We start from the raw sequence: 90,757 nt of genomic DNA, 5'->3' as shown, positions 1-90,757 counted from the left end.
GATGATACGGGCCGAATTATTCGCAATGATAAACGTGGATACATCAGTGAAAGTAGTACCAAGATACTGAACAGATTAAATATCCCCCATGACAATTGGCTCAAGCTGACAACCGAATTTGGCAAGTTATTTCATGGCCCTGTAGGCACATTGCAAGAGCTGACCGATTACTGCGAACACTTAGAAAAGCGACGACGGCATTTTGCTAAATGCTGCCAGCACTTTAACAGTAACTGACAACGGCTTATATCACTTCAAATGCCCCATCCAGAACACTTCCCAAGCGCTATGGGATGACTTACCTCGTCTGAAATACTCAATTTTTTAAGGAGTTAGCGTAATTTTTTGCCTTAGATGCTCTCCCTGCGACTTTTGATGACTCCCACTAAAGTTATTTTAGCTCACACAAGTTGTAGGCAAACCGAAAGTGCATTATGTTGTTGATTTAAAATGGGTGGCTAGATTTAATTAGCTTTTGATGACTCCCACTAAAGTTATTTTAGCTCACACAAGTTGTAGGCAAACCGAAAGTGCATTATGTTGTTGATTTAAAATGGGTGGCTAGATTTAATTAGCTAGATTTAATTTATTCTTTAAAAAGATGTAGGTTCTACATCGGAGGCCGTAAGTGGGTAAAGTGGTTTATAACAAGGCCAGTCACGGCGACGCCTTTTCCGCTGCGGCTTCGCCTTCACAACAAAGCCGCGCGTGCTGGCGGCGTTATCTCCATAGAAATTTTAATCCGAAACTGACAAGTTAGAGCAAAGGAGCTATCACGCTTTTGTCCCATAGTGAGTTGTGTGCTTTCGAGTGGAGATTGTACGATTAAGCCTCGCGATATAATCAAAACTGTCGGTGCGTGTATGCGTTAGTACACTTGAGGAGGGTAAAATGCTCATCAAATATCATACTTATATATTGGTTTTGGGCTTGGTTTTTAGTGGTCTAGCATGGGCTGATGAACCCGCTACTATGGGCTGCGCTGCAAAATTAGCGGCCATTGGTGCTGAACTCACCGAGGCTAAGGCTGCTGGTAATCAGCATAAAGTCGCTGGACTTGAAAAGGCCTATGATGAGGTTGCTACCCATTGCGATGATGACAGCTTAACTGCCGAGCGTTTAGCTAAAATTGAGGCCTTAGAAGCTAAATTAGCCGAGCGCCAACATGAGCTTACCGAAGCGATTGCTGATGGTAAGCCTATGGATAAAATTAATAAAAAACGTCAAAAGATTGCAGAGGTCGAATCAGAGCTTGCTAAGGCGAGAGCTGAACTCTCGCAATAAGTTCGGATTCTTTCGGGTTAACCCGCGTATCCAATGCTCAAAATCGTTGATTCGGTGCTGGAGTTATAGCCAGCACTGAGAATGATATGCTCTGTGATATGGTATCTAAGGCCTGCTTCAGCACCCCATTGAGTGGTTTTATCTTCTTCCCACCTAGGTTTACCGCCAGCAATTCGGGGTGAAATATTGTTGGTGTAAGCTGTGGTGCTGGTATAGGCACTGCCTCCCGCATAAAAGCTTAAGTCGGTCGTTAAACTGTAGCTTAAACCTAAGCGCCATAGGCTTTCTTGCCGATGGGATAATGCAGGTTCAGGCACAACAATATCGGTTTCACGACTGCGGGCATAACCAAGGTAATAACCCCATCGCTGGTAATTATCATCAAAATGGTAAGGCGCAATGGTGATTCCATACAGATTATCTGTTGCCGGGACGTAATCGAGCATTAACGCTATATAGGGGGTATGGGTCTTTTCATCTGATTTATCTGGCATAATCAGATGACTTGCAGTGTTATATTCTGCTGCTTGTAGAGGTTGGCATAGGCTCAGTAGTCCCATGCTAAGATAGGTGAATTTGGGGAAATGACGATACATGGGATGGCTTCCTTAATAATAGGTTGAATATTGTTCATTTCCTTTTGTGTGTGGTCAATTCAAAATGCTAAAATCTCTTTTAAAAGAATGATTTGTGAAATAATTGTTTCTTGCGTGAGCGTTTAAAATGGGGCGTTTAACCAAGGGTAACTCGGTTGTTTCCTTTGTATGATTTTGTTGCGCTAGTACCTAAATTGGAGTGAATCGTGGATCAGGAAATTCGCCTTGAAATCTCGGGTTGGTTATCAAGTATTGGGATCGATAGCCAGCCGTCAGACGGGATATCGACCAGCATTATGCTGCTTGCTTGCGTGTTAGTAGCGGCCATTGCCTATTTTATTATGCGCCGAGGAGTTATCCGCGCGGTGAACATGGTCATCCTGCGTTCAAAAGTGACGTGGGACGATGTGTTTATGCGTTATAAAGTGCTCGAAAAGCTGGCGATGTTAGTGCCCGCTATCGTGCTAAACCTGTTAGTGCCAATTACGTTAACCGAGCACCCTTTACTCAGCAGTTTAGTCGACCGTCTCCTGAGTATTTGGCTGGTAGTGTTGATGATCCGTGCCATTTACGCTGGGCTGGATGCGGTTAATGAGATCTCCGACATCAATCTGGTCAGCCGCCGTTTGCCGGTAAAAAGCTTTGTGCAGCTGATTAAACTGTTCCTGTTCTTCGTCGGTCTGATCGTGTCGATTTCCGTACTGGCAGATCAGTCCCCGGTGTACTTCCTCAGCGGTTTAGGTGTGGCAACGGGTTTTGTGATGTTAGTGTTCCGCGACACCATTTTAGGCTTTGTGGCGGGGATTCAGCTCGCCGCCAACCGCATGGTAAGCAAGGGCGACTGGATCCAAATGGACAAGTACGGCGCCGACGGTGCGGTGGAGGAAGTGTCGTTAACCACGGTCAAAGTTCGTAACTGGGACAAGACCATCACTATGATCCCCGCCTATGCCTTAGTGTCGGATGCGTTTCGTAACTGGCGTGGTATGTCGGAATCCGGTGGTCGTCGTATCAAGCGTGCGGTTAATATCGATATCAACAGCATTAAATTTTTAACTGAGGAAGAACGAAATCGCCTCAGTAAAATCAATTGTTTAAAAGAGTACTTCCCCGCAAAGATCAGTGAAATTCAAGAGTCGAATGCTAAAGTGTCGGATCTGGATATGATGGTCAACGGCCGCCATTTGACCAACGTGGGCACCTTCCGCGCCTATTTGCAGGAGTATCTACAGCGCCACGATAAAGTGCATAAAGATATGACTCTGATGGTGCGCCAACTGGCGCCGACGACCGAAGGTTTACCGATAGAGATTTATATCTTTACCAATGACACGCGTTGGGCTTTTTATGAGGCGATACAAGCGGATATCTTCGACCATATCTTTGCCGTATTGCCCGAGTTTGGTTTACAGGCCTTCCAAGCGCCGACGGGCAACGATATCCGCAGTCTAAAATCGGTGAAAGTCGAGGGCTAATCTCGACTGACTAAGATGGCGGCGAGGGTGAGAAACACGCCGCCGCTAGTACGGTCAAACCAATGCAGTTTGTTGCTGGCCTTTAGGCTCGGGGCCAGCACATTCGCCATTGAGGCGTACAGCATCACAAAGCTAAAATCGACCAGCGCCCAGGTGAGGGCAAGAATCGTCAGTTGTGGCATTTGTGGCGCGGTTAAATCGATAAATTGTGGAAATAACGCCGCAAAAAACAGTAAGTCCTTAGGATTGCTGATCCCCACTAAAAATGCCTGTTTATAGAGTTGCTTAGCTGTCCCTTTTCCTTCGGTTTTCGCTACTTCCAGCTTTTGCCCTTGTTGCTTAGTGAGCAGCAACTTAATACCTAAGAACACTAGATAGGCGGCGCCGCACCATTTGAGTAGGCTAAAGCCGTATTCCGAGGCGCTGATTATCGCGCCTAATCCTGCCGCCGAAGCCGCCATCAGCACCAGTGCGGCGCTGACACTGCCAAGCCCCGTAGCTATGCTGCGTTTTTTGCCGAAATGAATGCCGTGGGACATAGACAACATGGCGATAGGCCCAGGGGAAATCCCAATCAACACAATCGCAAAAAGGTAGAGTAACCAAGTTTCGGTCTGCATGCGGTGCTCCGTTATTCCTCAGGCATTAACGTCTGTTGTCTGGCGTATAGTCGGGGATCGTTTTGGGATGACGCCCTTTAATACTGCGGTAAAAACTGAGGATTTCCGCCATATCTTGCTCGATTTCCCTTGGTTGCAGTGGCGGTTGGATCACCACGGCCTTACGAGCAAAGTCTAAGCCCACTGGCACTATTGGCACCTGCGCCTTGGAGGCGATATGGTAGAAGCCGCATTTCCAGCGGGTCACAGGACTGCGAGTACCTTCGGGGGCGAGCGCGAGTTTATAGTCGGGTTGGGTGGCAAATAACTGCACCGCAGCATCGACTAAGTTATTGTTTTTACGCCTGTCCACTGGGCTGCCACCGATAGCGCGGAAGAACCAACCCCAAGGCGGAATAAACAATTGATGCTTACCGAGGAAGTGTATGCGGGTGTTTAAGGCGCCGCGAGCGAGCACGCCGATGATAAAGTCCCAGTTACTGGTGTGTGGCGCAACAATCACAATGTATTTGGCTTGAGAGGGTAATTGCCCTTGGATTTGCCAGCCTGAAATCTTAAGTAGCCAGCGGCATAAATGTGTAAACATAGTTTGGTGCTCAGAGTCGAAAAATGAATAATATCATCAGCTTTTTTTAATTATAAATTGGCTTAGGCAAGATAGTCTGCGCCAATTTGGTTATAGTACAGTCTAACCTGATAGTTGGGGAGCGATACTATGTTGCGACAGGGATTGATGAAAAAACATATTTTACGGTGCTTCGCGGTACTGATGTTGCTGTTTGTTGGGCAGGTGAGTGCGGTGCCGACGGATGACATTGCCCAAATGCTAAAAGGTCAGGAGGATGCGTGGAACCGCGGCGATCTTGACGCTTACATGCAGGGTTATTGGAAGAACGAACAGCTTAGATTTGTCTCTAATGGAAAGTTTCGTTACGGCTGGGATGAAACCCTTGCCGCCTATAAGAAAAACTATCCGAATAAAGAGGCGCTGGGTGAGCTAAAGTTCACCATCAAAGAAATCAAAATGCTGAGTAACTACGCCGCTATGGTAGTTGGGCGTTGGGATTTAAAGCGGCAAAAGGATGCGCCCACGGGGGTATTTACCCTGCTGGTGGAAAAAATTGATGACCGCTGGGTGATCACTATGGACCACAGTTCAGACTGACCGCTAAAAGTCGGCGAGACAGTCTGGCTCCTTAGGTAATTGCGACGGCAGGGTGAAGTGGAAGTCCTGCTGTCCCAGTCGTCGACCCTTACCGTCATATCTTACCTCGGTAAACTGGACTTCCCCTTGGGCATTTTGCAGTAAAATGCTGGTGGAGCGGGTGCCATAGTCGGGGTGACGAATATAAATTGCCGAGAGTCGGCGTTCCCACTCTAGCCCGACGCCAGTGTCGGGTAGCTCGTTATCCTCTGGACGCGAATCATCCTGCATTAACTGAATCAGCGACTCTAGCTCAAGCGGTTCCGATTGTTGGATAAGGGCCTCGAGCGAACGTTGGCCTTTAGCCATTTTCGGCCAGACATCATCGAGTGCGCCGTTGCTTATTGCATGGAATCCTGCCGTAAGTTTTACCGTTTCTTGCTTAAGACTATTAAAGCAATAGAGATTAGTGCCTTGGCCAAACACGAGATTAAATGGCTGATAATCTTCGGCGTGCTCCTCAAGCCAGTTAGGGCAGATAAGCGAACCCGAGCTTAGGGCTTTAATGATCAGTTCGCCGCGGCTGCGCATCGGCTCTTGGGCTTTTTGCGCCACCCTCAGGTTAGTGACGCCCGCAATTTGCCCCTGTTTATTCACCCCAAACCAAGTGCCACCCGCATGCAAATCCTTGCCCGCGAGCATATTCTGCTCCGGCGGCCAAAATTGTGCAGGGGCTGTGGGCCTATGGTGAAACTCATCCCGATTGGCGCAAATGATCAGCGGATACTGGGGGTGAGTTTTAAGGGCGACGAAGAGTATGCACATAACAGGCTAAATTTATCCTAGGAGTAGGATTAACTTAGCCTGTCTGTGATCAAATGAACAGTGCTAGTGATGGTGCTTATTTGCATCGCTATGGCTGTGGCCGCCACTCTGATGAGAGTGTGTATGGCCATGCCCGTGACTATGGGCGGTTTCTGTAGCCGAGGCATGCGCGTGTGCATGTTCATGGCCGTGCTTATGACCATGAGTAGCCGGTTTTAACATCATCAGGCGGCGTAAGAACTTACGTGGCCCTAGGCGCAGTAAGCTCGCAGCAAATAAACCGGATAGAACCAGCAAGGCGGCCAAATTAATTGCCTCAGGCAAGGTGACCAAGGAGAACCACATAGGTAACTTAAGGGCTGCTACCAGTGATACGGCAATAATCGTCAGCAAAACACCACGCTGCGGCCAACTCATAAGTTTAAGTTGGGCGATGTTCAGCACGGGCGCAGCAATTAGAGGCAGTATGATGGCAATTGGGCTCCAGCCGCTGTAGGCGAGGGCTATCGACAGTACTGCTGCACCTAAATTACAGAAACGCATAGGTAAAAAGACCAACAAGAGTACGGCAATCTGCAACATTGGATTGCTTAACGGTACCGAAGGATGGCCGATCAGATTGACGAGCACTAGGCTGAGAAGCACCCAAGGGGCACTGCGGTCAACCAGATGGGCAAAGCCAAAGCGCAGCGCATTGTGGGGCAACTTGCTGTGGGGATCGGTAATCTCGACCCGAGCATGGGCGAGATAAGCACTCATAATAAACACCACGAGTAGCTGGAATAGCGCTAACCAAGGGCCGAGCAGTAACGCGGTGAGCACAAGCGCCTCTGGGCCCGCTAAGCGTTGGAACCAACGGCGAGCCAGGCTGTTATCCTGCGGAGTTAAGCCAAGCTGGAATCGCAGCGCGGCCGCGGCATAGCTGAGTAAAAGTACCGGCGCTATAGTCATTAACCAAGTGGTTAGCTGTTCGGTGCTGTGATCGTGGTGGGCATGGTCATGGCCGCCGGAATCCATCAGTAACAGCAGCATCAACAGTCCAATCCCCAGTAAACTGCCGATACCGGCCTGATATTCATACTGGCCTTGCTTATCGGTATCGTGTTGACCATGGGGTTGATGCAGTACAACGTGCAGGATTGAACCCGTCACAAAGGCTTGTAAATAAACGGTATTATCTAAACTGAGCTGGGATAATAATTGCTCGCCCGCGAAATAACCCACGCCAGTGAGCAGCATCATGGCGACTAAGACGAGACTTGCCCAACGGGTTCCGACTTGAGGCTTGAGTAACCACCAAATGGCGAGGCCAACGGGCAGACGATGCAGTATCACCCCAAGCGCCAATAGGCTGGAATTGCCGTCCTGCTGTGCCAGCACCATAGCGCCGCCATCTGTAATGGTGTGCAGTAAAAGACCGCCAATCCCGAGTGACAGGGTGAGATTATGGGTGATCTCTGAGTAGCGGTGGAATAAGCGTTCGCTGGCGGTCGGTCCCCAGAGGCCTAGCACCACAAAGACGATGGCCAATAGGCCGCCATGCTCGAGCAATTCAGGCAAAATATGGATCAGCACTAGCCCGCCTAGAGAGACGAAGATAAAGCCATCGAGTCCCTTCTGTAAGCCGCTGCCCGATGAAAAGTAGCGATAAAACAGTGGTCCGATTAATAGTGCGATACAGCTAGCGAGAAGATAGAGCATGGATTCCACGAATTTTGCTGAAAAAACGCCATAGTATACCAGTTGAAATTAAAATGAGCAGTGACTTACAGGCAATTTACTCACGCGACTATGACCTATCATTGCAGCCACAGAAATCCCTTTAACGCTCAAGGGCGTAAACTCAGTGCGGCTTGGCATTGGTTGGGGGTAAATTGATAAAGGTATGCTGGCCTAGAGCCATCATTAGGAATTTTATAGATAATTTTTCACATCTGTAACGCGAAAAAGTTATACAATATGGGTTTATGTTGGCTTGGGCGTTGATAAAGTTAAATGGATATATTTTCTGCTGCGGTAATGTTGTTTTTGATTATGGATCCCCTCGGTAACTTACCGATTTTCGCGTCGATTTTAAGGCATATCGACCCGAAAAAACGTCGCAGGGTTTTGATCCGCGAACTGATTTTTGCATTAGTGATCATGTTGGCCTTCCTGTATGCCGGCGAAGCCATCCTCAGTTTCTTAAATTTGCGCTCTGAGTCTGTCAGCATCGCTGGCGGGATTATCCTATTCCTGATCGCCATTCGAATGATTTTCCCTCAACCAGGCGGTGTGGTTGGCCTTGCGGCGGGGGAAGAACCCTTTATTGTCCCTATGGCGATTCCGTTGATGGCGGGACCATCAATTCTGGCTGCGCTGATTTTACTCGCGCACACCGACAGCTCTCGTATGGGTGACTGGACGATAGCACTAGTATCTGCGTGGGGAGCGAGTGCGGTTATCCTAATGTTCTATAAGCTCTTTACCCGCATGTTAGGTGAAAAAGGCTTAACGGCCGTTGAGCGCTTAATGGGGATGGTACTGGTGATGATTTCGGTGCAAATGTTCCTCGATGGGGTTTCAAACTATATGAAAACCGCCAGCTAAACTTTGCCAAATATTGTAAGAACCGCATTAATGTCGTTAATGCGGTTTTTTTTGCCCTAATGTCGGTTGTGATTTGCTGAACAAATGCTGACTAAAGTAAAAAAGAATGACTTTGCAGTCTGTATCAAGTTGTTACATAAATGTGGTCCTGATATGTTTTTACGTCCCGCAAAATTCGGGATAGGTATTCAAAATACGAGCTGCCAAAAACAAACTTGCCATAGAGCAAATAGGCACTAGCCTTAGAAAATAGCTCGGCTACAGCGCACATTGTGACGGAAGGAAGAAGGTAATGCGAAGTTCAAAAAGTATCACAGCGTTAGGTTTGATGTTGGCCTTGCTGAGTGGCGCAAGTATTGCCGCGCCCAATCATACGCCAGCGGATGCAGGGGTCATTAATAAAGAAAGGATCCTCTATTGGTTGATCAAGCGGGGCGAAGTCTCCGCAGATGCCAGTGATAGCGTTAAGCAAGCGGCCGTTGAAGCCTATATTGCCCGTGCCAGCCTAGCTCAGCCCAAAGAGCCGAGAATGGTGATTGAGGCAGAGCAAGAGCGCCTACAAAAAGCCAAAGCGACGGCGATGATGCGCGCCCCCGCACAGCGAGTATTAGCGGATGCCGACGTGACTAAAACGGTGAAGGTATTAACCGTTCTAATTGATTTTCCTGATTTAAAGTATAACAACAATGGTTTAACTGCGAGTGATACCGACATGTATTACTCTAGTTACCCCGCCTCTCACTATAAAAATTTACTCTTCTCCACCACAGGTTTTAATGGTCCTCAAGGGCAGACCTTAGATTCGGCCTATCAATATTACCAAGCTGTTTCGGGCAAGACCTTCTTCTTCACGGGCGATGTGAAAGGTTGGTACACCGCTAGCCAAAATGCCGATTACTATGGCGCGAATGATGCCGATACGGGTAGTGATGCCAATGTGACTGAGCTAGTCAAAGAAGCGGTAACCCAAGCGGTTGCTAATATGTCAGCAGCAGAGCTTGCAACCTATGATGTTGAAGACCCATATGATTTAAATAATAACGGCAATTTAGATGAGCCAGATGGCATTATTGACCATGTGATGATTTTCCACTCGAGTATTGGGGAAGAAACTGGGGGCGGCAAATTAGGGGATAATGCGATTTGGTCGCACCGTTATTACGTTGACCAGAGCACGCAAGGTTATAGCCTGCCGGGGACGACTAAGAAAGTCTTCGGTTATACCGTTCAACCAATCGATGCGGCGACTGGGGTATGTACCCATGAGTTTGGCCACGATCTTGGCTTACCCGATGAATATGACACTACGGATAACACCAATAAGGATGGCTCTCCCGTAGGCGCATGGTCTTTGATGTCCGGTGGCAGCTGGACGGGTGCTATTCCAGGAACTAAACCTAGCGGTTTTAGCCCTTATGCACGTTCATATTTACAGGAAAAATATAAAGGTAAATGGCTGAATGAGCGTGAGATCAGCTTAGACAGCATTCCTAAATCTGGTATGGAGATCACCCTTAATCAGGCGACAAACCAAGATGCGGTAAATCAGATATCCATTCCGCTGCCTGCTGCGCCGATCGCCTTTAAAGCACCCTATCAAGGGAGTTATCAGTATTACTCTGGCCAAGGCGATATGCTGAACCATAGTATGAACTTTACGGCAAATTTACCGGCGACGAGTGAAAAACTTACCCTTGCGATGCAGGCAAGTTGGGAGATTGAGGCCGATTATGACTATATGCAGGTCAAAGTGAATGGTGTGGCGATTGCGGGTAATTACACTAAGTCCGTCAACGCGATTAACAGCGCTCGACATATTATTACGGGTAAATCATCGAGTATTTCGACCGCAGTCGGCAGTGATGCTTGGGTGGGGTTGGAATATGATTTGTCAGCTTACGCTGGCAAAAATGTAACGATTGAATTTACTTATGTGACCGATGAGGCTGCTATTGAGTCGGGTATCACTATCGACAACATCAGCATCAAGCAAGGTGCAACTGAGCTGTATGCCGATAATGCTGAAGCTGCGGGTAAAGCGACTCTGGCAGGTTATAGCCGGATCACCAACACACGTCCAGGTGCGGCTTCACGCTACTTAATCCAATTGCGTAGCCACAATGGCGTTGATGCAGGCTTAAAGAACGAAGGTTTTGATCCCGGTGTTCTCCTGTGGTTAGAGGATTTTAGTTACCATGATAACAACGTGTCAGATCATCCTGGCCATAGTTTGATTGGGGTGATTGATGCTGACCAGAACATGATAGGGAATAGATCAACCGACACCCAAATCCGCGATGCAGCCTTTAGTACTGTAAGGCAAACCGCTTACAGCGGTGATACTAACCTCGAGCCTGTCAGCTTGTTTGACGATAGTTTAGATTACAGTGCGCCGCTACAACCTCAATCGGGCATGGTGTTGCAAAAACTCGGCTTGACTATGCAAGTGGTCTCTCAAGCCAGTGACAATAGCACCGCGGTTATCCGTTTAGCCAATGCGAATGCCGATCCTGCATTAACGCCCTTAACGGCAGCGATCAATCTAAGTCAAAATGGCTTAACAGCCTCTGTTACTGCCGCGGTCGAGGGTGGTGAGGGTGCTTATACTTATGCTTGGGATTTTGGTATTGCGGGAGCAACCAGTACTTCAGCGTCGGCGACTTATACCTACGCGAATGCAGGAACTTATACGCTGACCCTAACGGTAACAGATGCTAAAGGTACCAGTGTTACGGTGACGAAAACGCTTGTGGTGAGCTTGCCTTTAACGGCTGGCTTTAGTGTCAGTGCTAACCAACTTACGGTTAACTTTAGCAACACCTCGGCAGGTGGCGTTGGCAGCCTAAGCTATACATGGAACTTTGGCGATGGCACTTCTAGCACTTCGGCATCGCCAACCCACACTTACACTCGCGCGGGCACTTACACTGTCACGTTGACGGTGAAAGATACTCAAAACGCTACCGCGAGTAGTAGTTCAAGCGTTACCGTGACAGCACCAACTACGCCAGTCGAAACCCCAAGTAGTGGCGGTGGTGGTAGCTTAAGCTGGCTGAGCCTAGTGTTGCTCGGTGGCTTTGCGTGGCGCCGCCAGCGCCAATAAGCTTATGTGTTAACGAAAAAATGCCTCTGATATAGAGGCATTTTTGTTTTAGCTTAGCGGTTAGGGTTGTAGCCTAGCCATCGCTTGTACTGCGGCCGGGAGGAACATTTCGCTGACAAACATTTCCTCCTCGTTATGGTGAAAATATCGGCGTCGACCCCAGAGCTCGTGTTCGACGTTTTGCGCTAAACTCTGAGCGAGCTGAGCGAGGCGACTGTCGGTGGTAAAGCGGGCTATTTCGATGCGACCGGGCACAAAACTGTCTTGGCTAAACAATAATTCGCCCAGAGGACGTGTACCTAGGCCTAAAAAATCGGCTTGGCGGGTCGATAATAAAGATTGCGGGATCAAGGTTCTAGCAAATACCCAAGGCACAGAATCGAGGCAGAGTAACACTTCCCGCACCCAAACGGCATTTTGCTTGGGATATTCCCCTTCGAGCGGCGCACATTGGCCTTCACCGAGGATTTTGACTTCAAACTTATTGCAGCAGGCTTTGAGTTTTTGCGTCAGGCTTCCCGGTGCGAGTAACCATTCTTTAAGGGGAGAAGAAGGAAGATTTTTGGCATTATCGGCACAAAACCATTGAATAGATTCGCCATAGGGAAAGCTTAAGCTGGTCACATTCATTAAATACTCGTTACAATATAAGCAAACGTCGGCAGTCTACCAGATAGATTGGGAAGTTTCTTCCATTGACCATTATTGTTTTTAGGGAGCTGTAAACCGCGATGAAAAAATTATTATCAGCCTGCCTGATCTTATTCAGTGTTGTATTGAGTGCATATGCGGCCGACGAGAAAGAAGCGGCTCCCACGGGAGATTACGCCTACTACGGTTTTGAACCCGAAATTGTGACTAACTATATTTCAAACCGCAAAAAACTGGGGTTTGTGAAGATCAGTGTCGAGCTGATGGTAAAAAGTCCTGATGATCTCGTCATCGTCGAGCGCCACGATCCGCTACTACGCGCCGCGATTATTGAGGTGCTGGGTAATCAGGCCGAAGAAAAGATTAAGTCCCTCACTGGCCGTGAAGAAATCCGCCGTGAATGCTTTGATATGGTGAATAATCTGCTGACCAAAGAAGCGGGTAAACCCTTAGTGGTCAACCTGTTGTTTACCTCCTATCTTTACGATTAATCTCGCCAATATGCTAAGGGCTGATCCTTTGATTAGCCCGCCCTTGTTGATAAGTCATTATGCCTAAACCCGTCAATAAAACTGCCGCTAAACCCGCGACCTCAGCCGCGGGTAAACGGGGCAAGCCAAGCGCGCCTAAGTCAGTGGTCAAACCCCAAGTTGCTAAGCCGAAAACGGTGAGTAAGCCTAAGGCAAAGCGCGGCGAGCAGAAGCGCTTACATCCGCGTAATTTGCATATTAATGGCTATGACTTTCCGGCCCTGATGGTGAGTTTTCCTAAGCTAAAAACCTTCGTTCGGCCCACGCCCTATGGCGCCTTATCTATCGATTTTGCCGACCCCTTAGCGGTAAAAAACCTGAATGCGGCGCTCTTGAAACATCATTATGGGCTGGCATTTTGGGATATTCCCAAGGGCGCGCTTTGCCCGCCAATCCCTGGACGGGTCGACTATCTACATTACTTGGCCGATCTGTTATTTGAGGGCGGCAAGGTTAAACGTGCTGCGGCAATCCGTGCCTTAGATATAGGCACTGGGGCGAATGGTGTTTACGCCATCCTAGGGCATCAAGTGTATGACTGGCAGTTTGTCGCCTCGGATATTAATCCTCAGTCGCTCACCAATGTGCAGCGGATTATCGATAATAACCCGAGTTTGCAGGGGCACTTATCCTTAAGGCGGCAGCAGGATGAAAAGGCGGTCTTTAAGGGAATTATTCAAGCCTCAGATCGCTTCGAATTAACTCTGTGCAATCCTCCCTTTCATGGCTCGTTAAAGGAAGCGAGTGAAGGCTCGCTGCGCAAGGTGCGTAATCTGCAACTCAATTGTGGTGAGCAGCCTAAAGCGACCAGCGCGACCTTAAACTTTGGTGGTCAGGCGGCGGAGTTATGGTGCCAAGGGGGAGAAAAGCAATTTTTAACCACTATGATCCGCGAGAGCCACGCGTTTGCCGAGCAGTGTTTGTGGTTTACCAGCTTAGTGTCGAAGCAGGAGAACCTTAAGCCTTGTTATCAGGCTTTGGAAAAGTTGGGTGTGGATACAGTAAAAACCATTGAGATGCGGCAGGGCAATAAGGTCACTCGGGTGCTCGCATGGAGTTTCCATTCGCAGGCTAAACGTTTGCAGTGGCGTAATCAGGTCGTCAGCGGGACATAAAAAACAGGCGCCGAATGCGCCTGTTGTTTTACTCAGCCTCAATTACTGGGCTTTTTCCTGTGGATGGTCGCGGCGAAATAGCGCCCACTCATCAATTTTTTCACCGCTTGGTAAAGTACAAATGCCTTGTTCACCTTCAGCAGTCTTCTGGATTTCCGAGGTGCCGCCTAGTGAGACGCAGTATTCGGCGGCTGGGTTGGCGATTTGCACTTTAGCGCCTGCTTTGGCTTCGGTTGTTACTTCTGCGGGCGACTGAGTTGCAGGCTCAGTCTTCTCGCCGCAGCCGACTAAGCTGCCGCACATAATCAGGCCGATTAACAATGGTGATGTTAACTTCATGCTGTTTTCCTTGTCGTTGAGTGACTTATTTACGTCCTAAAATCCGCAGGATACGCAGAAATAGGTTGATGATATCCATATACAAAGCGGCGGCACTGTCGACGGCATTATCGACGGTTTTTGGGATTTGATTTGCGCGGCCCCAATCGTAGCCAATATAGCCGCAGAAAATGAGCACAACTATCCAATCCAAAATGCCGTGGTGGGTTTTAAAGATAAATATTTCAATCAGTTCAACGACTATTACTAATAACAATGCGATAGTCAGCACCCCAGCGATTTTCTGGAAGAAGGCAGGGAACATAGTTCCTAAACACATCATGGCGATAGTGACTAAGCCCGTGATTCGAATCGCTTCGGTCACTAGCTCTGGGTCGTACTGGCTAACGACCATATTAATGATCAAGCCGAAGGGCACGACCACAAAGTTGTAACCAATAAAGCTGACGAGGGGGTTACTCGATGTTTGAAATAAGTAAATCCCAAAGAAACACGAAGCGAAGTAACCGATAAAGAAAATCCACGGGTTAACGCTGGCAATTGCTTCGGGGTCGATATGGCTGACCATTATATAGTTCACGGCAAAACCCCAAAGTAGGGTTAAGCCAATCACTAAATTATAAAGACCGGCACCTATAAGAGTGTCATTGGTCGTGCGGCGGTCGAATACGCTGTCTCCAGAATCCATTTGATTTTGATATCCTTAGTTGTTGAAAGTAAGCTAGTTACTGACTGCAAATTTTGCAGTGGGGTTGTTTAGGGAGTTTCATTTCGCGAAATTCCATGGTCATGGCATCGATCATCAAGATTCGTCCTGCGAGTGTCTTGCCCATCCCTGTAATCACTTTAATGGCTTCAACCGCTTGCAAGCAGCCGACCATGCCAACTACTGGGGCGAGAATGCCAGATTCGACGCAGCTGAGTTGCTGCTCGCCAAAGAGTGAACTAAAGCAATGATAACAAGGTGTTTTTGCTTGATAGTCGAAGACAGTAACCATGCCTTCCATACGAATCGCGGCGGCCGAGACCAGCGGGATTTTGTGCTTAAAACAGCTTTGATTTAACTGCTCACGCACACTGACATTATCGGTGCAATCCACCACTATACTGTGGCTGGCGACTAAGGCATCGATTTCATGGTCATCCAATACCGCATTGATGGTATTGATTTTAACGTGAGGGTTGAGTCGGTTAAGGCTCTGCTTGGCCGACTCGACCTTAGGTTGGCCGATAGTGGCGTCTTGATGCAGCACTTGGCGCTGCAAATTAGAGAGTTCGACCGTATCGAAATCCACTAGAGTCAACTCGCCAATGCCCGCAACGGTTAGATATTGCCCCGCCGCGCAGCCTAAACCGCCGGCGCCAATCATCAAGACTTTGGCGAGTTTTAAGCGCTCTTGGCCGTCGATATCCATCGCCTTGATGGAGATTTGGCGGCTGTAGCGGGTGAGTTCGCCGTCGCTGAGGATCTCTAGTTGTTCATTCATCGAGGCGTACCTTAGCAGAGCACTGAATTAAAAGGTTCAACCGTCACTTGCGTGCCCACAGGGGTGTCACCTTGGAATTGCTCCAGCAGTACGAAACAATTCGCCAGACTCATAGAGGTCAACATGCCCGAACCTTGGCTGCCCGTGATGGCGACTTCCAACTCGCCCTGTGCATTGCGGGATAAAATGCCGCGCTGATACTCGACACGGCCGGGCTGTTTACGCACGGGAGTTGTCAGAGTGGCGGAAAGCATCAGTGGTGCCTTGGGGGTTAAGCCCTGCATCTTATTCAGCATTGGCCACACCAACTTGTAGAAGGTCACCATGGAAGAGACGGGATTGCCCGGTAAGCCGCAGAATACCGCTTTGCCTATGCGTCCCATGGCAAAGGGTTTGCCCGGTTTAATGGCGAGTTTCCAGAAGGTGATTTTGCCTTCTTCATCAAGAATTTGCTTAGTAAAATCTGCTTCGCCGACCGAGACGCCGCCCGAGGTTAATACCATATCCGCTTGGCTTGCGGCATGGCGAAATGCGTGGCGAATGGCCTCTGGGTCGTCGGCTATCACACCTAAATCCAGCCATTCCACATTGGCGCGGCTGAGTAAGCCTTGGATGGAATAACGGTTTGAATCGTAAATTTGTCCCGGCGCTAAGTCACTGCCCACGGGGCGCAGTTCATCACCAGTGGAGAAAAACGCCACTTTGAGTTGGCGGTAAACCCGCACCTGACTCACGCCAATGGTGGCTAATACGCCCAGTTCTGCGGCTTTAATTTCGATGCCCGCTTTCAACACTTTAGTGCCTTGCAGCAGCTCTTCACCGCGGCAACGCACATTGGCGCCCTTAGCCTTAGGGTGATTGATTTGGATTTGATTGCCCTGCGCGTTGGTCTCTTCCTGCATTTGCACTGTGTCATAACCCGCTGGCACCGGCGCGCCTGTCATAATGCGCACGCAGGAGTGAGGGGTAATTTCACCCTCAAAACCATGGCCCGCGAAGGAGCTACCAATCAGGGTTAATGTGGTTTGATTGGTCTGACTGTTTAAGTCGGCAAAGCGAAAGGCGTAGCCGTCCATCGAGGAGTTATCGAAGGGCGGCAAATCGATGCAAGAGGCCAAATCCTCGGCCAATACGCGGCCAAGCGCATGGGGAAGGGTAACGACTTCGGTGTCTGACACTGGGCTAACCTGCTCAAGCAGAAGGGGAATGGCTTGATCTGGATGCATTAAGCTAGGTTGCGAACAAGGATCGGCTTTCACGGACATCGGGTCTTCCTTATGGGCAAAGGGTTGGGCAAATATGGGGGCTATTATGCCACGCTGTGCTTGCTTGGCTATGATCTGTATAGGGGTTTATGTGATTTGTCAGACAGTTTCCCCTACGTCCGGCTGATGAAAACTTTCCCAAGACTTTATTTTGTGTAGCCTTGGATAGGCTGCTAAATACGAGTCTATGAACAAATGAAAATCATTTTTATCAATGAATCATTAACTTAGCGAAGTCAACAAAGGTAAATTTTGTTGCTTTTGGCGACGCCCTTCATGACAATGTGTGCCAAGATTTCAGTTCGAGTGCCCAAGAGGATTTACTATGCTATCTGCAACCATGATCGAAAAGTTGAATGAACAAATTAATATGGAGTTCTTCTCCTCTAATTTATATCTGCAAATGAGTGCATGGTGTGAAGATCAAGGCTTTGAAGGCGCAGCGAAATTTATGCGCGAACATGCGGACGAAGAGATGGGCCATATGCGCCGTTTGTTCACCTATGTGAGCGAAACGGGTGGCTTACCTTTGCTGGGGGCAATTGAGGCACCACAGTCGCACTTTGATTCGCTGCTGGCGTTATTCGAGCTGACCTATGAGCATGAGCAGCTGATCACCAGTAAGATCAATGCCTTGGCCCATGCTGCCTTTTCAAACCAAGATTATTCGACCTTCAATTTCCTGCAATGGTATGTGGCCGAACAGCACGAAGAAGAAAAGCTGTTTAAGTCGATTGTCGATAAGATCCGTTTAGTGGGCGAAGATGGTAAGGCTCTGTTCTTTATCGATAAAGATTTAGCTAAGTTGGCATCAAAGGGCGGCGAGAGCATTATGAACGCCCAAAGCCAACCGCAGGCTTAAGTGTAAGTGCGATGAACATCGCGACATTAAAAAAGCAGCTAAGGCTGCTTTTTTAATGTCTTAAACCTAAGTGTTAAGCAGGCAATCCCTTAAGAGTTTACGCATTTTTCGCGTTGTTCTAGCTGTAATACGGTTGGCAGGTTTTGGCTTAGCAGTGGGGTGACGTCTTCGAATGGCAGAGGTTTTGAGATTAAGTAACCTTGGGCATAGTGACAGCCTAAGTCACGTAGCAGATTCCATTGGGCTTCGGTTTCGATTCCTTCGGCCACCAATTCCATTTCAAGGCTTTGCCCCATCATTACAATGGCCTTGACCAGATTGGCGTTCGAGCTGTTATCGAGGGCGTTTTCGACAAAGCTGCGGTCAATCTTGATCACCGAAATCGGGAATTTCTTCAAATAACTCAATGAAGAATAGCCTGTGCCAAAGTCATCGATATAAATCTGCGAGCCTAAATGGCGGATCGATTCTAAGGTGCTTAAACAGTGGCTGGCATCGCCCATCAGCATGCTTTCGGTGATCTCGATATGCACATTCCGTGGATTGATATGGTGACGGTTAAAGCATTCTTGTAGCACTTGATCAAAGCCCATTCCCCTCGCATTAACACATTGACGGCTCGAAACATTAATGGCGATGTTGAGTTTGAGCCCCATATGTTGCCATTGTCTTAGGTCATGCATGGCTTGGTTGAGAACCCATTCACCCATAGGTTCGATAAGCCCCGTCTCTTCAGCAATACGAATAAAGTGATCTGGCGGAATTAAGCCTAAGTCCGGGTCTTGCCAACGGATCAATGCTTCAAGGCTGCACACTTTACCCGTCTTCATATCCACAATCGGTTGATAGTGAAGGGTAAACTCATCCTGAGCCACGGCGCGGCGTAGGCGCTGTTCCAGTTCCATGCGGGCAAACATGGCTTGGTTCATTCCCGAAGTAAAGTATTTAAAGTTATTGCGGCCAGCATCCTTGGCCTGATACATGGCCATTTCAGTATTACGGGTCAGCGAACTCACATCTAGCCCGTCTTCAGGGTAAACCCCAATCCCAAAGCTGGCGGATATTTGAATTTCCCGTTCATTCAAGTTGAAAGGCGTTGATAGGGTTTCGATAATTCGGCTTGCCATATGCTCGATAGCGAACTCATTCGTTACTCGAGGGAGAATGAGCACAAATTCGTCACCGCCAATACGGGCAATAAAATCGTTCTTACCCACTATATTTTCGAGTCGTTTGGCCACATCTTGCAGTAAGAGATCGCCTGTGGCATGGCCTTGTACATCATTGATATATTTGAACTGGTCTAAGTCGATCAACAGAATGGCTAGTTTGCGGGAGTCATGTTGGGCGAGTTGGATTTCATGCTGTAGTCGCTCATTAAACAATTTGCGGTTAGGTAATCCCGTGAGTGTGTCGAAATGTGCTTGATACCAGAGATCCTGCTCATATTGCTTACGCTTACTGATATCCATAAATAAACCAATATGTTGGATTATTTCGCCCTGTTCATTACGTACTACAGTAATGGCAAGATACTCGGGATACACTTGGCCATCTTTACGTTTATTCCAGATTTCACCTTCCCATTTGCCATCTTTTTCTAATGCTTCCCACATCTCGGTATAGAAATGGTTTGGATGGCGTTTCGAGCTTAACAGTGAAGGGCTACGGCCTTTAACTTCCTCTAGGTTATAACCTGTAATTTGACTAAATGCGGGGTTAACTAGCTCAATATGGTTATCGGCATCCGTCACCATAATGCCTTCGGCTGAGTAGTTAAATACGGCAGCAGCGCGACTTAATGCCTGATTGGCTTTTTGGCGCTCGCTTAGCATACGATTCATCGCCCGAGACATGCGAGCCAGTTCATCAGAGCCTGAAACATCAATATGAATATTGAGCTGCGGGTCGGCGGCCATTTGCTGCATATCGTTGGCGATTCGGGTGATTTTATCCATAAAACTGCGAATAATTTTTCGTCCAAGCCACAGGGTAATAGTCGCGGTAAATAGGGCCGATAGCAGATACATACCTAATAGCGTTAACGCCTTATTCTGCTGTACATCACTGTAACGAGCCATGGTTCGAGTGATCTCATTGCTGAGTGCATTGAGTTTATTGATTCTGTCGGTCGTTAAGGTCCACCAATGTTTACTACTCACGGGATGCGGTGGTGTCAATAACTTATCAATTGCAGCACTGAGCTCTTCGTTATTGATATTGGCTAAGGTGGAAATGTCGCTGAGGGACAGTTTCTGCTCCCTTAATTGCACGATTTTGGTCATGCAAAATTGATACTGGTCAACACTCTCTTCTATGGTTTTCACCGCTGGGATTAGTGTAGGTAGATTAACAATTTCACGGTTAAGTTCATCGAGTTTGAGCTGAATAACCGCTAAGGACTTGTTAAACCTTTGCAGTGATGCGTCACTACCGGTCAGCAAGTAATCTTGAAAACTATCAATTAATCCCCCGTAACCTAAGTGCGTATTAATACTTTGAACTAGGGTACTGACGTGGATTTGCTGCTCAATTTGTTGGCTTATTTTGAGTATTCGTAGACTTTCTTGGGAGGACTGGATCTGACGGATCAGGGTATGCCTATCGGATATGGAGGCGTTACTGGCGTGTAAAATTGCCTGTCCATACTCGTACATAATCGTACTTATGGCTCTGTAGTCGTTAATACTTAGGCTTTCTGATAACAACATACGATTAATCGCACTACGTTCTTTTAAGGCGAGCTCTTGTACCATGAGCAAATTGAGTAAATCTGCATAGGCTCTCGATTGACTAATGTCATTCGTGAGTAATTGCAGTTGTTGAATTAACTGCAATAAAGAATCATTAAGTTGTTGATATAAATCTATAAATGAGGATGGTTTTTGATCTAATGCTTCTTGGCGGCTCGATGCCAATCTATGGCTCAGTACAGTTAGATTGGTCAACTTATCCTGTAATTGTCCTGATTGTTGCTCGCTTAATGCAGCATTTAAGGCCGTTAACGCAGGGCTCTTGAGGAGTATATCGAGTGCATCTGAGGTAATTTGTTGCTGTTGTAGTAAACGAGTTTCATCCTGCGGAGTAGCGTTTGGGAGCAGTTGGGTACTAATGCCATACTCATTATGGAGTTGGAAGAGTAATTCGGTCGTTTGCGCCGTAGCCCGAATGGCCAAATGGTTATTCGTAGCAGAACGGTACTCAGTCACTAGTACATACATTCGCGACAGCACAAAAATACTCATCATCAGCAAAGGTAGCAGCGAAAACAGAATAAGCTTCTGCTTCAAGCTGAGATGCTGTAGCGTTGACGGCATGTAAAGGGACTCCTAACTCCGCTTGCCTGATAATATCTTAAAAAATAGAGGAATTTTGCTTGTTGTTAAACAAGACAAAAGCTCAGGCACTGGGTGCGAATATTTAACATAGAAGCTATTGAGTCGCGACCACTAGTTAACGGATATCTAATCTAGCTCACGAAATTAAGTTATTTATTATATACATCTAACATTATATTTTTATTGATCAATTTTACGCCTAGCAAGAAAATTATTTATCTGTCTGTGATATCCGATGGGATTTGATACAAAGGCAATGTTTTTGTGCCGAAGATAAAAAAGGACGCGGGCTAAGCACGCGTCCTTTTATTTGTATCCCGCTTTGGGGATTAATTAGCCAACGTTGGCTAATAACGACTTACGGTAAACTACGATATCTTCAATCGTTAGTACGGGCATATTATGTGCGGCACCAAAGGCGATAATTTCTGGCAGACGCGCCATAGTGCCATCGGGGTTAGTGACCTCACACAACACGCCCGCAGGCTTGAGTCCGGCCAGTTGCATTAAATCGATAGTGCCTTCAGTATGGCCACGGCGAGTTAATACGCCGCCGGGTTGGGCGCGCAGTGGGTACACATGGCCTGGGCGCGCTAAATCACTCGGCTTAGCATTGTCGGCGATAGCGGTTTTAATGGTGGTGACACGATCCGCAGCCGAAACCCCAGTGGTGACACCCACTTTAGCTTCGATACTCACGGTAAACGCAGTGCCATATTGGCTCGAGTTGTTTTCGACCATAGGTGGCAGCTCAAGTGCTTTGACTTTTTCGTCCGGTAAACACAAGCACACGATACCGCTGCATTCGCGGATCAGCATGGCCATTTGCGCATTAGTCAGTGACTCGGCGGCAAAAATTAAGTCGCCTTCGTTTTCTCTATCTTCGTCATCGACGACCAACACACCTTGGCCTTGGCGCAGGGCTTCAAGACCCGCTTCAACGCGTTCGATTGCAGTACCAAAAGGAGCAAGTAAAGACTGATTCATGGTTAATATCCTTCAAAAATACGACATGGGAATATCCAGAATCAGGGCGTGCAGAAATACAGCCATTACCCCAAAGGGGATTGTGCTGTAGCAATCGACCTCTTTAAGCGCAGGCTTAAAAACGTGATTGCAAAATATGAGGCTAACAGCTGGGATACTTAGCCAAAGTGAATGCCAATTATCCGAGTGTTGTCTTACATTCTCTTCCATCCGGACTCAGTACCGTTGCTATGTTTGCAAACAGTCCATTACCGTCGGCTCTGGAATAATAGCGCTGCCTCGTTTGGCATTAACCATGGCGAGACATGCTAAGTCACCAGATCTGCTGACCCCGAAATTGCGTTCGGGCGCTCGCGGGCTTTAGCGCGGGAAAATCTCTTTTACCTCACTATTTACCGCCGGTGGGGAATTTCACCCCGCCCTGAGAATTGTTGTTAGGCCTTGGCCTAAAAACGCGGTTATGTTGCGCCTATTTAGTTGGAATGGCAATAAAATCGCGCCACAAATTGGGCAATGTTTGCGCAAGCGCACAATGCCTTGAGAACCTAAAGCAAGCGCAATCTTTAGGAAACTCGCAACAAGCGCTAGCTTGGGTATATCATATCCGGCACATCAACTTATTGGCTTGCCGTCGTGCCCCACGATGGTGTTTGAACGTCACAAGGACGTATACATGCGCACTCTGCTGCTTACTTTAGGTCTCGCTATGCTATTACCCGGTTGCTCCACTCCAAAAGGGCAAGTTTCTGCGCCCGTTGCGGAAAAAATCCCCCATGTGATGACCTTGCACGGGGTCACACGTACCGACGATTACTACTGGATGCGCGACGATAAACGCCAAGATCCTAAGGTGTTGGCGCATCTGAATGCCGAAAACCGTTATACCCAAGCCTACTTTAAACCGCTTAAGTCATTGCAGGATGGGCTGTTTAACGAACTGACTGGGCGCCTCGTTGCCGATGAGTCGAGCGTGCCGTACCAATGGCACCAGCACAGTTATTACCGCCGCTACCAAGAGGGCGGCGAATATCCGCTGATCGCCCGCAAAGGCAGTGACGGGGTTGAGCAAATGATGCTCGATGTAAATGAGCGCGCCAAGGGCCATGAGTTTTATGGTTTAGGTGGCGTCAGCGTCAGCCCAGATGAAACCATGTTGGCCTTCGGTGAAGATGTGCTAAGTCGCCGCGTGTACAACATCTACTTTAAAGATATCGAATCCGGCGCCATGATCACCGATGTGCTTGAAAACACAGAGGGTCGTATCGTTTGGGGCAATGATAATCGCCATGTATTTTATATCGCTAAAGATCTGCAAACCCTCCTCGGCTACCGCGTCTATCGCCACCAACTCGGCACGCCACAATCGAGCGACGTGTTGGTGTATGAGGAGCAAGATGATGCTTATTACATCTCCCTCGGCAAGAGTTTAGACGAGTCGCAAATTGTGCTGTTCCACGAGAGCACCACAACCAGCGAAGTGTCGGTGCTGGATGCTAACGATCCTCTAAGCCTATTCAAACCTGTGCTCGCGCGGGAAGAGGGCCATGAATATAGCGTCTCTAAGCTGGGCGATAGCTATTACATTCTGACCAACTGGCAGGCGACTAACTTCCGTTTGATGAAAGTGGCGATTAAGGATGCCGCCGATAAATCCAAATGGCAGGAGGTGGTTCCCCATAATCCCAATGCGCGCATCGAAGACGAGTTAGTGCTGAAGGATTATTTGGTGATTCAAACCCGCGAGAATGGCCTAACGCGCATTAAAGTGATGCCATTCAATGGTCAAAAGCCCTTTGAGCTGAGTTTTGATGAACCCGCCTATGTGCTCGGTTTAGATGTGAACGCCCAGCAAGATAGCGATAAGTTACGGATTTTCTACTCGAGCCTGACCACGCCTGAGGCGATTTATGAATACCACTTAAGCAATCCCGATAGACGCGATCTGCTTAAGCAGGAACAAGTGCTCGGCGGCTTCGATGCCAGCCAATACCGCGCCGAACGTTTATTTGTCACCGCCCGCGATGGCGCCAAAGTGCCAGTGTCTTTGGTGTATCGCAAGGATAAGTTCAAGAAAGACGGCACCAATCCACTGTATCAATATGGTTATGGTTCATATGGTTACACTGTAGAGCCTGATTTTTCGTCGTCGGTTATTAGTCTGCTCGACCGTGGCTTTGTATATGCCATTGCCCATGTGCGCGGCAGCGAAATGTTAGGTCGCCCTTGGTACGATGCGGGCAAGTTACTGAATAAAAAGAATACCTTTAATGACTTTATCGATGTCACCACCGCCTTAACCGAGCAAGGTTATGGCGATAAAAATAAAGTGGTGGCTTCGGGCGGCAGTGCTGGTGGGCTATTAATGGGCGCGATTGCCAATATGGCGCCTGAAAAGTACTTTGCCATTGCAGCGCATGTGCCCTTTGTGGATGTGGTGACGACTATGCTCGATGAGTCGATTCCGCTCACCACCAACGAGTACGATGAATGGGGTAATCCAAACGAGAAGACCTATTTCGATTATATGCTCAGCTACTCGCCCTACGACAATGTTGCCGACCATGAGTACCCACACCTATTGGTGACCACAGGTTTGCATGATTCACAGGTGCAGTATTTCGAGCCCGCTAAATGGGTAGCAAAACTGCGTGAAGTACAAAATAAATGGTACAAACTGGACGATAAGGTGTTGTTATTCGACGTTAATATGGATGCAGGACACGGTGGTAAGAGTGGTCGTTACCGCCAGTATCAAGACACAGCGCAGGAATATGCTTTCTTCCTAAGCCTGCTCGGCATGACTAAGTAGGCGCCAACGGGTGACCGATTTAGTGATTGAAGCCGCTAATTCAATTCCCTCGGCTAGCCTCAAACAAGGGGCTAGCCAAACTCAAGCTGTTAACAAAGCTCAGCTTTCTAGCAAGCCAGAAGCGCTAGGCGCTGAGCAAGCTGTGACTTCGGAGCAAGGCTCAACATCAGAGATAGAACAAGTCTCGACGTGGTATCTGTACCTTATCCGCTGCGCCAATGGCCACTTATACACAGGCATCACCACAGATGTCGCACGTCGCTTTAACGAACATCAATCAAACAGCCCCAAGGCAGCAAAGTACCTGCGCGGCAAAGGACCATTAACCCTGATGTATCAAGAGCAAGTCGGCACCCGCAGCGATGCTATCAAGCGTGAAATCGCGGTTAAAAAACTGAGCCGCGCTCAGAAATTGGGATTGATTGAATCTGTCGAGCATAGCGCTCAATAAAAGAGCTAACTCCTTGGCATACTCGTAAAATGATTAAGCTCTGTCATTCCAGTGACAGGCCGCCCTTTCATTTAACTAGAAGTATCCCTATAGGCTCGACGGCGGCATCTGCTGCATATGGAAGTGCGAATGCCGCGATCACATGGATGTGAAAGAGCGGCCATGCCACGGACGGTCACTTCCATGCCAGTGCTTAACCCATTAACTACAGAGTATTCTGTTAGCCTGCACATATCCCGATTCTGTTGTTTAATCGCAGAATTTAACAGTGGGTGTCTTGTAAGCTATCGATTAACGTAAATGTAGTTTTAACAAGATAGGACGTTGGCCTTACTAAACCCGAGGTGACCATATGTGTCTACTTCGACTGTTGGTGAAGGCAAACCGAAAGTACATTATGTTATTGATTTAAAATGAATGGGTAGAATTATTTTCTAGATTTTACTTGTAGATTAGCTAGAATGCGGCGTTATACCTATGTGGTTCACAAGGAGAGTAACTTATGAGTAATCAGAATCCAGCCTCAGAAATTAATACGCTAATAACAGAATTTGATCGGATTTTAAGTAACGGAGGTGCAATCACTGCATCTGATATTCTTTTAAGGGTAGATAAAGTAGATGTGAAATCTGGTCCCTCTGAAATTGATAATATATCGCGAGCTATATCAATTGGAAAAACAATACTGTATTACCCCCAGTTAGAAGAGATTACCGCCGAAGTAATTGCTCGCACTTATGAAGAAGCATATTTTGCTCAGTTAAAACTTCCTGAAATTCCTGAAGTCGGTCATGATAGTTCAGAGAACATTAGAAGATTTATCAAATATATAGCAAAGGTAAAATTTATAATTCGACCACTTATTGATGATGAGGTTGGTTCAATAAAGAAAAACAATTTCTTTTCCACAATCGAGAATAAAAAGAAAATTCTTAATAAAGGTTTTTTTTATGAGTTTTCAGATGGAGATTTAGACCGGGTTCAAAGTTTGATAAATGAGTTGAGAGAGCAGATTTCTGGATCAGACTTATTTGAAGAGAATCACCGTTCAAGATTGCTTCGCAGATTGGAGTCTCTGCAGTCCGAAATTCATAAGAAAATGAGTGATGTTGATAAAATTTGGGGACTTGTTGGTGATGCTGGAGTTGTAATAGGAAAATTCGGCAAAGATGCTAAACCTTTTGTTGATAGGATTAAAGAACTCTCCCAAATAGCTTGGAAAACGCAAGCAAGAGCTGAAGAGCTACCTTCAAGCAGTCAAAACCCTTTACTTGGAAATGAAGAGCGCTAATCCTAAATAAGTATCATAAAGTCATCATGAAGAATGTTAAAATCTTGGCTTGCTCAGTTTATTGAGACACTTATCGTAAAATCAGACTCATGATAGGTACTACTCGGCTATCAATGTTTGCACTCAATCAAGCATTGTTGCGCCAGTGACCTTCTAAAACATGGATGTTTAGTAGGGCCTACAAGGACGCGATTTTTAAAGCATGAGTACGGCGAGTCACTGGTGTGGCTCATATAAGAGCGTGCGAAAGCCTGCGGCAGGCAATTAGGGGATACAATAGCCAGAAGCCATGATGCCGCCTATTAGCCCCTCAAATCATGACCGAATCTACTGTTCAGAATTGAGTCTGAGAAAGTCTCAGACACAAAAAAAGATGCCACTACAAGGGGTTAGTGGCATAAAGTGCATAAGAATGTCCATGGAACGGTAACGCAAAGGGGTGGGTAGAAGACTGACATTTGGTTGGGTACTGCAACATCAGTCTCTACGCCGGGAAGTTGGTCGAGCGGTAACGCTGTTGGTCTAACGGGCTTAGTGTTTACTTACTGGGCCATCGATTTTATCGAAGTTTAAATGAGACACCCATTGTTAAATTTTGTGACTGATGCAATAAAAGTCAGGCATTACTTGGCTATCAATGGTTGCACCCAATCAAGCATTGTTGCGCCAGTGACCTTCTAAAGCATTGATGTTTTAGCGAGTTTATCGAGACACCCACTGTTAAATTTTCTTACGGGAATGGTAGCGCTGGCAAAACTCTTATGGGATTAACAGCCAGCACCGGAGGTTCAGAAGTTCATCTCCTGTGCGAAGTCATCGTTTAATGAGACACCCACTGTTAAATTTTGCTATGAAAAAGAAGGGGTTTATCGGGACACCCATTGTTAACTCGTTAAACTTGTAACTTCGCTAGGGGCGTCTTGACTGCTTGTGAAAACATTAGCAAGGAGGATAGGACGAGCAGTCCTTCTTGGTCGGGTGTGGGGTGAAGACCCACGACTTTGATTTTGATTTTTTTCAAAACAACAGTATATCGATACACCCACGACTAAATTTTGCGGCTGATGCCATAGCCGCTATGGCTTGTTACTTCATATACGGTATATTGTCAGTCCTGATTACATGGAGGTTTTATGAAATATATTTGTTTGATTGTTTTGTTATTTTTGCCAACTCTAGCCCTTTCAGATAATAGCTTACCGAATAATCGCCATATTGCTGTGGTTGGGACTGCTCAAATAACTGCAAGCCCTGATATTGCAGTGGTCTATCTTGAAGTGGAAAGCTTAAAAGCAACAAGTGCCGAAGCTAAAAATGATGTCGATGATAGGGTTAACAAGTTTTTGTCTGGCCTTGGTAAATTTAATGTCGATGAGAAAAATGTTTCAGCATCCTCAATCTCCACAGCGCCTGAGTATTCCTACGGGGACAATGAAAAACGTGTGCTTGATGGTTATCGAGCAAGCCGCAACTTAAAAGTGACCCTCAATAACTTAGATAAACTAAACGCTTTTATGGATTTTGCTCTAAGTGTACAACTTGATGAAATCACCCGCGTTGAGTTGAAGTCATCGAAAGAAGCGGAGCTTAAAAATGAGGCTAGAGCCTTGGCTGTCGCTGATGCAAAAGAAAAAGGAAGTTTATTGGCGAGCGCTTTTGGGGCTACTCTTGGCAAAATTTATAGCATTGGTTCTTCAACAGATGACAGCATTGGCCGTTATGGCGCTAATAATGGAATCGAGCGAATAGAGGTCACTGGTTCACGTTTGGGCAAACCTCAAGTGACTGGGCAATATCTGCAGGAGAATATGGTTTTTTCAGCTTCTATCAGTGTGGTATTTGATCTTGATGTTAAGTGATAGTTTATCGAGACATCCATAGTCCAATTCTGCTACGCCTAAGCTATTGGGAACGTGTCTGACTTGCTCAAAGATAGATACCTGCTGAGATTGTTCGCTCGATTTTCACGTCACACTTATGCGCTGTTTAAGGCTAACAGAATACGATTTAGCTCGCGGAATTAAGCACTGTCATGGAAGTGACCGTTGGCGGCATGGCCGCTCTTTCACATCCATGTGATCGCGGTATTAGCACTTCCTTATGCAGCAGATGCTGCCGTCGAGCCTATAGGGATACTTCTTGTTAAACGAAAGGGCGGCGAGTCACTGGTGTAACAGTGCGAAAGCCTGCGGCAGGCAATTAGGGGATACGATAGCCAGAAGCCATGATGCCGCCTATTAGCACTTCGAATCATGACCGAACCTACTGTTCAGAATTAAGTCTGAGAAAGTCTCAGAAACAAAAAAGATGCCACTACAAGGGGTTAGTGGCATAAAGTGCATAAGAATGTCCATGGAACGGTAACGCAAAAGGGGTGGGTAGAAGACTGACATTTGGTTGGGTACTGCAACATCAGTCTCTACGCCGGGAAGTTGGTTGAACTGTAATGCTATTGGTCTAACGGGCTTAGTGTTTGCTTACTGGGCCATCGATTTTATCGAAGCTCACACCCCCTGAACCTGCCGAGAGAATGGTTAATCCCTTAGTGTTCACCACGTTGATATCGCCTGAGCCATCGTTGATGGTGACTGTGTTTTGCACATTGGCGACGTTGATTTCACCTGAACCATCATCAATGGTGATGCTGCCTTTAATATCATTGACTTGGATGCCGCCAGAACCATCGACAATCGCTAGGTTGCCGTTGACTTGGCTGACTTCAATCGCGCCTGAACCATCGTCGATGCTGACATTATTGCCGCCATGGATAACCAGTTCGCCCGAGCCATCCTTGACCTTGATATCCGCGGTCATCTTGTTGATAAACACAGCACCTGAGCCATCGTCGATATCTAGCGCTAATCCTGCTGGCACTTGTAGTTTTAAATCGATATAGGGTGAGTAATTGTTAAAGCTGCTATGGGATTCAAAGTCCGCCTTAAGCTGGGCTTTGTTAGCCTTTTTCTCAAGGGTGAGAATCATTTTGCTATCGTCATTGCTATAGATATCAGCCACTAACTTAATTTGGGTTAGGCCTTCGACACCGATAATTTCAAGGCTGCCCGCACCCGTTTCGGCGACGAGCTCTTGCAAGTCTTGAGTATCGAGGCTGAGTTCACGTTGCTGGTGGTCTAAATCCGGCATGCCCGCGGCGTTCACATTGATAATGCAGCCAGTGAGTGACACGCCAACCGTAAAGACGGCGATAAATCCGAGGGTGAATATAAAAGGGCGTAGTGACATTTTCTTCTTCCTTGTTATCGACACTCGACGAGCGACTGAGTGCTGAGCTATTAGCGATAAGCTTGATACCTCTAGAGATTGCACATCCTATGCCAGTTTTAAAATGTATTGATAATCATACAGATAAACTAAATGTGTCCGCTTGGGCGCAGGCGGACATGTCCGCTGAATAAGTGATTTTCCCCAAAGAGTGGTGAAATTACTCACTTATTCGGTTAGCGTGTGTCCAACATTTCAGCTTGATTAAAAGCGTAACCAGAAAGGATTCACATGGATTACTTAACGACCAATAAAATCGCTTGGGATGCCCGCACACGGGTGCACTTAACCTCTGATTTTTATGATGTTGAAGGCTTTTTAAGTGGCAACAGCTCCTTAACTGAAATCGAATTAAATGAGCTTGCGGTGGCGGGTAAAAGCCTGCTGCATCTGCAATGTCATTTTGGTTTAGATACCCTGTCGTGGGCGCGAATGGGCGCAAAAGTGATAGGAGTCGATTTATCCGAGGTGGCGATTGCTGAGGCGCGCAAGCTGGCGCAGCAGACGCAGTTGTCCGCCGAGTTTATCTGTAGCGATGTCTACAGCGTTGCGGGCAAGGTTGAGCCGCAAGATATTGTCTTTACCTCCTATGGTGCAATTGTGTGGTTGCCGGATTTAGCACTCTGGGCGCAGACCATTGCGGCGTGTTTAAAGCCCGGTGGACAGTTTTATATGGCCGAGTTTCATCCGGCGCAGCAACTATTCGATGGGTATAGCTATTTTAATCGCGGTGAGCCAGATATAGAGCAGGAAGGGACCTATACCGAGAATGCCGGTGATGAGCAGCAGACCTTAATGTGCTGGTCGCATAGCTTGTCTGAGGTGATCAATGCCTTATTGCAGGCGGGCTTAGTGCTGGAGTTCTTCCACGAATTTGCGTTTAGCCCCTATAACTGTTTCGCAGGGCTAGAGGCACAAGCCGATGGCCGTTATGTACTAATACACCAAGGGCAACATGTGCCCTTGGTGTATAGCATCAGCGCGCGTAAGCCTGCTTAATCCTTGCCGTTTTTAACTGCGAGGATTAACGGCTACGGTAGACTGGATATTTAAGATATTGATTATCGTAGTAAGGGCTGCGCTCATAGAACCAGCGTAGGCGTGCCTCGGGATCAGCGGCAAACTCTGGGTTTTCCAGCGCTTTGTTAAATTCCGCTTGTAGCTTGGGATCTTCCTTCAGCATCTTGGCAGCCAGCGGCTCTACGGCGTAGTCCTCAATGTATTCGGTACGAGTAAAGATAGGGTTGAAGAAGCCCCATTGCAGTAACGAGTCCGGTGATTGTGGTTCGAGCAGTAAAATCGCCAGATCGCCTAAGGGTTGATCTGTGCTGATTTTCACTGTGCCCGCAGGCAAGGTGGTGGTCAGTTTCGCCAGTGTCGAGTCGGCCTTCACTGTAAGTCGTCCCTCGAACGCCTTGGTATTAAACACCGGATTGCTCAGGCTATATTGCTGCAATTTAAGCTCGGTCGGTTTGCTTAAGCGCGTTAGACGAATGCCGTGTAGAGTTAAGCGGTCGATCACTTGTGTCCACTGGGCGGGAATATAGTAAGCACTCGGGCGAGTGACTTTTATATCGGGCACGGTTTCGGCAATCACAGGTAAATTCGGATACAACTTAGGCTCGCCCGTCCAACGTACTACTTCGGTGCCGCTAATCGGACTCTGCTCTAACTTGTAATCTATGCCTTTAAAATCCCAGCCTTTAGCCAGTGGTGCCGATTTCCACGTTAATGTGATCAGTGGTGAGGCGCGGTATTTATCCTCTTGAATCGCACTCTTTAACTTGGTTGCTTGGTCACCCACGGTTTTCAGGGTTTGCTCTAGCATCACATAGGTGCCAAGTACGCGCTGCTTAAAGGGTTTTAAGCTGTGGTTCTCAATCAAAATGGTGGGCAGATGGCGGGCATCACCATAACCATTAGAGAAACGTGGGCTAGGGTTCCACAGTGACATGCCTTTAGTGATATCGGTATTGTCGACGGCGAAAATCAGCGGACCTGGGATATGGCCTTGGGCGGTTAAGGCAGCTTCGACCGCTGGGCGGTAGCTATTCTCGAGCCAGCGGAAACTGGCGGGACTCAAACCTTGGGCGAGGTTGTAGCCGAAGGTGATGTCGTACTGGTAGTCGATACCGTCGGTGACATGCACATCGATATACAGATCCGGTTGCCACACATTGATTGCCCGCAGCATATGCTGCATTTCTAAGGTGTCGGCCTTGGCGTAGTCGCGGTTCAGGTTGAGGTTATTGGCATTGGTGCGCCAACCCATATTGACCGGGCCGCGTTGATTAACGCGGTTAAATTCGCCGCTGCGCTCATGGGCATCGACGCTAAACATAGGCACAAACAGCAAGTTAGCCTTTTCGAGCAGGTCGCTCTTGTCGCCTTTGATGATATCCCGCAGCAGCATCATGCCGGCGTCTTTACCGTCGATTTCGCCCGCGTGGATCCCTGCCTGTACCAGAATCGTCGGCTTAGTGTTTTGCTTAAGGCGCGCCGATTCGTTAATGCCTTCACTGCTGGCGACATACATCCAAATATCACGCCCTTGAGGGCTCTTACCTAGGCTGACTTTCTGCAATTTGGTGGTTTCGGCCGCCAGTCGGTCGAGCCATGCGATGGTATCGTCATAGCTTGGGCTTTCGGTGCCGTTGCTTTGCTCGAAGGGCGTCGCCCATTCGTGGTCTGCACTGAGTAACAAGGCTTCGCTAGCTCCATGCCAAGTGATGCTTGGCGGGAGAATGGCATCATTCACAAAGGTATTGGCGCGAGTCGGTGTCGCGGCCACATTCGCTGCGGCGTCAGTGGTGGCTTCAGAAGACGATTCAACTATGGCTGATGTTGCGTTGCTATTGGTGCTGGCTTCAACTACTGCGGCTTGTACAGCTTCGGCGTTAGCAACTTCAGTTTTAGTTGCCTCAATCTTAGCGGCTTCAGTGTTCGCTATTTCGGCGTTAGTCGCAGCAGCATTTGCGGCTAAGGCTAACTGGGGAGCCAAAAATGAGCCTGCGGATAAGCAGGCGATTGCGACAACGGAAAGGGAAAAAAAGCGCATGAAAAGAGTCCATGTATCGAATTTTTATTAGGGCGGTATCTTTTCATTAAGCCCCTGCGAGTGCAAGGGCTGCCAAGGGTTTATCTTGATCTGACAGAGTGATTTTCGCTGCCATTCCCCGTGGTAACAGCCTATAAAGGCTTGGCGGTTTTATGTAACACGGTTTGTCCGCTATAGGCGATTTCGATAATCTCGATATCGGCGTAGAGGGCTTCGACGGCAATGGCGAGTTGATAGATAAGCCAGCCGTATCCCGTGAGGGCAAATCCCTGCGCAACTTCATTGGCTAAAGGGGCCGAATTTGGCGTCTGAGCGGTCAAGCTGAGTTGTAATCTGTGTTGCAACTCTTGCTCTAATGCATTTGGTAGTGTGGGCAATGTGGCTGTTTTGCCTGCAATAAATTCACTCAGTCTGTGAAGATACGCCGTAAGCTCGGCGGCGACACGGTTGATTTGGTGGTATGCCTCTTTGTCGGCCTCCTGCCAGCGACTCAAAGGTAATAGCTCGAGTAGAGTGATCAGCCGCACCTGTTTATTGACTAACTCTGCCAGCAGCACTTTATGTTTTTTTAGGGTTTGGCTTTCCCACTCGAGTGAGAAAAACAGTTTCTTCTGGGTTAATACGGCTTTCATGGCCGCTTCGAGATCGGCGCGAAAATCTAAATCATGGTTGGCGGGAGCCTGTAAGTGTTGGGTCAGTACCTTGGCCATATTGTCGATGGCATTAGCGAGCTGGCTGCGCCAGTCCTGTTTGGCCTTAATCGGGAAGATAAACAGTGACACCAGAATGGCGATAACACAGCCGAGCAGAATATTCGCCGTGCGCCAGAGCGCCTCAGAGGTGTCGTGGTTCGCATCGCCCACCACGATAATAATGGTGAATCCCGCCACCAGATAGGCATAGCTGTAGCGTCCCGCCGAGATAAAACAGATCAGCGTAACTCCTAAGATCAGCAGCCCCATAATCAGCCAATAACTGTCGATAGTAGCCACTAACATTACGCCATAAGCCGAACCTAAACAGGTGCCTACCGCCCGTTGCAGGGACTTTTCAATCGCGCCGCCCACCTGCGGCAGACTCATCATAATGATCACTATGGTCACCATGCTCCAAATAAAATGCGGTGGTGACCAAATGGCATTGATAATGACCGCAATCAGCAGGGCTAGGCCGAGTTTAAGGGCATGAATGGCACGGAAATGACGATAGATAAAGTCGGCAAAAGGGCTTGCAGGGGCAAAAACAGACATAGTGCAACACTCCTTTGGACTGATGGTAGCCAAGCTATTATCGCAGAAAGGCATCGTGCTCAAGTGGCTTGGCGGATAAAGAAATACGAATTGCGAGGTGCGCCGTTTGAGCTTAACCCAAGGCGTCGCCAAGATCACATTAATCTGCATTAAGTGATAAGAAATCAGTGGGATAAAGTGCGGTATCTCGAAGTTTAAGCCATAAAAAAGCTTGAATAAGCAAGCCTATTCAAGCCCAGATACACTCGCGTATTCACTCTATTAGTTCGAGCTTGGCTCTGCGGTATATTTATCCATAATCACGGCGCAGGCGGCATCACCTGTGATGTTGAGCGCGGTGCGGATCATGTCAAACACCCGGTCGAGGGCGAATAACAGCGGTAAACCGTCAATCGGAATACCGGCGGCAAGTAGCACAGCGACCACTAAAAATGATGGACCGGGCACACCCGCTTGGCCAATGGCGCCTAAGGTAGAGGTAAAGATAATCGCGGCATAGGCAGTCATCGACAGATCGACGTTGTACATTTGCGCGAAGAACATGGCGACTAAACCATAGTAAATCGCGTTGCCGCTCATATTGATGGTGGCGCCTAAAGGCAGCACAAAGGCGGTGGTTGCCTTAGAAACCTTAAGATCTTCTTCGCAGGTTTCCATATTCACCGGCAGCGTGGCCATGGATGAAGCCGTTGACAGTGCCATCACCTGAGGTTTTTTCATTGCCGAAATAAATTGGCGTGCCGATACCTTAGAAAACAGCTGCACCACTAAGGGGAAGAACACAAAACCGTAGATCAGAATCGCGGCCACAAACACGGCAAACAGCTTAAACACCACTTCTAAGGCATCGAAACCGAAGGTGCCGACGGAATCGGCCATCAAGCCAAACACCCCAATGGGGGCAATCACCATCACACAGTTGATCATCCACACAAACGCGTCGACGACGGTATTTAACGCCGCCATGATGGGCTTAGCGCCATCGCCTTTGACCTTGGTCAGCGCGATCCCGAAAAATATACTAAATACCAGAATTTGGAGGATATTCCCGCCAGTCAGCGATTCGAACACATTGGTTGGGATCATGCCAATAAAGGTGTCCATTACCCCAGGCAGAGCGCCATGCTCAGCGGTCACTTCCATCAGGCCGCTACTGCTATGGGCGGTAAAGTCGACGCCCGCGCCAGGGGTAAACATATTACCCATGACCAACGCTAAGATAACGGCAATTCCCGAAGTGACAATAAAGAAACCGAAAGTGCCGACACCAATCTTACCCGCCGAGGGGCTATCGCCTAAGCTGGCGGCGCCGCTGATGATAGACACCAGTACCAGTGGTATCACTAGCATTTTGATTAAATGGATAAAGATGGTGCCCAGTGGTGCGAAGATGCTCGCACTTTCACCCATCATAAAACCAACCAGTGCGCCAATAATCATGGCAATAACCACTTGCACACCAATGTTGCCTAATAAACTCTTGCTCTTCATTCTTGCGAAACTCCCCAGTTACCGCGGCATTTTGTGTCTTAAGACTAGTTATCTATTTACAGGCCTGCCCTCGCTTTTGGCGTAAAAGCTCAGCCCTGACACGTTTTTTGGGCGCCTAAGGTATCACAGTTGGCGTAACGGGTTTTGTGAAACATCACCAACCTTGGTTTGAAAATAACCAAAACCTAAATAACACCATGTATAAATGGGTAATGTTTAAAAATGCATGCCGTAAAATGATGTTTATTCAATTGCGGCTTGGGTTTTGTCCATCGAATTGATGAATTGTGATTTTGGCTTTGATGGACGCAGATATCCTCTCGTATTCTTGGGGCGGGTTGAGTCGCGAGAACTCCCATCTCTTACTTGTATGCATCTTGGGAGTGGTGAATAGCCTCTATGACCATGCAGCTTAGTGACTCACTCGGTTTTACTATGACAACGCCATTCGAGGACATTATGAATATCACCTCATTTTTCGGTCAGCCTGAGTCGTTACAGCGCTGGATAAGAAAGTGCATCGAACAACCCGGATTAAGCTTTTGGCTGGTTTATCAAGATCTTGATGAAGGTGAATCCCTACAACTGACCACATTATTATTCCCGATAGTGGCTGATATGAGAGACCTATCAGATGCCGAAATCGATGCCTTTGAGGATGGCTTAGGCCACAGTGACTATGGTTATCTGCTAAACACGGATCAAATTGAGGATGTGATTGATAATCTTAAGCAGCAAAAAGCTCAGCCCAGTGAACAGGAACTGCTTGAAGCTATTATCTTTTACTATGAGCGAGATGCGTTTATCAGCTTCTGATGGACTCCTTTACGGAGCGTCGCGACTTACGTTGAGATAAGCGCCCCCGAAATGTCACAGCAGGGGCGCGGATGGAGTAAGCTTTACTTTGCTAGCGACTTAAAGTGGTTGTGCAGGGTATTGCTGAAGCTTTGGTCGTAGGTAAATCGATATAACTGTTTGTTGTCAGTCGTATCAAATGCCGTGTTTAGCTCAACTTCAGTCAGCAAGTTTGAGGTCACAAGGTAGTAGCTAGGTTGCACCATCTGGCTCGCAATCGGATCCTCCACCATTTCAGCGATAGTTAGCAGCTTGCCGCCATTCGGACTGGTGCTAATGCTCCATTCATGTTGGCTTTCAGGCTGACCGAAGCTATCGAGAATGGTGAATTTATTCGTTGAGTCCTCAACGTAACTCTCGGGATAAGCGAAGGGCCACAACAGTTCCACGATCAAGCTAGAGGAAAGCTCGCTCGCGGTTTCAACGCCCGTTTCATAGGTGATGGGATCTTCTGCGCGGCATAATACGTCGGCCGTTTGTTTAATATCCATGCGATATATTTGCGAAGGCCAACTGAGAGATGCCAGCTTAAGGTCACTCGGGAGGTTTGCCAGCAAATCCTGCCAGTCGGCGGCCGTGCTCTGATACTTATGGAAATTCATTTCGACAGGGACTTCAGTGCCGGCATAAACGGTTTTTAATTGATTGCCTTCAATCACAGGTTCTTTAAGAACATACCCTTGGTCGTTGCGCGAGGCATTGATCCATTTTTTCATCGGCTCATTCCAGCATTCGGTAGGGACCTCTTCTCCCGACGTGTTGTCGAAGATCATCACTGCGTCACCCGAAAATACGCCAGTAAGAGTTTTGTCACCAGTACCATAATCTAAGTTGACAAAGTGGCTGTTGCGAACGGTGGCGATATTGAGCACATGAGATGCGTCGGTATGATTGAGCATGCTGCTAAACACTGTATCCCAGTCAGTGCTGTTCATCGCCTTGCCATCAACCGGCGCCTCCATATAACCGAAGGACACTAAGGTGCTCTCCACCTTATTGGTGACGGCAATGGGATTGGTTTGCAGATAAGCCTCAGTACCAAAACCATACCCTAGGATTAAATTCTCGAAGGCTTCAAATGCGGCGATTAACACTTCGATAGCCGCTAAAATTTCCACTGTGCGCTCATTGGTGAGGTTTAGCAGATAATCGTGTAACAGCAGGGTGTCGATAAATGTGGGTTGCAGGGTGATTTCGGGCGAAAGACTAAATAAATCAGTTTCGACTTGTTTGAATCCAGTGGCGTATAAGTTTTTGAGTTTGGCGCGGAGCTCAATCACTTGCTGTGGCGTTAAATCGGCCTCAATCATCTTGCGATAGCGTGAAAACTCAATATTGGTCAGCGCGTTGATATGACCCGCATGATCGGGCAGGGCAACGATATTCATGCCGCCAGTGGTTGCGTTGGTGTGAGCTGCGGCGGTGCTAACCGCCAATGCAGAGCGTGCAGATGAAGGCGCGTTATCAATCCAATTGGCTAGCAGATAATAGTTAGGTTTTTCGGTCTCACTTTTCCAATCGATTTGATACTTACCGTCAGTGTCCGTAGTGGTACTCGGTTCACCCTCTGAGCAGCTTAAGTCTTGGTTGAGATCCACGCACACGTTGGCCCCAGCGATAGCGCCGATATAAGTGACCTGACCTGAGACTTTATGTGCGTATTCCGTAGGTGGCGTCGGCTCTGGAGTCGTGGTGGTGTCGTCTTTATCATCTGAGCCAGAACATGCCGTCAGCAAACTGGTGGCGATCAGCAAAGAGAGCAGTTTAGGTTTAAACATCTTGTGTCCTTACATTAATTCTGCAATTTCCATTGTACTAAGTTAGCGAGTATTCACCTGATAACTTGGAGTTTTCAGGGGGTTAAAGCGTTAATTAAACCAAGCCAAATAGCATGAGCCAAGGTGACTAAGAAGGGCGTGAGTATCGGTCTGAGTGGGTAAAAATCGACGCCGCTTGTGATAAAACATGCGGCTTGATGTGAAATCCCTTTCGCGACAGCGTTTGGCATCCTTCCTGTCATAACACAGCGGAGTTAAATTGCTGTATTAGTAACGAGTATATTTTCTTTTTTGTTTAAAAATCATTCAATTGTGCAAAAGTATGATAAGGGGTTCTTAGTTGCTTACGTCGGTTAAATACATTTTTTAGATTGCACATTCGAGCATTAACAGTGGTATGCCATTAGCTTCTGCTTGTTGCATACGTTCGGCCATTTCTGTTGGGCTAAGTCTTGGATGAATTGGGATCAGCTTTTCCGATGTCAATAGAGGTTTGAGTTGATTGCAATCAACGGTGTTATCAATACTAATTGTCTGGGCGTTAAGGGAGAGCAAGCTTGACCAATTGTTAGAATTCACTTGGCTGATTAGCAAACTATCTAGCTGTAGGTTTTTCGAATTAAAATCAGTAACCTTCATATTGTTCAACATAAGTGTTTTAAGGTTATTGTTGTTCAGATTAGAAAGTGAAGTGAGCGTGCCACCTTTTAAGCTAAGGGTGTCAAGGTGACTAAAGGCGTTGAGGTCGTCCAATGCCACCATATCGGTGGGATTAAACTGGCAATTCAGCAAGCTGAGTTCTTGGCTTTGTTGAATCGCGAGCAGTTTCGCCTGTTGTTGAATACAGTTTCCCAGTGGCTTGTTGCTAAATTTTAGGGCTGAAATGGGCTGTGAAATCTCACTTGTGGTCTCTGTTTGAGGCCCGTCAAAGGTGCCAAAATCTTGCTCTGGTTTTTCTTGGATAAGCCCAGGCTCGTCTATCTCACCGAATTGGGAGATCTCTTCAGTATTATTCTCTGACATATAGTCGGGTGCAGTAGGCGGAATCACTCCTTGTTCGGCTGCAAATGTACTGATAAAGGCATTGGCTATTGCATCTCCTTTCTCGCCGCTGAGCTCCTCAACCAAGGCTGATGAATCATCGCCTAAAACACAGATCCGAAATCGATGAAATAGACTCGTTAGGGTATTGACCCGTGCCTGGCTGATATTCATGTCCATTAACGCAGGGAAGGCATCGCCTAGATTTTGGATATTAGAGTAAGTGTTAAGCCTATCTGCGTAGGCAGTTAGTTCTTTGATTTGCGAGTTAAAATCAGCCATTAGCTGCGGTTGATGGCATTGGCTTGTATGCGGAACTTGCTGCTGTAATTCTTTAAAATACTTAAGGTATTCATCCGCTAATGTGAGCTGTTGCTTTGCTTTAATTGCCAGACGTTGAGGTATACCTTCCTTTAAAACGGCTACAGCATCGCCTTGGTGACGCTCTAGCGCATCGTCAATTTTGTCCTCTGGCGCGGTTTCCCCTAATACAATTGCTTGCTTTAGCAGTGGTGCTGTTTTGCTGTCAAACCTTGCCAATGCTAGATCTCTATCCTGTGCTGCGCTCGCAGGAAAGATACTCCAGACAAGTAAGCCATATAGGACGATGAAAGAGAAAAACCTGGGGAAGTGGGCAGAAGGCATAATAAACTTCCTTGTGATGAAAACGAATTTTAGCCAACAGCTTGGCTAGCGAGACTGACAGGTATAATGGCTGACGTTTTTTGGTCAGCCATTTTTGCGTCTAGAGTCCATCTCCTCAATCACGCTAAAGTATTAACTTGTGTTAGGTACCGTTTGGTTAAAACGGGAGATTATCTTCGAAATACCATTTACCAGCAGCTTCAAACAGAATGCAGCTCACACCACCAGTTAGTTCTCTTCCATTAGGTTTTACAAAATCGAAGCTATAGTTCAATTCCACCATTTGTGTCATATCGGGATATTGGCCTATGTTTTCTTTACTGGGTTTACGAAAGCTTGATTTTTGAGGTAAAAAAACCATTTTGTCTAAAGGAACTTGTCCAATATCTTCCCGCTGATAACCATTGATGCTAAGCATGGCCATCTTCTTCGCTAACTTACCCTCATTCCATGTCTGTAACATGGGATGAAACTCTTTAATCATGTCATCCATTTTGTTATCGCGAATATCCTGCATCATTTTGTCACAACGGGGTTTAAGCTCGGCAATTAATTCAGCAGGTAACTCTGAACCATTGGCGTACATGGGGAATATCGCTGCAAGCCCTAGCAGTAGAGATATAGGTTTACCGAGTTTAAATAGGTAGAGTTTCTGTAATTTCATGTGAGTTCCAATATAAAGAGTGTTATGCCACAGGGTTGAGACCCGTATTGCTGACTTATATTTCGTAAGAAATACGCGATTTCTTCTCTGTTTGTCATCGCTGTGCTGTTACAAACAGGGGGAGGTATTTCAGTCATTGAGAATAATCGCATCGCGTTACTGCATTAGCTTGCGAGTGCGTAATGGTTCTAATGGGTATCTCATCATTTCGGGTAGTTATCTCGCTATAACGTATTGAGTAATTTGTTCACTGCATCGCCTGCCGCTGCGACCCTCTGAAAAAAAGGCGGTTGATTAAACGTTTCGGGTTGTGTGATGTGGCTACGAATATACTCTTCGAGTTGTTTAACTTCGGGTAGAGATTGGGTTTGTACAAAGAATGATTGATAGTCAGGGATGAAAGTTGTGCTTTTAATGCCGCCAAATTGCCAAGCACGTGATACCGCTGTAGTTGCATAATCAACAGTGATTTCAGACTGACCATAATAGACGGCATTAAGTATTTGTTGATCGCCTAAGAATACCAATATTTGGTCGTACCCTTTGTTGGAGACTGGTAGTAGTAACTCTTTTTGAACACTAAAAAAGAGAGGATCTTCATTATCACTGCCCATTGATAGCGCTGATAAGGTCGACGCGTTGAGAGATACATCAGAGGCTATTTTTAGTAACACTGAGCTACCTACTTGTACATTAAGGGTATTGCTCTTGCCGTAGGTATTTTTGACATATAACTCTCCCGAAACAGCGCTATTGGGAATATCAAAAATTAATTCACTTGGGTTGATTGAGCGGGGCGTAATTTCCTGTCCAAGGAAAACCACTTTAGTCTGTTCATTAAAGCGGCTGCCTCTCAGTAATATTTCACTGCCTGGTTTAGTACGGAGAGTTGTTTGCTCGAGTATTATGGGGATATTTTCATTACGATAAAGGATATCAATGCCATTGGCGCTGATTAGATTTGAGGCAACAAAATACATTTGGGTTGCGTCCTCTGGCAAAATGAAATCCACACTTGCATCTTGATTGACTTTGACTGGCATATTAATTGGTTCACCAGACTTACGGGCAAATACAAGTAAACCGTCACTCAGGCCATCACCCAATATTCGATGTTTTTTATTCGCAATTAAAACGTCTTTTATTGGGGTCTGTCCATCATGTAGATAATAGATAGTTCTAATTTCTTTATAATTTTCAGATGGGTAGGCCGCAGATCTTACTCGTGAATGAGGTTCTATATCATTGATATCTAAAATAAGATCATCGTCGTCATCGAGATCGATGAAATCAGCCAGTGCATCGCCATCAAAATTGAGCGGAGATTGACTATCCTTACCTACTTCCATGGCATCCAATACCGAGTTTCCATCGGCATCAAGGTCAGCAAACGCTGCTAATCCGTCATTATCTAAGTCAGTCGCACCCTCCAAGCCATCTTTTATTCCATCTGCATCAGTATCATCATCGAGCCAGTTGGGTAAGCCATCTCCATCGACGTCATGCAGCATCAGATTGTCAGATTGAAATACATAGAACTCTTCCCCGTCATAAATACCATCATTATCAGTATCCTGAGAATAAGCTTCAAAACCGAAGGCTGGTTCTATTGCGTCATCAATGGCATCTACGTCATTATCAAAAAATGCCGCTATCTTGTAGTTAAAATCAGGCCTGCCGCGGAAAAGTTTGTCATTGATTACCAGATAATAAACGCCTGATGTCCTCGGTTTTACTTGGATTGCGCGCTTATATTTTCCGACAGACTGATAGTTTGGTGCCCATGCAAGGATAGCTAGTCCCTCGCTATCTAACACTGCCATACCTGGTGAGAAATCATGGCTCGGGGAAGATAATAAAAACGTGACTGATTTGCCTGCCTCTAGTTTTATCTGGTAAAAATCGAGATCATTGACTTGTTGCACGACCCCAGAAATACGCGATGGGATTTGTTGGACATGATTTGCAACATCTTGATTATTATTGAACTCTTCTTCAGTAACTAAGGCGTACTGACTTTTATATTTATCAAACGGATAATCATCCAATTCGTCGGGCACGCCATCACCATCTTCATCTTTATTTTCCCAAGTGCCATGGTGTTCTGTGGGCGTGACAGTTGTTGCTTGTGCAAATAGCGGCAGGGCTAGAAAGGTGATTAAGGATAGCGCAAGGGCTGAGTGGGGTAGTCGCAAAATAAACATCCTTGTGATGAAGCAGCTCTTGGTGAAGAGAGTGATTAAGTGATTGACATCAATGTCAGTCTGTCGTTTTTTTAGTCAGCTATTTTTGCGTCTAGAGTTCATCTCCTCAATCACGCTAAAGTATTAACTTTCTGACCAGAATATGTCGTTAGTCATCAGTGCGTTATTCATCTTGCCCCTTCCCGGTTTTAATCACTCAGTAATGGAATTGCACAAAACTGTGATAGTGCCTGCCCCAGCTTTTTTATTTGGTGCAAGTCACCATATTGAAATTTCAATGGTTCAATTTGAGTATCCATCACTATCAACAAATCATACCCATGGGGCTGGCCGAGACGTTGCTGTATTTGAAATGCTGCAATGTGGTTGATGGGGATGACTTGTTGGGTTAGCGGGTAGAGTGAACTGACGTTAATGGTGATTAGTTGTCGTTCGAGATCAAACTGAATACGCCTGCGAGCAAATAGTAGATGCCAACTGAGAAGTGCAAGGAACGACCAGATAGTCACTTCGGCATAGGACCAATGCTCAAAACCTAGCGTGTTAAATAAGGTGAGTGAAGCGACTAGGCTTGCAAAAATCCAGCGTCCAATGGTTTGCGCTCGAGTTTTAGTCATGATTGCTATGGTCGGTGAGAGTTGTTTAAAGTGCATCGCTATAGGTTTCCAATAAACTTCATCACAAAGCCAAACACCATAATAAATGGCAGCGGATAAAACAGCTTAAGTATTAACTTAGGGGACCAAAGTGGTTCGATATCTGCCGAAAGCGGACGATGAGCAGGGTTGCCATTCTCTTTAACGTCAGTCGCCTGTGCGCTATATCCATCGACTGTGTTGATGGTGTCGACCTCTTGCGCGATAGGTTTATCCTGAAAATTTAGCGAGAGTGACGCGATAAGTTGTTCATTTGATGAGAGTAAATCTAGCTCACGGATATTGGGAAATTGGGTGATTTGCTCTTTGGCAGGAAGATTAAATGTCTGTGCAAAGAACATCATAGCTTGAGTGGTATCGGTTAAACTGCCGATGGGGTACACAAGATTGTGCAACTTAAGCTCGTATTGGTTTCTGTTATAACTATCGTGGCGCAGTAGTAACTCGGTAGATTTCAGCGGGGCTAGGTAGGCTTTTTTGAAGTAATAACCCAAAAATTTTGATTGTACAAAGCGTTGCTGACTTGGATTATCGAGCACTAAATGCTGCTTGAGCGCCCAGAGAATGAGCACTACGGGTAGCAATAATGCCACTACAAACTGGTAAAAAGTCTGCTCACCGCCGTCGAGGGTGATCGCCATGATAAGAGATGCCGAAAGTGGCAATAGCGCCAATAATGCTAACCCTCGACGAACATAATGACCCTTAGTTGCAAGGCGAAGCTGTTCAGGTAATCCATCAGGATTGATAAACCTTTGGGCCTTTTTAGATAATTGCGAATACTGCATTACTACCTTGCCTTTATGTCGTTGGCTGTTTTAGGTCACTTACGGCAATTTGGAGAGGAACCAACCTTTTGGTGTTTCGACAAATTTGCAACTGACCGAGGCTTGATTATTGGGGCTGGTGATCAGCAGTTTAACTCTTGCTTCTTGGATAGCGCCTTTTTGCCGTTTAAATTCGTCTGCTGTGCTATAGCTCACGCCTTTGGGAGTAATTTCATCCATGGTTCGGTCAACATACCAACGCTTGTGGGAGCGTTGCAAAATCTCGCCCGCATATTCCTGTTCTTTTTGAGTTGGTGCGTACGGCATAAGAGCGATAAAGGCCGCTAGGTCTTGGGTCTTAATAAAATCGAAAGTGCCTAAGCAGCGTTGGGTTAATTCATCGTCTAATTTTTGATTTGTCGTTGCTTGCACAACAAATAGCGGCATAAATAAAAGGGCGATTATGCATAGAGCACGGGCAGAGTGGGGTAGTCGCAAAATAAACATCCTTGTGATGAAGCGCCTCTTGGCGAAGTGAGTGATTAAGTGATTGACAACTAGACCTGTTTACCTGTTTGTTCGTCAGTTATTTTTGCGTCTAGAGTCCATCTCCTCAATCACGCTAAAGTATTAACTTAACAACTAGAATAAGCCATTGTTCAACAATGCTTATTCATCCTGCCAAATCCCTACCTAAGTTGGTGGGCATAACGCTAAATAGCGTAACTTTATAGTAGAGTCATTAGTCGATTTGGTTTCTGTTAAATCTACAGAAAATACTCTTTAAACAGCAAGCCTGTTACCGCCACTAAGGCGACTAAGGGAAAAGCGACGAATATGCTGCGAGCGACAATGGTTAATGAATGTCGACGCTTTTGCAGCGTGATTGGGTAGTCGAAGTAGACAAGCAGGTAAAGCAGGGGCTTAATCGGAAAGTAGAGGCTCTTTAAGCTGATTGATTTGTCCGATTGCAGCGTGATGATTAGCTCACTGACATCATAGGTGGTGCGCAGGTCGCGCGTGCTGGGCCAAAATCGAACGCAGATTTGCTTTATGTCTTGTCGCTGAATTTCTATCGGGCCAGCTTTGGTCTCGATAAGATGACTGCCGGGGATATTGAGTCGTTTGGCGTTAATCTGACAGACATGCTCTTTCACCCGACCATAAATGCTATCGATGAATAGCTTTTTGAGCATCAGACTACCCAAGATGGTACCTATACTCAGCGCCAACCAGATTTCAGGGAGCATGAGTTGGGGATTGATAAAGGGTAAGATGGCCAATGCCAGCGGCCCAATGAAAAAGAGCATCTCTAAAGGCAAGGGAAGTGGGTAGAGTAGCCTTGATGACTTAAGGCGAATGTCACTGTCGCTAGTGAGTTGATTTTTCCCTTTGAAATCGGTGGTGCCAAACCAGGGAGTGTCGTCAAGGGATAGTTTTTCCATGCTTGTCAGGTTCCTTTTAAATTGAGGGGCTAGTGATTGCCGCTATTTGAGCAGATTTAATCATGTCCCATTGCCATCAGCATCTCGATCTAAAAAATTTGGAATAGTGTCATTATCTAAATCATTACTTCCCTCAAATTTATCGCTAAATCCGTCGCCATCAGAGTCAGAATCTAACCAATTTGGAATAGAGTCGTTATCAATATCTATACTTTTATTCATAGTGCCGAAGATAAACTCGAGTCCATCTAAAATTTTATCTTTGTCCATATCATTTTCTAGCAGGTCAGAACCCACTGCTCGTTCTTTCATATCATCAAATGAATCAACATCAGTATCGTTAAAAAATACAATTTCGTAGGAAAGATCTGGCCCACCTGAAAAGTTTTCATCAATTAAACTTAATTGATATGTACCCGGGTCATATATTGGAAAGCTTACTACGTAGATATTCGGTTTTGCGTATTGATATAAAAAGATGTCATTAATAACAAGACCATCTTCATTTGAAATATACACTTGTGGTTTAAATCGAGCTGATGACGTTTTGAAGACAGCTGTGTATTGTTTAAGCTCGGTTGTTACAAACTTAAACAGATCTCCTTTGTCCAATTCAGAGCTTATAACCCCTCGTACTATGACCCCTTGATCTATTTTGATTGGTGTGGCCACTGATGGATTGTCATTTGGTTCCTGCTCTATAAATACTGGATATTTATTTCTGCTTGAATCAAACGGATAATCATCCAATTCGTCGGGCACGCCATCACCATCTTCATCTTTATTTTCCCAAGTGCCATGATGTTCTGTGGGCGTGACAGTTGTTGCTTGTGTAAATAGCGGCATAAATAAAAGGGCGATTATGGATAGAGCACGGGCAGAGTGGGGTAGTCGCAAAATAAACATCCTTGTGATGAAGCGGCTCTTGGCGAAAAGAGTGATTAAGTGATTGACATCTATATCAGTCTGTCGTGTCTTCGACAGCTATTTTTGCCTGTACAATCCATCGCCTCAATCACGCTAAAGTATTAAATTATTTAATATTTGTTATTGCGCGATCCGTTTAGTGTTACTTTTCGCAGCAGTATTTCTATGGAGGGTAAATATTGATGCGTGTTTCTAAGCGGAGTTATTTAGCGGGGTTATTGGCTATGTCGACGAGCCTGTTGCCTTTATCGTTAATGGCGGCGGATGAGGGATTATTTACGCCTTTTCCTACGGCGAAATTAAAGGATGAATTGACGCGCCATTATGCTGAATATCCCTTTATTATCAGCGCGGGTGAACAAAGGTCTGACTATCGTTTTAAGGCTATCTTCGGTCAGGTCCATCAGCAAAAATACAAATTAGCGCCCGAATACAGCCCTGCGCATATTCTCGATAATTACCGTGAACAGATTAAAAAGCTTGGTGGCGAAGTCCTATTCGAGTGTCTGCTTGAGGCATGTGGTGATTCTCGCCTATTGCGAGAGAAAATTGCCCTGTTGGATGGCGTTATTGGTGTTGAAAGTGGTTACTTGTTTGCTCGAGTGAAGAATGAGCAAAAAGAGTTTTATAACGCCATACAAGCGGCAGTTATGGATGATTCTGCGGGTCTTCATATTACGACGCTCGAGGTGATCCCAGAGCCGTTAGATTTAGTCACGGTTAATGCTGCATTTTTACAGCAGGCGCCTAAGCAAATCGAGTTTAAAGATAATCAAAAGAAGGATACGAATGGCGCCGAGGATCATCCGCTTATCAGCCGCTTAAAGGGAAGCTATATCCAGGACTTTAAACGCCAAGGCTTTGCGAGCACAGTATTTGTGTCTTCAATGGATGCAAGCAATAAGCCTGTGCTGGTGGAGCGTGCGGGTAAGTTGACTCAAAATGGCTATTCAATACCAAAGGAATATTCGGGCTACGAGGTGTTCACTAACTATAAGGTGGCATTGACTAAACTCGGATTCGAGTCGCAATTTGAGTGTCAGGGAAAGGCCTGTGGTAGGGAGGACAGGTTTATCAGAGCTATCGATTCTCTAGTGAATATCGGTAATGAAGACAGCCAGTTTTATGCTTGGTATACCTTAACGCGCCCCGAGGGGAATGTGCATGTGAGCACTTATACCATAGGTTATATCGGCGGGTTATGGACCGACTTGCGGGTGCTAGAGGAGACTGAGCTTAAGGATGACCGCGTGGGGATCAATCTTGAGGCGCTGACCGACCAAATTGAAGCCAAGGGGCATGTCGCCTTAGAAGGGCTGTTATTTGAGTACGATAGCGACAAGTTATTGCCCGAGGCGCAGCCCGTTGTCGAGGTGCTTGCGAGTTACTTAAAGGCAAATCCTAAGCGTGCATTTTATGTAGTGGGTCATACCGATGACAAAGGTAATCAAGCCTATAACCAAGGTTTATCCCAACGCCGCGCGGTGGCGATTGTGAAGTTATTGACCACGAGTCATGGTATTCAAACTCAACAATTGGAAGCCGTAGGGATAGGTGAACATGCTCCCGTTGCTAGTAACAGTGATGAGGCGGGGCAGCAGCAGAATCGCCGTGTGGAGTTAGTATTAAGATCGGATACTAAGTAAGCCCAATCGTTTGACTCCATATAAATAAAAATGGCGTCAGCGCTTATCGAGTTGGCGCCATTTTGTTTATTAACATTCACTCAAAACCGAATGTGTTAGCTTAGCAATCGTCTCTTAAGGCATTGCTGGGAAAGTGAATGAGCTACCGATACCCAATGGCAGGCCTATTGCCCAATATGCCAATAAGAAAGCGCTCCAAAGCAGGAGAAAACTGATTGAAAACGGCAACATCAATGCCACTAGAGTGCCAATGCCTGATTCCTTAACGTATTTTTGGCAAAACACCACAATCAAGGGAAAGTAAGGCATCAGTGGGGTAATGATATTGGTCGACGAGTCGCCCACGCGGTAAGCGGCTTGAGTCAAATCGGGTGATACGCCCAGCTCCATTAACATAGGCACCATAATGGCACCAATCAAAGCCCATTTGGCCGACGCCGAGCCGACTAATAGATTGACGAACGCCGTGAGAAACACAATTCCCACCAAAGTCACGCCCATAGGAAGGGCTAATTCTTTCAACGCCAACGCGCCTTTAATCGCCATTAATGCGCCTAAATTGGATTGACCAAAGGCATAAATAAACTGAGCGCAGAAAAAGGCCATAACGATGTAATAACCCATACCACTCATGGACTTACTCATGCCTTGAATAATGGCTCTGTGGTTATTCGCCGTGCCCGCAACATAGCCATAGACTATGCCTGGCACGAGGAAGAACACAAAAATAATCGCCACAATGGAGCGCATCAAGGGAGCCGAGGAACTGGTTAGCGCGCCATCGGTACCACGCCAGGCAGAGTTGTCACCATAGGCAGTAAACACTAGCCCTAAGGCACATAACAACATGGCGCCCATGGCGAATTTAAGCCCACGGCGCTCATGGGGCGCCAGCTCATCAAGCGTTGGCAGCGTGCTGGGATCACCATTCACTGCGGTGTTTTTTAGGCGCGGCTCAATCACTTTATCCGTTAAGAACCAGCCAACTAAGATGATTAATACGGCTGAGGCCGACGTAAAGAAGATATTATTCAGTGGGTTAATCGTCAATGTGGCGGCTGCGGGATCGGCCGATAATCTTGCCGCTGCCTGAGTTAAGCCCGCTAACATAGGGTCAAGACTCGAAGGCACGCCCACGGTCGCAGAAAAACCGCCGGATACGCCCGCGAAAGCGGCGGCAATACCGGCTAGGGGATGGCGACCCGCGGCATAGAAGATCACCGCGCCGAGCGGGATAACCAGTACATAACCCGCATCAACCGCGACATGGCTCAGGATACCCACGGCGATCAATACTGGGGTGAGTAACATCTTGGGGGTAACAGATAAAATCGAGCGCAGCCCAGCATTGATAAAACCAGTATGTTCTGCCACGCCAAGCCCCAACATAGCAACCAGCACGACACCCAGCGGCGGAAAAGTCACAAAGGTGGAGACTATTGTCGAGGTAAAGGCTGTCAGTGCCCCGCCTTCGAGCATATTGACGACTTGAATGGGGTTGCCAGTACGAGGGTCGATTTCATCAAAACTGACACCCGATAATCCCCAGGAGATCAGCCAGACTAAGCCCAGAAACATCGCAAATAACACCGCCGGATCGGGCAGTTTATTGCCGACGACTTCGACGCCATTGAGAAATCGCTGGAATCCAGTGACAGGTTTATGGTTTTCCATTTGGGTGTCGCTTCCTAAAAAATGATGATTGTTATCGATGATTATAAAAACGCAGCATTAATTTAAGCTTGGTTTAACTAATCGATAAGAAATAAAACACATAAAAATCTACGCAGTGACCTTAGTGCGGCAGGCTCTTAGCCATCAAATCAACAGGCAAATAAAAAGCGCGGATTCATTACTGAATCCGCGCTTGTTTACTCAACAATGTGTTTGGTTACATTATCTGAATGAATCCGCTATGTACTTATGCCTTTGGGCCAGCGTTACGGATAGCATCTGACACTTGGTACTTAGCGAAGTTCTTAGTGAAGGCTTCAGCCAGTTTTTGAGCGTATTCGGCATACAGAGCCTTATCGCTCCAAGTGTTCACTGGGTTGAGTAGGTTAGTGTCTACACCCGGTACCGCCACAGGCACGGCAAGATTCAGCGTCTCTAAGTGTACGGTTTCGACGTTTTTCAGTTCACCGCTAACAATCGCATCGACAATCGCGCGAGTTGTTGGGATGTCGAAACGTTTACCAATACCGTGTGGGCCGCCAGTCCAGCCAGTGTTCACTAAGTACACTTGGCTACCGAATGACTCGATACGCTTCATCAACAGCTCTGCATACACGCCCGCAGGACGTGGGAAGAAAGGTGCGCCGAAGCAGGTAGAGAAGGTTGACTGAATTGCAGACGTTGAACCGATTTCAGTCGAGCCGACTTTAGCGGTGTAACCCGAGAGGAAGTGGTAAGCCGCTTGCTCTTTGCTCAGGATAGAAACCGGTGGCAACACGCCAGACACGTCGCAGGTTAAGAACACAACAGCGTGCGGCTCGGCGCCACGGTTGTCTTCTTTACGCTGAGCGATATGCTCGAGTGGGTAAGCCGCACGGGTGTTTTCTGTCAGGCTGCTGTCTTTGTAGTTAGGCACGCGGTGCTCGTCCATTACTACGTTTTCCAGCACAGTACCGAAGCGAATCGCATCCCAAATCACTGGCTCGTTCTTTTGGCTCAGGTCGATACACTTGGCGTAGCAGCCGCCTTCGATGTTGAATACGCCGCCCGGTGCCCAGCCGTGCTCATCGTCACCGATCAGGAAGCGTTTTGGATCCGCAGACAGGGTGGTTTTACCCGTGCCTGACAGACCGAAGAATAGGGTAGTGTCGCCGTCTTTACCTACGTTAGCCGAGCAGTGCATTGGCAATACGCCTTGGGCTGGCAGCAGGAAGTTTTGTACAGAGAACATCGACTTCTTCATTTCGCCAGCGTATTTCAGGCCCGCTAGCAACACTTTGCGCTCGGCAAAGTTTAAGATCACCGCCGCATCTGAATTGGTGCCATCACGCTCAGGTACACAGACGAAGTCTGGCGCGTTGATGATTTGCCATACAGGCTTATCTTGACGGTTAAATTCTTCTGGGATGATAAAAAGGTTGCGGGCGAACAGTTGGTGCCAAGCGTATTGAGTCGTCACGCGCACTGGCTGGTAATGTTCAGGGTCTGCACCGACTTCGAGGTCAGATACAAACAACTCTTTATCGGCGAGGAATGCTTCTACACGCGCCCATAATCCTTCAAAAGCACCGGGTTCAAATGCTTGGTTGACGGGTCCCCATTCGATGTCAGCCGCAGAACTGGGTTCTTTAACAATAAAACGATCGCCAGGAGAGCGACCTGTACGGGTACCGGTTTTGGCAACCAGTGCACCATTGGCGGTTAATTCACCTTCGCCGCGTAGCAGGGCAAATTCGACCAGTTGTGCTGTTGAGGGGTTGTAATGAACGCGGTTTAATCCATCCGCCATAGTGAGGTCTCCATTGACTTGTATTTGTAAGGTTATTTTTTTATCGATCGTCTGCCGATTTTGCTTTTATTTATCGCCCGAGGCGTGCTAGGGGACAAAGTGTGCCGATTGTATCCTATCCGTGGGTAAAGTGTGAGCTGGATCATTGAGGCGGTACAAAAAAGGGCACCAGAGGTGCCCTTCTAACAGTCAATTTTGACTTACTGCTGGGTATTTGAAGCTGTGCCATTGGCATAAATTGATGCGATATCAATACCATCGAATACGTACTTGGCATTGCAGTATTCACAACCCATTTCGACCTTACCGTCTTCGGCCAGAATGGCTTCGACTTCGGCTTGATCAATGGTTTTGATCGCGGCTGCGCTGCGCTCACGTGAGCAAGTGCATTTAAAGCTGACTTCGATAGGATCGAACAGACGCACTTCTTCTTGGTGATATAAGCGGTGCAATACGTCCTGTGCATCTAAGGTGAATAACTCTTCCGCCTTGATGGTCGCGGTCAGCTGACATAAATGCTCAAAGTCGGCATTGTGATCTTCTTGGCTAGGTAAAATTTGCAAGAACATGCCTGCTGCTTGTTTACCGTCGGCAAATAACCACAGTGCAGTAGGTAATTGCTCTGATTGGTTAAAGTAGTCTTCAACACAGGCAGCTAAGGTTGGCTTGTCGAGGGCGACCACGCCTTGGTAACGCTCGCCTTCATCGGGTGTTAGGGTGATAACCATATAACCTTGGCCAAAGAGATCGGCAAGGCTGGCATCGTCAGCTAACTCTCCTTCCCAGCGGGCAATACCGCGTAATTGCTGTTGGTTATTACCATTGATTACCGCCAGCGATACTGGGCCGTTACCTTGTAGTTGCACGCTGATATCGCCACTGAATTTTAAGGTGGCAGTTAATAAAGAGGTTGCCGCCAGTAATTCACCGAGCAGAATTTGCAGCACGGGTGGGTAGGCGTGTGAGCCAATCACCTGTTGATAGCTGTCTTGTAATTGTACGAGTTCACCACGCACATCGGCATTGTCGAACAAGTAACGGTTTAAAATATCTTGGGTCATCTTGTGTCTCACTGTTAGGTAACTTTTACGTAATTCTTAGTATTCTTTAAAACGGATAAGCGCTCGTCGTTGCTTTTTATCCGGTTTATGCTCGGGCGCAGGATTATTGAGAATATTCAATCGTCTTGCTTCGGCGTTTACCGCCCGTTTAGCCGCACTGGCTGCGGTTTCTTCGTATAATTCCTGCGCAATTGATGCACTTTGGCGCACTTCAGATAATTTTTTTATAACGATCTCTTTATCGTCATATCCCTGTCGTATCTTAAGGACGGCACCTATCTCGGCATTCTTACTAGATTTGGTGCGCGCACCGTTGTAATGTACTTTGCCGCCGTTGATCATTTCTTTGGCAATGGCTCGAGTTTTATAAAAACGTGCGGCCCATAACCACTTATCGAGTCGAACGCTGCCACTGTCGCTTGAACTTTGTGTCATAGTGTCTCCAAGATAAAAGATCGATGAGTTCACATGCTGAGTAATAAATTGCCTAAGTCGCATTGCGATGATGTTAAAGGGTGGTGCGCTTCACACCCTTTTTAGGCGGGCAAAGTTAGCATAAATGGCCAATTTTCGCCAATTGCAATACTGTTATGGGGTTGTTGCCAAATGCGGCCTAGGTTAGCATGTGGCGAACATAATAATTTTTATAATCAGAACAGAGACCTGTATTGAGGGTCCACATAAATATGGATTTATTAGATAAAGTTATCGCAAAAGCTGCAGGTATTCCGCATAAGCCATTGAGTCAGATTGTTTTCTGGTGTGGTTTTATTCTGAGTTTACTCTTAGCCGCGCAAATTACATGGAAACTTGTACCTAGTTCATCTTCTCCAACTGCTTGGTCTCCTACGGCTGTCACAACGACGGGTAAGGGGGCCGGACAAGTCGATCTTGCTGGATTACAGCAGCTTGCGCTTTTCGGTAAAGTCGATGCCAAAGCGGATAAACCTAAAGTGGAAGTGGTTGAGACTGTGACCGATGCGCCTAAGACATCATTATCTATTCAATTAACGGGTGTAGTGGCTTCGACCGCTGATCAAAAAGGCCTCGCGATTATCGAGTCCAGCGGCAGCCAAGAAACCTACAGCCTAGGCGATAAGATTAAAGGCACTTCGGCGTCGCTAAAAGAAGTCTATGCCGACCGGATTATCATCACTAACGCAGGCCGTTACGAGACCCTGATGCTCGATGGTCTGGTTTACACCAGCCAAAGCCCTGCGAATCAGCAATTACAAAAAGCTAAGAGTGAAAAGGCCGAAGTGGTTAGCCGCGTCGATCAACGCAAAAATACTGAAATCTCCCAAGAGCTGGCCGAATCCCGCAGCGAACTCTTAGCCGACCCCAGCAAAATTACCGATTACATCGCGATTTCTCCTGTCAGACAGGGCGAAAGCGTAGTGGGCTATCGTCTAAACCCAGGTAAAGATGTGAACCTTTTTAAGCAAGCGGGCTTTAAACCCAATGACCTTGCTAAATCGATTAATGGTTACGACCTGACTGTGATGAGTCAGGCGTTAGAAATGATGAGTCAATTGCCTGAATTAACTGAAGTTTCTGTTATGGTTGAGCGGGAAGGACAATTGGTTGAAATCATGTTTAGTTTGCCGCAATAACACGCGTTAGAGGAAAGTAAAATAATGAATAACAAACGGATTCGACGCAAACTGATTGCTGGAGTTGTGGCTGGCGCCACTATGCTGACCTCGCAATTTGTTTGGTCTGAACAATATGCGGCCAACTTTAAAGGCACTGATATCCAAGAATTTATCAACATTGTTGGTAAAAACCTGAATAAAACCATCATTGTTGACCCGACCATTCGCGGCAAGATCAACGTGCGCAGTTACGATCTGCTCAACGATGAGCAGTATTACCAATTCTTCCTCAACGTGCTGCAAGTATACGGTTATGCCATCGTCGAGATGGAAAACAACGTCATCAAGGTTATCAAAGACAAAGACGCGAAAACCGCGGCTATTCGTGTTGCCAACGACAACGACCCAGGTTTAGGCGATGAAATGGTCACTCGCATCGTGGCGTTGTATAACACCGAAGCCAAGCAATTAGCGCCGTTATTACGTCAGCTAAACGATAACGCTGGTGGCGGTAACGTAGTGAACTACGATCCTTCAAACGTGTTGATGCTATCTGGCCGCGCCGCGGTAGTTAACAAGTTAGTTGAAATTGTTCGCCGTGTAGATAAGCAGGGCGATACCTCGGTACAAGTGGTGCCACTCGAATACGCATCTGCGGGAGAAATGGTGCGAATTATCGATACCCTTTACCGCGCGACCGCTAACCAAGCACAGCTCCCTGGGCAAGCGCCCAAGGTGGTTGCCGACGAGCGTATTAACGCCGTGGTGGTCAGTGGTGATGAAAAGAGCCGCCAACGCGTGGTTGAGCTTATCCACCGCCTCGATGCGGAGCAAGCCAGCACGGGCAATACTAAGGTACGTTATTTACGCTACGCCAAGGCCGAAGACTTAGTTGAAGTACTGACCGGATTTGCGCAAAAGCTTGAGGGCGAAAAAGATCCGAGTGCTCAAGCCGGAGGTAGTGGCAAACGCCGTAATGAAATCAACATTATGGCCCACACTGATACCAACGCCTTAGTGATCAGTGCTGAGCCAGACCAAATGCGCACTATTGAAAGCGTGATCAACCAACTCGATATTCGCCGCGCCCAAGTATTAGTAGAAGCCATTATCGTGGAAGTCGCTGAAGGCGATAACGTCGGCTTTGGCGTGCAATGGGCCGCTAAAGCGGGCGGTGGAACTCAGTTTAATAACTTAGGCCCAACGATTGGTGAAATTGGCGCTGGTATTTGGCAGGCACAAGATAAAGAAGGGACTTATATTACCAACCCTAGTACGGGGGAAGTGATCGGTAAAAACCCAGATACTAAAGGCGATGTTACTTTACTCGCCCAAGCCTTAGGTAAAGTGAATGGTATGGCGTGGGGCGTGGCCATGGGCGACTTTGGCGCCCTAGTTCAAGCTGTGTCGGCCGATACCAACTCAAACGTACTGGCAACACCTTCGATTACGACGTTGGATAACCAAGAAGCCTCGTTTATCGTCGGTGACGAAGTGCCGATTCTGACGGGTTCTACCGCCAGCTCAAACAACAGTAACCCATTCCAAACCGTTGAACGGAAAGAGGTTGGGGTGAAGTTAAAAGTGGTGCCTCAGATCAACGAAGGCAACGCGGTTAAGCTTGCGATTGAGCAAGAAGTCTCGGGCGTAAACGGTAACACGGGTGTAGATATCTCCTTCGCGACTCGCCGTTTAACCACCACTGTAATGGCCGACTCAGGACAAATCGTGGTGCTCGGTGGTTTGATTAACGAAGAAGTCCAAGAAAGCGTGCAGAAAGTGCCATTCCTCGGTGATATTCCGGTACTTGGCCATCTATTCAAGTCGTCTTCTAGTAAGAAGACCAAAAAGAACCTGATGATCTTTATCAAGCCCACCATTATCCGTGATGGTGTGACTATGGAAGGTATTGCAGGCCGTAAATACAATTATTTCAGAGCATTACAACTTGAGCAGCAAGAGCGTGGCGTGAACTTAATGCCGAATACTCAAGTGCCAATCTTGGAAGAATGGAATCAGTCTGAGTACGTGCCACCGGAAGTAAACGATATTTTGGATCGTTACAAAGAAGGTAAAGGTCTAGAAACTCAGATGCGTAAAACGGACTCGACCCTCAAGTCGCTGGATGAAAACAAGAACAAAGACAAAACACAATGAGTGAAATACAAGTAACCCAAGTCGAGGATTTAAGCCTAGTTTCTAACGAACTAGGTCTTGAAGCCGAAGGTGATGAGGTATTTCGCTCTAGCAGCAAAGAGCGTTTACCCTTTGCCTTTGCCCACCGCCATGAAGTGATTTTAGCCTATGGCGATGATGGCGCCTTGAACCTGTTTTATACCGCCCAAACCCCATTAGCGGCCATGCTCGAAGCGCGCCGCTACTCGGGCGCGGATTTGCCGTTGGTATTGCTCGAACCGGGCAAGTTTGAGGCGAAATTAACTCAGGCCTATCAAGCCAACTCCTCCGAAGCGCAGCAGCTGATGGAAGACATTGGCAACGAGATGGATTTATTCACCCTCGCCGAAGAACTGCCGCAAACCGAAGATCTACTGGAAGGCGATGACGATGCGCCTATTATCAAGCTGATTAACGCCTTGTTATCTGAAGCGATTAAAGAAGAAGCCTCGGATATCCATATCGAAACCTACGAGAAGCAGTTGGTCGTGCGTTTCCGTATCGACGGTGTGTTGAAGGAAGTGCTTAAGCCGAACCGTAAGCTGTCATCCTTGTTGGTGTCGCGGATTAAGGTCATGGCGCGTCTCGATATCGCCGAGAAACGTGTACCACAAGACGGCCGTATTTCGCTGCGGATTGCGGGTCGTGCGGTGGACGTGCGGGTATCGACCATGCCATCAAGCCATGGCGAGCGTGTGGTGCTGCGTCTGTTAGATAAAAATGCTGGCAATTTGGACTTAAAACAACTGGGGATGACCGACAGTATCCGTGCCCAGTTCGATGAGCTTATCCGTCGTCCACACGGCATTATTCTGGTGACAGGCCCTACAGGTTCGGGTAAGAGTACCACGCTGTACGCGGGTCTTACAGAAATTAACTCTAAAGATACCAATATCTTAACCGTTGAAGACCCCATCGAATATGAGTTAGAAGGCATTGGTCAAACCCAAGTGAACACTAAGGCGGACATGACCTTTGCCCGTGGTCTTCGGGCGATTCTGCGTCAAGACCCGGATGTAGTGATGATCGGGGAAATCCGTGACCTAGAAACCGCCCAAATTGCGGTACAGGCATCTTTGACCGGTCACTTAGTGATTTCCACCCTGCATACCAACACGGCCTCGGGCGCGATTACCCGTTTGCAGGACATGGGCGTAGAGCCTTTCTTAGTCTCATCGAGTTTGCTCGGGGTATTAGCCCAGCGCTTAATCCGTACACTTTGTCCAAAATGTAAAACAGAGCATGTGCCCGATGAGCGTGAGCGCGAGCTGCTTGGTATTACTGCAGATGATCAGCGCCATATTTACCGCGCCAATGGCTGTAAGGCCTGCGGTAACAGCGGCTACCGTGGTCGTACGGGTATCCATGAGTTGTTGCTGGTCGATGATAATGTGCGCGAGCTTATTCATGGTGGACGTGGCGAACTGGCGATTGAGAAATATATCCGCCAGTCGGTGCCAAGCATCCGCCACGATGGCATGAGCAAGGTGCTCTCAGGTATCACCACTCTGGAAGAAGTCCTAAGGGTGACCCGCGAGGAGTAAGCTATGCCAGCATTTGAATATAAGGCGCTGGACGCCAAGGGAAAACAGCTTAAAGGGGTGATTGAGGCGGATACCGCCAGACATGCCCGTAGTCAGCTGCGTGACCAACGCTTGATGCCGCTGGACATTCTGCCGGTCACCGAAAAGGAGGCTAAGGCGAAAGGTGCGGGATTCTCGCCCTTTAAACGCGGGATTTCGGTGGCGGAATTAGCGCTGATCACCCGTCAAATCGCCACACTGGTCGCGGCGGGTTTACCGATTGAGGAATGTCTCAAGGCTGTGGGCCAGCAATGTGAGAAGGCGCGTCTCGCCAGCATGATCATGGCAGTGCGCTCCCGCGTGGTGGAAGGCTATAGTCTGGCCGACTCTCTTGCCGAATTTCCGCATATTTTCGATGACTTGTACCGCGCTATGGTGGCTTCGGGTGAAAAATCGGGTCACTTGGAAGTAGTACTAAACCGCTTAGCCGACTACACCGAACGTCGTCAGCAGCTTAAGTCGAAACTGCAACAGGCGATGATTTATCCCATTATGCTAACGATAGTGGCCATTGGGGTGGTATCAGTGTTATTGGCTGCCGTGGTGCCAAAAGTGGTTGGCCAATTTGAGCATATGGGCGCTGAGTTACCCGCGACGACCCGCTTCTTAATTGCCGCCTCGGACTTTGTCCAACACTATGGCCTGCTTGTTATCTTGGCGATCGGTATTCTGCTGGTAGTTTTCCAGCGTCTACTCAAGTCACCGATTTTCAAGATGAAATACCATACGTTTTTGCTGAAAATGCCGGTGATTGGTCGAGTGAGTAAAGGACTCAATACCGCACGTTTTGCCCGTACCTTAAGTATTTTATCTGCCAGTTCGGTGCCTTTGTTAGATGGGATGCGCATTGCAAGTGAAGTGTTGCAAAATGTGCGGGTACGGGCTGCGGTAGATGATGCAACGGCGCGCGTACGGGAAGGAACTAGCCTAAGTACAGCGTTGACTAATACTAAGCTATTCCCAGCGATGATGTTATATATGATCGCCTCGGGGGAGAAGAGTGGTCAGCTCGAAGACATGCTCGAGCGTGCTGCGGATAACCAGGATAGGGAGTTCGAGAGTAATGTTACACTTGCCCTCGGGATTTTCGAACCCATGTTAGTGGTAAGTATGGCGGGGGTTGTTCTTTTTATCGTGATGGCTATTCTGCAGCCAATCTTGGCACTGAACAATTTGATTAGTGGCTAGTTTTTAAATTTATGGATTATTGCCTTGCAGTTATCAAACTGAGAATGGCACAGGTTTTTTAGGAGATGTAGTCGATGCAAATGAACAAAAAACACAAGGGTTTTACCTTACTCGAAGTGATGGTGGTAATCGTTATCCTCGGTATTTTGGCGTCTATGGTGGTGCCAAACCTGATGGGTAACAAAGATAAAGCCGACCAACAGAAAGCGGTATCTGACATAGTAGCGCTCGAAAACGCCTTAGATATGTACAAGTTAGATAACGGTGTTTATCCAACGACCGAACAAGGTTTAGAAGCCTTAGTGCAAAAACCAACGATTTCACCCGAGCCACGTAACTACCGTGAAGAAGGCTATGTGAAGCGTTTACCACAGGATCCATGGCGTAATAACTACTTACTGTTAAGCCCTGGCGAAAACAGCAAGTTAGATATCTTTAGTGCAGGCCCAGATGGTCAACCAGGTACCGAGGATGATATCGGTAACTGGAACTTACAGAACTTCCAATAAGATGTTAACGCTGCGCCACGCCGGCTTCACCTTGATGGAGGTGATGCTGGTGATTTTGTTAATGGGACTCACCGCCGCGGCGGTGACTATGTCTATTGGCAATTCAGGTCCACAACAGGCACTGGAAAAAAACGCGCAGCAATTTATCGCCGCCACAGAATTAGTGCTGGATGAAACCGTATTAAGCGGTCAATTTATCGGTATCGTGGTGGAAAAAACCGGCTATCAGTTTGTTTATTATAAAGATGGTAAATGGCATCCATTGGAGAAGGACAGAATTCTGTCTGAAAAACAAATGGAGCCCGGCGTCGTGTTGAACCTAGTGCTCGACGGTTTACCCTTAGTGCAGGAGGATGAGAAGGACGAGTCGTGGTTCGACGAGCCCTTAATCGAGCCTTCTGCGGAAGATAAGAAAAAGCATCCAGAGCCGCAGATTTTGCTATTGCCGAGCGGTGAAATGAGCGCTTTCGAGCTGAGCTTTATGACTAAGACCGACAAAGGGCCACTCGATGTGTTAGTCGTAGGCGATGCCCTTGGCCGTTTAACCCTAGGGCGACCTGATGAAATACGCTAAGGGGATGACCCTACTCGAAGTCATTGTGGCCTTGGCGGTATTTGCCATTGCCGCCGTCTCTATAACCAAAAGCTTGGGTGAGCAGATGGCGAACATGCCGATTCTGGAGTCGCGCACCCTTGCCCAATGGGTGGCTGATAACCAAATGGTGGATGCCAGACTTGATCCGCAATTTCCCGAATTAGGCAAAAAAGAAGGGCAAGTAGAACTCGCGGGTAAGGATTGGTACTGGCGAAAGGAAGTGGTGAAAACCACCGACGATAACTTTCGTATGATCCGCATTAGTGTCAGTGAAGATGAGCGTTATCAGCGTATTGCAGCACAAGTGAGCAGTTATGTCCTTAAAACAAACTAAGGCTCATAAGGGATTTACCCTCCTGGAAATGCTGATCGCGATTGCGATTTTTGCCATGTTAGGTTTAGCCGCCAATGCGGTGCTGAGTACTGTGTTGACCAACGATGAAGTGACCCGTAACTTCTCGGTGCGTTTAAAGGCACTGCAGCAGGGCTTTGGCGCCATTGAACGCGACCTTGGGCAGATGGTGGCGCGTACCCCCAGATTACTCGAAGGCGGCCGTGGTACCACAGTGTTCCAAACGGGTAACGATATTTTAGATTCGGAGTCAGAGGCCCTAGTGTTCTACCGCTTAGGCTGGCTTAACCCCGACGGCTTATTGCCCCGTGGCAGCATTCAGTCGGTTGCTTACGTGGTACGAGAAGGAAAATTAGAGCGTTGGTACTTTCCGTATCCCGAGCCAGAATTTGGCGCCGAGCCAATGAAGACAGTGATTATTGATAAGGTGCTCTCGGTGGAGTATTCCTTCTTTATGGAGGACAAATGGGAACGCAAGGTCGAGGCGACCAAGTTACCCAAAGCCATCGCAATGGAAATTGAGATTGAAGGCTTAGGCAAAATTCAGCGTAAGTTTATGTTGCCCTTGGGCGCGGCGGCGCCAGAGAAATCCAATGATGAGGACAACAAAGACGACAACGCCGATGACAATAAAGACGACAACGGCGACCAAGACAGTAATGGCGATGGCTCGGGCAACGGGGAAGAAGACCCCGGCAAAGGTGACCCTGAAAATGAGGATGGCGCATGATAAGGCGAAATCCTGCTAAACAACGTGGCGTCGCGCTGATTGTGGTGTTGCTGATCGTGGCCATGGTGGTGATTATCGCCACCAATATTACCAGCCGAAATCAGTTGTCGATGCGCCGCACCTTAAACTTAGCCCAGTACGATCAGGCCTATTGGTATGCGATTTCTGCCGAAGAGCTGGCGAAGAAGATCCTCAAGCAAGACTTGGACGATTCGGAAGGCCGGGTACACAAACAACAATATTGGGCCATGAGCGACGTGGTGTTTCCGGCGGAATATGGTGAGATTGCAGGTAAGATCACCGATATGCGTTCGTGTTTTAACTTAAATGCTTTGTCCGTCACCACAAAAGATGTGGAAAATGGTCAACCTAAATTGCCGTTGGCGGCAAAGCAATACAAAGCGTTATTAGTGAGTTTAGGGATGGATGATTTTACCGCAGATCATTTAACTCAAACCCTAAAGGATTATATCGACGAGGACACAGTCGCTAGCCCATATGGCGCTGAAGACGCCGAGTACGAGGCGCGAAATGTGCCATATCGCGCCGCGAATACCCTGATGAATCACAGGAGTGAGCTGCGAGCGGTGATAGGTTACACCCAAGATATTTATCTGAAATTATTGCCTTATATTTGCGTCATTCCAGGGAATGACAGACAACTGTTAAACGTGAACACCATAGAGGTCGAGCAAGCGGCGCTGCTGGCGGCCATGCTGGATAATCAGATATCGGTTGGTGAGGCCGAAAGCATTATCAACCAACGCCCCGGCGATGGTTTTGCCAAGATCGATGATTTTTATGAATCCTCCTCAATGGGGTCGATTAAGTGGGAAGATGCGATGAAGTCCAGTTTTGTGGTGGACAGTCAGTACTTCCTCCTCGCCTCGGGCGCTAAGGTCGACAACGCCATTTTTAGGATGGAGAGCGTGCTCAAAAAGGGCAGCGGTAACAAAATGGATGTGCTCACCCGTCAGTTTGGTGGACAAAAATAATAGCAAACAAGCTCAATCTTTTAAGATGGAAGCTGGTGGAGAAAAACTGTGAGTGAACGGCTATTTATTCGCTTAGGCAGAACCGCAGAGCAGGCATGCTCTTGGCTGGTTTGGTCCGAACAAGAACAAGAAATTATCGCCTCTGGTGAACTTGCCAACGCCCAAGGTTTATCAACCTTAACCGAGCGCGCGGGAAATCGGCCTATCGATGTATTGGTGCCAGCCTCCGCCATGACGCTCACCAGCGTGAATCTGCCCGAAAAAGGTCAACGCCAAGCCTTAAAAGCCCTGCCTTTTATGCTGGAAGAAACCATCGCCGATGATGTGGATGCGATGCACTTTACCGTTGGCCCACGCAATGGCGATGCCCTCAGTGTGGTGGCCGTTGCCCATGAACAAATGCAAACTTGGCTCAGCTGTTTGGCCGAAGCGGGTTTAAAAGTGAAGCGTATCGTGCCCGATTGCCTCGCCTTGCCATTGCAGGAATGCCAATGGGCGGCCATGCGTTTTGGTAACGAGTTATTACTGCGTACAGGATTAGGAACCGGCCACAGTCTGCCTTTACCTTGGCTGCCAGTAGCGATGCAGCAACTGACGGCGCAGGCCGACGAAGTGTCGGTTGCCAGTTACACTGAGATGGAACTGGACGGCGTTGAGCTTAAGCCACAACCGCTCGATTTACCTATGTTGGTACTGGCGCGTGGCATCTTACATGCGCCCATCAACTTACTCACGGGTGTGTATACGCCGAAGCGTGAATACAGTAAGCATCTGTTGCAATGGAAAAATGCCGCAATCGTGTTAGGTGTTGCCATTGTCTTGTCCTTAGTGAATAAGGGCTTAACTATTCATCAGGTGAATGGTCAGATTGCCGATTTGAAGGCGCAGAGTGAAGCCATTTACCAACAAGTGGTGCCGGGGAATTCACGCATCGTGAATTTACGTTCGCAGATGGAAAGCCAACTGCGCGCACTCCAAGGGCAAGGTAGTGGTGCTGAGTTTTTTGCGATGCTCGATGGTTTACAGGATGCCTTTAAACAAGTGCCCGAGCTGAAACCAAACACCCTAAGATTTGAGAGCGCCCGTAATGAAATCCGTATGCAAGTCACGGCCAAGAATTACGCGCAAATTGAGAAGTTTAAAGAGATTGTCGGCCGTCGTTTCCAAATGGATGGCGGTACGATGAACAGCGGTGAAGATCAGGTCACCAGTACCTTAACCTTGAGGAGCAAATAAGATGGATAATTTGCGGACTTGGTGGCAAGGGCTTGCATCGCGCGAGCAGCAAATCGTCGGATTCGGCGCCGTTTTCTTAGTGATCGGCGTGTTTTACTGGGGCATCTGGACACCCATTGCCAATGCCGAAGCCAATGCACTGCGCAACCTAACGGCGCAGCAGCAGACCCTGACCTATGTAAAGCAAACGGCGAATAAAATCGCTGGCTTAAAGCAAAGCGGCGCTAAGCCGACAATGTCAGGCAGCTTAAGCTCGGTCGTTAACCAAACGGCGGGCACTTACGGATTAGTGATCACTCGCATGCAGCCCCAGGGCGATAAAATCCAAGTGTGGATGGATGATGTGCCATTCGATGCCTTACTCAATTATTTGAGTGACTTAGTGCAGAAAAAAGGCCTATCACTTGAGAGTGTTGATTTGGCAGAGGCCGACGCGCCTGGCTATGTCAAAGTAAGACGTATCCAACTAGCGCAATAGGTTAAGGTGTAGCTGTGAGTTTGATAAAAAAAATCATTATAGGTGTACTGGTTTATTTAGTGTTTTTGCTGGCGTTATTTCCCGCCAGTGTCGCTGTGCGCCTCGCACCACTGCCTGCAAACGTAGGGATTTCTGGGGTGAGCGGCAGTATTTGGTCTGGCAGCATCGAAACTTTAAATATTCAGCAACGCCAATTGGAACAAGTACGCTGGGAGCTGAGCCCTTGGGCCTTGTTTTTAGGCAAAGTGAAGCTGGATTTTCAAGTAGGTAGCCGTGCAACCCCAGTGAGTGCCAAAGGGTTAATCACTTGGTCGATGGGTGGTGTCAGCGCCCAAGGATTACGCTTTGAAGCGCCCGATAGTTTCTTGATTGGCAATGCAAAACTGCCCTTTAGAACCGAAATTAATGGTGAAGTCAGCCTACTGGTGGAAACTCTAGAGCAAGGTAAACCTTGGTGCGAGCAGTTATCGGGCAAGTTGTTTTTAAATCAAACCAATGTGAAGAACCAATTCGGCAATTATCCACTGGGTAATATCGAGTTGGGGTTGAGTTGTGTTGAGGGTAAAGCGCAGCTCGCCACCGATGAGAGCAAAAACCAGTTGGGGATTATCGGCACGCTACAGCTAGATGAAGGCAATATGGTTAAGGTTGCCGCTAAGATTAAAGAAACCAACGAACAGCCAGAAGATATGCGTAAATCCCTCGGGATGCTCGGCAAGCGTGGCAGCGATGGTTACTTCCCTGTGGTTTATCAAGGCCGTATTCCTGGGCTTTAATCTTCAGTAAGTTTGTGCATGATTCGATAGAGGCACCTTAGGTGCCTTTTGTATTTTAAGGGATTAACCCGCCAGATCGGCAAACAGCAGGCGATAGTCGCTAATGGCCGGAAAATCATTGAAGGTTTTAGCCGGTTTCTGGCTATCGGGATTGCTGATCCCGAGCTGATGGCCCACGCCCGCTAAGCGCGCCGCATTCAAAATCGGCTCGCTATCATCGATAAACAGGCAGCGCTCTGGCACTAGGGCGAATTTTTCAAACAGCGTTTGCCAAAATTGTGGGTGTTCCTTGGGATAACCCGTTTCATGACTCGAAATCATCGCATCTAAGCCGCTTGCCAGTTCAGTGTGCTCCAGCTTAAGCGCAAGACTCTTAGGATGGGCATTGGTGACCAAGATACGTTTTTTGCCCGCAGCGGCGAGGGCATCGAGAAACGGCATGCTGTCTTGGCGCAGCTGAATACGATCAACTAAGTTACGGTGAAGCCCCATAATGTCGAGCTGTAACTCGGATTGCCAATAATCGAGGCAATACCAGTCTAACGTGCCCGCGACTCTGCCGTAGGCTTGTTCCACCAGTTGTTGCGCCTGGCTTTGGCTTAATCCCCGCTGCTTGCTCAGCTCCTGTGGCACTAGACTCAACCAAAAATGGTTATCAAAGTGCAGGTCGAGCAGGGTGCCATCCATATCGAGCAGTACAGTATCAATCTTCTTCCAGTCAAACATGGGCTGTCCTGTGTGATTCACTCGGCTCAGAATGAGGTTTACATTAGCCTATCTTGTCAGCATGACACTTTGTGCTAGGCTTGATTAATTCGTTTTTGTCTAAAAATGAGACACTTGGATATGGATATCTGCTCATTCGCCTTGCTTACCCAAGCTCCGAATATCACTAGTTTACAGCAAGAACTCACTTCTTTGTTGCAGCATGAGTGGTTGCCGCATATTAACCAACGGGATTATCAGGGCGGTTGGGATGTGTTGGCCTTGCGCTGCGCCGAGGAATATCGAGTCGCGCACCCTATTTTGCAGGCCTTTTCCATTAGTGCTGCAACAGATTGGGATAATTTGCCCTCACTGGAATCGAGCCCCGCGCTACTGCAGTTTATTCAATCCCTTGCTTGCCCGGTTAAATCGGTACGCTTAATGCGTTTACATGCTGGCGCCGAAATCAAACCCCATAGGGATCAAGGCTTATCCCTAGAGCAAGGCGAAGCAAGGTTGCATCTTCCCATTCAAACTCACGCCCAACTGCATTTTTATGTGGATGATAAGCGGGTTCCGATGCAGGCGGGGGAGCTGTGGTATATCAATGCCGACCAAACCCATTGGGTCGCGAACAAAGGTGTGGAGGCCAGAATCAATTTGGTGATCGATTGTGAAGTTAACTCGTGGTTAAAGGAGCTTATCCATGATGCCAAGATCAAAGCCTAATGCAGGGCAGCGCGAGGCGCTTTTGAGATTAAAGCTGTTTGCTCAGGCGCTGTTGCAATCCCATTCAGCGGGGGAGGCAAAGCGGCTTATCGATCCTATGCTGGCGCAGTTATGCCAATTGACAGGGTTGGAGCTGCACCCGGCGTTGTTTCTCGATACAGAGGCGAGTATTACGGCTTTTGGCAAAGCGGTATCACCAACAACTGCGGCGCAATGTGCAGAAGATCCCGAGCGTAGCAGAGTGTTTATTCAGGGAATTTATCAAGCGATACAGGACAAACTTAAAGCTCACTCGAATCATCCTGTGCACATACTCTATGCCGGAACCGGGCCTTTTGCTTGGTTAATTTTAGCCTTATTACCGCTATTTACGGCGAAGCAAGTGCGAGTAACCTTACTCGACATTCATCGAGCGTCATTGGAGAGTGTTGAAAAGCTGCTGGCATATTTCGGCGTAGCGGATCGTGTCGATGCGCTTATTTGTGCTGACGCTACGCTTTGGCGGCCAGCATCAACACAAACCTTTGATCTGATTATTTCTGAAACCATGAAACACCTGCTGCAACAGGAACCGCAGGTACAGATTTTTAGCCAGCTACAGCATTTTTTAGCAGAGGATGGATGTTTGATCCCCGAGTCGATTGAGTTGGATGCGTGGCTCGAGCTAAAAGAGCAGCCGCCAATATATTTGGGCCCTTTATTCTGTCTCGATTTAGCCCATGCCCGCTTGCTCGCTCAAGGCGACAGGAGTGGGTTGGCGGGGAGCTTATTGTTACCCGATTATGATCCTCAACCCATAAACCTAAAATTGACGACGCAAATCAGGGTTTATGGCGAACATCAATTACTTGAAAATCAATCACAATTAACCCTATCCCAATATAAAAAATCCCTGTGGCTTAAACCTCTGAGTAGAGTGGACTTTAGCTACGAGTTGGGAACCTATCCCGATTTTATCTTCCAATATCAGCAGCAGAAATTGCCGCTTGTTGGCAGTGAGGATTTGAGTTGTTTGGGGATTTATCACTTGCAGCGGCTATGGCAAAAAATTCAGTTGCAAAAGCTTGGACAAACCAATGAGGTGACAGAGGGAGAATGGAACCTAGATAAAGCGCTGCTGGATCTTTGCGGTATTGGATTAGAGCCTGGGATGAAGGCGCTCTATCAATATGATAAACAGGCTGATTTTATCGCCTTCGTTCAAAGGCAAACTAAGCTGACTACAGCGGATATTGTTGGCATCAATCAGCGATTGCGCGCCTTATCCCAAGCTGAGCCAGAAAACGGCAATACAGAGCTAGCTTATAGCGATGCTTTACCTCAAGTGCTTACCGACGCCCAACTCGCCTTTTGGCAACGGGAAGGTTATTTAGTCATCCCGCAAGTGTTGTCAAAAGCCCAATGCGCGGCGAGTCGAGCCGTGATTTGGCAGCAGCTTGGCGCGAATGAAAATGATCCATCAACTTGGTACCAGTCCCATGAGTTGATGCAGAAAATCATGCTGCAGTTATTTCGTCATCCCGTCCTCGATGCCAATCGGCAAACACCTCTAATCCGCCAAGCCTTTGAACAATTATGGCAGCGTACCGATTTGGTGATGACGACTGATAGAGTGAGTTTTAATCCCCCTGAAACGCCCACTTGGCAGTTTCCTGGCCCCAATATGCATTGGGACATGCCACTGCAACTACCTGTGCCATTTGGAACACAAGGATTAATTTATCTTACGGATACCCCTGCCGAGCAGGGGGCATTTTGCTGTGTTCCCTGCTTTCACCTCAAAATAGAAACTTGGCTAAAGAAACAAAACAAGACTGATATGGAGTTGCAGCAACAGCATTGGGAGGAGTGGCCGATTAAACCTATCGCCGCGAGCGCAGGGGATTTAATCATTTGGCACCATGCCTTGCCCCATGGACCGACGCCAAATCGGGGCCTGTCACCCCGAATGGTGCAGTACATTAATTTCTATCCAATGGCCAGCTAATGATTAATTTTAATGAACAACAGCAATGCTATTGGCACTTGCTGCATCAGCCTGAATCATTGTATTTACTGTATCAAGCGCAGGATGTTGAGCATTTTGTTGCCTTGATGGCAGACTTCCTCAATTGGCCTGAGCTAAATTTAGAGCAGATGCTGGCATTTATTGCCTTGCAGCAACCAAGCTTCATTCCAGATTTAGCGCGCTTCAGCCAAGTTTGGTTTCCTTCTCATTATCATGCTCAAACTAAAACAATCAGTTGGGTTCCTGTCTTTCAGCGGTTATCAAAACCTTTCTTGGAGGACGATATCTGCGATGCTCGTCGTGGTTTACTGGCTAGTTTTATCCAGCCTCAAACCTTGCTCGAACCCTTATTATCCCAACGCGAAAGTTTGCCCGCGATCAATCCTAACTTGATGATTTTCCATTGGTCCCGTTGTGGGTCAACACTGGTTTCTAGCAGTTTTTCCCTACTCAATACCTGTCGAGTGCTGTCCGAATCGATGCTCTGCAGCGATGTGATGCACCATGATGTTTGGCCTTCGAGCTTAATACCGCAGCTGGTGGATTTATGTTTAAGGCTACAAGGGCGGTTGAGGCCTGATGAGTGTGAGCTAGTGATCAAGTGGAATGCGTGGGATTTAGCTTGTTGGCCCATGTTGCTAGAACTCTATCCTAATAGTCGAGTGCTATGTCTGATGCGCCATCCCAGAGATATTTTGGCTTCGCATCAACGAGAGGCTGGGATGCATATGGCGGGGCGGGTGAAGGCTTTATTTCTCTATTCATTACCGCTTAGTGAAAGCACACATGCTGAGCCAAATTTAGACGCATTTCGAATGGGTGTGTTATATGGTTTTGCCCAGCAAACTGCTGCACTTTATCAATCAAGTCGTTGCATCTTAATGGATTATCAACAATTAAATTCGCTTAAACCCAGCGTACTTTCGGCCATTCTAGACTGGCCGTTAGCCGCAGAAGATATTGAGCACTGGCAAGGCCACTGGCGCTTTGATGTAAAGCGACAAGGGCAATTGTTTGTGCCCATGGTACCCGCGCAATCTAGTCCATTAAATGAATCACAAACTATCTCATGGCAACTGTTATTGAATGCTTATGAGCAACTGTTGCAACCTTTAGTTCGAGATAAAAACCATGATGCTAGCTGAGTTAAATTCATTCAAAGGCTTGAGTGCTAGGATCGCTATTTCAAGTGATAACGGATTTTTGGCAGAGCTTTTTTATTCAACTAAAACCTTCTTCTATGAGCTTGGTTTACCCCTTGATGTCGCGCAAAGCATGCTGGAGCAACAATATCGGCTGCAACAAGTCTCCTATCGGGAGCAATATCCAAATGCTATTACTTATATATTGTTTTATCAGCAACAAGCGGTAGGCAAACTGATGCTCGATACCAATGAGCATAGGGTTCATCTTGTTGATTTTATTATTGCGCCAAGTATGCGAGGTCGTGGTTTAGGCTCTGCGGTATTAGAGGCGGTCAAGCTTGAGGCGAGGCAACGTCAGTTGCCTGTTCATTTATCAGTAGAGAGTGAAAATACTCAGGCTAAATCACTTTATTTACGGCATGGATTTCAGTTTCAAAGCCGTTCAGATACCTATGAGTCAATGCGATGGCCTTAAACCTAGGCTGATAATTTACACAAAATTATTTCTGCTTAATTGTGTTTGCCGATTTTTCAGATATGTTTAGTTGTAACCAATCTGTTTTAATTGTGTTGCATAATAGCCTCATTAATGTGTGATGCAAATGATGTTGTCATCAGCAAAAGGAACTCGCTGTCGATTAAATGTCGTGAGTAATGAAATCGTTGAAAAACGTTACATAGACAAAATCGTTATTTAAGGAGAAATACAATGTCAGAGCCATTTATCGGTCAAATCTCTATGTTCGCCGGCAACTTTGCTCCACGTGGTTGGGCGTTTTGTAATGGACAGTTGTTGTCGATAGCGCAATATACCGCGCTTTTTTCAATAATTGGTACCACTTATGGTGGGAATGGCCAAACTACTTTTGCATTACCGAACATGCAAGGGCGTGTGCCCGTCCATCAGGGACAAAGCCCAGGTACATCACAGTACGTTCTAGGTGAAATGGCTGGACAAGAAACCGTTACTCTCACCTCTAGTCAGATGCCTATACATAACCACGCGGTAGATTTAACTGGAACAGGTAATGTTAGCGTGGCACTTGGCGCTTCGACCGCGAATGGCAATACGTCTACCCCAAGCCCAACTACTGTTCCTGCAAAGGTCGCTAGCGGCCTTAATGCTCTAAACGCTTTTAGCTCCGCAGCTCCTAATACTAATTTGCTACCAGTCAATACCACCACAAGCGTACATCTTACAGGTGCAACTACAAATACTGGAAATAGTTTGCCTGTGAGACTATTGCAGCCTTATTTGACAGTGAATTTCATTATCGCACTTGAAGGTATTTTCCCTTCGCGTAATTAAATTTACACGAACTAGATAGGGGAATCTGTAAGAGAAATAGTGCGTAAGGAGTACGCACTATTTGTATTTAGGGCAAGTTATTTATGGGGAATTATCATGCATCAACCTGCTTGTAAAGCGATACATGCCGTTAAGAATCTTATTGTTAGATTCTGGCATTCTTATTGGACAATACTTATTGTAGGCAGTTTGTTTGCGATGACTTCCCTTGGTGCTAATGCACAAAACCGATCCTATGATTTTACAGCTAATGATACCGTTACACTGACTAATGCGGCTTCTGCGCTATCGAACCGGACGACATTTACACTGGAGTTCTGGGCCAAATTTACTAACGTCAGTGGGCTCATTAATTTAGTTGATTTCACTGGCGGTGCTGATGCCGGTGGCCTCATATTGAACGCAGGCAAACTGACTGTCGATTTGGCCTGTGATTTTGGTTGCTTGACGGAAAGTAATGCACTGTCCTTAAGCACAGGGACCTGGTATCACATTGCAGTAGTATTTGATAACGGGACTTGGGATTTTTATGTCGATGGAGTAGCACAGGGTATCAATGTTCTTGATCAAGGGGCTATCAATGTTGTCCCTGATTATGCTGGATTGTCGGTGACCAACCTGCTGTTTGGTATGCAAAACCACCCATCTGTCGATGATTTTGTAGGTAGCATTGATGACATACGTTTATGGAGTAGTGCACGCACCCAAACGCAAATTCAAAACAATCGTAGTATGGAGTTGGTGGGGAATGAAACCGGTTTATTGGGTTACTGGAAGTTAAATGAAACCAGTGGTACTACCGTAAATGACAGTCAAACCAATAGCAGCTCGCTCACTGGTACCAGCAGCGGCATTGGCTTTAATCCTGTGGGCGCTTTTTCTACCGATACTCTTGCTCCGACGGTAAGTTCTATTTCCGCCAGTACCGCAAACGGTACCTACAAAGTAGGCGATGTCATCAGTATTCAGGTCAACTTTGATGAAACTGTGTTGGTCACTGGCACACCTCAACTCACACTTGAAACAGGCACTACTGATCGCACGATTGACTACACCAGCGGCAGTAATTCCAGTAGCTTGACGTTCAACTACACTGTTCAATCTGGTGATACCTCGGCCGATTTGGATTATGTGGCGACCAATTCTTTAGCACTAAACAGTGGCACTATCCGCGATGCAGCCAGCAACAATGCCATTCTAACCTTGCCAAGCCCTGGGACTGCCAATTCTTTGGGCGCAAATAAGAATATTGTTATTGATGGCATAGCGCCCACTATATCTTCTGTGACTGCCAGTACAGCCAATGGCACTTATAAAGTGGGCGATAACATCAGTATTCAAGTTAACTTTAGTGAAGTGGTGAATGTCACTGGTACGCCGCAATTAACCCTTGAAACAGGCACAACAGATCGCACGATTAATTACACCAGCGGCTCAGGCACAAGCACCCTTACATTTAGCTACACCATTCAGTCCGGTGATAGCTCAAACGATTTGGATTATGTCGCCACCAATTCATTGTCGTTAAATGGTGGCACTATTCGCGATGCGGCTACGAATAATGCGACGCTTACACTGGCATCGCCCGGAGCGGCCAACTCATTGGGCGCCAATAAAGCGCTGGTTGTGGATGGCGTTACACCTTCTGTAACTAGCACAGCTCCTGTTGGTGGCGCGGTATCAACGGACACCAGCGTGGATTTCACCGTGAATTTCAGTGAGTCTGTCAGCAATATTTCCACTGACGATTTCGCTTTGGGAACTACGGGTAGTGCAACAGGCACGATTGCTAGTGTATCTGCGAGTTCAGGCTCCAGTGTGACAGTGACTGTGAGTAGCATTACTGGCAATGGTACGATAAAGCTCAACCTAAACGGTTCCACCAATATTTCCGATGCGGCTGGCAATGCTGGCCCCGCTGCTTATACCAGTGGCACGACCCATACGGTCGCCATTCCAACGGCACCGGATGCACCCACCATAGGGGTTGCAACAGCAGGTGATGGACAGGTTTCCGTCGCCTTTACTGCGCCGTCCAATAACGGCGGCTCGGCGATTACCGGTTACACCGTGACATCCAGCCCCGGCGGTATTACTGCTGGAGGTAATGGATTCACAACGTCTCCGATAACGGTGACTGGCCTTACGAATGGTACGGCTTATACTTTTACGGTGACCGCAACTAATGCCATTGGAACAAGCTCTGCCTCCGCTGCTTCCAATTCAGTGGTGCCCAAAGTTAATCAAACAATTACTTTCAATAATCCCGGCGCACAAAACTTTGGTACCAGTCCGACCCTAAGTGCGACCTCTAGCTCGGGCTTGACGGTCAGCTTCTCATCTTCAACGACGGGGATCTGTACCATCACCTCAGGAGGTGCGCTGACCTTTGTTAACTCTGGCTCATGTACTATCGATGCGGACCAAGCTGGGAATGCTGCTACCAATGCTGCAACGACGGTAAGCCAAACCTTTAGCGTTAATGCCGTCGCGCCTAGTGCCCCAACTATTGGCTCCGCAACCGCGGGCGACACTCAAGCATCGGTTAGCTTTTCAGCTCCCGCCAGCACTGGTGGTGCACCGATCCTTGCCGGAGGCTACACTGTCACTGCTAGCCCCGGTGGTGCAACGGGTACTGGATCTGGTTCGCCGATCACAGTCACAGGGCTCACTAACGGAGTGTCCTATACTTTTACCGTTACAGCGACTAACTCCGCAGGGACTGGTGCTGCGTCTGCGGCTTCTAATTCAGTTACACCCGCATCGCCTCAAACCATTACTTTTGCTAACCCTGGGGCGCAGAATTTTGGAACGTCGCCCAACTTGTCTGCCAGCTCAACATCAGGTTTAACCGTCAGCTTTAGCTCATCGACCACAGGGGTATGTACGGTTAGCGGTTCAACCCTGACTTTTGTTACTGCAGGTACTTGTACTATCAACGCTGAGCAGGCTGGTAATTCGTCCTATCTGGCCGCCGCCACGGTCAGCCGAACATTTACAGTAAATGCTGTTGTACCGAGTGCGCCAACAATTGGCACAGCAACTGCTGGAGATACTCAGGCCAGTGTTGCCTTTGTTGCTCCTGCTAGTACAGGTGGTACTTCGATTATGGGTTATACCGTGAGCGTCAGCCCGCCGGATGTTGCCCCTGTTAATGGTGCCAGTTCGCCGATTCTAGTGACAGGTTTAACTAATGGACAGGCCTATACCTTTACGGTAACGGCAAATAACTCTGCTGGCGCAGGTGCTGCATCAGCTACATCGAATAGCGTAACACCCGCAGCAAGCCAATCCATTACTTTTTCCAATCCTGGAGCGCAAAACTTTGGTACATCGCCGACACTGGTCGCTACGTCCAATTCAGGTTTGATTCCGACATTTACCTCTTCCACCCCCGGAGTGTGTACTATTACCAGTGGTGGCGTATTGACCTTTGTCACTGTGGGTACTTGTACCATCAACGCAGATCAAGCAGGCAATGCGAGTTATTTGGCTGCTGTTCAAGTTAGTCGTTCATTCAGTGTCAATGCCGTTGTGCCAAGCGCGCCAACAATCGGCGCTGCTACTGCGGGGAATGCTCAAGCAACGGTGAGTTTTAGTGCCCCGGCATTCACTGGCGGTGCGGTCATTACGGGCTACTCCTTAGTGTCTACTCCTGGCGGTATTACGGCATCGGGTACTGCTTCACCTATCACCATAACTGGATTAACCAATGGGACTTCCTATTCATTTACTGTTGCAGCTATAAACTCAGCCGGAACCGGTAGTGCCTCCACGGCGAGTAACGCAGTGAAGCCTAATGGCGCCCCTGTTATCAGTTCAACCGCGTTAACCAGTGCCACTCAGGATGCGGCCTATAGCTATACCTTGGTCGCAAGCGACAGCGATGTGGGCGACAGTGTCACCTTAAGTGCCGTCACACTGCCAAGCTGGTTGAGCTTCAATGCGGCGACAGGTGTCCTGAGTGGTACCCCAAGCAATGCTAACGTGGGTAGCCATGCGGTAGTACTACGGGCAACAGACACAGATGGCCTGACGGCAGAGCAGAGCTTTACCATTGTGGTGGCAAACATCAACGATGCGCCGACCATCAGTTCAACTGCGATGACCAGTGCCACTCAGGATGCGGCCTATAGCTATACCTTGGTCGCAAGCGACAGCGATGTGGGCGACAGTGTCACCTTAAGTGCCGTCACACTGCCAAGCTGGCTGAGCTTCAATGCAGCGACGGGTGTGCTGAGTGGTACCCCAAGCAATGGTAACGTGGGCAGTCATGCGGTAGTACTACGGGCAACAGACACAGATGGCCTGACGGCAGAGCAGAGCTTTACCATTGTGGTGGCAAACGTTAATGATGCACCTGTCGCTTCCAATCAGTCTGTGACATTAGAGGAAGACAGTTCGCTGATGATCACGCTTGCGGGTGAGGATGCCGACAATGATCCTCTGACCTATGAGATCACCGCGCAACCAGCCTCTGGTACCTTAGAGCAGCATGGTAGTGTCTGGCTTTATACGCCTGAGAAGGATTTTAATGGTACTGATTCTATTGGCTTTATTGCCAAGGATGCAGAGTTAAGCTCTGAGCCCGCCACAGTCACCATTACGGTTACGCCTGTGAACGACGATCCTCAAGCTGTCGATGATAGCTATACCTTAACCAGTACCCCCAATGACACCTATTCGCTGGCGGTGCTGGCAAACGATGTGGATGTCGATGGTGACGCCTTAAGCATTGATGGTGCCGCTGCGGATATTGGCAGTGTACAAATCACTGCCGATGGACTCAGCTTTACCGCGCCCGAGGCTTATGTGGGGCCAGTTGCACTGCGTTATACCATTAGCGATGGCAACAAAGGCCGAGCAACCGCCAAAGTGAATGTGCTGATTGAAGGCGCTGATTCAGCGAATCAACCCGTGATCACCCTCCCTGATGATGTTGAGGTGAATGCGACTGGCCTGTTTACGCGGGTGAAACTCGGTTTTGCCAAGGCGGTTGACCGTAATGGCCATCCATTGCCTGTGTCGCTGGTGAATAAGAGCTTGTTCTTCGCCCCTGGCAACTACTTAGCCTATTGGCAGGCAGTAGACAGCGAGGGCAATAAGGCGATTAAAGCGCAGAAGGTTAAAGTCAATCCATTGATTTCACTGAGCAAAGATCAAGTTGTTGCTGAAGGAAATCAAGTGACTGTGAGTGTTCATCTCAATGGTGAGGCACCGAGTTATCCGCTGAGTATTCCTTACACAGTGTCAGGAACGGCAGACAGTAGCGACCATGATTTGGTTGATGGCGTAGTGGAGATAGCTGCAGGACAAATGGCAGAAATCCACTTTACTACCCTGAACGATGGTGTGGGCGAAGGGAATGAAGAGGTATTAATCAGCCTTGACCCAAGCCTGAATCTTGGTAGTAAGCAGCAGAGCCAAGTTGTGATTACCGAAGCCAATATTGCACCACAGGTCAGTTTAGCGGTGACTCAAGCTGGCCAGCAACAAGTCATTGTCGCGCAAAATGGCGGCGATGTGCACATTCGTGCCTCCGCCTCGGACGCCAATGAGCAGGATACATTGACGCTGACGTGGGCAAGCGGCGGGTTAAGCTTGCAAGCGGATGCGACGGGCATGACATTCTCTCCAGCCGCGGTGACTCCGGGGATTTATCCTGTGAGCCTAACGGTGACCGATGATGGTTCGCCTGTACTGTCGAGTACCGAAACTGTGTATATCGTTGTGCGTCCAAGTTTAGCCGCATTGACGAGTGCCGATACGGATGGCGATTTAATCCCTGATGTTCAAGAAGGCTATAGCGATAGCGATAGCGATGGTATTCCGGATTATTTAGATGCCAATAACGACTGTAATGTGATGCCTGAGGGAGAATTACAGCCGGTCTACTTCTTGGCCGAAGGGCAGGCGGGTGTCTGTTTACGTTTGGGGAATATTGCCCTAAGCCGTGGACAGGGCGGCGTGCAGCTACAGCCTGAAGCCGTGGCTGAAGATGCTTTAGCTGCCAATGTGGGTGGTATTTTCGACTTTATCGCGACGGGTCTGCCACAACAGGGCCAAAGCTATAGCTTGGTATTGCCACAACGTTCGCCCGTTCCTGCGAATGCCATCTATCGCAAGTTCAATGCTCAAGCGGGCTGGCGAGATTTTGTGATTGATGCAAACAACACTGTTGCCAGTACCGAAGGTGAGCGTGGTTTCTGCCCTCCACCGGGGGATAGCAGTTGGACGCCGGGATTAACCGAAGGCCATTGGTGTGTGCAGTTAACCATCGAAGACGGTGGCCCTAACGATGATGATGGTGTGGCTAACCGTACTATTGTCGACCCAAGTGGCGTGGCTGTGATGCTCAATGGTAACCACTTGCCTGTCGCCAATCCTGACTCGGCAGCAATTGCCTGGAACCAGAGTATCGATGTGAACGTGCTTGCCAACGATACGGATAGCGATGGGGATAGTTTGAGTGTTACTCAAGTGATCAGTGAGTTTGGCACTGCCACAGTGTTAGCGGATCAACGGATCAGTTACACGCCAGCGGCAGACTTTATCGGCACCGATGTGTTGGTTTATAGCATTACCGATGGTAAAGGTGGTACGGCAAGTAGTGAGCTGACGATTGAGGTGAATGGCAACACAGCCCCTGTGACTGTTGATGACAGCGCCGCCACCGATGATCGCACCAGCTTGCTTATCGACGTGCTGAGTAATGACACCGATCTGGATGGTAATACGTTGACCCTGTTAAGTGCGACAGCTCAACAAGGCAGTGTGACTATCGAGGCGAATAAACTGCGCTATATCCCTAAAACAGGATTCGATGGTGTGGATACCGTGACCTATAGGATTAGCGACGGCCAAGGTGGTGAAGCGACGGGGCAAGTGCTTATCACAGTGAAAGCCTATCAAGAGGTCATTATCGATAATAAGTCAGGAGGAGGCAGTATGACCTTATGGGCGTTGGCATTTATCTTAGCGTGCGCCATGTTGCGCCGCCGAGAGCTACAGCGATTGGCCTTAGGCTGCCTGTTATTTCTCAGTGTGACGCAACAGGCACAGGCAACAGACTGGTATGTTGAGGGGTTCATTGGCCAAGCGAAGGCCGATAAAACCCTGCCTGAGTTGAACGCCCAAGTCGGAGAGGGGCAACTTCTCAACGTCGATGACTCGGATACCGCATTTGGGGTGAGTCTGGGTTATCAGTGGACGCCGACCGTAGCGTTGGAACTGGGTTATGCCGACTTTGGTGAAGGAAGCGCGAGAATTAAGGGCGCAACCTTAACACCGGAGCAATATCATGAGTTGGTGAAAACCGTCACTCCAGTCCTTGCCGATGGGGTGATGCTTGGCCTGAGACTTACCTTGCTTGAACATGAGGGGTGGCGTTTTGAAGTACCCTTTGGCTTGTTCCATTGGCAAGCCGATATTGGCAGTACCATGGGCAATACAACGATCAAGACCGATTTAGATGGTACTGATTGGTATGCGGGAGTGCGTTTTAGTTACCAATTCAGTGATGCTTGGTCCGTGGGGTTAGGTTATCAATACATAGATATCGAGCCGAATGATCTATTGAGTTATCAGCTCAATCTGCGCTATCAGTTTTAGATGATGTTGACATCAAAAGGGGCTTAGCCCCTTTTTTGTTGGTGATTTTTCGCGGTAAAAAGCGAAAAGTTTTAACCGTTTCTCCTTTGTCCTTGCTGAGTATGTGATTTAAATCCCATGGCTTGGATGGTGGTCTTTGGAATAGCCGCACTAAATTCAGGTTGTAGATTAAAGACAGGATAGTAAGATTGTCACTTATCCTAGTTAGTTTGTTGCTATTTTTTATCCAGGGGCAGTTATGTCGCAGCGGCACCATAAGCCGGAAATCTTGCATACTGAAGTTGTCGCTAAGAGCCGTTTGTTTCAAATTGAACAGGTCCATCTTAAATTCTCCAACGGTGTCGAGCGCCAGTATGAGCGGATGAAGGGCGGAAGCCGTGGCGCTGTGATGGTGGTGCCCATTCATCAAGGCAACATGTTGTTAGCCCGTGAATATGCCGCTGGCACCGACAATTACGAGCTAGGTTTTCCTAAGGGATTAATTGACCCTGGTGAGCAAGCTATCGAGGCGGCCAATCGAGAATTACAGGAAGAAATCGGTTTTGGGGCGCGTAAGCTGACACTGTTGAAAGAACTTAGTCTTGCACCGGGTTATTTCTCTAGCAAGATGCAAATTTTCATAGCAGAAGATTTATATGAAAGCCGCCTCGAAGGCGATGAGCCAGAACCCATAGATGTAGTGCCTTGGGCATTGGCCGAGTGGGAAGCGTTACTCGATAATAGCGATTTTTCCGAATCTCGTAGTGTGAGCGCATTGTTTTTAGCGCAGAAACACCTACAACTTAAATAATCTTTTTCGTTAAAGCGTTCAGCAACTGAGTGCTTGTAAATCATTCGCGAAGTTTGCGATTGGAGTGGTTATGAAGCCAGAAGAGTTAATCGACGAGGTGATTGCGATAGCAACGGATGCGGGTCGCACTATTCGTGAGATTTACCTCAAGGGTAATTTTGAACGAGAAACCAAGTCTGATAATACCCCCGTCACCTCGGCGGACTTAGCGGCGAATGAGCTGATCTGTGAACGCTTAGCCGCATTGACGCCCGATATTCCTATCCTGTCGGAAGAGGCTGCCGATATTCCCCTAAGCGTGCGCGAAGGCTGGAAACGTTATTGGTTAGTCGATCCTCTCGATGGCACGGGGGAGTTTATTGCGGGCAGTGGTGACTTTTCGGTGATCATTGCGCTGGTGGAGCACAATCGCCCCGTGATGGGTGTGGTCTATGTGCCTATGACGCAGGTGTGTTACTACGCCATTGCGGGCTTAGGCGCCTATAAACGTACCGATAAGCAGGAAGTGCGCATCAGCAGTCGGCAAATTCAGCACCGTGAGCAAGTTTCCCTTAGGTTAGCTGTGAGTCGTCGTCAGGATCCCCAATCCGTGTTGACCCTGTTCAATCAGCCTAAGCACTGTGAGCTGGTGGTCATGGGCGGTGCGGCCTTGAAGAGTTGTCTGGTTGCCGAAGGACGCGCCGATTGTTATGTGCGAGTCGGGCCGACGGGGGAGTGGGACACCGGTGCCGCGCAGATCATTATTGAGGAAGCGGGTGGCCAGCTCATGGATACCGAACTGCAACCTTTGACTTATAACGAGCGTGAGACGCTTGAAAATCCTAACTTTATTGTTGTTGGTGCGCCCAATTTAGAGTGGGATAAAATTTTAATTGGTGAATAGTTTTACATGCAGTCGATTCGTCCAGTATTAAAGTCAGAGTTAGCCGACGTTTTTCAACTCGAACAGGCTATCTTTGGCGACCATTGTTATCCCGATTTTTTCTTTCGCCAAGGATTTGATTGTTGGCCAGAGCATTTTCTGGTTGCCGTAGATGATGGCGGTAAGTTGTTAGGCTATTTGCTCTGCGCTCAAAGTGGTGACCCTGCTTGTATGTGGATTCTCTCCGTGGCGGTGAGTGAGCAATCCCGCGGGCGAGGCATTGGCAAACAATTAATCCAACAATGTTTAACTCAGCTACCGCCTCAGGTTAAGCGGGTGGATTTAACCGTCGATCCCCACAACCCAGCCCATGGTTTGTATCAGCGTTTAGGGTTTGTCGATACTGCCTTCGAAGCGGACTATTTTGGCGCAGGGGCAGATAGAGTCGTGATGAGTTATCACTGCCGCTAGGTAAAAGTTCAACCTCGAAATGGCGCCCTCGATTGAGGGCGCCATTTTTTTATGCGTTAAAAGTTAAGTTCCTTTCAAGGTTTCCATCGAGCGCTTGCCTCGAAGTTAGCCCTTCTTCTCTCATTTTTATGCCTTTTACTTCATGCTGTACGCAAAATAAACTTATTTTGAACGTTGTTTTTTATTTTTTAGACTGTTAATCTCACATCATTCAACAGGGAGTGAGACCTATGGCGAGACGCAAAGAACATAGTCATGATGAGATTCGTGCTATGGCAGTAGAAGCGGCAATGGCATTGCTGCAACAGCAAGGGACACAAGAACTGAGTTTACGCAAGATTGCTAGCCAGATTGGCTATGTGCCGAGTACCTTAATCAATATCTTTGGTAGTTATAACTACCTACTGTTAGCCGTTTCTGAGGCAACGTTGCAGGCGCTGATGCACCAGCTCTCCGAGGTAAGTGCTGATAATAGTCGCAATCAAATCATTAGCATGGCGCAAAAATACGCTGAGTTTGCCCACGCACAGCGCCAATGTTTTAAGTTGGTATTTGAACTGCAGCTACTCGACTCTGAGCCTTTGCCTGAATCCCAAGGCCAACTTATCGCGGGTTTATTCAGTTTAATTGAACGTGAGTTAGCCCTGTTGTTCCCCCATAAAACTGTCGAGCAGCAACTCCAAATGAGCCGAGTGCTTTGGGGCGGCATCCACGGCCTCACGGCATTATCACTGGATAATAAATTGTTTGCCGATACGGCATCTTTACCCGCTTTGTTAGAGAGTCATGTGACAGGGTATTTACAGGGAATGGGTTATCAGAGGGAAGCATCATGCTGCTAACAAAACGTTTTTTACCGTATTTTGCTACCCAATGTCTTGGGGCACTTAACGACAATATCTATAAAAATGTGTTGTTGTTGCTGGTTACCTTCAGCCAAGTCAACGATTTACCCATTAGCGTCGATATGTTTGTTAATTTGGCAGCAGGGGTTTTTATCCTGCCGTTTTTCCTATTTTCGGCCCATGCTGGTGTAGTTGCCGACAATATGGATAAGGCCAAACTTATCCGCCGCTTAAAATTGCTCGAAGTCATCATTATGTTCAGCGCTGCCGCGGCCATCGTGAGCGAAAATTACATGATGATGTTATTACTGCTGTTTTTAACCGGTAGTCAGTCAGCCTATTTTGGGCCAGTCAAATATTCCCTCTTACCTCAAGCCTTAAAAGAGGATGAGTTAGTCACGGGCAATGCCTGGGTCGAGATGGGGACGTTTCTGTCTATCTTGATTGGTACCTTGAGTGCCGGGATTTTAGTGTCTGATAACAATGCCACTTTGTGGTCGGCCATCACGGTCGCAGCCCTTGCCTTGGCGGGATATTTATCTAGCCGTGCGATCCCTGCTTTACCGCCACAGGGTACAGTTCAGAAAATCCAATTTCGTCCATTATCAGGCACTTGGCGCACCATAAAGAAGGCGCGTCAAACGCCTTCGATTTGGATGGCCATCCTCGCCATTAGCTGGTTCTGGTTTTTAGGTGCCACATATCTGACCCAATTCCCTAACTTTGCCAAGTTGCATTTGCACTCTGGCGCGACTGTGGTGTCGCTGCTACTTGGGATGTTCTCTATCGGGATTGCGGTTGGCTCCTTTGTCTGTGAGCGTTTTTCCTTTGGCCATGTGGAGTTAGGCTTGCTGCCCTTTGGGGTGCTCGGTTTAACTGTGTTTGGTGTGGACTTGCTGTGGGCGATTCCGCCCGCACCTGCAGATGCGCAGTTTGTGTATGGCTTACAAAGCTTTATTGCCGAGCAGAAGCATTATCGAGTGATGTTGGACTTCTTTATGATTGGGGTCAGCGGTGGTCTGTTTATTGTGCCTCTGTATGCTTTTATTCAAGCGCGCTCCGCTAAGGGAGAATGTGCGCAAGCGATTGCTGCGAATAACATTATGAACTCGCTCTTTATGGTGGCATCGGCGTTGTTGTCTATGCTGCTACTCGGGGTGGCTGGCTGGAGCATTCCACAGCTGTTCTTACTGCTGGCGGTGATGAACTTTGTGGTTGCGCTTTACGTGTATTCGCAAGTGCCTGAGTTTACTCAACGATTTATCAGTTATTTACTCAGCCATGTGATGTATCGGGTGACTGTGACTGGGCGAGAAAAGATCCCCAAAGAAGGTGCAGGTATCATAGTCTGTAACCATGTGAGCTATGTGGATGCGTTGATCATTATGGGGGCGTCGACCCGGCCGATTCGTTTCGTGATGGATAAATCTATCAGTGAAATCCCTGTGCTGAAATACCTGTTCCGCCATGCAGGAGTAATCCCGATTTGTTCGCCGCGCCAGAGTGAGGCAACTTACAATCAAGCTTTTGAATCGATTCATGAGGCGTTAGCGAATGGCGAGTTGGTATGTATCTTCCCCGAAGGTCGTTTAACCCCCGATGGTGAGCTCGGCGAGTTTCGCCCCGGTATTGATAAAATCTTGGCCCGCGATCCCGTGCCGGTGATCCCTATGGCGCTCAATGGACTGTGGGGTTCTTACTTTAGTCATAAGGACGGCCATGCATTGACTACTATGCCGAAACGCTTTTGGTCAAAGGTATCGGTGAGCTTAACGGATGTGGTGGATGGGCAAAATGCTGATCGGCACTCGCTCAGGGATAGTGTCGCGAATCTACTCAATAAGCCCTAACTTAACGGGATAGATAAAGAAAACCGTGGCAGTTAGCACACGGTTTTCTTGTTTTCAGCCTTTTAAGTGGTGGCTATCCAACGGATCGTTATTTCGCTGATAGCTATCCCGCTGATAGTTATCCAGCCACTCATGCATGGCATGGTTATTTCCCCTGAACAGAATATTGCTGGCTTTCTTTTGTAACTGGTATTCGTACATGGGGTCGTAATATTTGTGCAGCAGCAGGCTTATCCAGGCCAAATGTTGTGAGGTTTGGTTTTGATTAAGTTGCTGCGACAGTGCTTGTTGTATCATGTCTTGCAACTCTTGATATTGCTTACCACCAAGACGTTTGCGAATACTGCTAAGACTCTGTAATAGGTAGTGGCTAAAGGCTTCGAAACCTGCCTCTAAGCCGAGACGCTCGCAAAATCCTCGGTGCATTTTGTGAACGTATTCATCGAGTAAGCGAGTGAGCCTGATGTCATCGTCTTCTTCGAGTACCAGAATATCGGCCGTCTGCATGGCGCTATAAAAACTTTGCGGCAGCGCCGAGCGGCCAATCAAAAAGCTTTCATCCTCGAGCAACAAACAGGCGTGATTGCCTAATTGATGGTGTAACAGGGCAATGGCGAGCTGATTTTCAAAGTTAATTTGTGTCGGTTGTGGGTCGATGTTTTTACCAAAGCTCGAGCCTCTGTGATTGGCGATACCCTCAAGATCCACTGCCTCTTTGCGCAGTCTTAAAAAATCCGTTTTGCCGCTTCCCGTCATACCGCTCAGGCTTAGCAAAGGTTGCAGACTTGGCGCCGCCTCAATTACACCCATTAAATATTGGCGCATACCTTTGTAGCCGCCTTGCACATAAGGTACGGAAACACCAGCCTCTTGCAGCCACTGCTGAGTTAATTGTGAGCGCAGCCCGCCACGAAAGCAGCAAAGGTAAGCTTCGGGGTGAGTCGATAAAAAGTTTAACCAGGCATCAATACGCTGCTGTTTTACCACGCCATGTACGAGGGAGTGGCCCAAGGCTATTGCAGCTTGCTGACCTTGCTCTTTATAACAAGTGCCGACTTTTTCCCTTTCCTTATCAACCATTAACGGTAGATTTATCGAGGAGGGAAAGGCGCCGCGATTAAATTCAATCGGCGCCCTTAAGTCGATTAATGGCTGCCCAGCAATAAAGATATCGTGATATTGCTGGGCGGGAATGATCATCGCTGACATTAACACAGCACTACATTAGCGGTGGAGGTGGGCGTTTCTAATGAGCCAATACAGATAGGCTCTATCTGATGGGCATTAAGCAGTGCCACCAGTTCCGCTTCGGCATCACTCGACACTGCCACTAACAAGCCGCCACTGGTTTGTGGGTCACACAAAATGGCTTTTTGATGATCGGTAAGTGTGGGCAAGTGTTCGCCATAACTGTCGTAGTTACGATGGGTGCCACCGGGAATACAGCCTTGTGCTAGATAGTCGAGGGCGCGGGGTAAGAGTGGCACTGCATCGAGGTTAAGTTTAGCGGTGAGTTTAGCACCTTGACACACTTCTAATAGATGGCCTGCAAGCCCAAAACCAGTAACATCGGTGAGGGCGTTCACGCCTTTAATCTTAGCGATTTTGGCGCCTATGCTATTGAGCTGGCACATCGCATTCACCGCAATTTGGCTATCTTCGTCTTTGAGCTTTTTCTGCTTTTGTGCCGTGGTAAGAATGCCAATACCGATAGGTTTAGTGAGATACAAACGATCGCCCGCTTTTGCGGTATCGTTTTGTTTTAAATCCTTCAGGGCGATTTGCCCAGTGACCGCAAGGCCGAAGATTGGCTCAGGCGCATCGATACTGTGACCACCGGCCAGCATTATCCCAGCTTCCATACAGGCTTGACGGCCACCATCGACCACTTGTTGCGCGATCTCGGCGGGAAGCTTGTTTACTGGCCAGCCTAGAATCGCAATCGCCATCATGGGCGTGCCGCCCATGGCATAGATATCGCTAATGGCATTGGTGGCGGCGATGCGGCCAAAGGTAAAGGGGTCATCTACGATTGGCATAAAAAAGTCGGTGGTACTGATAATGCCGATTTCATCATTGAGCTTGTAAACGGCTGCATCATCACGGCTTTGATTGCCGACCAACAGGTTAGGATCGGTGAATACAGGCAGCTGCGAGGCAAGAATGGTGGTCAGTACTTTAGGGGAAATTTTACAGCCGCAGCCAGCACCATGGCTATATTCTGTGAGTTTAATGCTATCGGTGGAAGATACAGTGGAATTCGACATGAGCCCTACATCCTGTAAAAAGTGATTGAGGCATCATCATAATAGGATACGGCCACCATGCAAGGCGGCCGTATGATTTTTACCGAGAATTGTGCTCTAGCTATAACTTGCCGTTAGGCTCTTCCAGCTTTTTTGCTGAGTCAGGAATCGTATCTTCAACTCTTCGACTTGCTGCAACAACTGTTGATCGACCAGTTGCTTGCGTTTGGCATCTAACAGTGTCTTTTGGGCTTGGTAATATTCGAGTAAATGTTGTTTCATCAACTCATACTCTTGCTGAATTTTTTCAATAATTTCATCAGCATTTGGCAAGTTTAGCACTTTGTTTCTGGCGTGTAGCAGTTGCATCTGCAGGCGTGCGCTCTCTATCCGCTCCTGTGGACTGGTGCGCAGGTCTTTGGCTAAGCCAACCCAAGATAAAGCCTTAATCAGCCACTTAGTCGGATCGTAATGCCACCACTTAATGCCGTTACGGTAATCGTTCTCGAAGATATGGTGAAAATTATGGTAACCCTCACCGTACGTCAACATCGCCAGAAAACCGTTGTCACGGGCGGTGTTTTTATCGGTATAAGGTTGGCTACCCCACACATGGGCGAGGGAGTTGATGAAGAAGGTGCAATGATGCACAACGACTAAGCGCAGTAATCCCGCCATCAGCAACATGCCGGCGATATTGCCAGTGAACCAGCCGAGTAGCGCGGGCAAACCAATGTTCATCAGAATGACGAGGGCGAGATAGTGCTTGTGTTGCCACATCACGATACGGTCGTTCTGCAAATCACGCACGTTTTGGTAGTCATGGTAACGCTGGGCTTGGTATTCGCGCAGCATCCAACCTATATGGCTGTACCAGAAACCCATGTTAGCCGAGTAGGGGTCTTTATCATTATCATCGACATGCTTATGATGCACGCGATGATCGGATGCCCAATGTAATGCACTGTTTTGTAATGCTAATGCACCGCCAAGCGCGTAGAGGAAACGTACCGCAGGGTGAGCTTTATAGGCCTTGTGTGACCAGAGTCTATGGTAACCCGCGGTGATCGACAGACCACTTGCAAAGGCTAACACCACAAAAGCAATCCATTCGCTGGCGCTATAACCGTGGGTTAGACCATACCAAGGAACGAGGATAACTGCACTGAGGAAGGTGAGGCTAAAGAGGATGACATTTAGCCAGATGATAGGGGGTTTATTCATTATAGTTTCCAATATCCGCATTTGAGCGTACAACTGTAAGCTAATTTAGCCTAGCAATCTTGTTTGGTCAAGGTGGATGGGGCTGTGTTTCAGACGCAAAAGCGGTATTATCGCGTCATTACATTCAGTTAGCGGATTGAAGAATGGGTATTCGTGCACAGCAAAAAGAGAAAACTCGGCGGGCATTGGTCGATGCGGCGTTTAACCAGCTCAGTGCTGAGCGCAGTTTCTCTAGCTTAAGCTTGCGTGAGGTGGCGAGGGAAGCCAACATTGCGCCCACATCCTTTTATCGTCATTTTAAGGATATGAATGAGCTTGGGTTGACCATGGTCGACGAAGGCGGGCTCACCCTAAGACAGATGATGCGAAAGGGGCGGCAACGTGCCGAAGCCGGGGGCAGTGTGATCCGTATTTCTGTGGATACCTTTATGGAAGTGCTTGATTCTAACCCAAACGTTTTCAGAATTTTACTGCATGAGCGCTCAGGGACTTCGGCGGCATTCCGCGCAGCAGTAGCCCGTGAGATTGAACATTTTATCTCTGAACTGGCCCATTACACCGAAGCGACAGCGGGCCGCACGCCTATGCTGGCCAGAGCACAGGCAGAAGCCTTAGTGACCTTAGTGTTTAACGCCGGAGCGTCGGCACTGGATATGAAGCGCGCCGATCGTAAAGTGCTTGCCGATCAACTGGTGATGCAATTACGTATGGTGGCTAAGGGCGCCGAAGCCTTACAACATAAGGTCGAGCATCGTTAAGTAAGATTGTGATTTAGTCCAAAAATAAAGGAGCCAATGGCTCCTTTATTTTTAGGTACATAGAGTCGCTTAACGACGCTCTAGCAGCACACCTGTTTCCATATGGTCGGTGTAAGGGAACTGATCGAACAGGGCAAAACGAGTGACTTTATGGGTCTGATTTAATTGCTGCAAATTGTCTTTCAGGGTGTCGGGATTACAAGAGATATACAGGATCCGCTCATAACCTTGCACTAACTCCAACGTCGCAGGGTCGATACCTGCTCGTGGTGGGTCGACAAAAATGGTGTTGCAGACATAGCTGTCCAGATCTATGCCTTCTAAGCGTCTAAAGCTGCGTTTTTTCGCCATCGCATCGCTAAATTCTTCCGCCGACATACGGATAATCTGCAGATTATCGATATTGTTGACTTCGATATTGTACTGGGCTGCATCCACCGAAGGTTTAGCTAACTCGGTTGCGAGCACGCGATTAAAGTTTTGTGCCAGCGCGATGGAGAAGTTGCCATTACCACAGTAAAGCTCCAGTAAATCGCCTTGGCTGCGTTGAGTCACGTCGATAGCCCATTCCAGCATCTTGATTGCCACCTTGGCATTTGGCTGGGTAAAGCTGTTTTCGATTTGTTTGTAATGGAAAACTTTGTCATTCACTTGCAGTGACTCAACCACAAAGTCTTTATCTAAATCGATTTTCTGTTTGCGCGCACGGCCTATGATGTTGACCTTAAATTGGCTGCTCAATCTGGCTTTAAGTGCAGCGGCTTCGCTGCGCCATTGGTCATCAAGCTGTCTGTGATACAGCAATGACACTAAAATCTCACCGCTGAGTGTTGATAAAAAATCAACTTGGAAGAGTTTATGACGTAGGCTGTGGTTCGGTTTTAACTCGGCGATCAGAGCCACCATCATCTGATTGATTAAGGCGCTCGCCGGTAAGTATTGATCGCAACGAACTTTGTCGTTCAATACTTTATCGAACATGTAATAGTATAAATCGTCGCCCTCGTGCCATACGCGAAACTCGGCGCGCATCCGATAGTGGGCAGGTTCTGAGGCAAACACTTCAACACTCGGTGTCTCAAATTGGGCAAAGGCCTGCTCTAGCTTGATACGCTTTGCAGTTAGTTGCGCATCATAGGTCGTGGGATCCATTGCTGCTAAGTTCATTGTCGATTCACCGTGGCTGTAAATTGGGGCGCAAATTTTATACTAGGTGACACGAATGTCCAGCATCTTGGTTTTGCGGTTTGAGTTAAGCTGTGGGAGAATCCGCTCGCGAATGGGACAACGAATTAACTGGAGACGGGCTTGTCGCAACCAATATTAGTATTCGATTCTGGCATCGGCGGTCTATCCGTATTGGCCGAAATTCACAAATTGCTCCCACATCACGATTACTGCTATTTGTTCGATAATGCCAGATTGCCCTATGGCGAGTTGGAAGAGCAGGAACTTGTCTCTGGTTGTGTCGCGCTTATCGACCAAGTCGTCGAGCGTACCCATGCCGCGATTGTTGTCGTTGCCTGCAATACCGCCAGTACTGTTGTGCTGCCAGCGCTGCGTGCAACCTTATCAATTCCTGTTGTGGGTGTGGTCCCCGCTATTAAACCCGCGGCGCAGTTATCTAAGAGTAAGCGTATTGGTTTGCTCGCCACCCCGGGAACGGTCAAGCGCCACTATACCTATGAACTCATCAGCCAATTTGCCGATGATTGCCACGTTGAGCTGTTTGGATCTTCCGAATTAGTGCTGATGGCAGAGCAGAAGATTGCCACCGGCCAATTGGACATGGCGCGGTTAACACAGGTTCTATCACCCATCGTCGAAGCGGATTTAGATGTACTGGTGCTCGGATGTACTCATTTCCCCATGCTGCGTGATGAACTGCAACAGGTATTAGGTCAAGGTGTCACCTTGCTCGATTCCGGGAAGGCCATTGCCAAGCGAGTCAAAACCTTGCTGGCTGAGACTAAGAGTGAGGAGCAAGTTCAGGAAGACGCGCACTGCGATGTACATATGCAGGCGTTTTATACTAAAGCGGAGATCAGTGAGGGATTAGCGACTACGTTAGTCGATTGTGGCTTTTCAACTTTAGAGCGAATCACCACAATCAACTCAAACGGATAAATTAACGCGGGTTACTCATCGGTACCTGTACGGTCGGCAGCTTCCGAATCTTGAGTCTTCGCTTCTCTAACCTTTAAGGTTCTTTCTTGGAAGTTAAAGTCGTTCAACTTGACCATCGCCTTTTGAGCTCCCGCCTCGGACATTTCCACAAAGCCGAACCCTTTACGACGACCCGTTTTACGATCACGCACTAAACGTACTGAGTTGACGGGGCCAAACTCACCAAACAGAACCTTCACTTCACCCTCGTGGACGCGATAAGGCAAGTTGCCTACATAGAGTGTCATGGTTGGGCCAACATATTGCTCATCTGCACCTTGAGCTTGATTTGTCTCAGGGACAAATTTAAAAACGAGAGTAGTAATGATAACGCCAGCAACAAAAGCGATGTACGCAGGTAATGTAGTTGCAAATTGAGATAGCGCGATTGCGCCGAGAATGGCAATAACCAAAACAATAAGAAATGACTTTTGCATATAAATGCTCTCTGAATGAAATAGAAAATGATAAATAACTGTTAACAGCAAGTCATATGGTAATGAATTATTTACTTTTACACTAGACCGCTGCCGAAAAATTGAGCGTGAATTATCATTTCTCAGATAAAAATTCGCTTTAAAATCGAATAACAAAGCAGAAAGAGATAAAAAATAGACATGATGTTTAAAATATCGGCGTACGATTCGGTTAGTCGAAAAAAGCCCTTGCACAAAAAGTTCTGCTGCCTATAATGCGCATCCACTGACACGGCAGACAGCAATACGCAGTTTCAAGTGCCAGTTCATCGAGTGATTAACTCCTCGATGAGCGAAAAGAAAGTTGCAAAAACTACTTGACGCAAAAACGGGAATGCGTAGAATACGCAGCCCTG

General features: G+C 47.6%; 75 protein-coding genes, 1 pseudogene and 1 riboswitch. Of the genes and pseudogenes, 41 read left to right on the top strand and 35 right to left on the bottom strand.

The window, feature by feature from the left end; translation table 11 throughout:
• Both SHD_RS22255 and SHD_RS05980 read left to right on the top strand, forming a co-directional pair.
• Window positions 1-237 (top strand): annotated as a pseudogene (locus SHD_RS22255) (transposase); the annotation flags it as partial.
• Between the two features lie 654 nt (window positions 238-891).
• Window positions 892-1,284: a DUF1090 domain-containing protein gene (locus SHD_RS05980; protein ID WP_023266275.1), complete on the top strand. Its 393-nt coding sequence runs from the start codon at window positions 892-894 to the stop codon at window positions 1,282-1,284.
• A 17-nt stretch (window positions 1,285-1,301) separates the two neighbouring features.
• Here SHD_RS05980 and SHD_RS05975 read toward each other — a convergent pair whose 3' ends face one another.
• Window positions 1,302-1,880, bottom strand: coding sequence for a porin family protein (locus SHD_RS05975; RefSeq protein ID WP_023266274.1), 579 nt, complete (start codon window positions 1,878-1,880; stop codon window positions 1,302-1,304).
• A 206-nt stretch (window positions 1,881-2,086) separates the two neighbouring features.
• Here SHD_RS05975 and SHD_RS05970 point away from each other — a divergent pair, with 206 nt between their 5' ends.
• On the top strand, window positions 2,087-3,355 hold the full coding sequence (locus SHD_RS05970) for a mechanosensitive ion channel family protein (RefSeq protein ID WP_023266273.1): 1,269 nt from the start codon (window positions 2,087-2,089) through the stop codon (window positions 3,353-3,355).
• On the opposite strand, the gene SHD_RS05965 is transcribed toward SHD_RS05970, so the two are convergent.
• Both SHD_RS05965 and SHD_RS05960 read right to left on the bottom strand, forming a co-directional pair.
• Window positions 3,352-3,975, bottom strand: coding sequence for a LysE family translocator (locus SHD_RS05965; RefSeq protein WP_023266272.1), 624 nt, complete (start codon window positions 3,973-3,975; stop codon window positions 3,352-3,354). The two genes, SHD_RS05970 and SHD_RS05965, sit on opposite strands and share 4 nt — an antisense overlap.
• Window positions 3,976-4,000: 25 nt before the next feature.
• Complete coding sequence (locus tag SHD_RS05960) at window positions 4,001-4,561, bottom strand: lysophospholipid acyltransferase family protein (protein WP_011715392.1); 561 nt, start codon at window positions 4,559-4,561, stop codon at window positions 4,001-4,003.
• Window positions 4,562-4,690: 129 nt separating this feature from the next.
• On the opposite strand from SHD_RS05960, the gene SHD_RS05955 reads away from it, so the two are divergent.
• Window positions 4,691-5,140, top strand: coding sequence for a YybH family protein (locus SHD_RS05955; protein WP_023266271.1), 450 nt, complete (start codon window positions 4,691-4,693; stop codon window positions 5,138-5,140).
• 3 nt (window positions 5,141-5,143) lie between these two features.
• Here SHD_RS05955 and SHD_RS05950 read toward each other — a convergent pair whose 3' ends face one another.
• Window positions 5,144-5,944 (bottom strand): NRDE family protein, encoded by an 801-nt coding sequence (locus SHD_RS05950; RefSeq protein ID WP_023266270.1) that lies wholly within the window; start codon window positions 5,942-5,944, stop codon window positions 5,144-5,146.
• Between the two features lie 63 nt (window positions 5,945-6,007).
• Window positions 6,008-7,645 carry a ZIP family metal transporter gene (locus SHD_RS05945; RefSeq protein ID WP_023266269.1) on the bottom strand — a complete coding sequence of 546 codons (1,638 nt, stop codon included), beginning with the start codon at window positions 7,643-7,645 and terminating at the stop codon, window positions 6,008-6,010.
• Between the two features lie 294 nt (window positions 7,646-7,939).
• On the opposite strand from SHD_RS05945, the gene SHD_RS05940 reads away from it, so the two are divergent.
• Both SHD_RS05940 and SHD_RS05935 read left to right on the top strand, forming a co-directional pair.
• A complete protein-coding gene (locus SHD_RS05940) occupies window positions 7,940-8,533 on the top strand; it encodes a YhgN family NAAT transporter (RefSeq protein ID WP_023266268.1) in 594 nt (197 codons plus the stop codon).
• Between the two features lie 292 nt (window positions 8,534-8,825).
• Window positions 8,826-11,636, top strand: a complete 2,811-nt coding sequence (locus tag SHD_RS05935; protein WP_039977661.1) for an immune inhibitor A domain-containing protein — start codon at window positions 8,826-8,828, stop codon at window positions 11,634-11,636.
• Window positions 11,637-11,696: 60 nt separating this feature from the next.
• Here SHD_RS05935 and SHD_RS05930 read toward each other — a convergent pair whose 3' ends face one another.
• A complete protein-coding gene (locus SHD_RS05930) occupies window positions 11,697-12,266 on the bottom strand; it encodes a chorismate--pyruvate lyase family protein (protein ID WP_023266266.1) in 570 nt (189 codons plus the stop codon).
• 101 nt (window positions 12,267-12,367) lie between these two features.
• Between SHD_RS05930 and SHD_RS05925 the strand changes: the two genes are divergently transcribed.
• Together SHD_RS05925 and rlmF are read left to right on the top strand one after the other, a co-directional pair.
• Window positions 12,368-12,778 carry a flagellar basal body-associated protein FliL gene (locus tag SHD_RS05925; RefSeq protein ID WP_023266265.1) on the top strand — a complete coding sequence of 137 codons (411 nt, stop codon included), beginning with the start codon at window positions 12,368-12,370 and terminating at the stop codon, window positions 12,776-12,778.
• A gap of 59 nt (window positions 12,779-12,837) precedes the next feature.
• Complete coding sequence (rlmF, locus tag SHD_RS05920) at window positions 12,838-13,932, top strand: 23S rRNA (adenine(1618)-N(6))-methyltransferase RlmF (RefSeq protein WP_023266264.1); 1,095 nt, start codon at window positions 12,838-12,840, stop codon at window positions 13,930-13,932.
• 42 nt (window positions 13,933-13,974) lie between these two features.
• Here the strand turns inward: rlmF and SHD_RS05915 are convergent, their stop codons facing one another.
• Genes SHD_RS05915 through moeA form a run of 4 tightly spaced genes read right to left on the bottom strand, consistent with a single transcriptional unit; the run spans window position 13,975 to window position 17,023 of the window.
• Window positions 13,975-14,271, bottom strand: coding sequence for a putative hemolysin (locus tag SHD_RS05915; RefSeq protein WP_023266263.1), 297 nt, complete (start codon window positions 14,269-14,271; stop codon window positions 13,975-13,977).
• Window positions 14,272-14,296: 25 nt separating this feature from the next.
• On the bottom strand, window positions 14,297-14,959 hold the full coding sequence (locus tag SHD_RS05910) for a Bax inhibitor-1 family protein (RefSeq protein WP_023266262.1): 663 nt from the start codon (window positions 14,957-14,959) through the stop codon (window positions 14,297-14,299).
• Window positions 14,960-14,996: 37 nt separating this feature from the next.
• Complete coding sequence (gene moeB / locus SHD_RS05905) at window positions 14,997-15,758, bottom strand: molybdopterin-synthase adenylyltransferase MoeB (protein WP_023266261.1); 762 nt, start codon at window positions 15,756-15,758, stop codon at window positions 14,997-14,999.
• 11 nt (window positions 15,759-15,769) lie between these two features.
• A complete protein-coding gene (gene moeA / locus SHD_RS05900; protein ID WP_039977658.1) occupies window positions 15,770-17,023 on the bottom strand; it encodes a molybdopterin molybdotransferase MoeA in 1,254 nt (417 codons plus the stop codon).
• 325 nt (window positions 17,024-17,348) lie between these two features.
• Here moeA and ftnA point away from each other — a divergent pair, with 325 nt between their 5' ends.
• Window positions 17,349-17,885, top strand: a complete 537-nt coding sequence (gene ftnA / locus SHD_RS05895) for a non-heme ferritin (RefSeq protein WP_023266259.1) — start codon at window positions 17,349-17,351, stop codon at window positions 17,883-17,885.
• Between the two features lie 89 nt (window positions 17,886-17,974).
• Here ftnA and SHD_RS05890 read toward each other — a convergent pair whose 3' ends face one another.
• Both SHD_RS05890 and ribB read right to left on the bottom strand, forming a co-directional pair.
• The gene (locus SHD_RS05890; protein WP_023266258.1) at window positions 17,975-21,202 is read right to left on the bottom strand and encodes an EAL domain-containing protein; all 3,228 of its coding nucleotides are present in this window, start codon (window positions 21,200-21,202) and stop codon (window positions 17,975-17,977) included.
• A 354-nt stretch (window positions 21,203-21,556) separates the two neighbouring features.
• Complete coding sequence (ribB, locus tag SHD_RS05885; protein WP_023266257.1) at window positions 21,557-22,210, bottom strand: 3,4-dihydroxy-2-butanone-4-phosphate synthase; 654 nt, start codon at window positions 22,208-22,210, stop codon at window positions 21,557-21,559.
• Window positions 22,211-22,404: 194 nt separating this feature from the next.
• A riboswitch (FMN riboswitch) is annotated at window positions 22,405-22,643 on the bottom strand.
• A 240-nt stretch (window positions 22,644-22,883) separates the two neighbouring features.
• On the opposite strand from ribB, the gene SHD_RS05880 reads away from it, so the two are divergent.
• The 4 genes from SHD_RS05880 to SHD_RS05865 all read left to right on the top strand — a co-directional run bounded on the left by SHD_RS05880 (window position 22,884) and on the right by SHD_RS05865 (window position 28,620).
• On the top strand, window positions 22,884-25,019 hold the full coding sequence (locus tag SHD_RS05880) for a S9 family peptidase (protein WP_039977656.1): 2,136 nt from the start codon (window positions 22,884-22,886) through the stop codon (window positions 25,017-25,019).
• A gap of 10 nt (window positions 25,020-25,029) precedes the next feature.
• Window positions 25,030-25,470, top strand: a complete 441-nt coding sequence (locus SHD_RS05875; protein WP_023266255.1) for a GIY-YIG nuclease family protein — start codon at window positions 25,030-25,032, stop codon at window positions 25,468-25,470.
• A 502-nt stretch (window positions 25,471-25,972) separates the two neighbouring features.
• Window positions 25,973-26,761: a hypothetical protein gene (locus SHD_RS21405; protein WP_023266254.1), complete on the top strand. Its 789-nt coding sequence runs from the start codon at window positions 25,973-25,975 to the stop codon at window positions 26,759-26,761.
• A 1,133-nt stretch (window positions 26,762-27,894) separates the two neighbouring features.
• On the top strand, window positions 27,895-28,620 hold the full coding sequence (locus SHD_RS05865) for an SIMPL domain-containing protein (protein ID WP_023266253.1): 726 nt from the start codon (window positions 27,895-27,897) through the stop codon (window positions 28,618-28,620).
• A gap of 607 nt (window positions 28,621-29,227) precedes the next feature.
• Here the strand turns inward: SHD_RS05865 and SHD_RS05860 are convergent.
• The gene (locus SHD_RS05860) at window positions 29,228-30,004 is read right to left on the bottom strand and encodes a DUF4097 family beta strand repeat-containing protein (RefSeq protein ID WP_023266252.1); all 777 of its coding nucleotides are present in this window, start codon (window positions 30,002-30,004) and stop codon (window positions 29,228-29,230) included.
• 270 nt (window positions 30,005-30,274) lie between these two features.
• On the opposite strand from SHD_RS05860, the gene SHD_RS05855 reads away from it, so the two are divergent.
• On the top strand, window positions 30,275-31,042 hold the full coding sequence (locus SHD_RS05855; protein WP_023266251.1) for a class I SAM-dependent methyltransferase: 768 nt from the start codon (window positions 30,275-30,277) through the stop codon (window positions 31,040-31,042).
• A gap of 25 nt (window positions 31,043-31,067) precedes the next feature.
• Here SHD_RS05855 and SHD_RS05850 read toward each other — a convergent pair whose 3' ends face one another.
• From SHD_RS05850 to SHD_RS05840, 3 genes are all read right to left on the bottom strand, one after another.
• Window positions 31,068-33,101: a M14 family metallopeptidase gene (locus SHD_RS05850; RefSeq protein WP_023266250.1), complete on the bottom strand. Its 2,034-nt coding sequence runs from the start codon at window positions 33,099-33,101 to the stop codon at window positions 31,068-31,070.
• A gap of 131 nt (window positions 33,102-33,232) precedes the next feature.
• A complete protein-coding gene (locus SHD_RS05845; RefSeq protein WP_023266249.1) occupies window positions 33,233-34,351 on the bottom strand; it encodes an FUSC family protein in 1,119 nt (372 codons plus the stop codon).
• 261 nt (window positions 34,352-34,612) lie between these two features.
• On the bottom strand, window positions 34,613-35,842 hold the full coding sequence (locus SHD_RS05840; RefSeq protein ID WP_023266248.1) for a dicarboxylate/amino acid:cation symporter: 1,230 nt from the start codon (window positions 35,840-35,842) through the stop codon (window positions 34,613-34,615).
• Between the two features lie 399 nt (window positions 35,843-36,241).
• Here SHD_RS05840 and SHD_RS05835 point away from each other — a divergent pair, with 399 nt between their 5' ends.
• Window positions 36,242-36,658, top strand: coding sequence for a DUF7716 domain-containing protein (locus SHD_RS05835; RefSeq protein ID WP_023266247.1), 417 nt, complete (start codon window positions 36,242-36,244; stop codon window positions 36,656-36,658).
• Between the two features lie 83 nt (window positions 36,659-36,741).
• On the opposite strand, the gene SHD_RS05830 is transcribed toward SHD_RS05835, so the two are convergent.
• From SHD_RS05830 to SHD_RS05790, 9 genes are all read right to left on the bottom strand, one after another.
• On the bottom strand, window positions 36,742-38,475 hold the full coding sequence (locus SHD_RS05830; RefSeq protein ID WP_023266246.1) for a hypothetical protein: 1,734 nt from the start codon (window positions 38,473-38,475) through the stop codon (window positions 36,742-36,744).
• Between the two features lie 366 nt (window positions 38,476-38,841).
• The gene (locus SHD_RS05825) at window positions 38,842-40,056 is read right to left on the bottom strand and encodes a hypothetical protein (protein ID WP_152526552.1); all 1,215 of its coding nucleotides are present in this window, start codon (window positions 40,054-40,056) and stop codon (window positions 38,842-38,844) included.
• A gap of 262 nt (window positions 40,057-40,318) precedes the next feature.
• Window positions 40,319-40,825 (bottom strand): hypothetical protein, encoded by a 507-nt coding sequence (locus SHD_RS05820; RefSeq protein WP_023266244.1) that lies wholly within the window; start codon window positions 40,823-40,825, stop codon window positions 40,319-40,321.
• A 224-nt stretch (window positions 40,826-41,049) separates the two neighbouring features.
• A complete protein-coding gene (locus tag SHD_RS05815) occupies window positions 41,050-43,020 on the bottom strand; it encodes an IPT/TIG domain-containing protein (protein ID WP_039977654.1) in 1,971 nt (656 codons plus the stop codon).
• A gap of 197 nt (window positions 43,021-43,217) precedes the next feature.
• Entirely contained in the window at window positions 43,218-43,682 is a 465-nt protein-coding gene (locus tag SHD_RS05810) for a hypothetical protein (RefSeq protein WP_023266242.1), read from the bottom strand.
• Window positions 43,683-43,684: 2 nt separating this feature from the next.
• Window positions 43,685-44,473 (bottom strand): hypothetical protein, encoded by a 789-nt coding sequence (locus SHD_RS05805; protein WP_023266241.1) that lies wholly within the window; start codon window positions 44,471-44,473, stop codon window positions 43,685-43,687.
• 39 nt (window positions 44,474-44,512) lie between these two features.
• Window positions 44,513-44,950, bottom strand: coding sequence for a hypothetical protein (locus SHD_RS05800; RefSeq protein WP_152526551.1), 438 nt, complete (start codon window positions 44,948-44,950; stop codon window positions 44,513-44,515).
• Between the two features lie 269 nt (window positions 44,951-45,219).
• Window positions 45,220-45,897, bottom strand: coding sequence for a hypothetical protein (locus SHD_RS05795; protein ID WP_023266239.1), 678 nt, complete (start codon window positions 45,895-45,897; stop codon window positions 45,220-45,222).
• Window positions 45,898-45,957: 60 nt separating this feature from the next.
• Window positions 45,958-46,794 (bottom strand): hypothetical protein, encoded by an 837-nt coding sequence (locus tag SHD_RS05790; protein WP_052030974.1) that lies wholly within the window; start codon window positions 46,792-46,794, stop codon window positions 45,958-45,960.
• 212 nt (window positions 46,795-47,006) lie between these two features.
• Here SHD_RS05790 and SHD_RS05785 point away from each other — a divergent pair, with 212 nt between their 5' ends.
• Complete coding sequence (locus SHD_RS05785) at window positions 47,007-48,470, top strand: OmpA family protein (RefSeq protein ID WP_023266237.1); 1,464 nt, start codon at window positions 47,007-47,009, stop codon at window positions 48,468-48,470.
• A gap of 114 nt (window positions 48,471-48,584) precedes the next feature.
• On the opposite strand, the gene SHD_RS05780 is transcribed toward SHD_RS05785, so the two are convergent.
• The 4 genes from SHD_RS05780 to hslR all read right to left on the bottom strand — a co-directional run bounded on the left by SHD_RS05780 (window position 48,585) and on the right by hslR (window position 53,429).
• Window positions 48,585-50,144 (bottom strand): AbgT family transporter, encoded by a 1,560-nt coding sequence (locus SHD_RS05780; protein ID WP_023266236.1) that lies wholly within the window; start codon window positions 50,142-50,144, stop codon window positions 48,585-48,587.
• 247 nt (window positions 50,145-50,391) lie between these two features.
• On the bottom strand, window positions 50,392-51,933 hold the full coding sequence (locus SHD_RS05775) for a phosphoenolpyruvate carboxykinase (RefSeq protein WP_023266235.1): 1,542 nt from the start codon (window positions 51,931-51,933) through the stop codon (window positions 50,392-50,394).
• Between the two features lie 200 nt (window positions 51,934-52,133).
• A complete protein-coding gene (gene hslO, locus SHD_RS05770; protein ID WP_023266234.1) occupies window positions 52,134-52,994 on the bottom strand; it encodes an Hsp33 family molecular chaperone HslO in 861 nt (286 codons plus the stop codon).
• Window positions 52,995-53,030: 36 nt separating this feature from the next.
• Window positions 53,031-53,429 carry a ribosome-associated heat shock protein Hsp15 gene (hslR, locus tag SHD_RS05765; protein ID WP_023266233.1) on the bottom strand — a complete coding sequence of 133 codons (399 nt, stop codon included), beginning with the start codon at window positions 53,427-53,429 and terminating at the stop codon, window positions 53,031-53,033.
• A gap of 251 nt (window positions 53,430-53,680) precedes the next feature.
• On the opposite strand from hslR, the gene gspC reads away from it, so the two are divergent.
• From gspC to SHD_RS05705, 12 genes are all read left to right on the top strand, one after another.
• On the top strand, window positions 53,681-54,607 hold the full coding sequence (gene gspC, locus SHD_RS05760) for a type II secretion system protein GspC (protein ID WP_023266232.1): 927 nt from the start codon (window positions 53,681-53,683) through the stop codon (window positions 54,605-54,607).
• 24 nt (window positions 54,608-54,631) lie between these two features.
• A complete protein-coding gene (gene gspD / locus SHD_RS05755) occupies window positions 54,632-56,746 on the top strand; it encodes a type II secretion system secretin GspD (RefSeq protein WP_023266231.1) in 2,115 nt (704 codons plus the stop codon).
• Window positions 56,743-58,308 (top strand): type II secretion system ATPase GspE, encoded by a 1,566-nt coding sequence (gene gspE / locus SHD_RS05750; protein WP_023266230.1) that lies wholly within the window; start codon window positions 56,743-56,745, stop codon window positions 58,306-58,308. Before gspD ends, gspE begins: the two co-directional genes overlap by 4 nt.
• A gap of 3 nt (window positions 58,309-58,311) precedes the next feature.
• Window positions 58,312-59,535 (top strand): type II secretion system inner membrane protein GspF, encoded by a 1,224-nt coding sequence (gene gspF / locus SHD_RS05745; RefSeq protein ID WP_023266229.1) that lies wholly within the window; start codon window positions 58,312-58,314, stop codon window positions 59,533-59,535.
• A gap of 74 nt (window positions 59,536-59,609) precedes the next feature.
• Window positions 59,610-60,044, top strand: coding sequence for a type II secretion system major pseudopilin GspG (gene gspG, locus SHD_RS05740; protein WP_011715426.1), 435 nt, complete (start codon window positions 59,610-59,612; stop codon window positions 60,042-60,044).
• Between the two features lies 1 nt (window position 60,045).
• Window positions 60,046-60,618 carry a type II secretion system minor pseudopilin GspH gene (gene gspH / locus SHD_RS05735; RefSeq protein WP_023266228.1) on the top strand — a complete coding sequence of 191 codons (573 nt, stop codon included), beginning with the start codon at window positions 60,046-60,048 and terminating at the stop codon, window positions 60,616-60,618.
• Entirely contained in the window at window positions 60,605-60,973 is a 369-nt protein-coding gene (gspI, locus tag SHD_RS05730) for a type II secretion system minor pseudopilin GspI (RefSeq protein ID WP_011715428.1), read from the top strand. The genes gspH and gspI overlap by 14 nt, the downstream gene beginning before the upstream one ends.
• Window positions 60,954-61,721 (top strand): type II secretion system minor pseudopilin GspJ, encoded by a 768-nt coding sequence (gene gspJ / locus SHD_RS05725; RefSeq protein WP_023266227.1) that lies wholly within the window; start codon window positions 60,954-60,956, stop codon window positions 61,719-61,721. Before gspI ends, gspJ begins: the two co-directional genes overlap by 20 nt.
• A complete protein-coding gene (gene gspK / locus SHD_RS05720) occupies window positions 61,718-62,716 on the top strand; it encodes a type II secretion system minor pseudopilin GspK (RefSeq protein WP_023266226.1) in 999 nt (332 codons plus the stop codon). The genes gspJ and gspK overlap by 4 nt, the downstream gene beginning before the upstream one ends.
• 48 nt (window positions 62,717-62,764) lie before the next feature.
• Window positions 62,765-63,952 (top strand): type II secretion system protein GspL, encoded by a 1,188-nt coding sequence (gene gspL, locus SHD_RS05715; protein WP_023266225.1) that lies wholly within the window; start codon window positions 62,765-62,767, stop codon window positions 63,950-63,952.
• A 1-nt stretch (window position 63,953) separates the two neighbouring features.
• The gene (locus SHD_RS05710) at window positions 63,954-64,430 is read left to right on the top strand and encodes a type II secretion system protein M (RefSeq protein ID WP_011715431.1); all 477 of its coding nucleotides are present in this window, start codon (window positions 63,954-63,956) and stop codon (window positions 64,428-64,430) included.
• A 14-nt stretch (window positions 64,431-64,444) separates the two neighbouring features.
• Window positions 64,445-65,206, top strand: coding sequence for a type II secretion system protein N (locus SHD_RS05705; RefSeq protein ID WP_023266224.1), 762 nt, complete (start codon window positions 64,445-64,447; stop codon window positions 65,204-65,206).
• 63 nt (window positions 65,207-65,269) lie between these two features.
• Here the strand turns inward: SHD_RS05705 and yrfG are convergent, their stop codons facing one another.
• A complete protein-coding gene (gene yrfG / locus SHD_RS05700) occupies window positions 65,270-65,932 on the bottom strand; it encodes a GMP/IMP nucleotidase (protein WP_023266223.1) in 663 nt (220 codons plus the stop codon).
• Between the two features lie 120 nt (window positions 65,933-66,052).
• Here yrfG and SHD_RS05695 point away from each other — a divergent pair, with 120 nt between their 5' ends.
• The 11 genes from SHD_RS05695 to SHD_RS05645 all read left to right on the top strand — a co-directional run bounded on the left by SHD_RS05695 (window position 66,053) and on the right by SHD_RS05645 (window position 83,531).
• Window positions 66,053-66,640, top strand: coding sequence for an aspartyl/asparaginyl beta-hydroxylase domain-containing protein (locus SHD_RS05695; RefSeq protein WP_023266222.1), 588 nt, complete (start codon window positions 66,053-66,055; stop codon window positions 66,638-66,640).
• The gene (locus SHD_RS05690; RefSeq protein WP_023266221.1) at window positions 66,618-68,627 is read left to right on the top strand and encodes a phytanoyl-CoA dioxygenase family protein; all 2,010 of its coding nucleotides are present in this window, start codon (window positions 66,618-66,620) and stop codon (window positions 68,625-68,627) included. The genes SHD_RS05695 and SHD_RS05690 overlap by 23 nt, the downstream gene beginning before the upstream one ends.
• The gene (locus SHD_RS05685) at window positions 68,627-69,793 is read left to right on the top strand and encodes a sulfotransferase family protein (RefSeq protein ID WP_023266220.1); all 1,167 of its coding nucleotides are present in this window, start codon (window positions 68,627-68,629) and stop codon (window positions 69,791-69,793) included. The genes SHD_RS05690 and SHD_RS05685 overlap by 1 nt, the downstream gene beginning before the upstream one ends.
• A gap of 58 nt (window positions 69,794-69,851) precedes the next feature.
• The gene (locus SHD_RS05680; protein ID WP_235056943.1) at window positions 69,852-70,268 is read left to right on the top strand and encodes a GNAT family N-acetyltransferase; all 417 of its coding nucleotides are present in this window, start codon (window positions 69,852-69,854) and stop codon (window positions 70,266-70,268) included.
• A gap of 234 nt (window positions 70,269-70,502) precedes the next feature.
• The gene (locus tag SHD_RS05675) at window positions 70,503-71,102 is read left to right on the top strand and encodes a phage tail protein (protein ID WP_023266218.1); all 600 of its coding nucleotides are present in this window, start codon (window positions 70,503-70,505) and stop codon (window positions 71,100-71,102) included.
• A 96-nt stretch (window positions 71,103-71,198) separates the two neighbouring features.
• A complete protein-coding gene (locus SHD_RS05670) occupies window positions 71,199-78,713 on the top strand; it encodes an Ig-like domain-containing protein (protein WP_023266217.1) in 7,515 nt (2,504 codons plus the stop codon).
• A 238-nt stretch (window positions 78,714-78,951) separates the two neighbouring features.
• The gene (gene nudE / locus SHD_RS05665) at window positions 78,952-79,503 is read left to right on the top strand and encodes an ADP compounds hydrolase NudE (protein ID WP_011621002.1); all 552 of its coding nucleotides are present in this window, start codon (window positions 78,952-78,954) and stop codon (window positions 79,501-79,503) included.
• A gap of 70 nt (window positions 79,504-79,573) precedes the next feature.
• The gene (gene cysQ, locus SHD_RS05660; protein ID WP_023266216.1) at window positions 79,574-80,386 is read left to right on the top strand and encodes a 3'(2'),5'-bisphosphate nucleotidase CysQ; all 813 of its coding nucleotides are present in this window, start codon (window positions 79,574-79,576) and stop codon (window positions 80,384-80,386) included.
• A 6-nt stretch (window positions 80,387-80,392) separates the two neighbouring features.
• The gene (locus tag SHD_RS05655; RefSeq protein ID WP_011621004.1) at window positions 80,393-80,836 is read left to right on the top strand and encodes a GNAT family N-acetyltransferase; all 444 of its coding nucleotides are present in this window, start codon (window positions 80,393-80,395) and stop codon (window positions 80,834-80,836) included.
• A 230-nt stretch (window positions 80,837-81,066) separates the two neighbouring features.
• Complete coding sequence (locus SHD_RS05650; RefSeq protein ID WP_023266215.1) at window positions 81,067-81,678, top strand: TetR/AcrR family transcriptional regulator; 612 nt, start codon at window positions 81,067-81,069, stop codon at window positions 81,676-81,678.
• Entirely contained in the window at window positions 81,669-83,531 is a 1,863-nt protein-coding gene (locus SHD_RS05645; protein WP_023266214.1) for an MFS transporter, read from the top strand. Before SHD_RS05650 ends, SHD_RS05645 begins: the two co-directional genes overlap by 10 nt.
• 54 nt (window positions 83,532-83,585) lie before the next feature.
• Here SHD_RS05645 and mnmH read toward each other — a convergent pair whose 3' ends face one another.
• From mnmH to SHD_RS05630, 3 genes are all read right to left on the bottom strand, one after another.
• Window positions 83,586-84,740, bottom strand: coding sequence for a tRNA 2-selenouridine(34) synthase MnmH (mnmH, locus tag SHD_RS05640; RefSeq protein WP_023266213.1), 1,155 nt, complete (start codon window positions 84,738-84,740; stop codon window positions 83,586-83,588).
• Window positions 84,740-85,798: a selenide, water dikinase SelD gene (gene selD / locus SHD_RS05635; RefSeq protein ID WP_023266212.1), complete on the bottom strand. Its 1,059-nt coding sequence runs from the start codon at window positions 85,796-85,798 to the stop codon at window positions 84,740-84,742. Before selD ends, mnmH begins: the two co-directional genes overlap by 1 nt.
• Before the next feature lie 96 nt (window positions 85,799-85,894).
• On the bottom strand, window positions 85,895-87,001 hold the full coding sequence (locus tag SHD_RS05630; protein ID WP_023266211.1) for an acyl-CoA desaturase: 1,107 nt from the start codon (window positions 86,999-87,001) through the stop codon (window positions 85,895-85,897).
• Between the two features lie 143 nt (window positions 87,002-87,144).
• Between SHD_RS05630 and fabR the strand changes: the two genes are divergently transcribed.
• Window positions 87,145-87,759, top strand: coding sequence for an HTH-type transcriptional repressor FabR (gene fabR, locus SHD_RS05625; protein WP_011070594.1), 615 nt, complete (start codon window positions 87,145-87,147; stop codon window positions 87,757-87,759).
• A 69-nt stretch (window positions 87,760-87,828) separates the two neighbouring features.
• Here fabR and trmA read toward each other — a convergent pair whose 3' ends face one another.
• Window positions 87,829-88,926, bottom strand: a complete 1,098-nt coding sequence (trmA, locus tag SHD_RS05620) for a tRNA (uridine(54)-C5)-methyltransferase TrmA (protein WP_023266210.1) — start codon at window positions 88,924-88,926, stop codon at window positions 87,829-87,831.
• A 141-nt stretch (window positions 88,927-89,067) separates the two neighbouring features.
• On the opposite strand from trmA, the gene murI reads away from it, so the two are divergent.
• Window positions 89,068-89,886, top strand: coding sequence for a glutamate racemase (murI, locus tag SHD_RS05615; protein WP_023266209.1), 819 nt, complete (start codon window positions 89,068-89,070; stop codon window positions 89,884-89,886).
• 11 nt (window positions 89,887-89,897) lie between these two features.
• On the opposite strand, the gene SHD_RS05610 is transcribed toward murI, so the two are convergent.
• On the bottom strand, window positions 89,898-90,362 hold the full coding sequence (locus tag SHD_RS05610; RefSeq protein WP_011715450.1) for an RNA-binding protein: 465 nt from the start codon (window positions 90,360-90,362) through the stop codon (window positions 89,898-89,900).
• Between the last annotated feature and the right edge of the window lie 395 nt (window positions 90,363-90,757).

This window comes from Shewanella decolorationis S12, from assembly GCF_000485795.1.
Lineage (GTDB): Bacteria > Pseudomonadota > Gammaproteobacteria > Enterobacterales > Shewanellaceae > Shewanella > Shewanella decolorationis.
The sequence above is the reverse complement of the archived record's forward strand: the minus strand, read 5'-3'. Positions and strand labels throughout refer to the sequence as shown.

Coding starts and splice junctions, on each gene's coding strand:
- SHD_RS05980 (WP_023266275.1), top strand. CDS start 892: ATGCTCATCAAATATCATACTTATATATTGGTTTTGGGCTTGGTTTTT.
- SHD_RS05975 (WP_023266274.1), bottom strand. CDS start 1,880: ATGTATCGTCATTTCCCCAAATTCACCTATCTTAGCATGGGACTACTG.
- SHD_RS05965 (WP_023266272.1), bottom strand. CDS start 3,975: ATGCAGACCGAAACTTGGTTACTCTACCTTTTTGCGATTGTGTTGATT.
- SHD_RS05960 (WP_011715392.1), bottom strand. CDS start 4,561: ATGTTTACACATTTATGCCGCTGGCTACTTAAGATTTCAGGCTGGCAA.
- SHD_RS05955 (WP_023266271.1), top strand. CDS start 4,691: ATGTTGCGACAGGGATTGATGAAAAAACATATTTTACGGTGCTTCGCG.
- SHD_RS05950 (WP_023266270.1), bottom strand. CDS start 5,944: ATGTGCATACTCTTCGTCGCCCTTAAAACTCACCCCCAGTATCCGCTG.
- SHD_RS05945 (WP_023266269.1), bottom strand. CDS start 7,645: ATGCTCTATCTTCTCGCTAGCTGTATCGCACTATTAATCGGACCACTG.
- SHD_RS05940 (WP_023266268.1), top strand. CDS start 7,940: ATGGATATATTTTCTGCTGCGGTAATGTTGTTTTTGATTATGGATCCC.
- SHD_RS05935 (WP_039977661.1), top strand. CDS start 8,826: ATGCGAAGTTCAAAAAGTATCACAGCGTTAGGTTTGATGTTGGCCTTG.
- SHD_RS05930 (WP_023266266.1), bottom strand. CDS start 12,266: ATGAATGTGACCAGCTTAAGCTTTCCCTATGGCGAATCTATTCAATGG.
- SHD_RS05925 (WP_023266265.1), top strand. CDS start 12,368: ATGAAAAAATTATTATCAGCCTGCCTGATCTTATTCAGTGTTGTATTG.
- rlmF (WP_023266264.1), top strand. CDS start 12,838: ATGCCTAAACCCGTCAATAAAACTGCCGCTAAACCCGCGACCTCAGCC.
- SHD_RS05915 (WP_023266263.1), bottom strand. CDS start 14,271: ATGAAGTTAACATCACCATTGTTAATCGGCCTGATTATGTGCGGCAGC.
- SHD_RS05910 (WP_023266262.1), bottom strand. CDS start 14,959: ATGGATTCTGGAGACAGCGTATTCGACCGCCGCACGACCAATGACACT.
- moeB (WP_023266261.1), bottom strand. CDS start 15,758: ATGAATGAACAACTAGAGATCCTCAGCGACGGCGAACTCACCCGCTAC.
- moeA (WP_039977658.1), bottom strand. CDS start 17,023: ATGTCCGTGAAAGCCGATCCTTGTTCGCAACCTAGCTTAATGCATCCA.
- ftnA (WP_023266259.1), top strand. CDS start 17,349: ATGCTATCTGCAACCATGATCGAAAAGTTGAATGAACAAATTAATATG.
- SHD_RS05890 (WP_023266258.1), bottom strand. CDS start 21,202: ATGCCGTCAACGCTACAGCATCTCAGCTTGAAGCAGAAGCTTATTCTG.
- ribB (WP_023266257.1), bottom strand. CDS start 22,210: ATGAATCAGTCTTTACTTGCTCCTTTTGGTACTGCAATCGAACGCGTT.
- SHD_RS05880 (WP_039977656.1), top strand. CDS start 22,884: ATGCGCACTCTGCTGCTTACTTTAGGTCTCGCTATGCTATTACCCGGT.
- SHD_RS21405 (WP_023266254.1), top strand. CDS start 25,973: ATGAGTAATCAGAATCCAGCCTCAGAAATTAATACGCTAATAACAGAA.
- SHD_RS05865 (WP_023266253.1), top strand. CDS start 27,895: ATGAAATATATTTGTTTGATTGTTTTGTTATTTTTGCCAACTCTAGCC.
- SHD_RS05860 (WP_023266252.1), bottom strand. CDS start 30,004: ATGTCACTACGCCCTTTTATATTCACCCTCGGATTTATCGCCGTCTTT.
- SHD_RS05855 (WP_023266251.1), top strand. CDS start 30,275: ATGGATTACTTAACGACCAATAAAATCGCTTGGGATGCCCGCACACGG.
- SHD_RS05850 (WP_023266250.1), bottom strand. CDS start 33,101: ATGCGCTTTTTTTCCCTTTCCGTTGTCGCAATCGCCTGCTTATCCGCA.
- SHD_RS05845 (WP_023266249.1), bottom strand. CDS start 34,351: ATGTCTGTTTTTGCCCCTGCAAGCCCTTTTGCCGACTTTATCTATCGT.
- SHD_RS05840 (WP_023266248.1), bottom strand. CDS start 35,842: ATGAAGAGCAAGAGTTTATTAGGCAACATTGGTGTGCAAGTGGTTATT.
- SHD_RS05835 (WP_023266247.1), top strand. CDS start 36,242: ATGACCATGCAGCTTAGTGACTCACTCGGTTTTACTATGACAACGCCA.
- SHD_RS05830 (WP_023266246.1), bottom strand. CDS start 38,475: ATGTTTAAACCTAAACTGCTCTCTTTGCTGATCGCCACCAGTTTGCTG.
- SHD_RS05820 (WP_023266244.1), bottom strand. CDS start 40,825: ATGAAATTACAGAAACTCTACCTATTTAAACTCGGTAAACCTATATCT.
- SHD_RS05810 (WP_023266242.1), bottom strand. CDS start 43,682: ATGCACTTTAAACAACTCTCACCGACCATAGCAATCATGACTAAAACT.
- SHD_RS05805 (WP_023266241.1), bottom strand. CDS start 44,473: ATGCAGTATTCGCAATTATCTAAAAAGGCCCAAAGGTTTATCAATCCT.
- SHD_RS05795 (WP_023266239.1), bottom strand. CDS start 45,897: ATGGAAAAACTATCCCTTGACGACACTCCCTGGTTTGGCACCACCGAT.
- SHD_RS05785 (WP_023266237.1), top strand. CDS start 47,007: ATGCGTGTTTCTAAGCGGAGTTATTTAGCGGGGTTATTGGCTATGTCG.
- SHD_RS05780 (WP_023266236.1), bottom strand. CDS start 50,144: ATGGAAAACCATAAACCTGTCACTGGATTCCAGCGATTTCTCAATGGC.
- SHD_RS05775 (WP_023266235.1), bottom strand. CDS start 51,933: ATGGCGGATGGATTAAACCGCGTTCATTACAACCCCTCAACAGCACAA.
- hslO (WP_023266234.1), bottom strand. CDS start 52,994: ATGACCCAAGATATTTTAAACCGTTACTTGTTCGACAATGCCGATGTG.
- hslR (WP_023266233.1), bottom strand. CDS start 53,429: ATGACACAAAGTTCAAGCGACAGTGGCAGCGTTCGACTCGATAAGTGG.
- gspC (WP_023266232.1), top strand. CDS start 53,681: ATGGATTTATTAGATAAAGTTATCGCAAAAGCTGCAGGTATTCCGCAT.
- gspD (WP_023266231.1), top strand. CDS start 54,632: ATGAATAACAAACGGATTCGACGCAAACTGATTGCTGGAGTTGTGGCT.
- gspE (WP_023266230.1), top strand. CDS start 56,743: ATGAGTGAAATACAAGTAACCCAAGTCGAGGATTTAAGCCTAGTTTCT.
- gspF (WP_023266229.1), top strand. CDS start 58,312: ATGCCAGCATTTGAATATAAGGCGCTGGACGCCAAGGGAAAACAGCTT.
- gspG (WP_011715426.1), top strand. CDS start 59,610: ATGCAAATGAACAAAAAACACAAGGGTTTTACCTTACTCGAAGTGATG.
- gspH (WP_023266228.1), top strand. CDS start 60,046: ATGTTAACGCTGCGCCACGCCGGCTTCACCTTGATGGAGGTGATGCTG.
- gspI (WP_011715428.1), top strand. CDS start 60,605: ATGAAATACGCTAAGGGGATGACCCTACTCGAAGTCATTGTGGCCTTG.
- gspJ (WP_023266227.1), top strand. CDS start 60,954: ATGTCCTTAAAACAAACTAAGGCTCATAAGGGATTTACCCTCCTGGAA.
- gspK (WP_023266226.1), top strand. CDS start 61,718: ATGATAAGGCGAAATCCTGCTAAACAACGTGGCGTCGCGCTGATTGTG.
- SHD_RS05710 (WP_011715431.1), top strand. CDS start 63,954: ATGGATAATTTGCGGACTTGGTGGCAAGGGCTTGCATCGCGCGAGCAG.
- yrfG (WP_023266223.1), bottom strand. CDS start 65,932: ATGTTTGACTGGAAGAAGATTGATACTGTACTGCTCGATATGGATGGC.
- SHD_RS05695 (WP_023266222.1), top strand. CDS start 66,053: ATGGATATCTGCTCATTCGCCTTGCTTACCCAAGCTCCGAATATCACT.
- SHD_RS05690 (WP_023266221.1), top strand. CDS start 66,618: ATGATGCCAAGATCAAAGCCTAATGCAGGGCAGCGCGAGGCGCTTTTG.
- SHD_RS05685 (WP_023266220.1), top strand. CDS start 68,627: ATGATTAATTTTAATGAACAACAGCAATGCTATTGGCACTTGCTGCAT.
- SHD_RS05675 (WP_023266218.1), top strand. CDS start 70,503: ATGTCAGAGCCATTTATCGGTCAAATCTCTATGTTCGCCGGCAACTTT.
- SHD_RS05670 (WP_023266217.1), top strand. CDS start 71,199: ATGCATCAACCTGCTTGTAAAGCGATACATGCCGTTAAGAATCTTATT.
- nudE (WP_011621002.1), top strand. CDS start 78,952: ATGTCGCAGCGGCACCATAAGCCGGAAATCTTGCATACTGAAGTTGTC.
- cysQ (WP_023266216.1), top strand. CDS start 79,574: ATGAAGCCAGAAGAGTTAATCGACGAGGTGATTGCGATAGCAACGGAT.
- SHD_RS05655 (WP_011621004.1), top strand. CDS start 80,393: ATGCAGTCGATTCGTCCAGTATTAAAGTCAGAGTTAGCCGACGTTTTT.
- SHD_RS05650 (WP_023266215.1), top strand. CDS start 81,067: ATGGCGAGACGCAAAGAACATAGTCATGATGAGATTCGTGCTATGGCA.
- SHD_RS05645 (WP_023266214.1), top strand. CDS start 81,669: ATGCTGCTAACAAAACGTTTTTTACCGTATTTTGCTACCCAATGTCTT.
- mnmH (WP_023266213.1), bottom strand. CDS start 84,740: ATGTCAGCGATGATCATTCCCGCCCAGCAATATCACGATATCTTTATT.
- selD (WP_023266212.1), bottom strand. CDS start 85,798: ATGTCGAATTCCACTGTATCTTCCACCGATAGCATTAAACTCACAGAA.
- SHD_RS05630 (WP_023266211.1), bottom strand. CDS start 87,001: ATGAATAAACCCCCTATCATCTGGCTAAATGTCATCCTCTTTAGCCTC.
- fabR (WP_011070594.1), top strand. CDS start 87,145: ATGGGTATTCGTGCACAGCAAAAAGAGAAAACTCGGCGGGCATTGGTC.
- trmA (WP_023266210.1), bottom strand. CDS start 88,926: ATGAACTTAGCAGCAATGGATCCCACGACCTATGATGCGCAACTAACT.
- SHD_RS05610 (WP_011715450.1), bottom strand. CDS start 90,362: ATGCAAAAGTCATTTCTTATTGTTTTGGTTATTGCCATTCTCGGCGCA.